The sequence below is a fragment of the Paraburkholderia tuberum STM678 genome (assembly GCF_902833905.1).
Taxonomy (GTDB): domain Bacteria; phylum Pseudomonadota; class Gammaproteobacteria; order Burkholderiales; family Burkholderiaceae; genus Paraburkholderia; species Paraburkholderia tuberum.
This window is the reverse complement of record NZ_CADFGP010000016.1, coordinates 1-115,343: the sequence shown is the minus strand read 5'-3', so window position 1 is coordinate 115,343 and position 115,343 is coordinate 1. Positions and strand designations below refer to the sequence as shown.

Genomic DNA, 115,343 nt, shown 5'->3' with positions numbered 1-115,343 from the left:
CGCATCACTACGACCAGGTCTTCACCGCGCACGGCGTCATCATGATCTTCTTCATGGCGATGGCGTTCATGATCGGTTTGATGAACATCGTCGTGCCGCTGCAGATCGGCGCGCGCGACGTCGCGTTCCCGTTCATCAACTCGCTGAGCTTCTGGATGACGGCAGTCAGCGCGATCCTGATCAACATCTCGCTGGTGATCGGTGAATTCGCACAGACGGGCTGGCTCGCTTATCCGCCGTTGTCGGAATTGCAGTTCAGCCCTGGCGTAGGCGTCGACTATTACCTGTGGAGCCTGCAGATCTCTGGTATCGGCACGTTGCTGACCGGTGTGAACTTCTTCGTGACGATCGTGAAGATGCGCGCTCCGGGCATGTCGTGGATGAAGGTGCCGGTGTTCACGTGGACCTCGTTGTGCGCGAACGTGCTGATCATGGCGTCGTTTCCGATCCTGACCGTCACGCTCGCGCTGCTCGGTCTGGACCGCTACCTCGGCATGCACTTCTTCACGAACGATGCCGGCGGCAACGCGATGCTGTACCTGAACCTGATCTGGGCATGGGGTCACCCCGAGGTGTACATCCTGATCCTGCCGGCGTTCGGTATCTTCTCGGAAGTGGTCGCGACCTTCGCTAAAAAGCCGCTGTTCGGCTACAAGACGATGGTATGGGCGACCTGCGCGATCATGGTGCTGTCGTTCCTCGTGTGGCTGCACCACTTCTTCACGATGGGTTCGGGCGCGGACGTGAACGCGTTCTTCGGCATCGCGACGATGGTGATTTCGATTCCGACCGGCGTCAAAGTGTTCAACTGGCTGTTTACGATCTACAAGGGCCGTCTGAAATTCACGACGCCGGTTCTGTGGACGATCGGCTTCATCATCACTTTCACGATCGGCGGTATGACCGGTGTGATGCTGGCGATTCCGGGCGCGGACTTCATGCTGCACAACAGCCTGTTCCTGATCGCTCACTTCCATAACGTAATTATCGGTGGCGTGCTGTTCGGCTATCTGGCCGGCTTCAACTACTGGTTCCCGAAGGCGTTCGGCTTCAAGCTGAACGAGAAGCTCGGCAAGGCCGCGTTCTGGTTCTGGCAGATCGGCTTCTGGGTTGCGTTCACGCCGCTGTACGTGCTCGGCTTCATGGGCATGACGCGTCGTCTGAACCACTACGACAACCCGACCTGGCATCCGTGGCTGATCGCCGCTGCGTTCGGCGCGGTGCTGATCGCGATCGGTATCGCTTGCCAACTGCTGCAACTGGTCGTCAGCATCCGCGATCGCAACCTGAAGGAAAACCGCGACCTCACGGGCGATCCGTGGGACGGTCATACGCTGGAATGGGCGACGAGTTCGCCGCCGCCGGCTTATAACTTCGCGCACATCCCGGACGTCCGCTCGCTCGACGCGTTCACCGAAATGAAGTCGCGCAAGGGCGGTGTGAAAGTGCCGGCGTATCGCGACATTCACATGCCGTCGAATACGTCCGCGGGTCTGTTGGTGGGTCTGTTCTCGCTGGTGCTCGGTTTTGCCGGTGTGTGGCACATCTGGTGGCTTGCGATCGTTGGCGCGGTCGGCGCGATCGCCACCGTGATCATCTACAGCTTCATGGACAACGACGGCTATTACATTCCTGCCGACACTGTTGCGCTGATTGAAGAGAATCGCAACGGCGGTGCTGGTGCCGTGGCCGGTGTCGGCGCAAGCGCCGGCAAGCAGGTCGCGCTGGAGGTGGACTGATGTTACAGAAGACAATTGCGGTTGAGCCGCAACTCGCGCCGGACCATGTGCCGTCGCACTCGGTGTTCGGTTTCTGGCTGTACCTGATGACCGACTGCATCATCTTCGCGGCGCTGTTCGCGGTGTTCGCGGTGATGAGCCACCAGTTCGCGGGCGGTCCGAGCGGCAAGGACCTGTTCGAGATTCCGGGCGTCGCACTTGAAACGACGATGCTGCTGCTCTCGAGTATCACGTACGGCTTCGCGATGCTCGGCGCGCACAAGAACCGCAAGGGCGTGCTGCTCGGCTGGCTCGGCGTGACGTTCCTGCTGGGCCTCGCGTTCCTCGTGCTGGAAATGCGCGAGTTCTCGCACCTGATCGCCGAAGGCGCGGGTCCGAGCCGCAGCGCGTTCCTGTCGTCGTTCTTCACGCTGGTCGGCACGCACGGCCTGCACGTGACGTTCGGCCTGATCTGGATGGTCGTGCTGGCGCTGCAGGTGATGCGTCATCGCGACCTGACCGAACGCGACATGATCCGTCTGACGTGCCTGAGCCTTTTCTGGCACTTCCTCGACGTCGTGTGGATCGGCGTTTTCACCTTTGTCTATCTTGCGAGCGTGATCTAAATGGACCATAGTCATAGCGCCCATGGCGCACACTCGGAAGGCGGTCACGGCAGCTTCGGCAGCTATACGGCGGGCTTCGTGCTTTCCGTCATTCTGACCGTCGCGGCCTTCGCGATCGTGATGACCGGCACGTTGACGGGCCAGAGTGCGTTACTCGCAATCGCGGGTCTCGCGTTCGTGCAGATCCTCGTGCATCTGGTGTTCTTCCTGCACATGAACACGTCGTCGTCGCAGCGCTGGAACGTGACGGCGTTTGCGTTCACCGTGCTGACCGCTGTTATCGTGGTTGGCGGGACGTTGTGGGTGTTGCATAACGTCAGCATGAATATGATGTCGCGCTAAGCGGATAACGCTTTAGCGTCAAAAGAGAAGCCCCGTAAGAATGAAAGTTCTTGCGGGGCTTTTGTCATGTACGCCTGGAATCGGCGCATTCCTGCTGGTGCAAGTCTCGCCATAAGCTGGTCACGGCGGACGAAGTGAAGCGCAACCGCAGGAGGGTGACCGGGTGACGAGACCCGACGTGGAGCGTGAATCGCGAGACGATGAGCAAAAACCGTATGGAAGGCGATGTCCACCTTTCGCTTCCAACTCGTGGTATCTCCGGAGGCCGGGGTACCCGTTGCGACCGCGTGCCGACTCGACGGTCAGAAAAGACATGATCGATCTGATCCGCGACCTTGGCGCGGCATGATTCGGGTGTCGGCACAGCCTGGTCAAATCACATACGTCCACGGGCTATCGGCGCGGGGGCATGACGGCACTTGGCACGCGATAGCATCGGAATACCGCATAACCCGGAAACTCAACGTGCAGTTAAGATGAAGCCAATTCAATTTGAAACATTGGCAGGTTGGAACAAGGAGGATATTCCAATGACGTCTCTACTTGACTGGTTCGCGGCGGCAAGGTGGCGCATGTCCCTGTCTCACTGTCTGGAAGGGTTGCTGGTGCAGATACCGGTTGGGCTACTGTTCGACTTCCGAATTGGAGCCCTTGCCGTAATCGTCTGGTATTGGTCGCGCAAAAAACTCGAGTGTGAACTCGAAACCTTGGATAAGGAAGAATTGCTTGCTTTCGAGTCGCACGCTTACACCTGGGCGATTGGCTGGCTCCCATGGCACTGGGACGCCTACAAAGTACTAGATCTGTTGCTGCCGGCGCTGTCCGCGATGCTGATCGCCATGGCCATGCATGGTTACAGAGGACCTGTTTCGCTGTTTTAGGTGCGGGTCCTATATGTATCGTTGAGAAAGAAATTCGTGCCGAAAGAAGAAGCTATTGCGGTGTACTGGACGTCGGGCGAGGGTACCTGCCATAAGCCATTGAAACAAGCGGTGACGCTGTCCTGCGCGTGCCGAAAGCGGGACGGCTTTGAGTGTGCATGTCGATTCGTGCGCACATGCAACTGTGGGCACCCAACGAAAGCCGCCACGCCGGCGTGTCTCGATCGCATTCCTGTAGCTCTTCTCTGCGTGAAGTGCATTTGATCGCGACCTCGTCTTGCCATGTCTTGACGCGCACGCGCAGAACGAAACCAACGACAACTGGGGCTAACGCTGTAGTTTAATTGTATTCGTGCCTGCGCCTCCAGGGGCCAACTCGCCGATGGAGTCCACGCGGGAAACTCAGTCGAGGTCAAGCGCGAACATCGGCACGGGCACCTCCCAATTACTCCGGCGCCAATAGGCACTGGATGATCATCAAGATAACGCACGTGGGATCGGATACGTAGATCGTCGCTCCACGAGTGGAAACCGGCCTCGAGGTAAGCCGAATCGATCGCGCTGGCGCAGACGATCGACGTCCTCTGCAAACAGTGCGAGAGACGCGATCAACCATCGAGAGTGCGGCGAGCGTGGCGGACGTCTATCGTATGGATGGCGAACGAACGAATCGGATCGAAACAGGTGTTGCGCTTCAGATTTGAGGCCGCCAACCTATTTTAACAATTGTCCCAATTGAACTATTTTCGCTTCATTTGAGCATGACCAAACGTTTGCGGTGCTGGCTTGTTACGGAAATTCAGGTGCCATTTTGAAAAATAAACTTTGTACTTTGCGAACTACTGCATTGATCTTCAGTGGAAAAGCCTGCCAATGGCTACTGGCAAAGCCGGACAGTTGAAGATGCAGATATTTGCGACGCAGGCAAGAAGAAATTTTTTACCGCTCACGCGAGGGCGGCGATCGATTGGGATCGTAACAACTGGAAATTTTCCGTCTGTTGTGAAGACGCGACTCTTACAGAAATATTCGTCAACTGTAATGGTACGAAAGAATCTTCCTGCGCTAATATTCGGCCGGCGCTTACAAGCTTGCCATTTCGTCTCTTTCAGTACGTCTCTTCGCTCGGCACTATCCGTGTTGCGCTGGATTGAATGTTCCCGTGTCGTCGCTAGAGGACGGTGAAAGGATCGGCGCGGCAAGAGCGGACGTTCCGACTTCAAAGTTTTGATTGGCTCAAATCGACGTTAGCGGAAACAGTGGTTGTCCGGCCTCGCATGTCTTCAATGAAGGTCTGCGCGTTTTAGTCCGTGCGACCACTGCAAAGAAGCAAATAAATCCATTCACAGACCGTGGCAAAACAATATTGCTTGAGATCGGGGGGAGAGTGAGAACGAGTGTGCCGTGTGTAGTCGTTATCACTGGCGGTAGTGCCGGACTCGGGCGTGCGCTGGCCTTAAGCTATTGCGCGCCCGGTATCACGCTAGGGTTAATCGGAAGAAACGCTGAACGTCTCGAGGACGTTGCCGAGGCGTGTCGCGCGCGCGGCGCCGAGGTCGTGGTTGGCAGCGTGGACGTCCGTGATGCAGCGGCGCTTCAGGCGTGGATCTTCGATTTCGACTCGCGACATCCAATCGACTTGCTGATTGCCAATGCCGGCGTTGCCAGCACACTCCGCTCACCTGACGACTGGGAAGGCGTTAGTCGGACTGCCGAAGTCGTCGATACCAATCTCTACGGTGCTTTGCACGCAGTGCTGCCTTCCATCGAGCGCATGCGGAATCGGCGGCGCGGCCAGATCGCGATTGTCAGTTCGCTCGCCGGATTGAGGGGGATGGCAATCTCGCCGGCCTATTGCGTGAGCAAGGCCGCGCTCGTGGCGTACTGCGATTCCGTGCGTCCGGTTCTCGCGCGCGACCATATTGGAATTTCAGTCGTGATGCCCGGCTTCGTGCGAACTGGGATGAGCGACGTTTTTCCTGGCAACAAGCCCTTCATATGGAGCGCCGAAAAGGCCGCCTTGTTTATCAAGAAGCGCCTGACTCGGCGCCGCGTGGAAATCGCTTTTCCTTTCAGTTTGACGCTCGGCCTCAAGTTACTACGCCTGTTGCCAGCGGCTGTCGGTGACGCAATCCTGGGTCTCCTGTTTCAGATCCCTCGTCGGAATATGTGAAGTGCCGCACGGTATTATGATCGCGGCCGCCATGGTCGCATGCTCCTTCGCCGTTGAAGCGATCTCTGTCACAAGATCGTCGCTCCGTAGGCCGCCTGTCGCGCTGATGCTGCATCTGGCGGCGCTCGCTGCCGTGACGGCAGGTTGCATCGCACTGACGGGGCGGCCGTTATTTTCGATGGGCGTCGCGTTCGTGTTGATTGGCTTGCTCGCGGTCGTCGGCAACGCCAAATACGCCTCGCTGCGCGAACCGCTGGTCTTCAGCGACCTGAGCCTTTTCAGCCAGGTCTTCTCGCATCCGCGCCTTTATTTGCCGTTTCTTGGTTTTGGCAAGCTCATCATCGTGCTCGTCGGAATAGGAGCAGCGGCGGGGGCGTTCATTGCCGAACGTCCCGTGGCGCTGAGGCAAAGATGGGCTGAGGCCGTCGTCGCATTGATTTGTCTACCAGTGTGCATCGCGCTTTCTCGTCGCTTGCCGCTCACGCTGCAACCCTTTTCGGACCAGCGCCGATTCGGTTTTTTCTCGGCGTCCGCTGCCTATTTGATCAACGGATTGAGCAGTGCGCAACGGCGCGCGTTCACTCGCGCCGAAGGTAACAGCCCGTTTTCGGTCGGACGCCCAGACGTTCATCCGGACGTCATCGTCATTCAAAGCGAGTCGTATTTCGACGCCCGCCGGCTCGGCGAATGCGTGTCTGGCGAGCCCTACGCGCACTTCGATCGCGCAAAACGCGAGTCGTTCGAGCAAGGCGAATTGTCCGTGCCGGCCTGGGGCGCGAATACGATGCGCAGCGAATTCGCCATGCTCACTGGCCTGACCTCGGTCGAACTTGGATACGCGCGCTTTTATCCGTATATGTTCGTGCGCCGGGCGTGCGCGTCGCTGGCGGGTTATTTCCGGCGCGGAGGATATCGCACGGTGGCCCTGCATCCGTACCACGCTAACTTCTTTGGCCGTCGACGGGCATTCGCGCACATGCACTTCGACCGCTTTCTGGACATTGAGCATTTCGAAAGTGCGTCTCGTGTGGGGCCATACGTTGGGGATCTTGCGGTAGCGGACAAGCTCATCGCCCTCCTGCAGGCCAGTGATGACAAACCGCTGTTTGCGTTTGCGATCACGATGGAAAATCACGGCCCTTTGCATCTGGAGACGGTTTCCCCTGGGGAGTCCTCATCGCGGCACACGCTAGGCGACGACGCACGCTGGCTCGACCTGACCGCGTACCTTCGGCATGTGGAAAACGCGGACGCGATGATCGGCAGGTTGACCGACTATCTGCGCGGGCGTAATCGGCCGACGGTCCTGTGTTTTTATGGCGATCACGTTCCTGCGATGTCTTCCGTATTCGATGCGCTCGAAACGGAACCGACGAACAGTGATTACTTTATTTGGCGCAATTTCGGAAGCGACATCGGCAAGCGCCGAGATGTTGGTGTCGAGACTCTCGGTTCCACGATACAGCGCGCGATGATGCCTGCCGATGGTGGCGACACCGACTCGCGAAACGAATTGCAGCACATGCCGGCATGATGATGGAAAGAAAAATAGCAATTATCGGGATGGCATGTCGCTTTCCCGGCGGAGTGACCGGGCCCGAAGACTTCTGGCAACTGCTGTGCGATGAGCGCGACGCAGTGACCGTCGTGCCACCCGATCGATTCGGCACGGAGTTCTACCAGCATCCGTCCAAGAAAGAGCCGGGGAAGAGCTACACGTTCTCGGCGGGTGTTCTCGACAACGTGGCCGGTTTCGATGCCGCTTTCTTCGGCGTTTCGCCGCGCGAGGCGACCCAGATGGACCCGCAGCAGCGTCTGCTGCTCGAACTCGCGTGGGAAGCGTTCGAGGACGCCGGTGTGCGTCCAGCGGAGATGCGCGGCCGGGACTGCGGCGTGTTCGTCGGCGCCGCAAGCATGGACTACGGCAACCGCAGCATGGACGACCTGAACTGGATCGATCCATACTCGGCCACGGGCAACACGCTCAGCATTGCGTCCAATCGCGTTTCCTATCTGTTCGATCTGCGCGGTCCGAGCATGTCGGTGGACACTGCCTGCTCGTCGTCGATCGTCGCGCTGCATCAGGCCGTGCAGGCATTGCAGTCGGGCGAAACCGAAATGGCGCTCGCGGGCGGCGTCAATCTGCTGCTCCATCCGTTTGGCTTCGTGAGCTTCTCGAAGGCGTCGATGCTGTCGCCGCGAGGCCGCTGCCGCGCATTCGATGCGACCGGCGACGGCTATGTGCGCGCCGAGGGCGGCGCCTTCGTGCTGCTCAAGCCGCTCGAGCGCGCGCTTGCGGACGGCGACACAATTCACGCGGTCATCGCCGGTTCGGGCGTGAATTCCAACGGCCATTCGCACGGCGGTATCAGTGTGCCGACGACGGCCATGCAGGCCGAACTGCTGCGCTCGGTCTACCGCCGCGCAGGCGTTGATCCGCGCTCGCTCGCCTATCTGGAAGCCCACGGCACTGGTACCGCAGTCGGCGACCCGATCGAGGCGCGCGCGCTAATCGAGGCAGTCGCGGGCGGCCGTCCGGCCGACGATCCGCTCCTGATCGGCTCGGTCAAGACCAACGTCGGGCACCTCGAAACCGCCTCGGGCATGGCCGGCCTCTTCAAGGCGATCCTCTGCCTGAAGCACGGCGCGGTGCCACGCTCGCTCCATTTCGAAACGCCCAATCCCGCCATCGATTTCGAGGGCGGACGCCTACGCGTCGTCGAGCGCTTCACCCCACTCTCGCGGCGTGATGGTGCGCCGCTGACGATTGGCGTCAACTCGTTCGGCTTCGGCGGCACCAACGCGCACGTCGTGCTAGCGGAGGCGGTGAGGGTAGCCGCGCCCGCCGCGCCTGTCATGGGCAGCACGCCGGCCGCGCGTGGAGCGTTGCCGCCGCTCGTTCTCACAGCGCGCTCGCAGGATGCGCTCGCCGCACTTGCCGCGCGCTATCTCGCGTGTTTGCAGAACGGCGCCGATTGGGCCGCGCTCGCGGCCGGCGCCGCGCGCCGCCGTGAATGGCTCGAACAGCGCGTGGTCATTGCGCCGCCCGACCTGAAAGCGGGTTGCGCCGCACTCTTGATGCTCGCGGATTCGTCCGATCAGGCGCTTCCGGCTTACGTCGCTCGCGGCCAGGCCGTAGCGACGGCCGCCAAGGTGGCGTTCGTCTACGCGGGCAACGGCTGCCAGTGGGCCGGCATGGGCAAGCAGCTCTATGCGGAAGACGCAGTGTTCCGCACGGCGCTCGACGAAGTCGACGTGCTTTGGCGTGCCGACGGCAGCGACTCGCTCGTCGACGTGCTGCGCGCCGGCGCGAGCGCCGAATGGCTCGCCGCGACGGAGAACGCGCAGCCGCTACTCTTCGCGATCCAGGTTGGCATCACGCGCGCACTCGAAGCGCGCGGCATCTGTTTCGATGCGGCGGTCGGTCATAGCGTTGGTGAAATCGCGGCCGCGTGGGCATCGGGCGCGCTGACGCTTGCCCAGGCCGTGCGCGTGATCCGCGTTCGCAGCAGCGCGCAGGGCCTGACGCGCGGCACCGGCAAGATGGCTGCGGCGGGCATTGGCGAAGCCGAGGCACGGCAGTTGATCGCACACCTCGGTCTCGCGGAGATGGTCGAGCTGGCCGGCACCAACAGCCCCGAAGCCGTCACGCTGGCCGGATCGCCCGAAGAACTCGAAGCGATCGGCGCTTCGCTCGCCGCGAACGGCAGCTTCTTCCAGCTGCTCGATCTCGATTACGCGTTCCACAGCAGCCGCATGGACGCCATCGAGCCGGTCGTGCGCGCCGGTCTCGCCGATCTGGCTCCGCGCGAAGGCACGAAGCGCTACGTCTCGACTGTCACCGGCGACACGCTTGCCGGCACGTCGCTCGACGCAGGCTACTGGTGGCGCAACATCCGCGAGCCGGTGCGTTTTGGCGAAGCGCTCACGCGTCTCGCCGATACAGGCGTAAGCGTGTTCATCGAAATCGCCCCGCACTCGATTCTGCGCCACTACGTCAAGCAGACGCTCGCGAGCCTGAATCTCGCCGGTGAGGTCGTGCCCACACTCAAGCGCCATCACGACAGCGCGCAGATGCTCGCGCATTCGACGCTATCGGCGGTCGCGCACGGCGCGCGCGTCGATGTCGACCGCTTCGTGCCAGTGGCGTCTCAGGGCTCACATGTGGCGCTGCCGACTTACCCGTGGCAGCGCGAACGCCACTGGCAGACGGCCACCATCGAGGGCTACAACCTCGTGAATCGCCGCGTCGATCATCCGCTGCTCGGCTACCGTCTGCACGAGCATGCGTTTGCATGGGAAAACCAGCTCGATCCGCAGCGCGTGCCGATGCTCGCCGATCACGTCGTCGATGGTGGCGTTGCATTTCCGGGCGCGGGCTACGTGGAAATGGCGCTGGCCGCTGCGCGCGTGTTCTTCCGCACGTCGGACGTCGCGCTCGAGAACCTCGAGATCCGCATGCCGGTCGTGTTCCAGCCGCAGCACGCGAAGCTGTTGCGCTTCGTGATCGACGCGCGCACCGCGTCGTTTACGATCGAGACGCGCGAGCGCATGAGCGACGGCCCGTGGAATCTCAACGTGACGGGCCGCCTGCTCGAAAGCGGCAGCACGCTAGGCGCGCAGAGCACGGCCGATGAATCGGTGCTGGCGCGCCTCGAAGCTATCCCCGCGACGCCCGGCGGCGCCCTCTACGCAAGCACGACCGCTATCGGTCTGAGCTATGGTCCGGCGTTCCGCTGGGTGCACAAGGTGCAGGTGCAAGGCGACGACGCGCTCGCTGACTTTGAAGTGCCGCAGGTGCTTGCCGGCGCGCACGCGGTGGCCGGCTGGCTGCTGCATCCCGCGCTGATGGACAGCGGTTTTCATCCGCTCTTCGCCGTGCTGGGCCAGGCCGGCGCCGCGCCAGGCGAAGCGCGAGCGGCCTTCGTGCCGGTACAGATCGGCCGCGTCGACTTTCTGCGTGGCGACTCGGTACGGCGTGTGCTGGCGCGTGTGCAGCGGCGCAGCCCGCATTCGATCGTTGCGTCGTTCGAATTCCTCGACGCCGACAATGCAATCGTCGCGCGTCTTTCTGCGTGCCGTTTCCGCCGCGTCGACCTTACGGGCCGACGCCACGCCGCACCGGCGCGCTTTGCCTACGCGCTTGAAGCGCGTCCGCTGCCTGAGGGCTTCACGGCCGCCGCGCTGCCCACGCCGGCTGCGCTCGTCGAACGTGCGAGCGCGCGTCTCGCTTCGCATGAGGACAGCGCGCAACGTACGCGTCACTTGACCGAAACGCTGCCGTTGCTCGACGTGCTCGCGGGCCTGTACGCGTTGAACGCGCTAGAAGCGATCGGCGCATTCGCGCAGCTCGTGCTGCCCACGCTCGCCAATACGCCACTGCTCGCGCGCCTTGCGCAGATCGTCGTGGAAGACGGACTCGCCCGCTTCGAGGGCGAGCGTCTCGTGCGCGACGACGCGGCCGCCTTCGCGGCGATGCCTTCGCATGATGCGCTGTGGCGCGATGTGCTGGCGACTTCGCCCGCGCACGTCGCCGAACTGACACTGCTCGCGCACGTGGGCGCGGCGCTGCCACGCGTGCTGCGCGATGGAGCATCCGATGCCGATGCGCCCGCGTTGCTGTCGCCGACGGGGCGCAGCCTCGTCGAGCAGTTTTTCGACGCTTCGCCCACGTGGTCGCATGCCCGCGCGATGCTCGCCGCCTGCGCGAAAGAAGCGCTGGCAGCGTGGCCGGGCACTCGTCGCCTGCGCATGTTGGAAATCGGCGCGACGAGCGTCGAAGTGCTCCAGCCGCTCGACATCGGCGTGCCGGCTTCGCGGTGCGAACACGTGATTGCAGGCACGCACCAGCAGCTCGCCGCGCTCGACGCGGAAGCGCACGCGCACGTTCAGACGCTGCAGCTCGGAGAGAACGAACCGCTTTTCACGCATTACCGTGACGCCGCGCCGTTCGACGTGATCGTCGTCAATCGCATGATCGGCGAACAGGCCGATCCACTCTCCACGCTGCAAGCAATTGCCGAACGGCTCGCGCCGGGAGGGGTAGTCGTGCTCGCCGACGCGCGCCCCAGCCGTTTCGCCGACATCGTCTTCGGCGTGGCGGGCCACGAGGTCGCCGCACAGGCCTACGGCGCGCTCGCACCGGCCGCGCTTCGCACGCTTTGCGAACGCGCCGGTCTGCAGGACGTCGTGCGTCACTCAGAGCAGGGCCTCGATCTCGAAGGTGCGCCGACGCTGATGGTCGCGCGCAAGCCTGCGTCCGCTCAGCAGATGCAACCCAGTTCGACCGACGCGCAGCCGTGGCTGATCGTGCAGAGCGGCAACGACGCGTTCGGGTCTGCGCTCGCGGAAGAACTCGAGCGCTTTGGCTGCCAGGTTGGAGCGACGAGCGTGCGCGAAGCGGCCGCATGGCTCGAACGCAAGAACACGCAAGCGCAGATCGTGTTCGTGGCACCGCTCGTACAGCTCGACGACGCCAGCGGCGCCGACATCATGCGCGCGCAGCAGGACGGCGTGCTCGCGCTCGCCATGCTCGCACGCGAATTCGACGCAGCCGGCGTGGCCGCGCTGGCGCGCCTGTCCGTGGTGACACGCGGAGGCGCGCCGTTCAGTCAAGGCTCGGGCACAGCGGCGCAGCCCGAGCAGGCGAGCCTATGGGGCCTTGGCCGCGTGATGGCGAACGAATACCCGACGCTTGCGCTGCGCCTTATCGACGTGGCGGGCGCGGATGGCGAGGCCGTATCGCAACTGGCGCACGCGCTCACGCACGATGACGGCGAGGAAGAGGTGCTGCTCACGGCGCAGGGCCGCTACGTGCCGCGCATGCTGCCGGCGCAAACAGCGGAACGACAGACGCCGCGCGACGAATCCACGGCTGAGCAGCTGGCCGACCCCGTGCCCGCCGTGCTGGCGTTCGATATGCCCGGCTCGCTACGCAACCTCGAATGGTTCGCGTTGCCCGAGCGCGAACTGAGTCCAGGCGAAGTCGAGATCGCGCCGATGGCGACCGGTCTGAACTTCCGCGACGTCATGTATTCGATGGGCCTGCTCTCCGACGAAGCGGTCGAGACCGGCTTCGCGGGCGCGACGATCGGCATGGAACTCTCGGGGCGCATCGTGCGCGTCGGCGCGGGCGTCAAAGGCTGGGCGCCCGGCGACGCGGTGCTCGGCTTCGCGCCGGCTTCGTTCGCCACGCGCGTGTTCACACGTGCGAGCGCGATCGCGCGCAAGCCCGAAACGATTTCGTTCGAAGCAGCCGCTACGATTCCCACGACCTTCTTCACCGCGTATTACGCACTGTGCGAGCTCGCAAGGCTTCGCCGCGGTGAGCGCGTGCTCGTACACGGTGGTGCGGGTGGTGTCGGCATTGCCGCGATCCAGATCGCCCGCCATCTCGGCGCGGAAGTATTCGCCACCGCTGGCGCTGACGAGAAGCGCGAGTTCGTGCGCCTGCTCGGCGCCGATCGTGTGTTCGACTCGCGCAGCCTGGCGTTCGCCGACGAGGTGCGCGCCTGCACGAACGGCGAGGGCGTCGACATCGTGCTCAACTCGCTCGCGGGCGAGGCGATGGTGCGCGGCATCGACACGCTGCGTCCGTTTGGCCGCTTCCTTGAACTCGGCAAGCGCGACTTCTACGAGAACAGCCAGATCGGCCTGCGGCCGTTCCGCAACAACATCAGCTATTTTGGCATCGACGCCGATCAGCTCATGGGCGTGCTGCCCGAACTCACCACGCGCCTCTTCGAGGAAGTGATGGCGCTCTTCGTGAGCGGCGTGCTGCATCCGTTGCCGTATCGTGCCTTCCCGGCCGCGCGCGCGGAGGAGGCGTTCCGCTATATGCAGCAGGCGCGCCAGATCGGCAAGGTGCTCGTCACCTATCCGTCGGGTACGCCGGCGCCCACGCGGGGCGTCGCGCAGCCCGTGCTGCGCCTCGACCCGCAGGCGGCGTATCTGATCGTCGGCGGAACGGGTGGTCTCGGTTACGCAAGCGCGCGCTGGATGATCGCGCGCGGCGCACGTCACGTGACGCTCGCGAGCCGCGGCGGCGCACTCGACTCGGCGAAGCAGCAGGAACTCGAACGCTGGCGTGCCGAGCATGGCGCGACCGTGACGGTGGTGTCGTGCGACGTGACCGATGCGGCGGCGCTCGATGGTCTGATCGAGCGCATCGAGGCGCGCGGAACGCCGCTCAAGGGCGTGCTGCACTCCGCGATGCGCATCGACGACGGCCTGCTGCGCAACATCGACGACGCGCGCATGCTCGCCGTGCTCGAACCCAAAGTTGCGGGTGCATGGAATCTGCACCACGCGACGCAGCGCTGCGCGCTCGACTTCTTCGTGCTGTATTCCTCGGCCACGACTTATCTCGGCAATCCGGGCCAGGGCGCGTATGTGGCAGCCAACAGCTTCCTCGAAGCGCTTGTCGCCCATCGCCGCGCGGCCGGGCTGGCCGCCGCCTTCATGGCGTGGGGGCCGATCGAGGATGTCGGCTTCCTCGCGCGCAACAGCACGACGCGTGAAGCGCTGCAGGCGCGCATCGGCGGTGCGTCGATCACCTCTGACGAGGCGATGACGGCGCTCGAGCGCGCGCTCGCAACCGGTGCGGTCGGCGAGGCTGTGGTGCGTCTGGACTGGGCGGCGATCGCGCGCGGCATGCCCGCCGCGCAGGCGCGTCGCTACATGGCATTGCAAGGCGGCGGCGCTAGCGAGACAACGAGCGAGGACGGCGTACTGCTCGAACAGTTGCGCGCTCTGCCGAAGGCCGATGCAGTCACGGCGGTCGAGACCGCGTTGCGCGGTCACATCGCGCGCATCCTGCACATGTCGCCGGAGCGCGTCGCGCTCGACCGCTCGGTGCTCGATCTCGGCATGGACTCGCTGATGGGGATGGAACTCGGCATGGCGGTCGAGGAGTCGTTCGGCGTGAAGCTGTCGATCATGGCGATTGCGGAAGGCGCCACCGTGCACACGCTCGCCGTGCGGATCGTCGACATGCTCGATGAGTGCGCTGGCGACGGCGTTCAGGTTACCGCGAACGCTGCGAGCGACGAGGTCGCGGCCTTGGCTGCGCGCCATGCGCTCGGCGAAGACGAGGCGCGCGCGCTGCTCGAACGCAATCGCGGCAACGCCACCCACACTCAAGATCAACAGGGAGACAAGTCATGTCAGTCGACGCCGGCGTTTGCGGAGTAAAGCTTCCCGCGGGCTGGCAGGCGAGCGAAGGCACGCTCGCGCGGCCGCTCGAACTGTCGGGACATGGCCTGCATACCGGGCGGCGCGTGAACGTGCGCATTCTTCCGGCTGACTCCGCTCGGCTCGGGGGTGAGCGGCACGGTATCGTGTTCCGGCGTCTGCAAGGCGGGCGCGAGCTCGGCACCGTCGCCGCGCATCCGTCGCTGCGCCGGGGGCAGCCGCTGTGCACGATGCTGCGCGCGAGCGACGGGCTCGGCGTGCGCACGGTCGAGCATTTGCTTGCGTCGCTGCTTGCCTGCGAGATCGATCACGCGATCGTCGAGCTCGACGCCGAAGAGATACCGATTCTCGACGGCAGCGCGCAACCGTGGATCGACGCGATTCGCGCGTGCGGTCGCACCGCGATGCGGCAGCCCAAGCTGTTTTTGCGCGTTCTGAAAAGTGTGGGCGTCGCCGACGGCGAAGGTGAAGCGCGCCGCGAGATGCGTGTCGAGCCGGCCGACAACTATGCACTCAGCGTGCATAACAACGACCTCAAAGGTTTCGGCGACATGGAGTGGCACGGCGTGCTCACGCCGTGCGCTTTCGCCGACGAAATCGCGTCGTCGCGCTCGTATGGGCAGATCAAATGGGCGGTGCCCGCGATCGTGGTCGGTTATCTGCGCGGCTGGCCGATTCTGCGTGGCGCACGCCTGTCATGCACGGCGGCGATCGTCGGTAAGCGGGTGGTCGGCGGACTGCGTCAGCCCGACGAGTTCGTCCGGCATCGCGTGCTGGATCTGGTCGGCGATCTCGCGCTCGCGGGGGCGCCGTTGCTGGGCCACGTGAGCGCACGGCGGCCGACGCATGAAATGAACTACCGGCTGCTCGCCGCGTTGCTGGGAACACCCGGCGCGTACGAGTGGGTCGAGGCGCACGCGTAAGCCGCGCCGCATATATAGGCTCGAGCGAATTACATGGGACTCGGAGAAACACTACGGCAGCAGTTGGCAGCCAAGGCACTGAAGCGCCAGTTGGAGCGAGCAACCGATGCGGCGGACGCGCCTGGCGTGCCCGATGCGCAGGCGGCACAGGCTGCGCAGACGCTCTCTGCACGCAGCCGCTTTGAAGCAATGCCGCAGTATCAGCAAGTCAAGCTGATGCGCGAAATGGGCGAGACGCTGCGAGTCGAGTCGCCGTTTTTTCGGGTACATGACGGTATTGCGGGCGCGACGACACAAATAGGCGGCCGCGAGTATGTGAACTTCGCGAACTACAGCTATCTCGGGTTCGCGGGCGATCCCGTTATCGCGTCGCGTGCGAAGGCCGCCATCGACCGGTATGGCACGTCGGCGTCGGCGAGCCGCATCGTCGCGGGCGAACGACCCGTGCATCGCGAACTCGAACGCGCGCTTGCGGCGTTTTACGAAACGGACGATTGCGTCGCGTTCGTGAGCGGACATGCGACCAACGTGACCGTGATCGGTGCGCTGTTCGGGCCCGGCGATCTGATCGTTCACGACGCACTCGCGCACAACAGTATCGTGCAGGGCGCGCAACTGAGTGGTGCGAAGCGTCTGAGTTTCGCGCACAACGATTGGCAGGCGCTCGACGAACTGCTGACGCGGGTGCGTCGCGAGTATCGTCACGTGCTGATCGCAATCGAAGGGCTGTATAGCATGGACGGCGATTTCCCCGATCTCGAGCGTTTTTGCGAAGTGAAGGAGCGGCACGGCGCGTTTTTGCTGGTCGATGAAGCGCATTCGCTCGGCGTGCTTGGCGCGACGGGGCGGGGTATTCGCGAGCAGTGCGACGTGGCCCCGGATCGCGTCGATCTGTGGATGGGCACGATGAGCAAGACGCTGGCGGGATGTGGTGGTTTTATCGCGGGTTGTCAACCGCTGGCCGACATGCTGCGTCATCTGGCGCCGGGATTTTTATATAGCGTCGGGCTTGCGCCGGCTTTGGCGGAAGCGTCGCTTGCGGCGCTTGAAGCACTGATCGCGCAACCTGAGCGGGTTGCGCGGTTGCGAGAACGCGGGCACCAGTTTCTTGCCGAAGCGCGTGCGGCCGGACTCAATGTCGGCACGAGCGCGGGCTACGCGGTCGTGCCGGTGATTACCGGCAGCTCGTTGAAGGCCGCGCAGTGGGCGAACGCGTTGTTCGAGGAAGGCATTAATGTGCAGCCGATTTTTTATCCGGCTGTCGAGGAGAAGGCGGCGCGGTTGCGGTTTTTTATCTGTTCGACGCATGAGGCGGAGCAGATTAGTCGGACGGTGGGGGCGGTGGCAAGGCTCGCGGGGCGGGCGTAGGTTGAAGTACGCACGGTTTGTTTGTCAATTTCTCTCCGGGGAACGGCGCGGTTTGCGCGTGGCTCTGGTGGAACCGGCGGGGTAGTCGTCGGCCGGTAAGTTTAGTGGTTCACGATTGATGAAAAAGAATCTTTATTTGTTTAGCTGCGTTACCGCGTTAATGGCGCTTTCGGGGTGTGGGACTTATCCGGGCTGGTTGCCGGCTTCTGGCGCGAGTCGCGAGCAGATCGAAAAAGCGCCGGAAACCGGGCGGATTCAAGGCATTGAAGTGGTAGACGTGGACGATGCACTGGCTCGCAAGCTGGCTGCGTCGCGGAAAGTCTCGCGGTTCTCGACCACTTTCGCGAGCCATGCCGCCAACAACTATGTCATCGGCCCCGGCGACGTGATCGAAGTGACGATCTGGGAGGCGCCGCCTGCGCTGTTGTTTAGCACATCGCCGTCATCGCCGGTATCGCTGCCATCAGCAGTTCCGAGCCCGTCGACTGGCGTCACGCTGCCGGCGCAGATGGTGGCGTCTGACGGCACGATTTCGATTCCGTTTGCGGGCCGCGTCGAGGTGAGCGGGCATACCATCGAGGAAATCGGGAAGAGCATCGTTCGCCAACTGAAGGGCAAGGCGAACCAGCCCCAGGTGCTCGCTACTGTGTCGAAGAACAATGCGTCGAACGTTACTGTGGTCGGCGAGGTAAACAGTAGTTCGATGATGCCGTTAACACCGAAAGGCGAACGGTTGCTCGACGCGCTGGCATTTGCGGGCGGGGCGAAACAGACGATCAGCCATATGGCGCTGCAGCTTTCTCGCGGCAACGTTACGGCTATGATGCCGCTCGATTCGGTGATTCGCGATCCGCAGCAGAATGTGCTGTTGAAGCCGGGCGATGTTGTGACCGCGCTTTATCAACCGCAGACGTTTTCGGTTCTCGGTGCGACTGGCAAGAACGACGAAATTCCGTTTGAGGCGCAAGGAATTTCGTTGGCACAGGCATTGGCGCGGTCGGGGGGGCTTAGCGATAACCGCGCGGATGCACGTGGGGTATTTGTGTTCCGGTTTGAGAATGCGAAGCTCGTTGATAGTAAGGATGGCAAGGTCGTTCCGTCGGCGAACGGGACAGTTCCAGTTGTGTATGAGATTGATTTGCGCGACCCAGCAGCGTTTTTTGTGACGCAGAATTTCCCGATCGAGAATCACGATTTGATTTATGTCTCGAATTCTCCGGGGGCAGAGTTTAGGAAGTTCCTATCGTATATCGCAATGGTGGCGGATCCGGCTGTAACTTTTACTTCGGATTTCAGTAATTAATCTATAATGAAAAGAACTCGTACACCGTTTGCGATTACCTTTTCAGTCTGGCGCGCTGCTTTTCTGCGCGAAGCACTCGATCGTCTATTCGAAGGTCGTGCTGCGTGGCTCTGGCTATTGATTGAGCCGATTATTTACATTGGAGTGCATGCCTTCGGATTCACGACATTCCACATTCACCAGGTCGGGGGAATGGGGATCAATATGTTTATTATCGCGGGCTTCACCGGATTTCTGCTCTGGCGTCGTACCTGGACGCAGGTGTTGCATGGAATCGACTCGAACCGGGCTTTTTTCGCTTATCGACAAGTCAAACCTTTTGATGTCGCGATAGTTCGAGCAACGCTCGAGCTGTTTCTGATGGTGCCGGTTTCGATCGTGATCATGTCATTGGCGATCATGGCGGGACATGGCATGACGCTCAACACACAAAATCCTATATGGCTTCCGCAGGATCCATTGCTAGTGATGGCAGCGGTTTTAGCTCTGTGGCTACTAGGCTTGGGATTGGGATTGGTCACCTCGGTAGCGATGCGCTTCGTTCCTGAAATCGATCATATTTTTAAGATCCTTTATCTTCCGCTGTACTACATGTCGGGAGCATTGCTCCCACTGTCGGTATATGTGCCGGAGCCTTATCAGTACATCCTTGTTGCTAATCCGGTTGTCGATGGCGTTGAATTAATGCGGCTGGGTTTTTTTTCGGGTTATGTCGGTCTTAAAGGGGTGAGTCTTGCTTACATCTATGCGTGGGCGTTAGGGCTGATCCTTCTGGGGCTGATGTTATACAAGCGATTCTCCAGAAAGCTGGTGATGCGATGATAATTGTCGAAAACGTTCACAAGCGTTACTCGGGCGAACATGGGGCGGGGAAATGGATACTCGGCGGAATCAACATTACGATTCCTTCGAAGCGCAGTGTCGCCTTGATAGGTAGGAACGGCGCCGGCAAATCGACGTTGTTGCGGATCATTGGCGGCATAGATTTCCCGACCAAGGGGCGGGTTTTGCGACGTTGCAAAGTTTCCTGGCCTATGGGTGGGGGCGGGTTGGAAGGAACATTGACCGGGCGTCAAAACGCGAAATTCGTTTGCCGGATTCACGGTCACCAAGAGGAACTTGTGGATCGTCTGGCTTATGTTCAGGATTTCGCTGAATTGGGCCCTGCCTTTGACGAACCGGTGCAGACCTATTCGTCGGGCATGCGCTCGCGCCTTCAATTTGCGATGTCGTTGGCTTTCAATTTCGACGTGTACATCTCTGACGAAGTAACTGCGGCAGGAGACGCGAAATTCAGAAAGAAAGCCGCCGAGGCTTTTAAAAATATGTCGAACCAGGCAAGTGTGATCATGGTTTCTCATGACGAAGGTACGCTTAAGCAGTTTTGTCAGTCGGCTATCTGGATTAATAACGGTCAGGCGCACTGGTTCGACGATCTTAAAGACGGCCTGAAAGCATATAAGGATAATCTTCTGGCATGAATGAATCATTGGTACCCACTAACTCGGGTGTGATTGCTAGAATGGGTGCAGTCTTTGGTCAATGCAAAGACGCGCTATTCTCAGTTAAAGTTTTCAAGTTGCTCGTGCGCGTGATTATCGCGTTCACGATTCTTTCGGTTCCCTACTGGTTGTTATTTGCGTCCGACCGCTATGTTTCCAACGCGATTGTGATTGTTCAACGGACCGATCAGGTGAATGGTCCGCAGGTTAGTATTCCGCTGAACATTTCGGGCCTCGCTGGATCGAGCACTCCGAACAGCGCTGATCAGTTGTTGCTGACCCAGTATCTTTTGTCGGTGGACATGCTGGAGAAACTAGACGCGGCATTCGACTTGCGCTCGCATTACAGCGGGCGGAGCCATGATCCGATTTCTCGCATGCTGTTCAAAAACGAACCGATTGAACTGTTCTATCAGTACTGGCTGTCGCGTGTTGATGTCGAATACGATCAGTACAACGGTGTGATCGACATCCAGGTGCAGGCATACGATGCCAGGACTGCACGGGAGATCGTGGAATTTATGATCCGCGAGGGTCAGGCACAGATGAACTTGATCGGCCATCAGCTTGCACAGTCCCAGGTCGATTTTCTGACCAAAGAGGTGACAGTCACACGCGAGCTCCTGCTCAAAGACACGCAAGCGATGATCGATTTTCAGAATCATCAAGGACTGGTTGCACCCGAAACAACGGCCCAGAGTCTTAATGCTTTGATCGCCACGCTCGAGGCACAACGAACCGCTGTCCAAACGCAGCTCGCTTCTTTGCCTTCGACGTTGAACGCCAATCAACCCACTGTTGTGATGCTCAGGAAGAATCTCGCGGCCATTGAGCAGCAGATTATGCAAAAACGAGCGGAATTGGCTTCCCCGTCGAAGAAAACGCTGAATTACACGGTCGAGGAGTTCCAGCGTCTGCAGATGCAGGTCGACTTTGCCCGGGATTTATACAAGACGGCACTTTCCGCATTGGAACAAGGCCGCCTGGATGCAGCCCGCACATTGAAGATGGTTTCGGTGTTGCAGACACCGACGAAGCCGGTTTATCCCGTGGAGCCCTCGCGGCTGTATAACGCATTGGTCACCTTGCTTATCGGGCTCGCTCTGATAGGTGTTTTAAAGCTGACCGAGAGCATTATTCTCGATCACGTCGATTGACGTGCTGAATATCCTGGTGAGAGCGTCTTGAATACTATTTCCGTCATTGGTCTCGGCTATATTGGCCTGCCCACTGCTACTGTTCTGGCGTCGCGCAAGAAGCGAGTCGTTGGGGTCGATGTGTCCCGTGAAGTCGTCGATACGATCAATCGCGGGGACATCCATATCGTCGAACCTGAGCTGGACATTCTGGTTCAGGCAGCGGTAGGCAGCGGTCATCTTCGGGCTGTTTTAAGCCCCGAACCCGCCGACGTTTTCCTGATCACGGTGCCGACTCCACTGGCGTTTGGGCATCGCCCCGATTTGAGTTATGTCGAATCCGCCGTCAAATCGATTGCTTCCGTTCTGACGAAAGGAAACTTGGTCATTCTCGAATCCACGTCACCGGTTGGTACGACTGAAAAGCTGGCAGGATGGTTGGCCGATGCTCGGCCGGACCTTAGCTTTCCACAACAACGAGGCGAAGCATCCGATATTCGTATCGCCTATTGCCCGGAACGTGTTCTCCCCGGTCGCATCGTCCATGAAATCGTTGCTAACGATCGTGTGATTGGAGGCATGACGGCGAGATGTTCGCAGGCGGCGATTGAGCTTTACAAGCTGTTTGTGCACGGAGAGTGCATTGCTACGGATGTACGCACTGCGGAAATGTGCAAGCTGGCTGAAAATAGTTTTCGCGACACCAATATTGCTTTCGCTAACGAACTTTCAATGATCTGCGACCAACAAGGCATCAATGTTTGGGAGTTGATCAAGCTGGCTAATCGACATCCTCGCGTCAACATTTTGCAGCCCGGCTGTGGAGTGGGAGGGCATTGCATTGCTATCGACCCATGGTTCATCGTCGATGGTGCACCGGACCTGGCGAAATTGATCCGTACCGCGCGCAACGTCAACGACGCAAAGCCGGACTGGGTGATTGGCAAAGTAAGGCGAGCTGTCGAAGATCTCGTGTCGTCAGGCATGGACATCAAAGATGTCCGTATCGCCTGTCTGGGCCTTGCCTTCAAGCCTGACATCGACGACGTGCGCGAAAGCCCTGCGCTGGAAATTGCCCGGTTACTGGCGACCCGCCATGAAGGAACCATCGCGGTGATCGAGCCCAATCTCTGCTTGTCTGAAATGGCGGCAGAACAGTGGATGATCCCGATGGAACTGGACGAAGCGATTTCTTGGGCAAATATACTTGTCTTGCTCGTTGACCATGACGAATTCAGGCGCATTAAACCCGTTCTCGGCAAGGGACAAAAGCTCATCGATACCCGTGGAATATGGACAGAAACAAAATGACTGTTGACCAGCGCGCCCAGCAAAAGCTTGAGGCCCGGCTTAAGGACGTAACGGAAGAAAACGATCTGTTGCTTGGACAACTCCATCAAGTTCAGGGGGTACTGGAGCGCCATTACCTGCAGAGCCGGGAGCTTGAAAAGCAACAGACCAGCGCCGTAGTGCAAAACGTTGTGCCGAGCAAGGACTGGGTGCATGCCGAATTGCTGGATGCATTGGCCGAAAATTGCCGTTTGCAGGCATTGGCGCAAGCGCAGAAAAAAGTCCACCGACTCGAGACTCAGAATGCGCTGACCAGCAAACTGGGAAATATTCTGATACGCGGTACAGATTCACCGGCTTCGCTGTTCTCCGTGCCCGGCAAGCTTGCAAAAATCTGGCGACAGTCAGGACAGCAGACGCCACCGAAGTTGCTTGGCGGGAAAAGCTTCGACAAGTTGATCGAGGCGTATGGCAAAGGTGGTCTGGATGCGGCGGAAAAACTGCTGGCCGGGGCTTCGATCGGTCCGGTCATGCAAGCTAACGCCTATACGGTGCTGGCCCGCAACTTGATGAATAGCGATCGTACTAACGCTGCGATGGCCGCTCGGCGCGCATACGAAATCGATCCCAAACCCTACCGCTTGAAGTGGCTGGCCTTCCGCTTGCATGAGATTGGCAAGGTTATCGAGGCGGAGGCCATGCTGAAAATCCTGCCGCCGGATACGCCATTCAGCGAATCCGAGGCCCGTCAGGCCAATCAAGTGGGCCATGAGGCCAGGGATGCTCGGCGGAGTGAAACGGAGCAAAGCTCCGACTTCGTCGAACGTCGTGCGCGGATCGAAAAGCAATTGACGAGCTTGTCTCGTAAGCTTGACGAGCAGGCGAAGTTGGCTGCCGTGCGTGGTCGTGAAGTGGAAGTGTTGAAGCAGGCCAAGGCGCAACTGGAGCGGGAGAAGACTGCGCTGTCAGGAAAGCATGACGAGCAAACGAAGTTGGCTGCAGAGCGTGGACGTGAAGTGGACGTGTTGAAGCTCGTCAACGCGCGACTGGAGCAGGATAAGGCGGCGCTGTCCGGAAAGCATGACGAGCAAACGAAGTTGGCTGCACAGCGTGGCCGTGAAGTCGACGTGTTGAAGCTCGTCAACGCGCACCTAGAGCAGGATAAGGCAGCGCTGTCCGGAAAGCATGACGAGCAAACGAAGTTGGCTGCACAGCGTGGTTACGAAGTGGAAGTGTTGAAGCACGCCAACGCGCAACTGGCGCAGGAGAAGGCGGCGCTGTCCGGAAAGCATGACGAGCAAACGAAGTTGGCTGCACAGCGTGGTTACGAAGTGGAAGTGTTGAAGCACGCCAACGCGCAACTGGCGCAGGAGAAGGCGGCGCTGTCCGGGAAGCATGACGAGCAAACCAAGTTGGCTGCAGAGCGCGGTCGTGAAGTGGAAGTGTTGAAGCAGGCCAAAGCACAACTGGAACAGCAGAAGGCGGCGCTCTCCGGGAAGCATGACGAGCAAACCAAGTTGGCTGCAGAGCGCGGTCGCGAAGTGGAAGTGTTGAAGCAGGCCAAGGCACAACTGGAGCAGCAAAAGGCGGCGCTGTCCGGGAAGCATGACGAGCAAACGAAGTTGGCTGCAGAGTGTGGTCGCGAAGTGGAAGTGTTGAAGCAGGCCAAGGCGCAATTGGATCAGGAGAAGGCTGCTTTGCAGCAGGGAAGTACGGATCTGCGCAAAAAACTTCAAGAAGCGCAAAAGCTGGTTCCGGCTACGTTCCTTCATGTGTTGAAAGGCAGGCTCGACGCCATGCCTGATGCTAGTAATTTACCTGACATTTCTTTGGTTTCTGTCGAGCACGCAAACAAAGTATTTTTCTTCACCCATTTTTCGACGGATTACATTCCTGGGAAAATGGCTGAACGGAATCAATTTTATGAAGCTACTTTTCTCGATTTACTTGCGCGGGTACATCATCCGGATAAGTTGATTATCGATGGTGGTGCAAACATCGGCAATCATTCAGTTTTCTTTGCAGGTGTGATTGGCGCTTCTGTGATTGCGTTCGAGCCGCAGCCGTTCAATCATGAATTTTTGGTTGCCAATGCGCGCCTAAATCACCTGGAAGAAAAAATCGATATCCGTAAGAAAGCCATAGGAGATCAGCCTGGGTCTATATCGCTTGTGCAAGCATTGCCCGGCAATTACGGCTCCTTTACTGCCGATACGAAATTGGCACAGCGAGATGATGACGATGCTCGTGCCCGTGGTTTGTTTGATGTCCGGGTCTCGACTCTCGACGTTGAGCTAAAAGATCGCGAAGCTGATGTTTCAATCATCAAGCTGGATCTGGAAGGAATGGAACTCGAAGTATTGCGTGGGGCGCGAACTGTAATTGAAAAAAGTTTGCCCGTTATCTCTGTTGAGTGCTTTACGAGATCTTTCTACGAAGAGATTAAAGAATTTCTTGAATCATTTGGATATTTTGCTGTTGACTCGACCAATGCCACGCCGACGTTTATTTTTTTGACACGGAAAAATTCGCGTCATATGGAAATACTCTCTGGTTATCTTGAGACGTCGTCGATTGGTAAATTTTATAAAAATTCAGTGTTCAATGAAACAAAATAAAAATTCCTATTGGTTGGAAGAGTCAACGATTTTAATTATTTTGGGGCAATGAAAATGAGTTTGGTAAATGAAGCTCATGGATTTTATTTGAAAGGGAGATTTCTGGATGCTCTTTCAATTTACAGGAAGCTCGCGGGATTGCTGGGGGAGGATTTGTTTCGTGCGAATATTTCCTTGTGCGAAAAGAGATTGGGTATTGGGCGTAATCTCCCGGGAAACGGGCAGAATAGAATAAATATCGCATTTATAACGGATGACGGTTTTGCATTGCCTACATATGTGGCCCTGCATTCGTTGATAAGAAACAAAAACGACGACGTTGAGGTTAATGTGTATGTGCTCTCTGTTAACTTGAGCAGAGAGAATATAGATAATCTGAAAAGCCTTCAAAAAGACAAGGTCTGGGTTTTTATATTGGAGTTGGATGAAAATAGTTCACAGTTTTCAATTCTAAAAAATGGCTTTCATGTCTCAACTGCGGCAATAACTAAGTTCAGCCTTCCCGAGATTCTTGCGGATCTAGATAAGGTGCTGTATTTGGATGGCGATATCATTGTTCGCTCCGATCTGTCGGAGCTTTATAACGTTTGCATAGACGATCTTTATGCCGGCGTAGTTCCGGATATCAAGCCGACTCTAAAATATAAGCCAAGCATTTTGAGTAAATTAAATGTCGAACATCATCGATACTATTTTAACTCAGGCATGATGCTTCTGAATCTGAAGAAGATGAGGCAAGATGATTTGACAAATAAATTGCTTGACTATAGAAAAAATGGAATTAATTTTTTCATGGATCAAGATGCTCTTAATGTTGTTTTTGCGGATAATGTCAAGTATTTGTCCTGCAGAAACAATTTGCTCGTCACGCTTCAGGGTGAATTCACGTTGGATCAGATCGCACATGAATACAAAGAGCCGATCAAGTGTAAGTCGTTTTCGGATTTGGTAGAGTCGGCTAACGTCGTGCATTTTGCGTCCAAGGAAAAACCGTGGAAAATCCTACAGGGCGAGCAATTTCTGTTGTGGTATCGATATTACTTAACCTCGGGAGCCGCGGCAAATAATCTATTTGAAATCCCGGAAGTGATTAGAAATGTTGATCCTTATGGCGTAATCGTATCGTTGACATCCTACCCCGCCAGGATTGGGTCTGCGCATATCACCGTGAAAAGTTTGCTATCGCAAACATTTCAGCCTTCCGCTGTTGTTTTATGGCTTGCTGAAGAAGAATTTCCTGGCGGTGAAGTCAGCTTGCCTAAAGAATTGCTTGATCTGAAACCTTCTGGTCTTTCAATACAATGGTGCCATAACATAAAATCGTATAAAAAGTTGATACCTGCGCTAAAGGCCTATCCGGATAATGTCATTGTTACCGCCGATGATGATATCGTCTACAAGCCAACGTGGCTGGAGCAACTGGTTGGATCGTATCTTCAATATCCTGACTCGATACATTGTTGCAGGGCCCATAAAATTTCGGTGGACGGTGAAACATTTATGTCTTACCGGAAATGGCGCAGAAATATTAAGGATCCAGCTCCTTCATACCAAACTTTTTTCACGGGATGCGGCGGAGTTCTTTATCCCCCGGCCAGTTTGCATAGTGACGTAATGAATGAGGTGGACTTCACGACGTTGTGTGGTAGTGGCGATGACATATGGTTCTGGAGCATGGCTGTTCTTAATGGCACGAAAATAAGGGTGATTCCAGACAAAAGTTTTACCTTGGAGTTCACGCCAGATTCGCAAGAAGTTGCGTTGTGGCGGAATAATGATGTAGGTGGAGAGAACGACGCTATGCTTAACAGGATTCTTTCGAGATATCCGGATATTGCCAAACTGGTTGAGCACGGTGGCGTAGAGGAATTGGCTATTTAACGTGTTTGCGTGGCCCATTACATATGAAAATCATATCCCGTGCATACCTTTCTGACGAGGCTCGCACGGGCGCGGAGAAAAAGGACTTCCGTCTGGCGACGTTCGTGCCAGCAGGCCTGCTCGAGTATGCCGAATTGCCGCATCGTGTTCTCGATACGCTCTTCTTGTTTCTCGGAACCTCGGCGGTATGGAGCATCTCCCTTCTGGTCAGTGCTGGAGTGAAATACTATGCGCTTTGATCTATTATCCGGAACGTGTCGTCGCATGATTGCGGTGTGCGCCGGAGCGGTGGTTTGCATACTGAGTGGCGCGAGTACTACGGCTCAGGCGGAAAGCCCGAATTCGGCGACGCCCAGCGCGTTGCTAGCTGCGGCGGACCAGCAGCTTGCCGAGTTCGCCGGACGCGCAGGCCGGTCGGATAGCTCGGTCGACACGCGTGACCTCGTCGCGGCGGCGTGGCTGTTGCTACAGCGTAACGGCGACGTTCATACGGCGCAAAACTATGCGTTAAGGGCGTTCGCAGGTCAGGAAGCCCAGCCGGGTAGTGCCAATTTCGGCTGGGTACCATGGCGAACCACGGACCATAGCATCGGGGACCCGAATGCGATAGAGTTTGCCGCTATCAGCCTCGGCCCGATCCTGCACGACTACTCTGACCGACTCCAGCCTGAAGCATTGCGGACGTTGCGTGATCGCGGCCTCGCGGCGCTCGCTGCGCTGACCTCGCACCAGGTCAAGAGCACCTATACGAACATTGCGTTGATGAATGCGACGGCGCTAATGCTGCTTGGTCAGGAACTGGGGGACATGCAGGCCTTCAGGAAGGGAGTACACCGCTTCGAAGCCTGGCGGAGCGTGACAGGAGAGACTGGCCTGCGCGAATACGGCAGCCCGATCTACTATGCGGTCGATCTGGCTACATTGACGACACTTGTGCGCTACGTGGCGGATACGGAAGTACGGAACCAGGGCAATATGGCCTTGAATCTTTTGTGGGCTGACGTGGCTGCGCACTATTTCCCGCAAGCCGCTCGTCTCGCAGGAGCGCACAGCCGCGTCGGGCATTTTTATGACAGTCGCGGCCCGATCGACGTGTGGGCCGCGCTCGCGGGGATCGCGCCGGCCAGCGATTTCTCGCGCGCGAAGACCTTCGATGTAATTACGCCATTTCTTCTCGCGAGCACCGGGCCAGACGGGTGGCGTTTTCCCAAGCGTTTGACAGGATTTGCGAACGATGCGCCGCGCGATGTGGTCGCGCGGTGGCGCGATGACGATTTGGGTTTCCGCTGGACATGGGTGTCTCATGGTGCGTCGATCGGTTGCGCCAACGGCTATGCAGGTCCACAAAACGAGTTGCTCACAGGTATTTTCTCCGACGACATTTCCATTCGCCAGATCGGTGTAACCGCGTCGACGGAAAATCCCTATGGTGTTCAGCGCGAGGCTGATCGTTTTGGCCACATGAAGGATATGCAGAAGCGCTTCGACGTCGCGTGCGTCGGGCACGGCGGGATGGCGATCGTCGTGCTGGACGGTACGGCAGCGCTCAAAGCCGACGATCACTTCCAGATCGTGCTGCCTACCGCAGACCGCCTTTCGGTCAACGGTCAGGACGTGGAGCCGTCGGTAAGCCTTGACCGGCCCGTCGAGGCGAATAGCGTCGTCGTTGTTTCGGCGCCATCGGGTGCTATTGGAATTCGGGTTATCCCATTACCGGGAAGTTGGGCGGGTGCAGTTGCGCCACGTTTGCAGGGCGACGCCGATGGCGAGAGGCTGAAGCTAGCGCGCTTGAACCTCTTGCCTTCGGGCGTCGGGGTGGCTGCTGCACGCGTTGCGCTGTTGATCGAGGCATCGGACAGCGAAGTACCCGCCGAGCTCGCGAAGCGCCTTCAGAATTCTGTGGTCCGTGCTGATATACATGGAAACACTGTTGAAATTGGCATGGCGTCAGGGGATACGAGGTTGAGATTGGCACTGGACGCATCAAGCCGCTTCGCACCGCGCGCCCTTTCCGTTGACGGCGTGCCATTTGGCACCGATCTGTTATCGATTAACGGGCGGGAAGTTGGCCGCCCGCTCTGGGACGGAGTGGGCCGTTGAGCAAGGAACTCGTCGAGTGCGGCAGCAATGCCGCACTCGACCACCAGAATCGAGGCTTAAAGAAACCGCGGCTTCTTCAGAATCATCCGCAGGTTGTAACCTGCGCCACGGAGCAAAGCGCTCAATGCATCGCCAATCGATCTCTTTGCCTATTCCGATCAGGCTTCCCGCTTGGCCTTCATATAGCCAATTGCCGTTCGACGGTGCTGCGTCGTTTGATCATCACTTTCGCATTCGATTTATGCAATGACGCCAAAGTTATCTTCTTCAAGTCATCGGCACGAGTTAAAATAAACTTAAAAGAAGGACGTAAATGAAAATCGCAATCTCCGGCACCGGCTACGTCGGTCTTTCTCTCGCTGTATTGCTCGCTCAGAATCACGAGGTCATCGCGCTGGACATCGTTCCTGAGAAAGTAGCGATGCTCAACCGCAAGGAATCGCCGATCGAAGACACCGAGATTGAGGAATTTCTCGCACACAAGTCGCTCAACTTTCGCGCCACGCTCGACAAGGTCGAAGCCTACGCGAACGCCGACTACGTGATCCTCGCCACGCCGACCGACTACGATCCGGAAACGAACTACTTCAACACCCGGTCGATTGAAAGCGTCGTTCGCGATGTGAAGGAGGTCAATCCGCAAGCGGTTATGGTCATCAAGTCGACCATTCCGGTCGGCTACACGGAGCGCACGAGCGAAACGCTGGGCACGCAAAATCTGATCTTCTCGCCGGAATTCTTGCGGGAAGGCAAGGCGCTGTACGACAATTTATACCCGTCGCGTATCGTCGTCGGCGAGCGTTCGGAGCGCGCCGAAGTTTTCGCTGAGTTGCTGAAGCAAGGCGCCGTCAAGCAGGATATTCCGACGCTCTTCACCGGCAGCACCGAGGCCGAGGCGATCAAGCTGTTCGCCAATACGTATCTCGCGATGCGGGTCGCGTATTTCAACGAGCTCGACACCTACGCAGCGCAGCACGGCCTCGATACGAACCAGATCATTCAGGGTGTGTGTCTCGACCCGCGCATTGGCTCGCATTACAACAATCCGAGCTTCGGCTACGGTGGCTATTGTCTGCCGAAAGACACGAAGCAACTCCTCGCGAATTACAGCGATGTGCCTCAAAATCTGATTCACGCTATCGTCGAATCGAATGGCACGCGGAAAGACTTCATCGCCGAGAGTGTGCTCAGGCATAGCCCGAAGGTGGTTGGCATCTATCGGCTGGTGATGAAAGCAGGTTCCGACAATTTCCGCGCGTCGAGCATTCAGGGTGTGATGAAACGCATCAAGGCGAAGGGCGTGGAAGTGATCGTCTACGAACCGGCGATGCACGAATCGAGTTTCTTCAATTCGTCGGTGGTCAACGATCTGGCTGAATTCAAGCGTTCGGCCGACGTGATCGTCGCAAATCGCATGACGGCTGATCTGACAGACGTGGCGGACAGGGTATACACGCGCGATCTGTTCGGCGGCGACGCATGAACGATCCGCAACCGGCTCGCAACGACTCAATCGACTCGCAGCTTCCCCGCATTCTGTTCTTCAACGTGAATGGCTCAGGCATGGGCCATCTGAACCGTTGTCTTTCATATGCGCGGCGGTTGCATGGCCGTGCTCGACCGGTGTTCTTTTCCCTGGCGTCGGCCATCGAGCTTATCGAAGAGATGGGATTCGAGGCAGACTACTTCGTTTCGCCATACTGGTCGTCGAGCTCCACGTTTGCGTGGAATAGCGAGCTGGCTGTACGTTTCGGCATGATGCTCGAACGCGTACGTCCCGACGTAATCGTCTTCGATGGCACTTGGCCATTTCAAGGGTTTCTGGCGACGTGCGAGACCTTCGGCTCGCCAGCACTGGTCTGGTCGAACCGTGGCTTGCTCAAGGAAGGCGGCAAGACGGTCTCCGTGGACGAGTCGCGTTTCGATCTCGTGATACAGCCCGGGGAATTGGGCGCGCAAGAAAGCGAGACGCCGCTCGAAGGCGGCGGCAGGCGTGCGCTCGTACCGCCCGTGTGCGTACTCGAAGACGATGAGTTGCTTGACCGCGCTACAGCGCGCGAGGCGTTGAATCTGCCACAAGACGGCCGCTTTGTCTTGTTCGCGCTCGGGCCGGGCAACCTGAAGGACGTCGCAGGGATCGCGCACGGTCTGATTCGTGAGTTCGAGGCCGCAGGTTTCAACGTAGTCTGGGTGCGTGCGCCGATTTCCGTGCGCGACATCGAATTGCCGGCCGGCGTGATGCCACTGACGGTCTATCCGCTCGCGCGCTATTTGCGTGCGTTCGACGCCCTTGTCGGCGCAGCCGGTTACAACACCTGCTGCGAACTCGTGCAGTCGGGCGTGCCTGCTCTGCTCGTGCCTAATGCGCAACTCGCCGACGATCAGGTGCGTCGAGCGCACATGGTCGCCGACGTCATGCCGGCTGTCGTGTCTGCCTGCGAGACCGATGACGAACGCGAGACCGCAGTGAGCAAACTACTCGGCTTGCTGAACGGCACGCCCGCCGTACGCGCAGCGATTCCGATGGATGGCGCCGTGCTCGCCGCGGAAAAGATCCTCGCTTTGGCGGCAAGACGGGAGCGGACACAGTGAATGTGATTGCGGAAGCCAAAGCATTGCGGCGTGAGGTGAAGGCGCTCGCAACCAAACCCGAATTGGATCTGCTCGTTCGATACGACCTGCTCGGGAAAAAGCCGCCGTTTTCATGGCAAGACCGAGTATGGCAGCGCATTCGCCACCTGTTGGCGTCGGCAAGTCTGATGTCGCCGCACGTAACGCAGTATCCGTGGCTGCCGACCCTAAAGCACAGACCGGTTTCGGCCGATGTAAAGACAGTGATGATCTGGGCGCTCGGCGCCGATCGTCATCAGTTGCGTGCCGCATGCGAGGGCTTGTCGAAAAAGCTTCAAGGCGGCGATGATCTGGCGCCGGTTCTGGTGACGGATATCGCCGATTTCGCCTTTTATTCCCGGCTGGGTTGGCTGGTGGAATATGTGCCGTCGTTAAGCGGCGAGGGCCCATCGCTACAGCAGAGAAAGCAGGCGTATCTCGCGTGGCGCTATCGAGATGCAATCGTCCTGCCGTTGAGCGCTGGTTTGGCCAGCGACGCGCAATGGCATGCATTGCTGAAATTGAGCTGAGAAAGATGCAAAAGAATCGTTATGCCATGTTGACGGTCGATACCGAAGCGCTGCCCAAACGCGCGCCGCACGATCACGTCAAGCGGCTCATGTGGGGCGTACACGAGCGTGGAACCGCGGGAATTCGTGAAATGGCCGAGATCGGCGACGAGTTCGGCGCCAAGCACGTCTATTTCGTCGATCAATGCGGCGCGTGGTCATATCTGGAAGAAACGCGCGAAGTCGTGCGCTGGCTCGATTCCGTGGGTCAGGACGTGCAACTACACACGCACCCGGAATATTTGCCCGATTCATTCTGGGCCGAGCATGGACTCGCGCGCCGTCCGCAGTATATGAATCAATATACCGACGACGCCCGCGCCGAGTTCGTCATCAAACATTTCGGCGGCCTTATTTCGGAGCAAACCGGCAAGCCGGTTCTCGCGCATCGGGCAGGTTCGTTTCGTTGGAATGCGGCCACGATACGCGCCCTCAAAGCCACGGGCGTGCGGGCGTCGTTCAACAATTCGATGTGCGCCGTCCACGCGAAACAGGCCATTTTTAGCGAGCCGACGAATCTGCCGTATGCGTGGTCGAACGGCGTGATCGAAGTCCCGATGACGGAAAAGAAGATCTTGCCGAAGGTGGGCAAGGACGAATGGTGGGCGCGCCTCACGTATCCGGAGTCGCCGTATTTTCACTTCCGTCCCTGGTGGGGCAAATTGCTGCTCGATGCATTCAGCGGGAGCCCGACGTTTTCCATTTTCCTGCTGCATTCGTGGTCGCTCCTGTACTGGGATGAAAAGGGCTACGCAACCTATCGCGACGATCAGCGTGTCGAGGGCTATCGCAAGCTCCTGCGTCGTCTGACAAAAGACTACGACGTGATCACGACCGCCGAATTTCTCGATCTGCACGCTCGCGGCAAGATCAAGATGTCGGCAACCGTCGATCTCGCGCGCGCGGAACTCAAGCCGCAGGGGACCGTGCGGGCATGAGCAGCGCATTCGATTCTCTGCAAACGTTCGTTAGCGAACCATACTTGGGATTGAGCCGATGGCTAACGGTCCGCACGCTGAATCGCAGGGCGAAACGGCGTGCATCCGCGCGGTCATTCGACACTGATGGCGGGGGGCTTCTATATGTGGCCGCGAGCGCATTGCCATATCACACGAGCGGTTACACGACGCGCACGCACGAGGTCATTCGCGCAATGATGTCGGCGGGCGGGCGCGTGCATGCAATGACGCGGCCCGGCTATCCGCTTGATCGAAGCGACCGCCTCCACGATGCCGTGAGCGGAGAGACCCAAGTTGGCGAAGTGCGGTATCTGCATGCAGCGGGACCGGCCAATAATCGTCCGGTGTTGCTGTATGCGATGCAGGCGGCGCGGGTGGTCGCGCAGCGGGCGAAGCAACATCGCGTGTCGGTCATTCACGCCGCTTCGAATCATGTGAACGCGTTACCGGCATTGCTGGCGGCGCGCCAATTGGGCATTCCGTTTCAGTATGAAATGCGCGGCCTGTGGGAACTCACGCGTATTTCGCGCACGCCGCACTACGAGGGACGCCAAGGCTTCAAGCAAGGCCTCGAACTCGAAGGGCTCGTCGCGCGCCACGCAGATCGTGTGTTCGTGATTTCAGAGCAGCTGGGGCGCTTCGCACACGCGCGCTGGGGCATCGAAAAAGAACAAATGTTCCTGCTGCCCAACTGCGTCGAACCCGAGCGCTTCGTATCGCTCGCGTCCCGTGAAATTGAGCATGACACAATCGGCTATGCGGGCTCGTTGATGGCCTATGAGGGACTCGACACGCTGATCGATGCCGTGGCGCAACTGCGCGCACGCGGCGTGAGGATTTCCGTGAGCCTCATCGGTGATGGTGAAGCGCGGTTGTCGCTCGAATCGCAGGTGCAGCGGTTCGGCTTGTCGGAACAGATTCGCTTTCTGGGTCGCATGGCGCCGCAAAAGGCGCAGGAAACGTTGAGCCGCTGCGCGCTGGTCTGTATCCCGCGCAAGCCTTTCAAGGTCTGCGAGATCGTGCCACCTATCAAACTCGTCGAAGCGATGGCAATGGGCAAGCCGGTCATCGTGCCGGATCTGCCGGTGTTCCGCGACGAAATGGGTGAGCGTCCCGCAGGCTGGTTTTTCAATGCCGGCGATGCGATTGATCTTGCGCGCGTGATTGAGACGGCAATGAGTGATCGCGCGGCACTTGCCGCGCTGGGCGAACGGGCAAAGGAATACGCGACCACGCAGCGATCGTGGCGCGACTTCGTCATCAAGGCACTACCGAAAAGTGCGGGGTAAGGGAAATGGTCGGCAGGGTTATTAGAAAACTGGGTTCAATCGTCTACGATTACCCGAAGGTCGCCGAGGATGTCGAGCGAACGGGGCGCTTCGGCCGACTGAAAATCGCGCTGGTGACGGACTATTTCACCGCCGATTGTCTGTCCGCGGAGTGCCGTATTCGCGTCATGACGCCCGGCAATTACCGGGATGTGATTAACCATTGGAAGCCGGATCTCGTGCTAGTCGAATCGGCTTTTCACGGCGTGGACGGCAGTTGGCGCTACGAACTGGCGAAACAGCCAAAGCTGCTGCGCCTGACTAAACCTAAGGCGATTTTCCGTTTGGTCGATTTCGCGAGGAAGGCCGGCGTTCCCACCGTGTTCTGGAACAAGGATGACGGTCCTTTTTTCGATGCGTTCATCGACGTAGCGAAGGCATTCGACTACGTCTTCACGACCGATGAAGAATGCCTCGAACGCTATCGCCAGCAGGTGCCTGCACACGTACCCGTGAATACGCTGATCATGCCGTTTCAACCGGCATTTCACAGTTTCACGGGCTTCAATTTCACGCGCAATGAAGTCTGTTTCACAGGCAGCTATTACCGGCGCATCCTGAACGAGCGGCGTCGCTTTCTTGACATGGTGTTCGAGCTCTGCGAGCACAACGAGATGCCGATCAACGTGTTCGACCGCAATCACGACCGGCTGTCTCGCCATCTCGAGTTTCGCTTTCCGAAGACGAGCCAGATGCGGTTGCACGGGAAAGTCGCGCATCGCGAAACCGCCAATGTCTACAAATCGCACGCGGTATCGATCAACGTCAATTCGGTCACGAGTTCCGAAACAATGTTCTCGCGACGCCTGCTCGAAATTATCGCGTGTGGCGGGATCGCGGTAACGAACCCGAGTCGAGCCGTTGACCGTCATTTCCGCGATTTCTGCCACGTCGTGAACACCTACGAAGAGACACGCGAGCTGTTCGGGCGTTTGCGTCATGGTCCTTCTCAGGACGATCTCGATCGCGCCGAGGCCGGCGCGAAATACGTGCAGGAGCATCACACCTGGGCACATCGGTTAGAGGAAATTTGCGCCGTCGTGAAGCTGTGAGGAGCTGATCACAATGCTTGCGTTGCTTTCCTGGTTTTGCCGGGCGATTTTCCTCGTCGTAGTCGTATATTTTGCGCTTTATGTTTTGCTCGAGCTACGGGTCTTCCTGATTTCGCGGAAGGTCGAGCAGCGCAAATTGACGGAGCTTGCGCATTCGTCTTCCGGCGCACAGATCGATTCCTGGCCATTGGTGAGTGTGCTGTTGCCGATCTATAACGAATCGGAAGTCGTCGAACGGTTGATCGATGCTGTTTGCAATTTTTCGTATCCAGCGGGGCTGCTCGAAATTCTGGTGCTCGACGATTCGACTGACAGCACGACCGAACTTGCCCGGTTGCGTGCCGAACAACACAAGGCGCGGGGCGTCGATATTCGGCTGGTCAAGCGTAGCAATCGTAAGGGATACAAGGCGGGCAATCTGGTCAACGGCATTCAGCAGTCGTGCGGTGAATTTTTTGCGATCTTTGACGCCGACTTTGTGCCGCCGGCTGATTTTTTGCTTAAAACCATTCCTTGTTTTGAGGATCCAAAACTGGGTTTCCTGCAAACAGGTATTGGTTACGAGAATCGCGATGTGTCGTTTCTCACACGCTTTCAGGCGATGGAAATGGGCCATCAGCAATACGTCACGGTGGGTTTGAGCGAAGACGGCGATATGGCGTCGCTCAGCGGCAGTTCTTGCGTGTGGCGCAAGCAGTGCGTGGATGCGCTAGGAGGTTGGAACGCATCGACCGTGACCGAAGACGTTGATCTTGGCTACCGCGCACAGTTTGGCGAGTGGAAGTACGCTTATTTGCGCGATGTGGTGTCCATGTCGGTGTTACCCGAAACCGTCAGCTCGTACCGAATTCAGCGAGAGCGCTGGGGACGTGGATTGATCCACAGCGGCTTCAAGCACGTCAAGCAAATGCTCTCGCAGCGCATGCCGTTGATCAAACGGATGCATGCGATTTCCACGATGTTTTCGTCGGTGCTGCTCGCCTCAATCTATGTACTGATATTGCTGAGCCTGCCGCTTACCTATTTCGTGCATTTTGATGGCGCATTCATGCGCTGGGGGACGTTTGCGTTCTTCGGCCTCGCTGTGCTCTGGGGGCTCGAAAATGCGTTCGGCGCGCGCCGTGGGGCACGTTTCGATGACAAGCGGAGCGCCGCGAAAGATTTGTGGGACACCTACCGCTATATCGCGATGTTCTTGCCAATGGCCTGGTACTACTTCGTCGGCGGCGTGCGTGCGCTTTTCGGAGTGTATGGCGACTTTCACAGAACGCCGAAAGGCAAGAATAGCTATCGCGTCATCATGCCGCGAATCAATACCGTATTGCTGGCGGGCGAGGTCTTCAGCTTCCTCTATTCGGCGATTTCGGTACTGCTTGGATTCAAAAGAGGGAATTATTTTTTGATTCCACTGAATGTAACTGTGTGCGTCGGTTTTGGCATGGTGCTCTATTGGACGTGCAAGGAAAGGCGAAGTCTAAAAAAATACTAACTTCCTGTCAGCTTGGCTAATTATAAAGACCAGTGCGCGCTAGCACGCCTGCCGCGCTAAACACGATGAATCAATGAATCCACGAAAGGGCAGTCTGCTATGTACGCCGTAGAATCCGCACCTGAGCACGCGCCCGCTCGGGACGACGAACCGCTCCTCCTGCGCTTTCGCGCCGCTCGCGCCGATGATGCGAAGGCATGCGCGCCGCTGATCTTCTCATCGGGCGTGCGTGAATTCGGTTTCTTTCTCGGCGAGCCGGCCGAAGCTTGCATCGAATTTCTGGCGTTCGCGTTCGCATCGAAGCTCGGGCGCTTTTCGTATCGACGCCACCGTGTGGCTGTGACCGAAGACGATCAACCGGTAGCGGTGCTCGCGCTGCATGACGGACGCCACACATGGTTCGATGATCCGCACGTCGCGCTGATGCTGGTGTTGTTCTTCGGCCTACGCCGCACTATTCGCATGCTGCTGCGCGGTCTCGTGCTCGAAAGCGAATTGCCGGCGCCAAAGTCGTCGCAGACGCTGATCGCCCACTGCGCGACTCATGAGCGCCTGCGCGGCACGGGTGTTTTCAGCACGTTGTTTGCGGATGCGATGCGCGCGGGTGAGTTCATGAATTCGCAGACTCGCGCGGCGCGTGGCGAACACGATCGACAACAACTCGTGCTCGATGTGCTGGTGAGCAACAAACGCGCATACGCGCTCTACCGGCGTCTCGGGTTCGTCGAATTGCCGCGCCGGGCGGTTGTCTCACCGCGTTTGCCGCGAGAACTCGAGTCGGTGCGGTTGGAGTGGCTAATGAAACGAACCGGCTAGCGGTCGGCTATCGCGTGCCGATCGATCCGGCCTTCGAATAAAAGCATGAAGCGCGCGATGCGGCCCGATCGTACCAACCCGGGCCGCAACGCAAGCATGATCGCGCCGTCGTACGCAACGGCGCGAGGCGTAGTGCTTACAGCGGCACGATCTTGACCGGCTCCGGATGGCAGACCGGGGTGTAGACCGGCCCGCAGCCGTAATGCACGGGCTGGCAGGGGTTGTAGGAGGGCGGGTTGTAGTACGACGGGCCGCGAACCGGCGGTTTTTCGCCGTAACACGAAGGCGGGTATTCGTGCGGGAAACACGAGTGGCCGCCGCGCACGGACTGTGCAGCTGCGTGGTCGAGGTCGTCGCAGCGCGACAGGTCGGCAAGGGTCAAGTTCGACATGATGAATCTCCGGCAACGTTGGATGGGTATCGAGCGCGCAAATGCTTTACGCTCGGGCGTTCCAGTTGCACGCACCATGCCATGCGGCGGGATTCAACGTCTGTGCTGGCTCGAGCGCTGATCGACCGTATCTGCGCAGTCGAAAACTGATCGGCGTTGGCCAACTTGCGGCAAGCCGGTGTCGTTCAACCGCCAACACATCGGTGGATCAGCGCGTGCCCCATCCAGCGAGCAACGCCGGTAGCTCGGCCATCTCCCTGAACACGTGCACCGCGCCCGCGCCATGCAACGCGGTCGCGCTGCTATGGCCGAGGTGCGTCGGGCAATAGCCGAATACCGTCGCGCCGGCGGCGACGCCCGCGGTCGCGCCCGTCACCGTATCCTCGATGACCGCACAGCGTGTCGGCTCGACGCCGAGTGCCGCGGCCGCGGCGAGGTAGACGTCGGGAAATGGCTTGCTGCGCGGCGTTTCGTGGCCGCTGAAGATGCGTCCGTCGAAGCAGTCGAGGATGCCGGCCTTCACGAGCTGCAATTCGATCTTGATGCGATCCGCGCCCGACGCCACCGCGATGCGTCCATTCAACCTCTGCTGCAGCGCGCGGACCGCGAAAGGCGCGCCGTCGATCGCGCGCAACTCATTGTCGAGCGCCACGTTGCGACGCGCGCGGAACTGCGCCAGCCACTCGGCCGTGATCGCGAAGCCGGTGCGCGCCTCGATCAACGCGGCTTCGTCCCTGACCATCTTGCCGACGAAAATGCGCATCGTCTCTTCGACGCTCAAATGCCAGCCGAGCTCGCCGAGCATCTCGGTGAGCACGCGGTTCGTGATCGGTTCGGAATCGACGAGCACGCCGTCGCAGTCGAAGAGCACGGCGTCGAAAGGAAAATCGGCCATCGGGGAGGGTAGGGATAAGGTCGCGGACCGGCAAGGATACCGCACCGGGCCGCGTGCCGCAGCCTGGAAGCTGCAGCGCGGCGGCGTCCAGCGCGGCTGCTCAGTCCTTGTACCCGTCGCTCAGCGTCTTCATGAACGCGATGATGTCCTGGATGTCTTGATCGGTCATCGCGGGCTGGTCGCCGAACTTGCGGTCGAACGGCGCATCGGCCACATCCACGTTCGCATGGTATTGCGGCGGCAGATCGTCGTACTTCTGCACCTTGCCCGACGCATCGCGCGGATAGATTCTGTCCGGCGACGTATTGCGCAGGTTGTAGAAGTCCAGCACCTGCTTGAGGTCGTGATACACGCCATTGTGGAAGAACGTCTTGCGTTCGGCGGCATTGCGCAGTGTCGGCGTCAGGAACATGCCGCAATACTGCGTCTCCTTGACCATGTCGGTCCGGAATGGCCCACAAATGCCCATGTCGTAGAACTTCGGATTCCTGTTCTGCGCGAGTTCGCGATTGCGCGGTACGCCGAGCGCTTCATACTGCGTGTCGGTAAAAAGAGGTGGAAGGCCGTCCGACGTCGGCTGGCTCAGGTGGCAACCCGCGCAATTGGCCTTGTCCTTGTCGTTGAACAGACGCAAGCCACGTAGTTCGGCTTGCGTGAGGCGTGCACGTCCTTCGAGCCAGGCGTCGTATTTGCTCGAGAATGGATGGAACGCCGGGTCTTCGAATTCATACCGACCGATCGCGAACATGGCTTCCGACACGAGCAGATCGGGATCGTTGACGACGTGCGGACCGAAAAGTTGTCTGAGCGTATCGATGTGCTTCGAGTGCCTTAGCTTGTCGGCAACCGAAGCCAGATCGGGGTTCGCCATCTCGACCGGGTTGGTCAGCGGCCCAAGCGCCTGGTCCTGCAGCGTGCTTGCCCGGCCGTCCCAGAAGAGTCCCCCTTGCGGCACCATAGCCGGCGCGGCAGGCGCAACGCCCGCGGTTTTCTGGGCGCGCTGCACGCCTAGCGCGGCCGAGGCCTGCGTATCGAGGCTGACCGGTGCGGCGTCGGTATCGCCCTGATCGGGACCGATGCTGAACGGCGCCTGGCGATACAGGTACGCGAGCGACGGCACCGGCCGATAGCCCGCTTCCGTCATGTGAAGGCCGCCCGGTTGTACCGTCAGGTCGTTGGGAGGCGAGAAAGCGTGCGCGGCGCTGTGGCACGACGCGCACGACTGTTTGCCCGACGCCGAAAGCGACGGATCATTGAACAGGTCCCTGCCGAGTACCGCGACCGCGCTAAGGGGCGCGACGGGGGGACGCAGGAGCTTGACCGGATGGGCGTTGAGGCCCGTCAGATTCTCGACCGTATCGCCGATCGCCGCGGGCATACGCTCGGGATAGATCAGCGCGTAGCCAACCAGAGCGGCGCCCAGCAGCACGATGCCCAGAATTATCCGGAGGATCAGGCGACGCCACATGCTGCTCGCAGCGCGAGGGGACGGGGCGCTTGCGGTGGGTAGTTGCGAAGACAAGGTGGCGTTCGAACGACGATTCATGGCGATAGCGGTAGTCAAGCTGAACTGCAAACAAGCACGTCGAGCCACCGTACCGGCTGGCTCGACGTCATCACTGATTGACGGGCATCAACAGCTCCGTTCCCTGAACGTCACACCGCGTACTTCCCTGTGCGGCAGAACGGACGGATAAACGGTGGCTCCTTAGTTCGTTGCAGGAGGAGCCGACAGCTTGGTGCCAAGGTTCGTGTCGAGGTACAACGCCGGCGTTTTGCCACCGTTGGTGAAGTCGAACAGCGACGCGATGCTCCCCGTCGCCGCATCGTGCGATCCGTTGCCGATGCGGGTGCCGCCGAGCCAGTTGTCTTCGATGAACCTGACAACCGAAGCCTGAGTGATCGCCGTGTGGTCGACGTAGTTGCTACGTGCGTACGGCGAGATCACCAGAAGCGGAATACGCGTTCCCGGGCCGCAACGGCCGTTGACAGCCGCGCCTGTCACGCCGACGCCTTGCTTCGCGCCCGTTGCGTTGCAGGTGCCCGCGCCGTTCAGCTGGTCGGCGGTGGCGTCAAACGACGAAGTCGTCGGCGTCGCATAAGCGTGGTCGTACCAGCCATCCGAATCGTCGTACGTGATGATGACGGCGGTGTTCTTCCAGTCCGGCTGTTGTTGCAGGAAGTTGACGACCTTCGTGACGAACGCCTGCTCGTCGATCGGATCCGAGTTGCCCGGGTGCGCATCGCCGACGGCCGGTGCCTTCAGGTAGCTGACCGACGGGAAGTTGCCCGCCGAGACGGCCGTGAAGAAGTCGTTGACATCGTATTGATGGTGCACCGGCGTCGCCGTCGAATCGAGCGGGTCGGTCTGTCCAATCAGCGCGGTCGACGTCGGGCGCGTGTGCGCCAGGTTGGCCGTCGTGGCGTAGTACTGGAACCAGTTGTGGTGAGGTACGTAGTCCGTCTTCGTTGCGCCGAGGACCGACGAGTAGGTACTGCGCTTGCACGCCGTGGTGCCGTTCGAGTTGGTGGCGCTCAGGTCGAAGCCGCCCATGAAGCCGCCCCACGTAATGCCTTTCGCGTTGAGGAGGTCACCGATATTTTTGTTATTCGAGCTCAGCGTGGCCTGGCCGCTCGACGTCGAGGTGTTGCACACGTCCCCGGTCGGGTCGGAATCGCCGTTCATCGTGAAGCTGCCCGCGCCGTCGGCAATCACGTTGTCGCCTTGAGCGGCACCGTTGGCAGGAATAGCGCCGTTGGTCTGGCCGGAAACCACCTCGAGCGCGCCCGGTGTCGACGGACCGTACGTGTCTGTGTACATGTTGTCGCTCATCGCGAAGTTCTGCGCGTAATTCCACAGCGCGGTGACCGTGTTGCCGTCGAAATAGCCCATCACGAGACCCGGCGTGCCGAACGTCGAACCGCTGCCGGCGCTGTTGTTACCCGTGTACTTGGGGAACAGGTCCGCCGCGCCATTGTCGTAGGCGAGCTGTTCCTTCATGTAGTCGTGCGACTGGCCGTTGGTGTTGGCCTGGCTGCGGTCGAGGCGGAACGGATTGATACCGCTGCCTGCGGAGGCCGCGTTGTTCGCCGTGTTCAGGAAGTTCGGGTTGCTCGTCAGAAGCGAATTCTGATTCAGATTGTTGATCTGGGCCGGCGTGTTCGCCGCCGTGAACGCCGGTTCACCGGCCGGGTTCTGCGCGTTAGGATAGGTGCCGAAGTAGTGATCGAAAGAACGATTCTCACCGAAGATCACGACGAGGTGCTTGATCGGCGTTGCCGTGGCCAACGCGTCCTGGGCGGATACGGTAGCAGCCGGTGTGGAGGCCGGCGCGGATGCAGTCGAAGGAGAGCTGACGCTGCTGTTTCCGCATGCGCTCAGCACGAACAGTGCGGCGGCAAACGGAATGGGCAAAAGGGCTTTACGAAACATTCTTTGGTGGCTCCACATTCGCGGTCCAGCCCTTCCATCGATAGGTATGAACGGTGCTGGAAATTGTTGTTAGAAGCGTAACGGCCGACGCCATTGATTGCAGCCCGTGCATTGGACCATCAAAAAATGAAGGTTTTCGGGCAATACGCCGACTATTGCCTTTCGTGAGCCCGACTGTATTCGTGCTTTTTTTGCCAATAGCGCGACGGATTTCTTCCGCTGCCGCGTTCAAGTAGAAACGGGGCCGTCCTGGGCGCCGACTTGTTCCAGCCTTGAAGGGAGAAATCGACATGGACACCAACCGCATCACTCGTCTGCTCGGTTCCACGCTGAGCGCCGCGCTGTGCTGCGCGGCCACGCTGACCGCCGCGCCCGCCTCCGCACAAGTGATGATCGCGCCGATGGCACCGCCGCCGCCGCGCGTCGAAGTCGTGCCCGCGCGACGGGACGGCTATGTGTGGGATCAGGGCCGCTGGCGCTGGGAGCACGGCCGCTATGCGTGGGTGCCGGGCCACTGGCAGCCGGTGCGCGTCGGCTATCACTGGGTGCCCGGGCATTGGGCGCAACGTGGGCCGCACTGGCGCTGGATCGAAGGACATTGGGCTTGAACGAGGCTTGCGATGAAAACACTCGTGATGATTCTGCTGGCGGCCTCGCTCGCCGGCTGTGTGGTCTATCCGGCACGCCCGGCCTATTACCGGCCGGCGGTCGTCGTATATTGACCGCGTACGTGATACCTGGCCGGATAGCGGCGTAGCGGCACGACAACATAACGACACGACAGCTGAAGGAGCGGCGGCAAGTGAACGACGTTGATCCCGTGATGCGGTCCTCACGCGAAAGCGCGCGCGTGATGTCGCGACCGAGCCGCACGCCTTGAGCGACGCACCACCCGATCCGGACGCCGAGCTGATCGCGCGGGTGGGCCGCGCGGAGCCCGGCGCGGTCCGCTCGCTGGTCGCGCGCAAGCTGCCGCGGCTACTTGCGCTCGCCACGCGCATGCTCGGCGATCGCATGGAAGCGGAAGACGTCGCGCAGGAGGTCTTCGTGCGAATCTGGAAACAGGCGGCCCGCTGGCGTGAAGGCGAAGCGAAGTTCGACACGTGGATGCATCGGGTCGCGCTCAATCTTTGCTATGACCGTCTGCGCGGCCGGCGCGAAGACCCGAGCGACGAACTGCCCGATTCGGCCGATCCCGCCGCGCCGCCCGACGCACGGCTCGAAGCACGTGCCGACCACGCGCGCGTGCGCGCGGCGCTCGCCGCGCTGCCGGCGCGACAGCGCGAGGCACTCGTGCTGACCTACTACCAGGAGATGTCGAACCTCGACGCTGCCGCCTTGATGGACGTCAGCGTCGATGCGCTGGAGAGTCTGCTGGGCCGCGCGCGCCGCAATTTGCGCGCTCAACTGGCCGGCAGCGGCCTTAGCAAGGACAAGTCATGACGCCCGAAAGATTCCATCAGATCGTTGCAGCGTACGGCGCCGACGCGCGCCGCTGGCCGGAGCGCGAACGCGAAGCCGCGCAGGCGTGGGCGCGCGCGCATCGCGACGAAGCCGATGCGGCGTTGAGCGACGCGGCCAGCCTCGACGCGTGGCTCGCCGCCGACGAGCTCGAGCCGCCGAGCCTCGAACTGCAGCGTCGCATCATCGACCGCGCGCCGTCGCGACGCCCAGCCGCGCGCTGGCGTTTGTTGTGGTCGGGCGCGGCGGTGGCGGGTGTCGGGCTGCTCGGCGGCGTGGCGGGGGCGTTCGCGGTGTCGTTCTTCGTGCTGACCGGGAACGCGCCGGTCGTGCATGAATCCTCGTATCTGACTTCGAGCTTCGGCGGCAGCTCCGCCGATTGGAGCGGCGAATGAACGGGCGCTCGTGGAAATTTGCGCTGCTGGGCTCGGTGGTGCTCAACGTGTTCCTGCTCGGCGCGATCGCCGGCGGCGCGTATCAATGGTTCGCCGCGCACGGTGCGAATCCGCCGGCGGCGGCGCAGGACCGGCGCGCGCTGCGGTTCGCCGCCGAGCCGCTGTCGGCGCAGCAGCGGCAGGCGTTTATCGACGGCCTGAAGAGCGCGCGGCGCGACGGCCGCCAGTATGCGCGCGACGCTCGCGAAGGGCGTCGTGAGGTGCTGCGCCTGCTGGCCGCGCCGAAGTTCGATCGCGCCGCACTCGATGCCGCGCTCGCGCGCACGCGCGCGGCCGACGTCAGCCTGCGCGCGATGGTCGAAGCGAGCGTCGCCGATTTCGCGGCGACGCTGACGCCCGAGGAGCGCGTCGAATTCGCCGAGAGTTTGAAGTTGCGCGGGCAATGGCGCGAAGCGCAGCCGGCGCCGAACGCGAAAAAACCGGCGGCGAATGCCGCATCGAGCGAATAAAAAATGCGCGCGATGGCGACGGATTTCAGCGTGTCGTCCGTTTAACGGACATGCAGGTGTCCTACCTGCCGACGAGGATCGTATGGCCAACTCACCGAACCTGAATGCCGCGGCGATCGCACTGAACCGCTTCGGCCTCGGCGCGCGCGCCGACGACACGCCGCCCGCCGATCCGAAGGGCTGGCTGCTCGCGCAGTTCGAGCAATATCAGCCGCGGCCTGACGCGTGGGCGAACCAACCCGATTCGATCGCATTGTCGACGCAGCTCGTGCAGCAGCGCATGCAGATGGAACAGCAGTCGAAACAGAAGGCGGGTGAGGAGACCAACCCGAGCCAGAATGCGAACAACACCGCAGCACCCAGCCAGACCGACGCGCAAGCCGCCAGGCAAGCCGAAAGAAAAGCTCTGCGCGTCGAGATACTCGACATGTACCGCTCGTCGGTCAATGCGCGCGTCGCAAGCGCGCTGACCACGCAGACGCCGTTCATCGAACGCCTCGTGCATTTCTGGGCGAATCACTTCGCGGTGTCGACCGAAAAGCCCGGCGTCGCGGCGCTCGCCGGGTCGTTCGAAGCGGAGGCGATTCGCCCGCACGTGCTCGGCCGTTTCGAGGACATGCTGGTGGCCGTCGAGCGTCATCCGGCCATGCAGCTGTTCCTCGACCAGACCCGCTCGGTCGGTCCCGACAGCATGGCCGCGCTGCGCGCCGCGCAGCGCAATCCGGACAACAAACGCGGACTCAACGAGAACCTCGCGCGCGAGATCATGGAGCTGCATACGCTCGGCGTGCGCAGCGGCTATAGCCAGGACGACGTGACCGAGTTCGCGCGTGCGCTGACCGGCTGGAGTCTCGTCGGCAATCCGCGGAACGGCGGCGCCAATGCAAACCGGCGCGCGCTGGAACAGAACGGCGAACCCGGCAGCTTCGTGTTTCGTCCCGCGCTGCACGAGCCCGGCTCGCGCACGATCATGGGACGCCGCTACGACGAAGCCGGCGAACAGCAGGCGCTCGCGATCCTGCACGACCTCGCGCACGCGCCGGCCACCGCGCAGCATATCGGCACGAAGCTCGCGCGCCATTTCGTCGCCGACGATCCGCCACCTGGCGTCAGCGAACGTCTGGCCGATGCGTTCACGCGCAGCGACGGCGATCTGCCGACCGTCTATCGCGCGTTGATCGATACGCCGCAAGCATGGTCGCCGGCCGCGGTGAAGTTCAAGACGCCGTGGGAGTGGACCATCTCGTCGATGCGCGGACTCGGCTGGCACGAGCCCGGCAATCTGCAGAGTGCGCCGATCCTCACGCAGCTTGGCCAGCCGGTGTGGCGGCCCGGTTCACCCGCCGGCTACGACGATATCGCCGCGAGCTGGGCCGCGCCCGATGCGCTCGTGCGCCGCGTCGAAGTCGCGCAACGTTTCGCCGCGCGCGTGGGTGACCGGCTCGATGCGCGCTCGCTCGGCCAGACCTTGCTGGCTGGCTCGCTCAGCGAGCCGACGGCCACGGCGGTGTCGCGCGCGGAAAGCGCATCGACGGCGATCGCGCTGCTGCTCGTATCGCCCGATTTTCAACGGAGATGAACGCCATGCTGTCACGCCGTCAGTTTCTGAGCGTCGCCGCCGCCGGTGCCGGCGCACTGCTCGTGTCGCCGCGGATTGCGTTCGCGCATGTCGCGACCGACCGCCGCTTCGTGTTCGTGATCCAGCGTGGCGCGGCCGACGGGCTGAACATCGTCGTGCCGTACGCGGACCCCGCGTATGCGACGCTGCGTGGGCCGCTCGCGATCGATGCGTCGAACGCGCCGCATCTGGACGGCACGTTCGCGCTGCATCCGGCGCTCGCGCAGATGGCGAAGCTGTACGCGCAGCGCGAGGCGTTGTTCGTGCACGCGGTCGCCTCGCCGTATCGCGACCGCTCGCATTTCGACGGACAGAACGTGCTGGAAACCGGCGGCACGTCGCCGTATCAGACGAAGGACGGCTGGCTCAACCGGCTCGCCGCGCAACTGCCCGCCACCCGCGAAAACGCGATCGCGTTCGCGCCGACCGTGCCGATGGCGCTGCGCGGGCCCGCGGCGGTGACGTCATATGCACCGTCGGCCTTGCCGCAGGCGCCCGATGATCTGCTCGCGCGCGTGTCGCAACTGTACGAGCAGGACGCGCAGCTGCGTGCGCTGTGGGAATCGGCGATGGCGGCGCGCGGCCTTGCGGGCGACGCTGGCGCGCGCCAGGACCCGGCGAGCCTCGGCAAGCTCGCGGCCAGTTTTCTGGCCCGCGACGACGGTCCGCGCATCGCGATGATCGAGACCGGCGGGTGGGACACGCACAGCGCGCAGAACGCGCGGCTCGCGAATCAACTGAAGGCACTCGACACGATGCTCGCGGCGTTGCGCGATGGCATGGGTTCGTCGTGGAGCAAAACCACGGTGCTGGTCGCGACGGAGTTCGGCAGGACCGCCGCCGCGAACGGCACGGGCGGCACCGATCATGGCACCGGCTCGGTCGCGATGGTGCTCGGCGGGTCGGTGCAGGGCGGACGCGTGATTGCCGATTGGCCGGGCCTCGCGCCGCATCAGCTGTATCAGTCGCGCGACCTGAAGCCGACCGCCTCGCTCGATGCGTTGATCGCCGGCACCGCGAGTGAAAGTCTCGGGCTCGATCCCGAACGGACGGCGGCAGCGCTGTTTGGCCGGACCATGGCGGGCAGACCGATGACGGGCGTCGTGCGGGCGTGACGCGTTGATCGCACAACGGCGTGCAATGACGATGGGACGGAGGTGTGATGGGCGATCGAGGATTCCGTGGGCGAGCGACCTGCGATCGCGGCGGACGGGCGTTCGCGTCGCATCGGCATGGCGAATCGCGTGAGCCGACGCTGACTGCTTTGCTCGACGCATTGATCGTCGGTGCAGCGAGCGAAGGTATTGCGCTCGATCCGGAGCGCACCGCGGCCGCGCTATTCGGCCGGACGATCGCGGCCGGGCCGTTGGCGAGGGTGGGGCGGGGCAGGTGAAGCGGCGGGCGTCGCGTGAACCGAGCGCTCGCCGACGCGATGATAGCGGCGGCCGTAGTAGATCAGCGCATCGCCTGCGCCCTGCGTGCGCGCGGCTTTCACCGCGCAGAAGAACACCGTGTGCGTACCGACTTCGGTCACCGACTCGATCTCGCAGTCAAGCGACGCGAGCGCGTCCTGCAACACCGGTGCGCCGGTTGCGAGGTCGTCCCATTGCGCGGCGGCGAAGCGCTCTTCGATCGCGAGCGCGCTGGTGGCGAAGTGCGCGGCAAGCGCCTGCTGCTCGGCGCGCAGCACGTTCACGCAGAGCTTGCCGTTGCTGCGAAACGCCGCGTTGTTGCGGCTGCTGCGGTTGATGCAAACGAGCAGGGTGGGCGGCTCGTCGGTGACGCCGCAGACCGCCGACGCGGTGCAGCCCGCAAGTCCGGCTTTGCCGTCGCTGCTGATGATGTTGACGGCCGCGCCAAGCCCGGCCATCGCGTCGCGGAACGTGCTCTTGTCAAGCATGGGGACCTCTGCTGGAAGTCGGGGTTCGCCAAAACAACGGTGGTCGAGTTAGCCGCGAGCCTCGTCGTCCGGCGCCGCCGCGCAAGCCGGCGAACGGAAGCGCGCCGCCGTGTGGCTCTCAGGCAGCCGCGCGTGGCCGAACAGCTTTTCGCGCAGCGTGCCGTCACGATACGCGCGCTTGTACGCGCCACGTTCCTGTAGCCGCGGCACGACCAGTTCGATGAAATCGTCGAAGCACTCGGGCACGACGGTGCGCGACAGATTGAAGCCATCGACACCGGTTTCCTCGGTCCACGCGATCAGATCGTCGGCGATTTTGTCGGCTGAACCGACGAGCGGCTGCTGGCGGCTGCCGAGCACCATCTGTTCGAGCAGCTTGCGCTTCGTCCATTGCGGACCGGCCGCGCGCGTCATCGCTTCGACGTTCGACACGATCGCCTGGCTCTTGCCCGTTTCGATCGGCTCGTCGAGGTCGTAGCGCGCGAAGTCGATGCCAAGCGACGCGGCCGCATGCACCAGCGCCGCCTCCGAGCTCACATAGCGGCGGTACTCCTCGAATTTCTCCCGCGCTTCCTGATCGGTGCGGCCGGTGATCACGGTCTGGCCGAGCAGTACCTTGATGTCGTCGGCGCGGCGGCCGCCGGCGACCGCGTGCGCGCGGATGTCGTCGACGATCGTCTTGACCGCCGGCTTCGCCTGGCCGTTGACGAACACACACTCCGCGTGTGCCGCCGCGAACTGTTTGCCGCGCGCGGACGAACCGGCCTGATACAGCACCGGCGTGCGCTGCGGCGACGGCTCCGCGAGGTGCATCGCATCGACGCGGTACTGCTTGCCGTGGTGATGGATCACGTGGACTTTCGACGCGTCCGCATAGACGCCGCGCGCCTTGTCGCGCAGCACCGCGCCGTCTTCCCAACTGCATTCCCACAGCTTGTACACGAGCTCCATGTACTCGTCGGCGAGATCGTAGCGGTCGTCGTGCGCCATCTGGCCGCTCAGGCCGATCGCGCGCGATGCGCTGTCCAGATAGCCGGTCACGATGTTCCAGCCGACCCGGCCGCGCGTCAGATGATCGAGCGTCGACATGCGGCGCGCGAACAGAAACGGCTGCTCGACCGACAGATTCGACGTGACGCCGAACGACAGATGCCGCGTGAGCGCGGCCATCGCCGGAATCAGCAGCGTCGGATCGTTGACCGGCACCTGCACGGCGCCGCCGATTGCCGCGTCCGGGCTGCCGCCGTAGACGTCGTACACGCCGACCACGTCCGCGAAAAAGATGCCGTCGAACAGGCCCGCTTCGAGCTTGCGCGCGTAGTCGGTCCAGTACTGCAGATCCGTGTAGCGCGTGGACTGATCGCGCGGATGGGTCCACAGCCCTTGCTGGACGTGGCCTACGCAGTTCATGTCGAACGCGTTGAGAACGATTTCCTTCGGCATGGTGTGTTCCGGCTGACGAGCGGGTTCGGGCGATGGCGTTGCGTTTAATATAGTGGACGAAAAATCACTATGCAAGACGTTGTCGGCTGGCTGTGCCGGTTGCAGTGGTCGTAGCGGCCTGAACTGGTCTGCGCTGATCCTGGCGCTGCTGCGTCAAAGGTAATCAGCCTGGCGTAGGCCGTGCCGGGGCAGCAAGCCCGCCAACGCAACCGGCATGGCACGGGAGGTGAAGGCATTGCGAGTCTCGACTCAATCGCTTATCGTCTCGATGAGTTTCGATAAGAAAGGATGCCCATGCGACCGTCCGTTGTTCTCGACATGAAGCGCAGCGTAGTGCGCGAAGCGACGAGTCGCTTCCGCGCAGCGAACCCGCGCGTGTTCGGCTCGGTGCTGCACGGCACCGACCGGGACGGCAGCGACCTCGATCTGCTGGTCGATGCGCTGCCAGGGGCGACGCTGTTCGACCTGGGGGGGTTGCAGGATGAACTGGAAGCGCTACTCGGCGTCCACGTCGATCTGCTGACCCCGGCCGACCTGCCGCAGAAGTTCCGGGCCAAGGTGCTTGCGCAGGCGCAGCCGGTATGAACGAGAACCGCTTGCCGGACTACCTCGACCACATGCAGCAAGCCGCAACCGATGCTTGCAGTGCAAACGGCGCTACCAGCGCTACTGAAACAACTGCCTGCTGCGTGCCAGGATGCCGAAGATGAAGACCGCAAGGACGATGGAATGAAGCAATGACCGAGCGGAAGGTGCCCCCCACTTGCGCAACGACGACCCCGCCATGTCCGAAACTTCCGCCATCGATCTGACGCAGGCGATCTCCGCGCGCGTGAAGACCGAGCGCGAGGCGCGCAACTGGTCGCTCGCCGAGCTGGCCGAGCGCTCGGGTGTATCGAAGGCGATGATCAGCAAGATCGAGCGTGGCGAGGCGAGTCCGACCGCGACGGTGCTCGGGCGGCTGTCGGGCGCGTTCGGGCTGACGCTGTCCACGTTGCTCGCACTCGCCGAGCAGACCGGCGAGCGGCTCGTGCGTCATGCGGACCAGCCGCTGTGGGAGGACCCCGAAACCGGCTATACGCGGCGGCGTATTTCACCGCCGACCGGCGGCGTGCTGGAACTGCTCGAAATCGAATTGCCGACTGGGGTGAGAGTGCCTTATCCGTCGGATGCGTTCGTGTTTCAGCATCAGCAGATCTGGGTCACGCAAGGGGTGCTGACGTTTCGCGAGGGCGCGCTGACGCACCGGCTCGAAGCGGGGGATTGTTTGCAACTCGGTGCGCCGGTCGAATGCGAGTTCTTCAATGCGGGCACCGAGGTGTGCAGATACGTGGTGGGCTTGGTGCGGCGCTGAGTTGCGTCCAACTTGTGCTCAGCTCCCGCCACTCCCGCGGGATGGCAGGTTCAGGGTGAGTCTGTTGGTCACCGAGGTCACGCCCGGCACGCCTTTCGCAACATCGCCGGCCTGCTGGATCATGTCGCCCTGAGGCACCGAGCCGGTCAACGTCACCGCGCCGCCGCGCGCCCGCACGAACACGTTCGATACATTGAAGCCGGGCGCTTTACCGAGCGCGTGCCGCACGTCGCGGCCGAGCTTGCGATCCGCCGCACGCGTCGACGGGGCGGTCGGGGCCGGCGCGGCTGCCGTGGCGGCGGGCGCCTGCGCGTCGCTCGCCTGGGCATAGGCGCTGGATGCGGTTGCCACGCACAATGCAATACCGAGCACCTTCAAAAGATTGACTGTTTTCACTGTTTCACCATCCTCGATAAGTTGATGTCGCTTCGTTGCATGTTAGAAACGTCGCGCTTTGTCGAGCAGGTCTGGACTCTGGGAAGCGTCTGTCTTGTAGAGGAGTGGTGGTTTTGGCGCTTCCGGCGCGGTTAAAAGATACTCCTGACGGCGCGGACGTGCCAAAAAACCGAATCGCGGAAGGAGGTGCGTGCGGCTTGATTCCAGCACGGTGAGACACAGGCACCGGCATACGACGCAGCCGACTATAAGCGCGGGCGCGCGGCGGCTAGTTTGTCCCAGAACGACGGAGGTAACGAAATACTCGAATCTCCTTCACCGCCATCTCCGCGGGAAAATTCGACGGACGGACCGAGATAACGGGGCGGCGAATACGGATTCAGCGAGTATCGCAGACCCGTTGACCAGAAAAGATCGGGGACAGGCGTGCTGAACGTGCGCTGTGCAAGCAGCTTCCCGGTTTTTGCATCGAATAGCCTGCCGACATATTCAGGGCTTCCACTGCGGCCCGGAATCCATCGCAACAGGCAAAGCTCTGCCGTGTACAGGCCGTGTACAGGCCGTGGACAGGTGCCGATTTGCGACACTCGCTTCCTTGCGGAGTATGGTCGAACAGACCGAGATAAAGCACGGCAATGAGACCCGCTAACAATGCGACACGCGTAGAGATGCGTTTCATAGATAGAGCACGATCGGCGGAAAGATGTGAATGAAGCGACGGTCCGAGTAGATGATGAAATCGATCCGCGCCACTATTGTTCATGAGTCAATCTCAACAAAACCCGGAGAATTCTGAAAGCGAGGCCGCCGGGGGCCGTCCACGCTCCCGACCCGCATCCCGTTATTTGGCAGTAAGCTCCCGTTGACGGGTTCGCGTGGAGGCTGCGCGACCCGGCGTGTGGTTCACGATTCGCACCCGCAATTCGTACGTTATTGCCAATTTTTTCAGGGGATATCAGTGATGAAGAGCTTCGCCATTAAACGAATCATGCTGGGGGTTTCGGCCGTCGCACTGATGGCCGGTACGATTCCGCTCGCGCTCGCGCAGGGCTCGACGGATGCCGCAGCCCAGGAAGGCGCGACGACGACCACCCCAAAGCCGACCAAGGCCGAGCGCAAGGCAGAGCGCAAACAGGCCCGCGCGAAAAAGAACGCCGAGTTGAAGAAACTCGAAGACGCGGGCTACCAGCCGGCGCAGAACGATCCGAACTATCCGGACAAGCTGCAGGCAGCCCAGAAGAAGGCCGGCGTTGGTGCGCCTGCCAGCCAGTAACGGACAGGCGGACGCCCGGCGTGACATTCATCGTTGATGAGGCGCCGGGCAGTTGCGAGGCGCGATCATGGCAACGAAACATGAAGTGAAACGCTACAAGGCGAATCTCTCCGACGAACTGCACAGCGCCGCCCTCTATGAGACGCTCGCGCAGGTCGAGAAAGACGAGACCCGCAAGCAGGTCTATCAGGATCTCGCGCAATCCGAACACAGCCACGCGCAAGTGTGGGCCGACAAGCTCAGAGCCAATGGCATCGAACCGAAGGGCCGTGGCCATGCGGTCAAGACGCGTCTGATGAAGGGGCTCGTGCGCGTGTGCGGCGCGGACTTCGTGCTGCCGACGCTCGCCGCAGCCGAATACGCGGACCGCAACAAATATCAAGGCCAACGCGACGCGGGCCACATGTCGGCCGACGAACATCATCACGCGGCCGTCGTGCAGACGCTCGCGAGCACCGGCAATGCCAACCTGTCGTCCGGCGCGCGCATTGCCGCGGCCGAGTCGTGGCACAAGGGCGCCGCGGCGGGCAACGATCTGCGCGCGGCGGTTCTCGGCGCGAACGATGGCCTCGTGTCCAACTTCTGCCTGATCATGGGCGTCGCCGGCGCGGGCACCGGCAACAAGGCGATCCTGTTGACCGGCCTCGCCGGGCTGATCGCCGGTGCCTGTTCGATGGCGCTCGGCGAATGGCTGTCGGTCACCAATGCGCGCGAACTCGCGAGCACGCAGATCGCCAAGGAAGCCGAGGAGATCGAAGAACAGCCCGAAGCGGAGGAGCACGAGCTCACGCTGATCTACCGCGCGAAAGGGCTCGACGCGAGCGAGGCGAAACGCGTGGCCTCGCAGATGATGCGCGACAAGGACAAGGCGCTCGACACCCTCACGCGCGAGGAGCTCGGTCTCGATCCGGCGGAACTGGGCGGCAATCCGTGGTCGGCGGCGGGTGTGTCGTTCTGCTTGTTCTCGCTCGGCGCGATTTTCCCGGTGATGCCTTTCCTGTGGACGCGTGGCGTCAGCGCAATCGTTCAGTGTGTCGTGCTGAGCATGCTGGCGCTCGCGTCGATCGGCGTGTTCACGTCGTTGTTCAACGGACGCAGCGCGGGGTTTTCGGCGCTGCGCCAGGTCGTCATCGGGCTCATCGCGGCAGGGTTCACGTTCGGCGTCGGGCGCTTGCTGGGCGTGTCGATTTCCTGAACCCGGCGCCTCTCAGGCGCCTCGCGCCCGCCGCCGTCCGGGAGCGCCGCTTGCTATGTCGCGACACGCTCCGCGCGCGGGCCAACCCGCGTCAATCCTTTCTCCCACAACGTTCTCCCAAGGGTTTGCTCGCCGCGCCGAGCGTCCACGACATGGCCGGGTGTCGCATTTCCTCATGTGGTTGTCGGAATTAGTCGGTTAGCCGCACTTTTTTCTGGCAACTATGTAGGCACAGCGCGGACGGACGTCCGCAAGCGAGGAGAGCACTCGATGAATTCCCCCAAGGTCGTGGTCGAAGGGCTGTGCAAGGTGTTCGGCAGCAACCCGAAACAGGCGCTCGCGATGCTGGCCAGCGGCGCCACGAAAGAAGAGGTGTTTGCCCGCACCGGTCAGATCGTCGGCGTCCACAACGCGTCGTTCGAGGTTCGCGAGGGCGAGATCTTCGTGCTGATGGGCCTGTCCGGCTCGGGCAAGTCGACGCTGATTCGCCTGATCAATCGGCTCGTCGAGCCCAGCGCCGGCAAGGTGCTGATCGACGGCCGCGATGTCGCGGGCGTGCCGCGCGCCGAGCTGACCGCGCTGCGCCGCAAGGACATGAGCATGGTGTTCCAGTCCTTCGCGCTGATGCCGCAGCGCAACGTGCTGGCCAACGCGGCGTTCGGCCTCGAAGTCGCGGGCGTCGGCCGCAAGGAGCGCGAGGCGCGGGCGCTGACGGTGCTCGAACAGGTCGGCCTTGCACCGTTCGCGCAGAAACTGCCGGCCGAGTTGTCGGGCGGCATGCAGCAGCGCGTCGGGCTCGCGCGCGCGCTCGCGGTCAACCCGTCGCTGATGATCATGGACGAGGCGTTCTCCGCGCTCGATCCGCTCAAGCGCAAGGAGATGCAGAACGTGCTGCTCGATCTGCAACGCGAGCAGCAGCGCACGATCCTGTTCGTGTCGCACGATCTCGAGGAGGCGATGCGCATCGGCACGCGCATCGCGATCATGGAAGGCGGCCGTGTGGTGCAGATCGGAACGCCGCGCGAAATCATCAAGAACCCGGCCGACGACTACGTGCGAGCGTTCTTCGAAGGCATCGACACGAGCCGCTATCTGACGGCCGGCGATCTGATGCAGACCGACGACGTGCCGCTGATGCACGCGCCGCAGATCGATGCGTCGAGCGTCGCCGCGACGCTCAACGGCAGCGCCGACTACGCGTTCGTGCTCGATAGCGAGCGCCGGATTCGCGGCTTCGTGTGCCGCGATGCGACGGGCAGCGCGTCGCCGCAGCTCAACCAGATCGAATGCATCCGCCGCAGCGCGCCGCTCGACGACGTGGTCGCGCGCGTGGTGGCGAGCCGCGCGCCGCTGCCGGTCGTCGAAGCGGACGGCTCGTACTGCGGTTCGGTCAACAAGACGAACGTGCTGAACGTTCTCACGCGCCATCGAGGTTCTCATGTCTGAAGTCATTCCAGTTGGCGCGTGGGTCGATCACGGCGTTCACTACCTGCTCGATCACGACGCGCAGACCTTCGACACGATCGGCAAGGTCATCGAGAGTTTCGCCGCGGCGGTCGAGCACGGTTTGCAGGCCGTGCCGATGTGGGCGCTGATGGCGTTTTTCGTCGGCATCGGCTTGTGGCGCGTCGGCTGGCGCTTCGCGCTGTTCACGCTGGCGGCGCTGCTGCTGATCTACGGCACCGGCTTCTGGGATCAGATGGTGATCACGCTCGGCCTCACGCTGTCATCGACGGTGATCAGTCTCGTGCTCGGCGTGCCGCTCGGCATCTGGACGGCGAAGAGCCGCGCCATCGAAATGATCGTGCGCCCGGTGCTCGATCTGATGCAGACGATGCCCGCGTTCGTCTACCTGATTCCGGCCGCGATGCTGTTCGGTCTCGGCCGCGTGCCGGGCATCCTGTCGACGGTGATCTTCGCGATGCCGCCCGCGGTGCGTCTGACCGCGCTCGGCATCAAGCACGTGAATCGCGAAATCGTCGAAGCGGGACAGGCGTTCGGCTGCACGCCGTGGCAACTGCTGTACAAGGTGCAGTTTCCGAACGCGCTGCCGTCGATCATGACCGGCGTGAACCAGACCATCATGATGGCGCTGTCGATGGTGATCATCGCGTCGATGGTCGGCGCGGGCGGCCTTGGAAACGACGTACTCGCGAGCATCCAGCGGCTCGATATCGGACTCGGCTTCGAAAGCGGGATGTCGGTCGTGATGCTGGCGATCATTCTGGACCGCATCACCGAGAGCTTCGGCCGGGCGCCGGGCAAGGTACGCGCGCCCCTGTTCGCCGGTTTGCGCAATGCGATGAAAGTGCGCCGCGAGCCGGCGGCGCAACACGGTTGATGGCCTGATTCGATACGTCCATGAAGCGCGACGCAATCGCCTCCGCCGAAGCCGATGCGCGGCTGTGCGCCGTCGCGCACGTCGGCTTCCTGACGCTGCCGAACTTCTCGATGATCGCGTTCACGAGCGCGGTCGAGGTGCTGCGCATGGCGAACTACGTGGGCCGCGCGCAGCACTACCGGTGGTCCGTGATCACGCCGGACGGCGAGCCGGCGCGCGCGAGCAACGGCATCACGGTGAAACCGACCACCACGCTCGCCGAGGCCGGCATGCCGGACCTGCTGTTCGTGTGCGCGGGCTGGCACGTGCGCGAGTATGTGAACGACGCGGTGATCGCGCTGCTGCGCGAGGCGGCCGCGCACCGCGTGCCGCTCGGCGGGATCTGCACGGGTCCGTATGCGCTGCTCGCGGCCGGGCTGCTCGACGGCTATCGCGCGACCGTGCATTGGGAGGACATGTCGCCGTTGCACCAGCGCTATCCGCATGTGCATTTCGACGACGAACTGTTCGTGATCGACCGCGACCGGCTGACCTGCACCGGCGGAACCGCGCCGCTCGATCTGATGCTGCATCTGGTGGGCATGCGGCTGGGGGCCTCGGTGGCCGCGCAGGTGTCCGAGCAATTCATCGTCGAGCGGATTCGCGGCTCGACCGATTACCAGCACATTCCGGTCGACGCGCGGGTCGGCCTGTCGCGCACCGAACTGATCGAAGTGGTGCGGCTGATGGAAGCGAACATCGAGGAGCCGCTATCGCTCGACGAACTCGCCCGGCTCGTCAACCTGTCGCAGCGTCATTTGCAACGGATGTTCAAGCTATTCCTGAACGTGTCGCCGACGCATTACTACCTGAGCTTGCGGCTGCGCCGCGCGCGCGATCTGCTGCGCAATACCGATGCGTCGATCGCGCGCGTGACCATGGTGTGCGGTTTTCATTCTCCGTGTCATTTCAGCAAGGCCTATCGCGCGCAGTTCGGACATGCGCCGAGCGTCGAGCGGCGCATGCCGGAGTAGCGGGTGCCGCGGCCTCGCATGCCGCGCGGATTCAGATCGCCTGCGCGCGGCCCGGAAACGTTTCGTCGTAGCACGAGCCGTCGTCGGCTTGCTCCGCCGTGCCGCGCTGTTCGCGATACATCATCGGCGGCACGCCGAACTGTTTGCGAAATTCCCGTCCCAGGTGCGAGGCGTCCGAAAAGCCGCAGCTCGACGCGATATCGGCGACGGTTTTGTCTGAGCTCGTCAACAACCACGCGGCGGTGCGCAGGCGCACCTGCTTCGCGTAGGCCTGCGGCGCCTTGCCGGTCTGTGCCTTGAACAGCCGTTCGAGCTGACGCGGCGACAGATCGAGCTTGCCCGCCAGTTGGTCGAGCGGCAGCGCGCGGCCCACGTGCTGCTCCATCAGCAGGATCGCGCGCTTGACCTTCGGATGCGAGGCCGGCGCGAGACCGGGGGGATGAGGCTGCGGCGCGTTGCCTTTCTGCAGGTCGTCGACGAGCAGGATGCGCAGCGCCTTCTGCACCGTGGCGGTTTCGAAATGACGCAGCAGGATCGCGGCGGCGACGTCGATCGACGCGCGGCCGCCGGAACAGGTGATGCGCCGCCGGTCGATCACGAACAGCCGGTCGGCGACCAGCATCTGTTCGTCGACCGACGGAAAGCGCTCGATGAAATCCCAGTAGTGAAACCAGCTCACGCAGATCCGATGGCCGTCGAGCACGCCCGCGCGCATCAGCGAGAACACGCCGGTGCACATGCCGACCAGCGTCGCGTCGCGGGCGGCGACGCGGCGGATGAACGCGAGCGTCGCCTCGCTCGCGGCCGGCCCCGAGTGCAGCAGTCCGCCGACCACCACCACGTAGTCGAACTTCCCGGCGGTCTCGAAGGTTTCCCACGGCGTGATCTGGATGCCGCAACTCGCCCGCACCGGGGCCAGGGTTTCCCCGATCACGCTCCACGAACAGCGCACCGGCTTGCTGAAGTCGCCTTCGTCGGCGGACAGGCGCAGCAGGTCGACGAAACCCGCGAATGCGGTCAGCGTGAAGTTCGGCAGCAGGACAATGCCGAAGCGGATGCGCTGCTTCGTGGCTGTGTCGAGTGAGGGAGGGGCAAGCGTTTCAGCGGAATTCATGCGCGCGGCGGGTCGGTGAAAAGAACGGCGAAAGAGGAACGAACGTTGACCGAAACGGTGAAGCGAGGATAGCACCACGGACCTTCAGCATTGCCGGCCGCAATCGGGCCGCCTGTCGCAAATGCGTCCCAAGTCATCGCAAATGCGCCGGAAGACCCGCCTGGCGGTTCACCTGACGACGCCATCCCATTGCGATGCCGTTTTTATTCTATCGATCCGGCCCGGCGTGCGGTGCAATAGACGCACATTCCGTCCGGGCGCATGAGTCGAGTCGAAGCGCTTCCGGCCATCGCAACACGCAAGACACAACGCACGAGGCACGCCATGAACGTCAGCGTCTTCGATCTGTTCAAGATCGGCATCGGTCCATCCAGCTCGCACACGGTCGGGCCGATGATCGCCGCATGCCGCTTCGCATCGCACATCGAGGACGCGAATCTGCTCGGCTTCGTGCGGCGCGTCAGAGCCGAGCTGTTCGGCTCGCTCGGCGCGACCGGCAAGGGCCACGGCACCGACAAGGCGGTGCTGCTCGGCCTCGAAGGCAATCTGCCCGACCGGCTCGATCCTGAGCTGATCGAGCCGCGGCTGCGCGCGATCCGCGAGACCCGCCAGCTCGTGCTGCTCGGCAAGCATCCGGTCGCGTTCGACGAGCGCGAACATGTCGGCTTCTTGCGCAAGCTGATGCCGGGCGCGCCGGGCTCGGGCGTCGTGCATCCGAACGGCATGCGCTTCCAGGCCTTCGACGAGAACGGTCAACTGCTCGTCGAAAAAGAGTACTTCTCGATCGGCGGCGGCTTCGTCGTCAATCGCGACGGCGATCGCGTGAACGGCCGGCGCGCCAACGCGGAGGTGCCGTATCCGTTTCGCACCGGCGACGATCTGATGCGCGTGTGCCGCGAAAGCGGCCTGTCCATCGCCGAAGTGACGTTGCGCAACGAATGCGCGACCCGGCCCGAGCCCGACGTGCGCGAGGGCCTGCTGGCGATCTGGCGCACGATGGCCGCATGTGTCGAGCGCGGTTGCAAGGCGCGCGGCGAGTTGCCCGGCCCGATGCACGTGAAGCGTCGCGCGGCCGAGCTGTGCGAGCGCTTGCGCGCACGCTCGGAGGAATCGCTGCGCGACCCGCTGTCGATGCTCGACTGGGTCAACCTGTACGCGATGGCCGTCAACGAGGAGAACGCCGCGGGCGGCCGGGTCGTCACCGCGCCGACCAATGGCGCGGCCGGCGTGATCCCGGCAGTGCTGCACTACTACGTGAAATTCATGCATGCGGCGAACGACGCCGGCATCGTCGACTTCCTGCTGACCGCCGCGGCGATCGGCATCATCTACAAGGAAACGGCGTCGATCTCCGGCGCCGAGGTGGGCTGCCAGGGCGAAGTGGGCGTGGCCTGCTCGATGGCCGCCGCCGCGCTTGCGGCCGTGATGGGCGGCACGCCCACCCAGGTCGAGAACGCCGCCGAAATCGGCATGGAACACAACCTCGGCATGACCTGCGATCCGGTCGGCGGGCTGGTGCAGATTCCGTGCATCGAGCGTAACGCGATGGGCGCGATCAAGGCGATCAACGCGGCCCGCCTCGCGATGAAGGGCGACGGCAAGCACGTGGTGTCGCTCGACAGTGTGATCCGCACCATGCGCGAAACCGGCGCCGACATGAAGACGAAATACAAGGAGACGTCGCGCGGCGGACTGGCCGTGAACGTCATCGAGTGTTGAACCGCTACACCGCATCTGCAAAACCGCAAAGGAACGACGATGAGCCGCTATTCGATATTCAGCCTGCTACGCAACGGGATGTCGTATCACGAGAACTGGGAGCGGCAATGGCGCAGCCCCGAGCCTAAACGTGAATACGACGTCGTGATCGTCGGCGGCGGCGGGCACGGTCTCGCGACCGCGTACTACCTCGCGAAGGAGCATGGCGTGCGCAATGTCGCGGTGCTCGAGAAGGGCTGGATCGGCGGCGGCAACACCGCGCGCAATACGACGATCGTGCGGTCGAACTACCTGTGGGACGAATCCGCCGCGCTCTACGAGAAGGCGATGAAGCTGTGGGAAGGGCTCGCGCAGGATTTGAACTACAACGTGATGTTCAGCCAGCGCGGCGTGATGAATCTCGCGCATACGCTGCAGGACGTGCGCGACACCGAACGCCGCGTCAACGCGAACCGCCTGAACGGCGTCGACGCCGAATTTCTCACGCCCGCGCAGATCAAGGAACTCGAGCCGACCATCAATCTGAACAGCCGCTACCCGGTGCTCGGCGCATCGATCCAGCGGCGCGGCGGCGTGGCGCGGCACGATGCGGTGGCGTGGGGCTTCGCGCGCGGCGCCGATCAGGCCGGCGTCGATATCGTGCAGAACTGCCAGGTCGTCGGCATTCGCCGCGACGGCAGCCAGGTGACGGGCGTCGACACGACGAAGGGTTTCATCAAGGCGAAGAAGGTCGCGGTGGTCGCGGCCGGCAACACGTCGACGCTCGCCGACATGGCCGGCGTGCGGCTGCCGCTCGAAAGCCATCCGTTGCAGGCGCTGGTGTCGGAGCCGATCAAGCCGGTCGTCAACACGGTCGTGATGTCGAATGCGGTCCACGCGTATATCAGCCAGTCCGACAAGGGCGATCTCGTGATCGGCGCGGGCGTCGATCAGTACACCGGATTTGGGCAGCGCGGCAGCTTCCAGGTCATCGAGGGCACGCTCGAGGCGATCGTCGAAATGTTCCCGGTGTTTTCCCGCGTGCGGATGAACCGGCAGTGGGGCGGCATCGTCGACGTGTCGCCGGACGCGTGCCCGATCATCAGCAAGACCGATGTGAAGGGGCTGTATTTCAACTGCGGTTGGGGAACGGGCGGCTTCAAGGCGACGCCCGGCTCGGGATGGGTCTATGCGCACACGATCGCGAAGGACGAACCCCATCCGTTGAACGCGCCGTTTTCGCTGGACCGGTTCTATACCGGTCATCTGATCGATGAGCATGGCGCTGCCGCCGTGGCCCACTAGTCGACAAGGAGACACAGATGCTGCTGATCGAATGCCCTTGGTGCGGTCCCCGCGCCGAAACCGAATTCTCGTGCGGCGGCGAGGCGGACATCGCCCGCCCGCTCGACACGGACAAGCTCACCGACAAAGAATGGGGCGACTACCTTTTCATGCGCAAGAACCCGCGCGGCGTGCATCGCGAGCAATGGTTCCACACGCAGGGCTGCCGCCGCTGGTTCAAGGCGCAGCGCGACACCGTCAGCTATGCGTTCCAGGGCTATCAGACGTTCGAGCGTCCGTTGCTGGCGCTGGACAGTACCGATACACAGGCAGCAAACGCACAGGTAAAGGCACAAGAGGGCAAAGCATCATGAGCCAGAAAGACCGACTCCCGACCGGCGGGCGCATCAATCGCGCGATCGCGCTGAGCTTCACGTTCAACGGCGTCGAGTATCAGGGTTATCAAGGCGATACGCTCGCGTCCGCATTGCTCGCGAACGGCATGCATTTCGTCGCGCGCAGCTGGAAATATCATCGGCCGCGCGGCATCGTGACCGCGGGCGTCGAGGAGCCGAACGCGGTCGTGCAGCTCGAGACCGGCGCCTATACGGTGCCGAACGCGCGCGCCACCGAAGTGGAGTTGTACCAGGGGCTCGTCGCGAGCAGCGTGAACGCGAAACCGAGCATCGAGAAGGACCGCATGGCGATCAACCAGAAGATCGCGCGCTTCATTCCGGCGGGCTTCTACTACAAGACCTTCATGTGGCCGCGCAAACTCTGGCTGAAGTACGAGGAAGCGATTCGCGACGCGGCCGGCCTCGGCACCGCGCCGCGACAGCGCGACGCGGACCGCTACGACAAGTGCTTCGCGCATTGCGACGTGCTGGTCGTCGGCGGCGGCCCGACCGGGCTCGCGGCCGCGCACGCGGCGGCCTTGTCCGGCGCGCGCGTGACGCTCGTCGACGATCAGCCCGAGCTGGGCGGCTCGCTGCTGTCCTGCGGCGCGGAGATCGACGGCAAGCCCGCGCTGCGGTGGGTGCAGAAAATCGAGGACGAATTGCGGCGGTTGCCCGATGTGAAGATCCTGAGCCGCAGCACCGCGTTCGGCTATCAGGACCACAATCTCGTCACGGTCACCCAGCGCCTGACCGATCATCTGCCCGTGTCGCAGCGCAAGGGCACGCGCGAACTGCTGTGGAAGATCCGCGCGAAACGCGTGATTCTCGCGACCGGCGCGCATGAACGGCCGATCGTGTTCGGCAACAACGATCTGCCTGGCGTGATGCTCGCGTCGGCGGTGTCGAGCTATCTGCATCGGTATGCGGTACTGCCGGGACGCAATGCGATCGTGTTCACGAACAACGACGACGGCTATCAATGCGCGCTCGACCTGAAAGCGGCCGGCGCGCAGGTGAGCGTCATCGATCCGCGCGCGGGCGAATCGAAGGGCACGCTGCCCGCGCTCGCGCGCCGCCATGGCATCAAGGTGCTGAACGGCACGGTCGTCACGGCGGCGCATGGCAAGCTGCGCGTCGCGTCGGTGTCGCTCGCCTCGTATGCGAAAGGGCAAATCACCGCTCAGCAGGGCCAACTGCCGTGCGATCTGCTCGCGATGTCGGGTGGCTGGAGCCCAGTGCTGCATCTGTTCGCGCAGTCGGGCGGCAAGGCCCATTGGCATGACGACAAGGCCTGCTTCGTGCCGGGCAAGGCGGTCCAGCCTGAGACCAGCGTCGGCGCCTGCGCGGGCGACTTCACGCTCGGCCAGGGCATCCGCTTCGCGCTCGACGCCGGCGTCGAAGCGGCGCGCGCCGCCGGGCACATCGTCGCGCGGCCAAAGCCGGTGCAGGTCGCCGAACTGAGCGAAACGAATCTGGAACCGCTGTGGCTCGTCGGCGGACGCGAGTTGGCCACGCGCGGGCCCAAGCAGTTCGTCGATTTCCAGAACGACGTCGCGGCGGCCGATATCTTCCTCGCGGCGCGCGAAGGCTTCGAATCCGTCGAACACGTGAAGCGCTACACCGCGATGGGCTTCGGCACCGACCAGGGCAAGCTCGGCAACATCAACGGCATGGCGATTCTCGCCCAGGCGCTCGGTAAGACCATTCCCGAGACCGGCACGACGACGTTCCGGCCGAACTACACGCCGGTCACGTTCGGCACTTTCGCCGGCCGGGAATTGGGCGAATTGCTCGATCCGGTGCGCAAGACGGCGGTGCACGAATGGCACGTGGAACACGGCGCGGCGTTCGAGGACGTCGGCAACTGGAAGCGTCCGTGGTATTACCCGAAAGCGGGCGAGGATCTGCACGCGGCGGTTGCGCGCGAAGCGCTCGCGGTGCGCACGAGCGTCGGCATCCTCGATGCGTCGACGCTAGGCAAGATCGATATTCAGGGCCCCGATTCCGCGAAACTGTTGAACTGGGTGTACACGAATCCGTGGACCAAGCTCGAAGTCGGCAAGTGCCGCTACGGCCTGATGCTCGACGAAAACGGCATGATCTTCGACGACGGCGTGACCGTGCGCCTCGCCGAGCAGCACTACATGATGACGACCACCACCGGCGGCGCGGCGCGTGTGCTCACGTGGCTCGAACGCTGGCTGCAAACCGAATGGCCCGACCTGCGCGTGCGGCTCGCGTCGGTCACCGATCACTGGGCTACTTTTGCGGTAGTCGGCCCGATGAGCCGCAAGGTGCTGCAAAAGGTCTGCGACGACATCGAGTTCGCGAACGCGGCGTTTCCTTTCATGACGTATCGTGAAGGCACCGTCGCGGGCGCGGCGGCGCGCGTGATGCGCATCAGCTTCTCGGGCGAACTCGCGTATGAGGTGAACGTGCCGGCCAACGTCGGACGCGCGGTGTGGGAAGCGTTGATGGCCGCGGGCGCGGAGTTCGACATCACGCCGTACGGCACCGAGACGATGCACGTGCTGCGCGCGGAGAAGGGCTACATCATCGTCGGCCAGGATACGGACGGCTCGATGACGCCGCACGACCTCGGCATGGGCGGGCTCGTCGCGAAGTCGAAGGACTTTCTCGGCAAGCGCTCGCTCGCCCGCTCGGACACCGCGAAGGCGGGACGCAAGCAACTGGTCGGGCTGCTCGCGGAGGATGCGTCGTTCGTGATACCCGAGGGCTCGCAGATCGTCGCCGGTCCGTTCCAGGGCGACACCGCGCCGATGCTCGGGCACGTCACGTCGAGCTATTACAGCCCGATTCTGCAACGCTCGATCGCGATGGCGGTCGTCAAGGGCGGTCTCGACAAGATCGGCACGACCGTCACGATTCCGCTCGCGAGCGGCAAACAGATCGCGGCGAAGATCGCGAGTCCGGTGTTCTACGACAGCGAAGGAGCACGTCAACATGTGGAATGAAACAGGCGGGACGGTGTCCATCGTGGACCGCACGCTCGGGCGGCAAAACGGCGCGTGGCAGGAGTCGCCGCTGGTCGGTGTGGATGGGCTGCTGAAACAGCATCAGGCCAACGCGACTGCCGCGTTCCGGCTCGGCGAGCGGCCATTTCTCGAACTCGTGAACGTGCGCGGCGATACGCGCGACTCGGCGTTCATTCGCGCGGTGGAACAGGTGATCGGCTGCAAGCCGCCGGAGAAGCCGAACACCGTCGCGCGCGGCAACGGCTACGACATGGTCTGGCTCGGCCCGGACGAATGGCTCGTGCGTTCGGAAACCGCGCACGATGCGACGCGCACGGCGCCGTTGCAGGCGAAGCTCGGCGCGGCGTTCGCGGGCGTGTTCGCATCGGCGGTCGATGTGGGCAGCGGCTATACGGTGCTCGAAATCACCGGCACGCGCACGCGCGACGTGCTCGCGCGCGGCTGTCCACTCGATCTGCATCCCAAACTTTTCGGGGTGGGGCAGTGCGCGCAGAGCCACTATTTCAAGGCGTCGATTACGTTGCTGCCCACGGGCGCCGACAGTTTCGACATCGTCGTGCGTCGCAGTTTCGCGGATTACTTCGTCAGGATCATGCTCGACGCCGCCGAGCCGTTGATGTGCTGAGCGACGCGCGCTTCGCTTTGCCGATTTCGCCATGACGTCGGCACGCGCGGCCACCTCGCTTCTCACGGCACGCGCGTGCGATGAGCGCGATGCCGGCGCCGCGCTCGCGCTGCTCGATCAAAGTATCGCGCTGCGTCATCGGCGCATTGCGCTGATCCGCTATCTGCTCGCGCGGGAGCTCGGTGCGCCGCTCGAAGCGCGGCATCATGCGTACGTCGAGAAAATCGCGGCCCGTCTGAGCGCGGATGCGCTCGCGCGGATCGCCAGCACAGCGCGTGCGCGGCTGCGCCCGTAAGTCCACGCCGTATCAGGGCTTGCCGCCATCCAGCGCCGTGAGGATCTGATGCGCGGCGCTCACGCGCGCTTCGTTCGGGAAATTGCGGTTGGCGAGCATCACGATACCGATGCGCTTTTGCGGCACGAACGCGACATACGCGCCGAAGCCGTTGGTCGATCCGGTCTTGTTGATCCAGACGTTCTGCTGCGGCGGCAGCGGCGGTTTGATTGCGGTCGACGGCGTGCCGTTGAGGACCATCTCCGGCGAATTGCCGGCCAGCAAGGTCGGCAACGCGACCGGATACGGGTACTGCTCCCAGATCAGATCCTGAGTCAGCACCCCGGCCTGGAAGTAGCCGGTATGCGTGTCCGTGATCGCGCGCTGCCACTGACTGTCGAGCGGAATCAGGTTCATGTTGGCCTGCACGTAACGCAGCATATCCGCGGCGGTCGACTTCACCCCGTACGCTTCGGCGGAAATCACGCCGCCCGTCAGGCGGATCGGCGCACCGTCTTTCGCATAGCCCTGCGCGTAGTCCGGCATTTTCGCCGCGGGCACGTCGATATAGGTGCTCTTCATACCGAGCGCCGGAAACACGCGTTGCTGCATCAGCACGGTGAAATCCTGTCCCATGGTCTTCGCGGTGATCAGGCCGAGCGTGCCGATGCCGGGATTCGAGTAGGTGCGGAACGTGCCGGGCGCATGAGCGGGCTCCCAGTCGTGGAAGTACCGCAGCAATTGCGCGTCGTTATGGATGTCGCCCGGCACCTGGAGCGGCAGACCGCCAGGCGTGTGCGTGCCGAGGTTCAGCAGGCTGACTTTGCCGAACGGGCGGCCGCGCAGCGTCGGCAGATAGCGCTCCGTGCCATCCGACAACGACAGCTTGCCGTCGAGCTGCGCATACGACGCGAGCGTCGCCGTGAAGGTCTTGCTGACCGAGCCGAGTTCGAACAGCGTATCGCGTGTGACCGGCTTGCCGGTTTGCGTCGATGCGACGCCGTAGTTGTAGACGTAGGGCTTGCCGTCGTCGATCACGCCGATCGCCATGCCGGCGATATGGTACTTCGCCATCAGCGGCCTGATCGCGGCATCGATGGTGGGTTGGAGTTGCGCGGCGGTGGGCTCGGCCGCGTGGCCGACGGGCGAGATCGCGCAGAGCGTGAACAGCGCGAACGTGGCGGTTGTTATCAGTTTGAGCGTTCGGGTCTTCATGGCAAACGGGTCCTCGGTCGGGGGAGTGTGAATCGGTGGATCGGCGATTCGGCTGAGGCAGCACTATCGGGCTTTTGCGAACCGCTGGCAAACGAGGATATGTTGCGCGGGGGTAAAGAAAAAGTTGTAGGCCGCTACGCTGGTGAAACGGTGCGCCGCGCAGCATGTGCGGCGTGCCGCTCACGAACATGGAGACGTCGACGGCGGCGCGCCGAAGAAGTTTGTGATCGACCCGCGCGGGTTGTTGAAGGCGGCTTGAGTTTGGTTGGCCGCTAAAGCGCTGCGTGGCCTGCCGGGCACGCGGCGCTTCTGTTCATTGATCAAGCCGCCATCACTGGCGCACCGGATAGCGAAGGCACCTGCTTGCGACGCTCGCGCGTCGGCGCGGTGCCGAACGCATCGCGATAGCTCTTCGAGAAGTGGCAGGCCGACTGGAAGCCGCAGGCCATCGTGATGTGCATGATCGACATGTCGGTCTGCAACAGCAGCTCGCGCGCGCGCCGCAGGCGCAGTGTCAGATAGTAGTGCGTCGGCGTCATGCCCAGATGTTCGCGGAACAGCCGTTGCAACTGCCGTTGCGACATGCCGGCGAGGCGCGCCAGTTCTTCGCGCGACAGCGGCTCCTCGATGTTGTTCTCCATCAGCGAGATCACTTCGAACAGCGACTTGTTGGCCGAGCCGAGCCGCGCGACGAGCGGCATCTTCTGCTGCGCGCTGGTGTCGCGCACGTGTTCGACGATGAACTGCTCGGCGATCTGCGTGACCCGAGCGGTGCCAACACGCGGCGCGATCAGGTTCAGCATCATGTCGAGCGGCGCGACGCCGCCGGTACAGGTCACGCGATCGCGATCGATCACGAACAGCTCTTTCAGAAAGCGCGTATCGGGAAACTCTTCCTTCAGCGCCGACATGTTTTCCCAATGAATCGCACACGCATAACCGGCCAGTAGGCCGCCGCGCGCGAGCGCATAGGTGCCCGTGCAAAGACTGCCCAGCACGCAGCCCATGCGCGCGAAACGGCGCAGCGCGGACAGATGCTCGGCGGTGGTGGAGCGCTGCACGTCGATGCCGCCGACCACGAACACGATATCGGGTTGCCCGACGCATTCGACCGGCCCCGTATCGACGGATAGCCCGTTGCTCGCCATGACCGGCCCGCCGGCGGGACTCACGATCGACCAGCGGTAAAGCGTCTGGCCCGTCAGATAGTTCGCCATGCGTAGCACTTCGATCGCGTTCGAGAAGGCGATCATCGTGAAGTTGGGGACCGGCATGAATGCGAAATGCGACAACGATGCCGTGCGATCGGTGGACATGGGAACGGTGATTCCTGATGTAAATGTCGCGTCGCCGTGGGGAGGCGACTATCTGAATTCTGAGTATCAGGGCAACTACCGTGCCATCAGGCTAAACCCTTGGATACTGCGCACAAAGCCTGGAATAGCTAAGCAATCGACTGATGAAACCATCCGCGCGGCACCGGAACAGCGCGGCGACGCCCTTGCAGCGCACCCGATCGGCGCAGGAATACTGCGTTGTAGTGCAGCGCTGAGCGCGCGGATCGCGCCGACTTGTCGAAACAGGTTGCGCATGGCGGAAAAGGCAAAGAACGCGTCTGAATTCGTAAATAGACGCGCCGGGCGACCGTCAAGAATAGACCCAAGGCAAAGCGGTAGCGCGATCCCGCTGGCAACCCGTAGCGGCCTTCCCGTCAACGATCTCACGGACCTTCCATGTCGAACCCGAATCCCTTCTTCGACGACTCGCTAGCGGCGCGCGACCCGGCCGTGCGCGGCGCCATTCTGAAAGAGCTCGAGCGTCAGCAGTCGCAAGTCGAGCTGATCGCGTCGGAAAACATCGTGTCGCGCGCGGTGCTCGACGCGCAGGGCTCGGTGCTGACCAACAAGTACGCGGAAGGGCATCCGGGCAAGCGTTACTACGGCGGTTGCGAATACGTCGACGCGATCGAGACGCTGGCGCTCGATCGTATCAAGCAGCTGTTCGACGCGAAGTTTGCCAACGTGCAGCCCCATTCCGGCGCGCAGGCCAACGGCGCGGTGATGCTCGCGCTCACCAGGCCGGGCGATACGGTGCTCGGCATGTCGCTCGACGCGGGCGGGCATCTGACGCACGGCGCGAAACCCGCGATGTCGGGCAAGTGGTTCAACGCGGTGCAGTACGGCGTGCGGCGCGACACGATGCTGATCGACTACGAGCAGATCGAGGAACTGGCGCAACAGCACAAGCCGACGCTGCTGATCGCCGGCTTCTCCGCCTATCCGCGCGCGCTCGACTTCGCGCGGCTGCGTGCGATTGCCGATGGCGCCGGTGCGAAGCTGATGGTGGACATGGCGCATATCGCCGGCGTGATCGCGGCCGGCCGCCATGACAATCCGGTTCCGCATGCGCACGTGGTCACGTCGACCACCCACAAGACCTTGCGCGGTCCGCGCGGCGGATTCGTGCTGACCAACGACGAGGAGATCGCAAAGAAGATCAACTCTGCCGTGTTCCCCGGCTTGCAGGGCGGCCCGCTGATGCACGTGATCGCCGGCAAGGCGGTCGCATTGGGCGAGGCGCTGCAGCCGGGCTTCAAAACCTATATCGACAGCGTGCTCGCGAACGCGCGGGCATTGGGCGAGGTGCTCACATCGGGCGGCGTCGATCTGGTGACGGGCGGCACCGACAACCATCTGCTGCTGGTCGATCTGCGGCCGAAGGGGCTCAAGGGCAATCAGGTCGAACAGGCGCTGGAGCGCGCGGGCATCACCTGCAACAAGAACGGCATTCCGTTCGATACGGAGAAGCCGACCATCACCTCCGGCATCCGCCTCGGCACACCGGCGGCCACGACACGCGGCTTCGGCGTCAGCGAGTTTCGCGAGGTCGGGCGTCTGATCGTCGAGGTGCTCGATGCGCTGCGCGTGTCGCCCGAAGGCGATGCCGCAACCGAACAACGCGTGCGCCGCGAGATTTTCGCGCTGTGCGAGCGCTTTCCCATTTACTGAGTACGCGTGGAGCAAACGATGAGTCAACTGCACGAGAACAGCATCATCATCGACGGGCTGAACATTTCGAAGTTCGAGCGCTCGGTGTTCGAGGACATGCGCAAGGGCGGCGTGACCGCGGTGAACTGCACGGTGTCGGTCTGGGAGAGTTTTCAGAAGACCGTCGACAACATCGCCGAAATGAAGCAGCAAATCCGCCAATACAGCGAGATCCTCACGCTGGTGCGCACCACCGACGACATCTTCCGCGCCAAGAAAGAGAACAAGACCGGCATCATCTTCGGCTTCCAGAACGCGCATGCGTTCGAGGACAACCTCGGCTATATCGAAGCGTTCAAGGATCTCGGCGTCAACGTGGTGCAGCTTTGCTACAACACGCAGAACCTGGTCGGCACCGGCTGCTACGAACGCGACGGCGGTCTGTCCGGCTACGGGCGCGAAGTGATTCAGGAGATGAACCGCGTCGGCATCATGGTCGATCTGTCGCATGTGGGCGGCAAGACGTCGTCGGAGGCGATCGCGGCGTCGAAGAAGCCGGTGTGCTATTCGCATTGCTGCCCGTCCGGGCTCAAGGAGCATCCGCGCAACAAGACCGACGAGCAGCTGAAGGAGATCGCGGACGCGGGCGGCTTCGTCGGCGTGACGATGTTCGCGCCGTTCCTGAAGCGCGGACCGGATGCGACCGTCGAGGACTATATCGAGGCGATCGAGTACGTGGTGAACCTGATCGGCGAGGACCAGGTGGGGATCGGCACGGATTTCACGCAGGGCTACAGCACCGAGTTTTTCGACTGGATCACGCACGACAAGGGCCGTTATCGACAGTTGACGAACTTCGGCAAGGTCGTGAATCCCGAAGGCATTCGCACGATCGGCGAGTTTCCGAACCTGACCGCCGCGATGGAACGCGCCGGCTGGAGCGAGACGCGCATCCGCAAGATCATGGGCGAAAACTGGGTACGGGTGTTCGGCGAAGTCTGGACGGTGTGAGCTTTACCCCTTCTTTTATAGCGGATAAAAACGGAGCCTTCCCATGCAACCGCAACTGCCTATCGACGTCGATCCCGACACCGGCGTCTGGACCACCGACGCGCTGCCGATGCTGTACGTGCCGCGCCACTTCTTCACCAACAACCACGTCGCCGTCGAGGAAGCGCTCGGCCGAGATACGTACGCCGGGATTCTCTACAAGGCCGGTCACAAGTCCGCCTATTTCTGGTGCGAGAAGGAAGCGAAGCAACATGGTCTTGCCGGCATGGCGGTATTCGAGCATTACCTGAACCGTCTGTCGCAGCGCGGCTGGGGCATCTTCAGGATCATCGAAGCCGATCCGGCCAGCTCGCATGCGCGGATCGAATTGCGGCACTCGTCGTTCGTGCTCGCGCAACCGGGCAAGACCGGCAAGCTTTGCTACATGTTCGCCGGCTGGTTCGCGGGCGCGATGGACTGGGTCAACGATACCGCGCCCGACGGCGCGCGCAAGGGCCCGCCGTCGCAGTCGAAAGAAGCGCGCTGCGCGGCGGAGGGACACGAGCACTGCGTGTTCGAAGTCTCGCCGCTCGCGTCAATCTAATCCGGGCATTCCGAGGTCGATCGCGATGCGTTACCCGAACCTTTTCAAGCCGCTCACGTTGAACCAGCTGACGCTGCGCAATCGCATCGTCAGTACCGCGCACGCGGAGGTCTATGCGGAGCCGGGTGGCCTGCCCGGCGACCGTTATATCCGCTACTACGAGGAAAAGGCGAAGGGCGGAGTCGGACTCGCCGTGTGCGGCGGTTCGAGCCCGGTGTCGATCGACAGCCCGCAAGGCTGGTGGAAGTCGGTGAATCTCGCCACCGACCGGATCGTCGATCCGCTCGCGCGGCTCGCCGAAGCGATGCATGCGCATGGCGCGAAAATCATGATTCAGGCCACCCACATGGGACGCCGCTCGGCGTTTCACGGCGAGCACTGGCCGCATCTGATGTCGCCGTCGGGAGTGCGCGAGCCGGTGCATCGCGGCAACGCGAAGATCATCGAGGTCGAAGAGATCCGCCGCATCATCGGCGACTTCGCGGCGGCCGCGAAGCGCGTGAAGGATGCGGGCATGGACGGCATCGAGATCTCGGCGGCGCACCAGCATCTGATCGATCAGTTCTGGAGCCCGCGCACCAACTTCCGTACCGACGAATGGGGCGGCTCGCTCGAAAACCGCCTGCGTTTCGGCGTCGAAGTGTTGCAGGCGGTGCGCGCGGCCGTGGGCGCCGACTTCTGCGTCGGCCTGCGCATGTGTGGCGACGAATTCCATGAAGACGGGCTCGATCACGACCAGCTGAAGGAAATCGCCCAGGCGATGAGCGAAAGCGGCCTGATCGACTATCTCGGCGTGATCGGTTCCGGCGCGGACACCCACAACACGCTCGCCAACTGCATGCCGCCGATGGCGTTGCCGCCCGAGCCGTTCGTGCATCTCGCGGCCGGCATCAAGCAGGTCGTCAAGGTGCCGGTGATGCACGCGCAAAGCATTCGCGACGCGGGCCAGGCCGAGCGCTTGCTCGCGAGCGGCATGGTCGATCTGGTCGGCATGACGCGCGCGCAGATCGCCGATCCGCATATGGTCATCAAGATCCGCGATGGCCGCGAGGACGAAATCAGGCAGTGCGTCGGCGCGAACTACTGCATCGACCGTCAGTACAACGGGCTCGACGTGCTGTGCGTGCAGAACGCGGCGACCTCGCGCGAAGCGACGATGCCGCACGTGATCGCCAGGTCGCGCGGGCCGAAGCGCAAGGTCGTGGTGGTCGGCGCGGGGCCGGCGGGGCTCGAAGCGGCGCGCGTCGCGAAGTCGCGCGGTCACGACGTGGTGCTGTTCGAAAAGAGCGATCACGTGGGCGGCCAGATCATGCTGGCGGCGAAAGCGCCGCAGCGCGAGCAGATGGCGGGCATCGTGCGCTGGTTCGACATGGAGACGAAGCGCCTCGGCGTGGACCGCCGCCTCGGTGTCGCCGCCGACGAGCGGACCATCATGGCCGAGAAGCCCGACATCGTCGTGCTCGCCACCGGCGGTTCGGCGTTCACGTCGCAGGTCGCGGCGTGGGGCGTCGACGCGAGGCTCGCGGTCAGTTCGTGGGACGTGCTGGCCGGCAAAGTCGAGCCGGGCAGGAACGTGCTCGTGTACGACGGCGTCAGCACGCATGCCGGCGCGGGCGTCGCCGATTTCATCGCGAGCCGCGGCGCCAACGTGGAGATCGTCACGCCCGACGTGAAGGTCGCCGACGACGTCGGCGGCACCACGTTCCCGATCTTCTATCGCCGTCTGTACGCGCAAGGCGTGATCCATACGCCCAATTACTGGCTCGACAGGGTGTACGAGGAGGACGGCAAGAAGATCGCCGTGATCCGCAACGAGTACACCGAGGAGCAGGAGGAGCGCGCGGTCGATCAGGTGGTGATCGAAAACGGCAGTACGCCGAACGACCGGCTTTACTGGCAGCTGAAGCCTGAATCGGTCAATCGCGGCCAGGTCGACGTGCACAAACTGTTCGCGTCCGAACCGCAGCCGTGTCTCGACGAGCAGCTCGGCGACGGCCGCTTCCTGCTGTTCCGGGTCGGCGACTGCATCTCGATGCACAACATTCACGGCGCGATCTACGACGCGCTGCGCCTTTGCAAGGATTTCTGACGATGAGCCCCGTGTTTGTCATCACCGTCCTGCTGTGGGTGTCGGTGGCCGGTCTCGCGTTCGCGCTGGCGCGCCGCGCCGCCTACTGGCGCGAGGGCCGTGCGACCGTCGCGGGCGCCTATGGCTGGGCCAATCTGCTCGCGATCCCGAAGCGTTACTTCGTCGACCTGCATCATGTGGTCGCGCGCGATCCGTATATCGCCCGCACGCACGTTGCCACGGCGGGCGGAGCGATCCTCGCGATGGCGCTCGTGTTCGTCAACTACGGTCTCGCGATCTACTCGCCGTGGCTGGACAAATTGATCTTTCTCGCCGCGCTGGCGATGCTGATCGGCACGGTGTTCGTGTGGCGCCGCCGGCATGGCGCGAAGACGGTGCCGGCGCGACTCTCGCGCGGCCCGTGGGATCAGTTGCCGTTGCTACTGGGCGCGTTCGCGCTCGGTCTCGCGCTGTTCATCGCGCTTCCGGCGACGATGATGTCCGGTGCGCTCGCGGTGATCGTCGCGCTGCTGACCGCGGCGGGCGCGTTCACGATGACGTTCGGCGCGGCGCGTGGCGGCCCGATGAAACATGCGTTGGCCGGACTGCTGCATCTCGCGTTTCATCCGCGCCAGGAGCGCTTTGCCGATTCCACCGCAGCGCGTCGCGCTGGCGATGCCGTGCCGCCCACCGCGCTTAAAACCCCGCTGCTCGACGCGAAGGAATACGGCGTCGGCAAGCCGGTCGAATTTCGCTGGAACCAGTTGCTCAGCTTCGACGCCTGCGTGCAATGCGGCAAATGCGAAGCGGCGTGCCCCGCGTTCGCGGCCGGTCAGCCGCTCAATCCGAAGAAGCTGATTCAGGATCTGGTAACCGGCATGGTCGGCGGCACCGACGCGCAGTACGCAGGCAGCCCGACGCCCGGCATTCCTGTCGGCAAGCACGCGGGCGCGCCCTCCAAGCCGCTGATCTCGACGCTGATCGAAGCGGACACGCTGTGGTCCTGCACGACCTGCCGCGCCTGCGTGCAGGAGTGCCCGATGCTGATCGAGCACGTGGACGCGATCGTGGACATGCGCCGCAATCAGACGCTCGTCGAAGGCAGCGTGCCGGGCAAGGGGCCGGCGACGCTCGCGAATCTGCGCGAAACCGGCAGCCTCAACGGCTACGACATCGGCGCGCGCTACGACTGGGCCGTCGATCTGCAGGTGCAGGTCGCGCAGCCGGGCCGTCACGTGGACGTGCTGCTGATCGCCGGCGAAGGCGCGTTCGACATGCGCTATCAGCGCACGCTGCGCGCGCTCGTCAAGGTGCTGAACCGCGCGGGCGTCGATTACGCGGTGCTGGGCGGTGTCGAGACCGATACCGGCGACACCGCACGGCGGCTCGGCGACGAAGCGACGTTCCAGCAACTGGCCCGTACGCTGATCGGGACGCTCGCGCAGTACTCGTTCGCGCGCATCGTTACCGCCGATCCGCATGTGCTGCATAGCCTGCGCAACGAGTATCGCGCGCTCGGCGGGATCTATCAGGTCCAGCATCACACGGCGCTGCTCGACGAACTGATCGCGAGCGGCAAGCTGTCGCCGCGCGCGGCCGCCGCCGTCGCGGCGCGCAACATCACGTATCACGACCCGTGCTATCTGGGCCGCTACAACGGCGAGACGGAAGCGCCGCGCCGGGTGCTGAAGAGCATCGGCATCAAGGTGGTCGAGATGGAGCGTCACGGCCTGCGTGGACGCTGCTGTGGCGGCGGTGGCGGCGCACCGTTGACCGATATCCCGGGCAAACGGCGGATTCCCGACATCCGTATCGACGACGCGCGCGCGAGCGGCGCGGAGATCGTCGCGGTCGGCTGTCCGAATTGCACCGCGATGCTCGAAGGGGTGGTGGGGCCGCGACCGGAAGTGTTGGACGTGGCCGAACTGGTCGCCGCGGCGCTGGAGTAACGCGATGATGAATACGCTCAATCGAATCGATCCGCGCCGGCCGTTCACGGTGACGGCACAGGGACTCAGGCGCATCACGCTCGGCGTCGTTGGCATCGCGGACGCCGGCGGCAGTGCGTCGCTGGCTGATGCGCGTCACGCCGCGCATCGCGAACAGCCGAAGCCGCGCCGCACGACGGCCGCGCCGCGCCATGTGCTGCTGGTCGCGGCGCACGCGGAGCGCGGCGCGCTCGATGAACATGCGCGCCAGACGCTCGCGGCCGCCGCGCTGATCGCGGACACGCACAGCGAAGTCGTGCTGCTGGTGTTCGGCGAATTCACCGGCGATGCCGCCGCGCTCGGCGCCGACAAGCTGATCGAATTGCCGATGTTCGATCGCCGCACGTACGCGCCGGACGATGAACTGAATGCGCTGGCGGCCTGCGTCGCGGCCTATGCGCCAGCCCATGTCTTGCTGCCCGACAACGCGACCGGCGACGGCGACCTCGGCCGCCGCTATGCGGCGGCGGCCGATGCAAGCGTCGCGACGCACGTCGTCGAGATCGCTGCCGGGCACATGTGCACCTATATTCGCGCGAAATCTGCGCTCGCCAGCCGCGCGCTGCCGGAGGTCGTGCTGCTCGAGCCGAATGCGGTCGATCCGAAGCTGCCGTTCGTCGGCGCGGGCGAGCGGGTCGCGTGGCGCTTCGAGCGCGAAGCGAACAGCACAGTCGCGCAACGAGCGATACACGATCTCGGCATCGACGAAATCGACGCGGCGCAGCTCGCGCTGGAGGAGGCGGATTTCATCGTGTCGGCGGGCAACGGCGTCAGCGACGTGCCCGCGTTCGAGCGACTCGCGACGACCCTCGGCGCGGCGATCGGTGCCAGCCGGGTTGCCGTCGACGACGGCAAGTTCACGCGCGACAAGCAGATCGGCGCGACCGGCAAGACCGTCGAGGCGAGCGTGTATATCGCGTTCGGCATCTCGGGGGCGGTGCAGCATCTGCAAGGCATCAAGGATTGCCGCCATGTGATCGCGGTGAATCTCGACGCGAGCGCGCCGATCGCGAAGCGCGCGAATCTGACCGTGATCGCCGACGCGCAGGAAACCATCGCGGCGCTCGACGAGGCGGCGGCCGCGGCGCGCGGTGCCCGCGCCACCTCGGCCGCGCTGCTGCGGCCGGGCAAGCTTGCCGAAGGAGTGCTCGCATGAAGATCGCCGTGCTGGTTTCAGTCGGACGTCACCCGGTCAGCGGCGTCGCGCGCTACAGCCGCAACGATGCGGCGGCGTTGACGCTGGCGCTGTCGCTCGTCAGAACGCATGGCGCGACGCTCGACGTGCTGCACGCGGGCGATCCGTCGAACGCCGCGTTGAACGAATATCTGGCGCTCGGCGCGCGTTCGGTCGAAGTGCTCGAGATGCCGCCCGACGCCGATCCTGCGCCGCAACTCGCCAGGCGTTTGCGTGGCTACGAGCTGGTGCTGACCGGCACGCGCGCCGAAGGCGGTTTCGATAGCGGCATGCTGCCGTATCGCGTCGCGCATGCGCTGGCGGTGCCGCTCGTCGGCGCCGCCGTCGATGTGGCGCTGCGCGACGGTCGAGCGCAGGTCCGGCAGTTCATGCCGAAGGGCCTACGACGGCGCGTCGAAGTGCGGCTGCCGGCATTGGTTGCCGTGCATTCGCTCGCGAACGCCGCGACGTCGTACGCGTATGCACGGATGCGCGAAGGCACGATCGAGCGCGCCGTCGCGCGGCACGGGACCACTCCCGAACAGTCCGCATGGACGATCGGCCCCGCCACAGCGAAACCGGTGCGCCTCGCCGCCGCCGAAAAGCGCTCGGGCCACGCGCGCATGCTGTCGGCGACGACGACCGAGAGCCGCGGCGGCAGCGTCGTAATTGAAGGGAGTTCCGTCGAAAAAGCACAAGTGATACTCGCGTATTTGCGCGAGCATCAACTGGTGGATTACTGAATTCCGGCTCGGGCCAGCATGCGACCAGGAGGGCCTGGCGCGGCGCCAGACGTGACACGCAACGGAGCAAACAATGAAAGTTTCCGCAGACGTTCGCGCAATGATCGAACGCCGCAAGCAGAATTACACGCTGGAAGCACCGTTCTATACTAGCGAGCCCATCTTCGCGCTCGACATCGACGCGATTTTCCGTCGGCACTGGATTCAGGTCGCGGTCGAGCCCGACGTGCCCGAGCCGGGCGACTATGTGACGGTCGAGATCGGCGACGATTCGATCCTGATCGTGCGCGACGACGACATGCGGGTGCGTGCGTTTCATAACGTATGCCGCCACCGCGGCGCGCGTCTGTGCAATACCGGCAAGGGCTCGCTCGGCAATATCGTCTGTCCGTATCACAGCTGGACGTATAGCCTCAATGGCGACCTGATGTTCGCCGAGCACATGGGCGAGCAGTTCGAGCGCTGCAAACATAGTCTGAAAGCGGTGCATGTCGAAAATCTCGCCGGATTGATTTTCATCTGCCTCGCCGAGCAGCCGCCCGCCGATTTCGCCGTGATGCGCGCCGCGATGGAACCGTATCTGTTGCCGCACGATCTGGCCGGCTGCAAGATCGCCGCGTCGATCGACATCATCGAGGAGGGCAACTGGAAGCTGACGATGGAAAACAATCGCGAGTGCTATCACTGCGTGGCGAACCATCCGGAACTGACCATCTCGCTGTACGAATACGGTTTCGGTTATCAGCGCACGCCGGCGAACGAGGAGGGCATGGCCGCGTTTGAGACGACGGTCGCGCGCCGCACCGCGCAGTGGGAGGCGATGCAGTTGCCGTCGGCGGAAATCGAGCGGCTCGCCGACCTGGTCACCGGGTTTCGTACGCAACGTCTGCCGCTCGATCGCGACGGCGAATCGCAGACACTCGACGCGAAGGTCGCCTCGAAGAAGCTGCTCGGCGGTTTGAAGCATGCGGATCTCGGCGGCCTGTCGTTCTGGACCCAGCCGAATTCGTGGCATCACTTCATGAGCGACCACATCGTCAGTTTCTCGGTGATTCCGCTGTCGGCCGGCAAGACGCTGGTGCGCACCAAATGGCTCGTGCACAAGGACGCGCGCGAAGGCATCGATTACGACGTCGACAATCTGACCGCCGTGTGGCGCGCGACCAACGACCAGGATCGCGCGCTCGTCGAATATTCGCAGCGCGGCGCGAGGAGCAGTGCGTATGAGCCGGGTCCTTATTCGCCGTTCACCGAAGGACTCGTCGAAAAGTTCTGCGAGTGGTATATCGGCCGTCTCGCGGACTACGACGCGAACCCACGGGCGGTGCACGACGAGAAAGTCGTGTCGTTCGTGCGCTGAGCGCAAGACCGCAATGAGGAGCGGGGGACAACCATGATGCGCGATCAGGCCATGTTTCAAGCGGACATCGAGCAGACTTCGCAGAATCCAGCTGACGCGCCGAGCCGCGTTACGCAGCCGCGCTTCTGGGACGCGCTGCCGGCGCGCTGGAACAGCGACGCCGACGACACGCTGGAGTGCTGCCAGGTCCGCAGCGAAACGCACGACGTGAAGAGTTTCTTCTTCCGCGCGCCATCCGGTCGGGCGTTCGTGTTCGAGCCGGGGCAATTCATCACGCTGGAGTTGGAGATTGACGGCGAGCGCGTCAATCGCTGCTATACGATCTCGTCTGCGCCCACCCGGCCGCATACGATTTCGATCACCGTCAAGCGCGTGCCGGGCGGCCCGGTGTCCAACTGGCTGCACGACCATCTGCATGCGGGTACGCAGGTACGCGTGCTGGGCCCAGCCGGCGAATTCACCTGCGCGCGGCATCCGGCGCGCAAGTTGCTGTTTTTGTCGGCGGGCTCGGGCATCACGCCGCTGATGTCGATGAGCCGCGCGCATCATGAACTCGGCGAGGACAGCGATATCGTCTTCGTGCACAGCGCGCGCACGCCGGACGACATCATCTTCGCGCGCGAGCTCGATCTGATCGCCGCCAATCAGGCGCATTTCCGCACCGCGTTCGTCTGCGAACGCGTGGGCACGCGCACCAATTGGCCCGGCATCACCGGCTTTCTGACGCTGCCGCTGCTGAAACTGATTGCGCCGGATTTTCTGGAGCGCGAGATTTTCACGTGCGGCCCCGCGCCGTATATGCAGGCGGTGCGCAATCTGCTCGATGAAGGCGGCTTCGATCGCCAGCACTATCACGAGGAAAGCTTCTCGTTCGAGACCGTCAGCGAAGTGGCCGCGCAATTGGCCGAAGCGCATCTCGCGCACACGCTGAGCGATGCGTGCGCGCCGGCCGAAACCGCCACGCGTTTCAAGGTGAGCTTTACGCGCAGTCATCGCGAGATCGAGTGCGGCGGCGGCCAGCATGTGCTCGATGCGGCGAAGCAGGCGGGCGTGCGGCTGCCGGCGTCGTGCACGCAAGGCATGTGCGGCACCTGCAAGGTGAAGCTCGTGTCCGGCGAAGTGGCGATGAAGCACGCGGGCGGTATCCGTCAGCGCGAGATCGATCAGGGCATGGTGCTGCTGTGCTGTAGCAAGCCGCTGACCGATCTCGTCGTCGACAAGTAATACGACTGATAACACCGCAAGAACACGGCAAACACTGGGCGGATTGGCGTGGATGTCGCATGCGGACAACTGCATGTCGAAAAACAACGCTACCCGGCAATTCTGGTTGGCGATTCTAAATACGCGATGTGCGGTTCGATGGCAAACGCGTCAATGGGCAGATGGATCAACGGGAGAACGTCGATGAGACTGATCGGAAAGGTAGTGGTGGCAAGCGCGTTGGGGGTGATGCTGGCGGCGGTCAGTGCGGGCGTGTCGGCCGATTCGAAACCGACCATCAAGATCGGTTACGTGGAGGGCTGGGACGATAGCGTGGCGACCTCGAACGTGGCCGCCGAGGTGATCGAAAAACGCCTCGGTTATCAGGTGCAACTGGTGCCGGTGGCGGCCGGCGTGATGTGGCAGGGCGTGGCGCGCGGCGATCTCGACGCGACGCTATCCGCGTGGCTGCCGGTCACGCACGGCGCCTACTGGAACAACTTCAAGGACAAGGTGGTCGACCTCGGGCCGAACTTCAACGACGCGAAGATCGGTCTGATCGTGCCGGACAACGCGGACGTGAAGAGCGTCGGCGATCTGCAGGCGAAGAAAGCCGAGTTCGGCGCGCGCATCGTCGGCATCGACGCCGGCGCGGGTGTGATGCAGAAAACCAGCGAGGCGATCAAGGCCTATGGGCTCGACTATCAGCTGATGCCGAGTTCCGGAAGCGCGATGACCGCCGAACTGGCGCGCTCGGAGGCGGCCAGCAAGCCGATCATCGTGACCGGATGGAAGCCGCACTGGATGTTCGCCAAGTACAAGCTGAAATTCCTCGACGATCCGAAGAAGGTATTCGGTGAAGCCGAGCACGTGGATAGCGTGGTGAATCCCGAACTCGAGAAAAAAGCGCCGACAGTGGTCGCGTTCCTGAAGAAGTTCCAATGGAAGCCGGGCGAGATCGACACGGTGATGCTGGCCACGCAGAATGGCGAAAAGCCGGCCGCAGCGGCCGACGCGTGGGTCAGCGCGCATGCGGACCGGGTGGATAGCTGGGTGAAGTAACTCGGCCACGCGTCGGCGCAGCACACGAAAACGCCGCTTTTCAGCGGCGTTTTTCTGTTTACCGCAGCACGACGGTGCGCTCGCCGTTGATGAACACACGTCGCTCGACGAACGCCTTGACCGCGCGCGCGAGCGTAATGCATTCGACGTCGCGTCCGGTCGTCAGCAGCCGTTCGGGGCTGTACGAGTGATCGACTGGTTCGACTCCCTGCTCGATGATCGGACCTTCGTCGAGATCGTCGGTGACGAAATGCGCGGTGGCGCCGATTACCTTGACGCCGCGCGCATGGGCCTGATGATACGGTCTCGCTCCCTTGAAACCGGGTAGGAACGAATGGTGGATATTGATCGCGCGCCCGGCGAGCGCCCGGCTCGTTTCGGCGGACAGGATCTGCATGTAGCGCGCGAGAATCAGCAGTTGCGCGCCGGACGTATCGAACAGCTCGAGCAGGCCGGCTTCCTGTTGTGGCTTCGTGTCGGCTGTAATCGGCAGATGATGGAACGGCAGGCCGTGCGCTCGCGCGAGCGGTTCGAGATCGCGATGATTGGAGCCGATGCCGACGATGTCCATCTTCAGTTCGCCCATGCGCCAGCGAAACAGCAGGTCGGCGAGACAGTGTTCGAGCCTGGAAACCATGATCAGGACTTTCGGCCGGCTCGACAGATCGTGGATCGCCCACGTCATCAGGAAGCGTTCGGCGATCGGCGCGAATTCCTGCTTCAGCGTGGCGATCCGCAGCGCATCGTCGCGATCGACGTGGTGAAACACGCAGCGCACGAAAAAGCGCTCGCTCAGTTCGTCGTCGAATACGGTGAGTTCGTCGACATAGCAACGATGCCGTTCGAGAAAGCCAGCGACGGCGGCAACCTGGCCCGCCGCGCTCGGACACGCGACGGTGAGAACCCCTTGAGCAGGACGGGAAATGGCGGACATAAGCTCTCCACATTGACGATCAGGCGAGGCCGCGGGGTGCGGCGCGCATCGTCGCAGTAGAGCAAATCGGGCGATAACGCGGATAGAAGCTAACCGCCGTTGCGCTGGAATGGGAGCGCCAGAAGGATCTGCCGTGCTAATCCGCAGGCTCCGCCGCGAGCCTTCGCTTCAGCGTATCGATCAACGCGCGCACCTTCGCCGGCGGGTGACTCGTCGGCGGGAACACGGCCTGAATGCTCGCCGGTGCGCTCGCCCATTCGGGCAGCAGCCGGATCAGCCGTCCCGCCGCGACGTCGTCCGCGATCGAAAAATCCGTCAACAGACCGATGCCGCCGCCCGCGAGCGTCGCCGCGCGGCAGGCATCGGCCGTGTTGACGCGCAACGCGGACGCGCAGCGCACGCTCGCGATCTTGCCGTCGACGTGCCGCAAATCGAGCGTCAACGGATGCGGCAGCACCGACAACGCGCAATAGGGCAGCGTCTCCAGCGCGGCCGGCGTGCCCGGCATGCCCCACGTGCGCAGGAACTCCGGACTCGCGACGAGCCATTTGACGAAGCTGCCGAGCTTCACCGCGCGATAGTTGGAATCCGCGAGGCGACCAAGCCGGATCGCTACATCGATGCCATCGGCGATCAGATCGACGTAGCGGTCGCTGCTCAGCAGCTCGACGTCGAGCTGCGCATGCGTGCGGCGCAATTCGACCAGCGCGGGCGCGACGACGAGCGTGCCGTAGTCGTTCGGCGCACTGACGCGCAGCGTGCCGCGCACCGGCGAGGTTTCCCCGCCGAGCGCGTTCAGCGCGTCCTCGGTGGCGCGCAGAATCTTCACACTCGCCTCGTAGAACGTGCGGCCCGCCTCGGTGACGCCGAGCCGCCGGGTGGTGCGCACCAGCAGGCTCGCGCCGACTTCCGCCTCGAGCCTCTGCATGTGCGTGCTGACCATCGTCTTCGCGAGCCCGAGCCGCGTCGCGGCGGCGCTCAGCGAGCCCGCGTCGATGACCGCGACGAAGATCGCGAGGCGGTTCAGGTTCACGTTGCGCACATCGGCCATGATCGATTGTCCATTCTCGCTTGACTGTGTTTCCCGGATTATCGGGCTTCCGCGCGACAGTGCCTACGCCTTATGCTGGGCGTGTCATTCAACGTATCCGGAGCCATCCATGCCCGCTGCCAGACCCACCGAGCCTATCAAGCTGTATACGACGCTGCTTTCAGGCCACGGTCATCGCGTGAAGCTGTTTCTGACGCTGCTCGATCTGCCGTTCGAGGTCATCGAGCTGAACATGAAGGCGGGCGACAACCGCAAGCCCGAGTACCTCGCGCTGAACCCATTCGGTCAGGTGCCGACGATTCAGGACGGCGAGCTCACGCTGTTCGATTCGAACGCGATTCTGGTCTATCTGGCGAAGCGCTATGGCGACGCATCGTGGCTGCCGGACGATCCGCGCGGCGCCGCGGCGGTGCAGCGCTGGCTGTCGCTCGCGGCTGGCCAGATCGCCTACGGGCCGTGCGCGGCGCGGCTCGTGACCGTGTTCGGCGCGCCGCTCGACCACCAACGTGCGAAGCAGATCGCCGTCAAGCTGTTCGACGTGATCGACGAGGAGCTTGCCGGTAAGCCGTTCGTGGCTGGCGCGCACGTCACGATCGCCGATATCGCCGCGCACACGTATATCGCTCACGCGCCCGAGGGCGGCGTGTCGTTGCAGCCGTATCCGAACATTCGCGCGTGGCTGCAGCGCGTGGAGGCACTGCCGCGTTTCATCGCGATGCCTTCGAGGAAGGCGGGCTTGCTGGCGGCGTGATACGCGTTGACAGCCGCGTCAGATCTTGCAGAGGAGTCCGATCATGTCCGAGTTAGTCCCGTTGAATAGCTGGGCAAGCGCCGCGTCGCCGTTTCATGCCGGCGAGCAGGATGCGCAGCAGCGTGCGGGTGTGCGGGAGGTGGCCGAGTCGATGGGACGTCGGGGCATTCGCCGATTCATGCCTGAGCAGCATCGCGAGTTCTTTGCCGCGCAGCCGTTCGTCGTGATTGGTGGCGTCGATGCGAGCGCTCAGCCGTGGGCGACGCTGCGTGCGGGTGCGCCGGGTTTCGTCTCGTCACCGGATGCGCGGACATTGCGCATCGAAGGTGGCACATTGGCTGGCGATCCGCTCGCCGCGGGTTGGCGGGAAGGCGCGCAGCTTGGTGCGCTGTGCATCGAGCCGCGCACGCGGCGGCGCAATCGGGCAAATGGCGTCGTCCGGTCCGTGGCAGGCGACACGTTGCAGGTCGAAGTCACGCAGAGCTTCGGCAATTGCCCGAAGTATATCCAGAGCCGCGCGCCGTCTTTCATCGAGCGGGACGCGGCCGCGACGCGCGCGCAGCCCGAGATCGCCACGCTTCTGAGCAGTGCCGACCGCGAGTTGCTCGCGAGCGCGGACACCTTCTTTATCGCCAGCGCGAATCTGAGCGAGGAAGCGGGACCGGGAAAGGGGATCGACGTTTCCCATCGCGGCGGTGCGCCGGGCTTCGCGCGCGTGGACGACGCAACCACGCTGACCACGCCCGACTACAGCGGCAACCGCTTTTTCAACACGATCGGCAACCTCGTGCACGATCCGCGCGCGGGTCTGCTGTTTATCGACTTCGCAACCGGCGATCTGCTTTATCTGGCGGTGCGAGCAGAGATCATCTGGGACGGCGACGAACTCGCGGCATTTGCGGGCGCGCAGCGACTCGTGCGGTTTCATGTGAGCGAAGTGCGGCGCAGTCGCGGCGCGTTGCCGTTCCAATGGTCGGAGGTCGAACTGGCGCCGCAGTTTCTGCCAAAGGTTCGAGAAAGCGCCTGAGCCGATGCGCACGCGCGTGCTTTAGCTGGGTACGGCCACCGTTTTACTGCGCATTCCGGCCGAGCCGATAAGACACGCCGAGTCTGGTGGCCAGTTGCCATACATAGACTCGCGAGTACGAAATGCCAAACTGACGGCTTATCAGCTCGCGCATGCGCGCATTGCTCCAGCCGTCGGCGTCGAAGCCATAGTCCCGCGGCGAGGCCCTCAGCGCCTGGGCCAACCAGTCCAGATCAGCCACCGCGAGTGCGGAATGGCGGCCGCCGACACTCATGTTTCTCAGCGCCTCGAGCCCGCCTTGCTCCAATAGCTTGCGATAGCGCTCGACGGTGGTCTTTGCCATGCCCATCTGTCTCGCGACCTCGGCCGCGGCGACGCCGTCGAGCAGTTTCTTGCCCGCCGTGAGACGCCGCGCGACGGTCGGCAAATCGTCATTTGGTCGATGCATCGGAGAACTCCGCCGTTGGGTCGCTGACCGGACTGCAATCAGTTATGGGGTAGACAGTGAGGAGGGCGCGCCACCTACAGATAATCGAAAAGTCGCCCGCTGTGTCCAAAAGAATAAAAAATCAATCGCGTCTTTCCTCTGATAGAAAATCACGCAAGCCGCCCGTAAGGCGGTTACGCGATGTTTTCTTTCTAAAATCTTAAATATCTCTCTTGCGATTGAATTTAACGTTTGCTAACCTGATTGACGTGATTTTAAACAGTCGGCTCGCTCTGGCGGCCCGGATACCGGCAGGCCGCATACGGCTTGACGTCGGGCGCTTTTAAGTGCGGGCAGCAGCTCGGAAGACTGAACCGTTTGAGTGCGCGGATTCCTGTTTTGCGAATGTAATTGGAATGCATCTTTCGATGCAGGATGGCGATTCGCCGGAAAGCTGCAAAAAAGGTGCTGAAGATTGAAAATCCTTCGCGGCGTTTTTCCAGCGGATTATATGTAAACGGGACATTCGCGCAGAGTGGCGTTGTGAAGCGTGACTCCAGTAACCACCCGCTTAATTTTAGCTGCGTCGTTGAACACCGGAAGTATTTTGTGGGGGTAGTTTCCGACTCGATACGCATAACCGCGATAAAAGCTGACAGCGCTTTCATCGGTTGCCATTTGGGCGCTTGCAAGCTGGCGGTAAGGAGAACGACATGAACATGAATAGGACCCGCGATATTGCCGCGATGCTACTGCGTGCCGCGAAACGCAAAAGACTCGTGACTTATCAGGAACTGCACGCGCTTTTCGGTCGCGACGAACCGTTGCAAAGCCGCTATCGCGCATTGGAGAACGCGGCGCGTTCACTGAGCGATTGCGCGTCGCTCGACTACGGCTGCCTGATGAGCCTCGACAACGGCCTGCCGGGCGATGACTTCTTTAATCGCTTCAGGCACGGCAGGCCGCGTGAGTACGAAAAGGTGATGGGCTTCGGATCGGCGGGACGCTCGATGACGAAGAAGCGACTGATTGCGGATGCCGAGCGTCTGCGCGTGTTCGAACATGCATCTCAGATCGCGGCAAGTGGGAGGGTGGCGAACACGTTGCGCCCGTATGCCACGTCGAAATGCACGTAGCCCATTCACAGTCGCTCAACGACGACACGCTCGCCGGTTGAGAGAAATGCGAAACGTCTCTAAGCCACAAGGCAATAGCCGACGATAAAAAATCCGCGCGAGCTGCGATAGCGGCATTGGCTTTCGCTACCAAGCTTATTCTCGTGGTGCGCAAAGCAGTATTTAACAGTTGTCTAATTTCGGCATGTGGCGTGCGTAAATTAATCTGTACGCACGGCCGCGTCTTAATTCATGAGGGCTCTGATTGGGGGGGCCGCCCATAAAAATTGGAATTGAATTGTTGCGCCAGTTTTGTTGGTCACTGAATCGGGCTGCACCCGGCGTCAGTTGTGGCAGGCGAAAGAGCCGCGGTTCGGACGATTCGCGATGGTCACCGGGGACCGGTGTGTGCATCACTTGTGGCGGAGGGCCGACACGCGGCACGCGCATCGACGGTGGCCTGTGCGATGCGTACTGGAAGCATTTTTCTGAAGCATCCACAATTTGACATAAGATAAATTATCAACATTTTTGATGTCAGAGCTTTTTAGAAATGTCCGGTTCTGGCTCATTAGAAATGTCCGGTTTCCTGCTCCGGGCTGGCTGCTGTGGCGCATGCTGCGGCATCACCGTCAGCCCGGAGCCAGACCATGAACGGACGTGGATTCATCACGATCAGCATGCACGAGCTCGAGCGCGTGAAGATCATCGAGGCGGTCGTCCAGCATCGCCTGACGGGCGTACTGGCGGCTGAACGACTGCAGCTGTGTGAGCGTCAGGTCAGCCGGCTCGTGCGGCGCTACGAGGCGGCGGGACCGGCCGGGCTGGTTTCAGCGCGGCGTGGACAGCCCAGCAACCGCGAACTGCCGGTGGATGTCCGTGCGCGGGCCATGGCGCTGGTGCGTGAGCGCTATGCGGATTTTGGGCCAACGCTGGCCTGCGAGAAGCTGGCCGATTGTCATGGCGTGGTGCTGGCGAAGGAAACCGTGCGACGCTGGATGCGCGATGCGGGCCTGTGGATTCCGCGCAAGCAGCGGCCGCCGAAGCTTCACCAGCCGAGAAACCGGCGGGCATGCCTGGGCGAACTGGTGCAGATCGACGGCAGTGATCACCGGTGGTTTGAGGAACGCGCGCCAGCGTGCACGCTGCTGGTGTTCATCGACGATGCAACAGGCCGGCTGATGGCACTGCACTTTACGGCGACCGAATCGACCTTCAGCTACTTCGAGGCGATGCGCGCGTACCTTGAACAGCATGGCAAGCCGGTGGCGCTGTACAGCGACAAGGCCAGCGTCTTCCATTGCAACAGCCATTCGGCGACGCCTGGCAAGGGTGTGACGCAGTTTGGCCGCGCGCTGTACGAGCTCAATGTGGATACGTTCTGCGCCAACAGCAGTCAGGCGAAGGGGCGCGTCGAGCGCGCGAACCTGACGTTGCAGGATCGTCTCGTGAAGGAACTGCGGCTACGCGGCATCAGCACGAAGGCGGCCGCCAATGCGTACGCGCCCCACTTCATCGCTGACTTTAACGGCCGGTTTGGCAAGATGCCGCGGAGCACCTTCGATGCACACCGGCCGCTGCGTGCCGACGACGATCTTGATCTGATCCTGACGGTTCGTGTGCCGCGGCGCGTGTCGAAGGTGCTGACGGTGCAGTACGACCGGGTGATCTATCTGCTGGAAGACACGGTCGCCAACCGCAGTCTGATCCACCGTTATCTGGATGTGTTCGAGTATCCGGATGGGCGCATCGAGATGCGGGTGAATGGCGCTGCCCTGCCCTGTGTGCCGTATGACCGGCTCTCGGAGATCGATCAGGCGGCGGTGGTCGATCACAAGCGGCTGGGCCACACGTTGCAGCTGGCGCAGGTGATTCAGGCGCAGCGCGATGACCGGCGCGCGTCAGGCTCGCCATCGAGGACCAATCAGGGCGAGGCACCACGCTCGAAGGAGCGCAAGGTGGGCACCCGCAAGCAGCGCGAGCTGACCCGGGCGCAGTTGAATGAAGCGATTCTGGCAACTGCCGGAATGCGGGTTGGCTCGGTGCTCAAAAGCCCCCTAACATAGATATTTCTGAACCTCAAAACCGGACATTTCTAAAAAGTCGCAACCCGGACATTTCTATCTGGCCTCGACATTTGATGTTACGGCAGAGCTGTAATGTCGTACCTAAGCAAAGCTGAAGCGTCGCAGTCGCAGCATTTTCCAAATCGGCCCAACGAGATTTACCAAAGCTGTCAGAGAAGTCCGCTTTAGATTTAATGATCGAGCTCAATCGCCTGAGGGCTTTATGTACGCTGGCGCACATTGTGCGCGCCTCGTAGGGGATATTTTTCAATACGGTCGTAGAATAAAAAGCGAATGGAAATTTGGGCTATGGACACCCTGACAGACGTGCGTGGGCATACAGAGACTAAGCGGATTCGAATCGACAAAAGCGTCGCTTTGAAGTCTTTTGATGACGTGATTCCGCAGGAGACGATCGTCGAAATCAACGAGTTCATCGACCACCTGTTTGGCACGACGGCACCGCGCTCGCAGTCCGGCGCAGAGATTGCAGAGATGCTGCGTCGCGGTCAGGCCTTTCGCGAACTCGAACAGACGATCTGCGCGAATGCGCGCGCGATGGCCGCGAAGTTCGGTCGGACAAACTTACCGACTGAGCCGTTCCACGTACTGCGCTGTGCGAGCAAGACTTCGTTGGCCGAGAGCCACTGCCGCCACTACGACTCGCACCTGCTGACGCTGCTGATTCCGCTTCAGCTCGCACCCGACGGAGTTCACAACGGCGACCTCGTGATGTACCGCAAGCCGCGCCTGTCCGTAACGACGCTGACCAACGTGATCTGCAAGATGCGCCATGGCTTCCTGCAAAGCCTGCCGCTCAGCTGGCGCAGCTGGCATACCTTGCATGATCTGCGTGTCGGCAACTGCAAGCGCATTCCGGTCAAGCCGGGCAGCGTCTACGAATTCAACGGCTTCGCACTTCAGCATGCGAACCTCGACGTACAGAACGGACAGCGGCGCACGCTCCTCATTCACTACTACGACCCAGGCCACTCGCTCGGTCTGAGCGGCGTGCTGCGGCGCGGACGGATCGGCTGAGGTCCGCCTCGCAAGCCTGAAATCGTCCACGTTGGCTTACCGATTCCGCAATCGCACATCGTAAGTCCTCCTGAATCGAACCAGAGGCCTTGCTTGCGATCGCAATGCACAAATGCACCCCGGCCCGCGGCACGCCCGCCGCTGCGCGCGCCTGCCATCGCACTGCCCTATCGCCCCGACAAAGCAAGCGGATTTCACTTTGCCTTTAATCCGGCATAGACTGAATTTTCCGTTAGATGCTTTCTCCGCACTTGCCGTGGCCATTGCCGTGCACGGCGACGGATGTTTTTGTCGTGCTCCACGAGCCGATGGCAGCCTAACCGGTTCGTGCCTGAACAACACTGAAAAGGGACGACTTATCATGGCCGATACCGGTTACATGGCACGCAAAACCGTTGCTGATATCGTCGCCAGCGCCGACGCCGAAGAAGGCCGTCACCTGTCGAAAACGCTGGGCGCGACGAGTATCACCGCGATGGGCATCGGCGCGATCATCGGCGCAGGCATCTTCGTGCTGACGGGGACCGCCGCCGCGCAGTTCGCGGGGCCGGCCATCACGCTGTCGTTCGTGCTGGGCGGCATCGCGTGCGCGTTCGTCGGCCTGTGCTATTCGGAGCTTGCGGCGATGCTGCCCGTGTGCGGGAGCAGCTACACGTACACGTATGCGACGCTCGGCGAGATCTTCGCGTGGATGATCGGCTGGGACCTGATCCTAGAGTACGCGATGGGCGCCGCGACCGTCGCGGTCGGTTGGTCCGGCTATATCGTGAGCCTGTTGCGCAACGTCGGCATCGACATTCCACCTACCCTCGCCGCCGCCCCCGGCACCGTCGTCAAACTGGCCGATGGCTCGGCGGTCACCGGCGTGATCAACCTGCCGGCGGTGTTGATCATCGCGATCCTGACCACGTTGCTCGTGTTGGGGACCAAGGAGTCGGCGCGGCTCAACAACGTGATGGTCGCGATCAAGCTGACCGTGGTGGTCGCGTTTATCGCCGTCGGCGTGTTTTTCATCAAGCCGGAACACTGGCATCCGTTCATTCCTGCCAATACCGGCCAGTTCGGCAGTTTCGGCATGAGCGGTATTCTGCGCGGCTCGGCCGTGGTGTTCTTCGCGTTCATCGGCTTCGATGCGGTGTCGACCGCCGCGCAGGAAGCGCGACAGCCGCAGCGCGACATGCCGATCGGCATTCTCGGCTCGCTGATCATCTGTACGGTGCTGTACATCCTCGTCGCCGGCGTGCTGACCGGCCTCGTTGCGTACCCCGAGCTGAACGTTCCTGATCCGATCGCCAAGGGCGTCGACGTGATCGGGCTCACGTGGTTCTCGATCCTGATCAAAATCGGCGCGTTGACGGGGCTGACCACCGTGATACTCGTGCTGCTCTATGGACAAAGCCGCATCTTCTTCACGATGTCGCAAGACGGTTTGTTGCCGCACTTTTTCTCGAGGGTCCATCTGCGTCTGCATACACCCTATCTGAGTCAGATCCTGATCGGCACCGTCGTCGCGATCGTCGCGGCGCTGACACCGATCGGCGTGCTCGGCGAGATGGTCAGCATCGGCACCCTGTTCGCGTTCGTCCTCGTGTGCGGCGCGGTGATCTATCTGCGGCGCAGCGACGCCGAGGCGACGCGTCCATTCCGGGCGCCCGGCGTGCCGGTCGTGCCAGTGCTCGGCATCCTGTTCTGCCTGCTGCTGATGGTCGGCTTGCCGCTCGTCACGTGGCTGCGGCTCGTCGTGTGGCTCGTGATCGGCATGACGATTTATCTGTCATACGGCCGCAACCATTCGGCGTTGCGGCATCCGGAGCGCAAACGTACGTGAGTGTGTGGCGACTCGGAATATTATTTTCAGGCGCATCGATTTCGATGACAATTGCATGCCTTTGAATTGCGGCAATTGCTGGATGGCAATTGACATGTAATTGACAATTACCATTCAAGATCTCGTCTGCGAGCGGGAATCCCCCGGTCGTGACCGCTGCGTCCGCCGCCTGGTGGTCGCGAGTCCATTCCACTCGCGACCACCAAGAATAAATTGACAAGCCACCCAGACACGGTAGGATCAATAGAAATCTTTTCCCCGCATTAACGCACCCACACACGTTCTGAATAGTTAATTCGACCGCAAACCGTTAAAACCGTCACCGATCTCACGCGCAAAAAAGACTGCCTTGATCAAAGGAGTTTCTCTTGCTTTGCTCCGCACTCCGCCTGCGTAGTCGTGCCGTATCGCTTCTGATCACCGGTTTGCCGCTCCTGCTTGCCGCCTGCAACGAGCGGTCGCAGACTCCCACCGCCGCGTCGATGCCACCGGTTCCCGTGCTGGTCGAAACGGTTTCCACCACCCCTGTCGCCGATATCGTCGAGTTGCCTGGCCGCATCGAGGCTGTGCGCACCGCCGAGATTCGCGCGCGCGTCGACGGCATCGTCCAGCGCACGCTCTATCGGGAAGGCACGGACCTGCCGGCCAACGCCCCACTCTTCCAGATCGACGCGAGCGACTATCGCGCGCAGTTGCAGCAGGCGCAGGCCGCGCTCACGCGCGCGACCGCCGTGCGCGACAACGCGGCGTCGGTGGTGGACCGGTTCAAGCCGCTCGTCGGCCGTCATGCGGTCAGCGCGCAGGAATACGACGCCGCGCTCGCGACCATGCAGCAGGCGCAGGCCAATGTCTCCGATGCGCAAGCTGCGGTTTCGCTTGCGCAACTGCGGCTCGATCGCTGCATCGTACGCACGCCGATCGCCGGACGCGCGGGCCGCGCGCTCGTCACCGAAGGCGCGCTCGTCAGCGCGGGTGCGGCCACGCTGCTCACGCAGGTCAATCAACTGACGCCGATCAACGCGGTGTTCACGCAGTCGAATACCGCAATGCTCGACGTCGAGCAGGAGATCCAGTCGGGCGCGCGCAAGCCGACCAGCATGAAGCACGTCGAGGTGCAACTGATCCTTGCCAACGGCCAGCTCTACAACGAGCGCGGTTTTCTGGACTTCGCCGATCTCGTCGTCGATCCGTCGACCGGTACGCAGACGGTGCGCGCGCAGTTCGCGAATCCGGACCGCACGCTGTTGCCGGGGCAGTTCGTGCGCGGGCGCATCATCGCGGCGGGCAATGTGCGGGGCATCCGTATTCCCGAGCGCGCGGTGCAGATCGACCACGGCATTGCAAGCGTCGCGTTGGTCGCCGACGACGGCACCGTGGTCCGCCGCAATATCGATCTCGGCGAGCAGGGCGAAGGACGCTGGACCGTGCGCGACGGTCTGAAGCCCGGCGAGCGCCTGATCGTCGATGGCTGGCAGAAGGTGCAGCCCGGTCAACGGGTCGAAGCGCGGCCCGCCCCCGATGCGTCGCCAGCGGCGCATTCGGCCGCGTCCCCTGCTCCCGCTTCGACCGCGCACTGACGGGCTCGCCGATGAATCGATTCTTCGTCGCCCGGCCGGTCTTCGCGTGGGTCATCGCCCTTTTCATCGTGCTGTTCGGCTCGATCGCGCTCGCGCTGCTGCCGGTCGAGCAGTACCCCGACGTCGCTCCGCCGTCGCTCACCATCAGCGCGGTCTACAGCGGCGCGGACGCGAGCACGCTCGAGCGTACCGTCACGTCGATCGTCGAAGACGAGCTGAACGGCATCGAGAATTTCCTGTACATGTCGTCGGTGAGCCGCTCGAACGGCACGATGCAGATCACCGTGGTGCTAAAGCCCGGCACCGATCTCGACATCGCGCGCACTCAGGTGCAGGACCGTCTGAGCCGCGTCGAACCGCGCCTGCCGCTCGAAGTCCGTCAGATCGGCTTGAGCGTGACGAAGGCGTCGTCGGGCTTTCTGATGCTGCTTGCACTGCAGGCGACCGACGGCACCACCGACGCCGTCGCGATGGGCAACTTCGCGTCGAACAACATCGTCAACGAGCTGCGCCGTATCGACGGCGTCGGCGACGTGCAGCTGTTCGGCTCGTCGTACGCGATGCGGATCTGGCTCGATCCGCGCAAGCTCGCGGGCTTTGGGCTGTCGGCCAGCGAGGTGCTGCAGGCGATCCAGGAGCAGAACAGCCAGACCGCGGGCGGCAGCCTCGGCGATCAGCCGATCGCGCCGGGCTCCGAGTTCACCGCGCAGATCGTCACGCAAAGCCGCTTCACGACGCCCGAGCAGTTCCGCGAAATCATCGTGCACGCGAATCCGGATGGCTCGACCGTGCGGGTGGGCGACGTCGCGCGCGTCGAGCTCGGCAACGACAGCTACGGCAACCGCCTGACCGTCAACGGCAAGGCGTCGGCCGGGATCGCGATCCAGCTCGCGAGCGGCGCGAACGCGCTCGCAGTCGCCAACGCGGTGCGCCAGCGCATGGCCGAATTGCAGCCGATCTTCCCGCGCGGCGTCGCGTGGACCGTGCCGTTCGACACCACGCCGTTCATCACGACCTCGGTGCATGGCGTGATCCGCACGATGGTCGAGGCGCTGTTGCTCGTGACGGTCGTGGTGTTCCTGTTCCTGCAGGACTGGCGCGCGACCGTGATCCCGACGATCGTGGTGCCGATCGCGTTGATCGGCACGTGCGCGGGGCTCTATCTGTTCGGGCTGTCGATCAACATTCTGTCGCTGTTCGGCATGGTGGTCGCGATCGGTATCCTCAACGACGACGCGATCGTCGTCGTCGAAAACGTCGCGCGCATCATGCGCGAGGAAGGGCTCGGCGCGCCGCGCGCAACGGTGAAGGCGATCGGGCAGATATCGGGCGCGGCGATCGCGAGTACGCTGGTGCTCGTCGCGGTGTTCATTCCGATGGCGTTTTTTCCGGGCTCGACGGGCGGCATCTACCGGCAGTTTTCGGTCACGCTCGCGGTGTCGATCCTGCTGTCGACGATGTTGGCGCTGACACTCGGCGCGGCGTTGTGCGCGGCGCTGTTGCGCAGCGAGGCGGCCGCCAAAGAGCGGCCGAAGAACGCGGCTTCGCGTCTGCTGCATCGCGTGTTCGACGGCTTCAATCGTGGGCTCGACGCGGGCACCACACGCTATATCGTGGGCGTCGATGCGATGCTGCGCTCGCCGCTGCGCTGGCTGCTGGTGTTCGTCGCGGCCTGCGCGATCACCGTGTTTTTCTTCACGCGGCTGCCGACAGGCTTTCTGCCGACCGAGGACCAGGGGCATATCTTCATCACGTATACCGGCCCGCCGGGTTCGACTGACCAGCGCACGCAGCGCGCGATCGACCAGGTCGAGGCGTTTCTGCGAACCCAGCCGCAAGTGCGCAACGTCGCGTCCGTGACGGGCTTCAGCTTCTTTGGCCAGGGGCAATCGGCGGCTCTGTCGTTCGTCGATCTGAAGCCGTGGGACGAGCGCTCGGGCGAGGCCAATTCGGCGAGCGCGCTGGTGCGTCGCGCGAATGCGGCGTTTCGGCAGATTCCCGAGGCGATCATTTTTGCGCTCGACCCGCCGCCGATTCCGTCGCTCGGCAACGCGACCGGCTTCACGATGAAGATCCAGGATCGCAGCGGCATCGGCGGCGAAGCGCTGCAACAGGCCGCGCGGCGGATGATGATCGAGGCGTCGCAAAGCCCCCTTCTCACGGGCGTGCGCGCCGAGGGCATGCCGGAAGCGCCGCAACTGTATGTCGACATCGACCGCGTGAAGGCGCGCGCATTAGGCCTGCAAATCGGTCAGGTCAACCAGGCGCTTGCGCTGACGTTCGGCTCGAACTACGTGAACGACTTCGTGTTCGAGGGCAACGTGCTGCGCGTGCTGTTGCAGGCGGACGCCGAGCAACGCATGCGTGCCGAGGACGTGACTTCGCTGCGCTTGCGCAATAACCGCGGCGAGATGGTGCCGTTCTCGGCGTTCACGCGCGTGCGCTGGATTTCCGGACCGCAGCAGCTCGAACGCTATAACGGCTTTCCGTCCGCGACGCTGTCGGGTCAGGCCGCGCCCGGCCGCTCGAGCGGCGCGGCGATCGCCGAGATGGAGCGCATCGCGTCGCACGTGTTGACCGGCAACCTGACTTACGAATGGACCGGCACCGCGCTCGAGGAAAAACAGGCGAGCGGCCAGATCGGCATGCTGCTCGGGCTGTCGCTCGTGGTCGTGTTCCTGTTGCTCGCGGCGCTGTACGAGAGCTGGGCGATTCCGGTCGCGGTGTTGCTGATCATCCCGTTCGGCGTGATCGGCGCGGTACTGTTGACGATGCTGCGGGGACTGTCCGCGGACGTGTATTTCAACATCGGCCTCGTGACGATCATCGGCCTTGCCGCGAAGAACGCCATTCTGATCGTCGAATTTGCGATCAAGGAGGAATCCGAAGGAAGGGACGCGCTAGCCGCCGCCAAAAGCGGCGCACAGCAGCGTCTGCGCCCGATTCTGATGACGAGCGTCACGTTCGTGTTGGGCATGCTGCCGCTCGTGCTCGCGACCGGCGCGGGCGCGGCGAGCCGCCGCGCGGTCGGCACCGGCGTGATGGGCAGCATGCTGACCGCGACGATGTTCGGCGTCTTCTTTACGCCGCTGTTCTATGTCGCCGCGCGACGCTGGCTGAGCCGCAAGAAACGCAGCACCGATCTCGACGATGACGATCTGCCGACAGCCATGCCGCGCGATTCGGGTGGAGGGCAGCGCGATGCGTAAATGCCTTCATGTGCGCCTGGTGCTGCCCCTCTTCTGCTGCTCGCTCGCCGCCTGCAACTTTGCGCCGAACTATCAGCAGCCCCAATTGCCGATCGCAGATCGTTTCGACACGACGGAGACCGCCAATCCGGCCGCCGCGCATCTGGCAAGCGAAGTCGACTGGCAGACCTTCTTCGCCGATCCGCAACTGAAGCTGCTGATCGAGGCGGCGCTCGAGCACAACCGCGATCTCGCCGCGTCGATCGCGCGCATCGAGCAGGCGCGCGCGTTTTATCGCATCCAGAACGCCGCGCGTTTGCCGCAGGTCAATGCGAACGCGGGTGCGACCCGCACCAGGGCGCCACTCGGTTCGTTCGATCCCGAGTTCGACAACACGGACATCTCGGTCCAGTTCAACCAGTACAACGTGCAGGCCGCGGTGACGTCGTTCGAACTCGACTTCTGGGGGCGCGTGCGCAACACCAGCGAAGCCGCGCGGCGTCGATATCTGGCCACTGTCGACGCGCAGCACGCGTTCCGTTTGTCGCTGATCGGCAATGTCGCGTCGAACTACTACGCGATCCGCTCGGGCGAGGAAGGCATCGAGCTTGCACAACACACGCTCGACAGTCGGCGCTACGCGCTGGAAGTCGCGAAGATGCGGCTCGACGCGGGCGTCACGTCGATGGTCGATTACGACCAGGCGGCCATTCTGGTCACGCAGGCACAGACGCAGCTGGCCGAGCTGCAACGGACCACTGCGCAGCAGCGCCATCTGCTCGAGGTGCTGATCGGCGGGCCGCTCAGCGGATCGCTACCGCCGGCGCCGCCGATCGCCGACGCCGCGCAGTTCCGCGAGCTCGATGCGGGCCTGCCCTCCGCACTGCTGATCGACCGGCCGGACATCCAGCAGGCCGAGCAGCAACTGCGCGCAGCCAATGCCGACATCGGCGCCGCTCGCGCGGACTTTTTTCCACGCATCGCGCTGACGGGTAGCTTCGGATATGTGTCGCCCGAACTCGGCGATCTGTTCGTGCCGGCCAAGCAGGCATGGTCGTTCGGCGCGCTGGTCGGCATGCCGATCTTCGATGCGGGACAGCGCCAGGCGCAACTATCGCAGGCGCGCGCGCGACGCGACGAACTGGTCGCCGATTATCAGCGCACGGTGCAGAACGCGTTTCGTGAAGTGTCCGACGCATTGGTCGCGCGACAACGCTACAAGGAACAGATCGCGGCGCAGGAACAGGCGGTGCAGGCGCAGCGGCAACTCGCCGAAACGGCGGAGCTGCGCTACGAAAACGGGATCTCGATCTATCTCGAGGTGGTGGATGCGCGACGCAATCAGTTTGCCGCCGAGCAGCAGCTGATCCAGCTTCGGGCGACGGCCTTGCAGAACGGGGTGTCGCTTTACGTCGCATTGGGGGGCGGGCCCGACGAGCCGCGGAACGTCACGCAAAGCACGTCTCACGCTGAGGGGGTCCACCCGTCCAACTGAGGCACGCGCGCCACAGCAGCGCGTCGTGCCCGCCGCCGGCATTGCACCGGCGGGTTCTACTCATCAGCCAAGCGTTACGTCGACCGATGCTTGTTCACCATCGCGCACCACGGTGACAGACACGCTGTCGTCCGCCTGAGCGATCATGCGGCGCAGTTGCTCGACGCCGTGAATCACCTTGCCGTCGACGGCAACGATGATGTCGCCCGCCTGAATGCCGGCTTCAGCGGCCGGACCGGTGGACTGCTGCACCACCACGCCGCCCGGCAGCTGCGCTTGCTGCTGTTCGTCCTGAGTCAGCGCACGCACGGCGACGCCGAGACGCGGACGGTTTTGCTGCTGCGGTTGTTCCTGCTGCTCTTCGCGTGGCGCGGCCGACGCCATGTCCGACGCTTGCTGCGCGCCCACCGTCACCGCCAGCTTGCTTTCGCCGCCGTTGCGCCACACGCTGATCGTCGCTTTGCTGCCCGGCGACAGTTGCGCGACCTGACCGATCAATTCGGTCGTGTTACCAATATGCTTGCCGTTCACGCCGACGATCACGTCGCCCTGGCGCAGACCGGCTGCGTGCGCGGGACCATTCGGATCGACCGAGCCGACCAGTGCGCCGCCCGTCGAGTCGAGGCCGAGCGCCTTGGCCTTGTCGGCGCTGAGCGGCTGCACGCCCACGCCGATGCGGCCGCGGCTGACGTGACCGGTACTCACGAGCTGGTCCTTCACGTGCATCGCCGCGTCGATCGGGATGGCGAACGACAGTCCCTGGAAGCCGCCGGTGCGCGAGTAGATCATCGAGTTGATGCCGATCACTTCGCCGTTCAGGTTGAACAGCGGACCGCCCGAGTTGCCCGGGTTGACCGGCACGTCGGTCTGGATGAACGGGATCGGGCTATCGTCGGAGAACGAGCGCGATTTCGCGCTGATGATGCCCGAGGTCACCGTGCTGTCAAAGCCGTAGGGCGAGCCGATCGCCACGACCCATTCGCCGACCTTGCTGCTGTCCGGGTTGCCGATCTTCACGGTCGGCAGATTGGTCGCGTCGATCTTGACGACGGCGACGTCGGTGGCCTTGTCCTTGCCGATCACGCGCGCGTGGAATTCGCGACCGTCGGTGAGCTTCACGGTCACGCTGGTCGCGCCGTCGACGACGTGATTGTTGGTCAGGATGTACCCGTCCTGGCTGATGATGAAACCCGAGCCGAGCGCTTCGCCGCCGCTCTTGCGTTGACCGTTCTCGTCGACCGACGCGGCTTGTTTCACGCCGATATGCACGACCGCCGGGCCATAGCGCGTCACGATGCTGGAGAAGTCCGGTGCCGACGAGCGCGAGCCGACGACATCCGCCGCCGCGTGCAGCGACGACGTCGGGCCCTGCGCGTCGTTCACCGACGCATCGGCATTGCGATGGCTGAGAGCGTACGCGCCGCCGATTGCGAGGACGACGCAGATCGCAGCGCTACCGCGCCAATAGTTTTTGGTGGTCATAGTCAGGGAGTCTTGCGGAGGGTTACGTGGAGGATGCGTAATGTAGTGGCCTCCACTTAAAGCAGACTTAAAGATGGTGTTCGATCAGAATGCGCGCGCAGGCCTTGTTTTAGGCGCTTTTTGCGTGTCGTGCGGCGGCGTCGCTTTATCGTGCCTGACCAGTAATTTCCCCAGGATTGACCCCACCCAAAGCGGTTCCGATAATAACCATATTATGGACTTTTTATCCACAATGTGGACATTGCTTTTTTCTGCACACTTCGCGAGGAATTTCCCATGCCAGAGGCCAATCAATCCGACCTGACGCCGTACCAGCTACCGTTCCCGAAGGAAGCGCAAAAGGAAATCGTCGTGCCCTTCGCGATTCCGACCGACGAACGCGTGTGGGTCCCGCAGGCAGAAAACGTGTCGTTCCGCCCACTGTGCCTGAATGCGTCGCAGGGATACTGGATGAATCTGCTGCGCGTACGCCGCTCGGGTGTGTTGAGCCGGCATCGTCATCCGCAGGCCGTGCACGGCATGGTGCTCAAGGGCCGCTGGCGTTATCTCGAGCATGACTGGGTCGCGACCGAAGGCAGCTACGTGTACGAGCCGCCGGGCGAAACGCATACGTTATATGTGCCCGAGGACGTCGAGGAAATGATCACGTACTTCCAGGTCAACGGCGTGATGTTCTATTGCGATCCGTACGGGAACTACACCGGTTACGAAGACGTATTCACGAAGATCGACATGTGCCGCAAGCACTACGCGGCGGTGGGCCTCGGCGAAGACTACGTCGAGCAGTTCGTCCGGTAAAAGGCCGCGCAAGCCCCAACAGAACCAACGGCCAGGACACCGCAATACCGACAGGCACGGCAACACCATTCCCACACAGCAGGACCCATTGCGCAGGAGACAAACATGCTTCAGAAGTCGCAGCGTCTGAAACGTATCCAGGTGGTCGCCGTCGTCTTTCTGACGGTGGCGGGCATCGTCAATTATCTCGACCGCAGCACGCTGTCGATCGCGAATCATCTGGTCAGCGAGGAATTGCATCTGTCCGCTTCGCAGATGGGGCTGCTGCTGTCCGCGTTCTCGTTGTCGTATGCGTTCGCGCAGTTGCCGGTCGGCGCGCTGCTGGACCGTTTCGGATCGCGCGTGATGCTCGGCCTCGGCATGCTCGTGTGGTCGATCGCCCAGGTCGCGGGCGGCTTCATCCAGACGCTCAATCACTTTCTCACGGCGCGCGTCGTGCTCGGCATCGCCGAGGCGCCGCTGTTTCCGGCCGGCGCCAAAGTCGTCAGCGAATGGTTCGCGGTCCGCGAGCGCGGCACGCCGATCGGCACCTTCATCTCGTCATCCACCATTGCGCCGATGATCGCGCCGCCGCTGCTCACGGTGCTGATGCTTTCCTTCGGATGGCGAACGATGTTCGTCATCATGGGCGTGGTCGGCGTTGTCGTCGCGCTCGCGTGGTACCTCGTCTATCGTAATCGCAGCGAAATCGCGCTGACCGAAGAAGAAACCGCGCATCTGAACGAAGGCGCGACCGGCCAGGAGAATCCGCAGGGCCTCAGCTGGTCCGAATGGGGCGCGCTGTTCAAGCTGCGCAACACGTGGGGCATGATCTTCGGCTTCATGGGCGTGATCTACATGGTGTGGCTCTATCTGACGTGGCTGCCCGGCTATCTGGAGCGTGAGCGTCATTTGAGCATCGCGCACACCGGCTGGCTCGTCGCGATTCCGTATGTGTTCGGCACGATCGGCATGGCGAGCAGCGGCGTGATCGCCGACTATCTGTTGAAGCGCGGCATGGCGCCGATCCGCAGCCGCAAGTGGCCGCTGTGCGTCGGTCTCGTCGGCGCGGCCGCATTCACGGTGCCGGCCGCCTACACACCGAGCACGACGCTCGCGATCGTCTACGTGTCGCTCGCGATGCTGTTCGTGAACCTGTCGAGCGGCAGCGCATGGGCGCTCGTCAGCGTCGCCGCGCCGCGACATCTGGTGGCGTCGCTCGGCAGCATGCAGAACTTCGGTGGCTATCTGGGCGGCTCGTTCGCGCCGGTGATCACCGGCATCGTCGTCGATCGGACGCATTCGTTCGTCAACGCGCTACTGATCAGCGCGGCCGTCGCGTTCGCGGCGGCGCTCGTCTATCTGTTCGTCGTCCAGGAAGTGGCGCCCGCGCCGCTCGCGAGCTCGATCGAGACCCAACCCACCTGAGGCGGCTTCTCCCATGACATTCCAGAACCAGCTCCTCGAAGGCAAGACCGCGCTCGTGACCGGCGGCTTGTCCGGTATCGGCGCGGCGATCGCCAACACGCTCGCGCAGCTTGGCGCGCACACGGTGGCGGCTGGTTTGCCGCTGCCCGAAGGCACGCCCGATACGCTCAATCGCGAGATTGCGCGCGTCACGCTGGATGTCCGCTCGGGTAACGCCGTCACGGCCGCGGTGAACGCGTTCGAGCGCCTCGACATCGTGGTCAACTGCGCCGGCGTGATCAGCCGCGTCGAAGAACATCGGCTCGACGTGTTCGAACGCGTGATGGATATCAATCTGAACGGCACGATGCGCGTGTGCGCCGCCGCGCGCGACTCGTTGAAGGCGTCGGCGGGCTGCATCGTCAATACGGCGTCGATGCTGAGTTTTTTCGGCGGCGGTCTCGTGCCGGCTTATAGCGCGAGCAAGGGCGCGGTGGCGCAGCTAACGAAGTCACTCGCGATCGCCTATGCCGCCGACGGCATTCGCGTCAATGCGGTTGCGCCGGGCTGGATCGCAACGCCGCTCACCCAGGCGTTGCAGGACGACGATGGCCGCTCGCTGGCGATTCTGGAACGTACGCCGCTGCGTCGCTGGGGCACGCCGGAGGAAGTCGCGCAGGTCGCGGTGTTCCTGTGCTCGCCGGCGGCGTCGTTCATGACGGGCGCAATCGTGCCGGTCGACGGCGGATATCTCGTCGCGTGATCGAGTCGGCGCGTGAAGCGGCGCCGCCGTCGTTTGACGCCATCGATAAAGGCATAATTGCGTACCCCTGCTCTGCCCTACCTCTGTGTGATGTCGAGTTCCGCTTCCAAACCCCGTTCCCACGCCGGCGCCGCCGACCATGATGCTGTCGGGCACGCCGACGACAAAGCCGACTCCAGGGCCGTCGCCGGCGCCGCCGCGTTCTCGAAGTTCATCGCGGTGCTGCAACTGATCGCCGATGCGCCAACGCCGCCCAACGTCGCGAAGCTGAGCGCGGCGAGCGGCTATCCACGCCCGACCGTCCATCGCATCGTCGCGGCTTTGCAGGCTGAAGGGCTGATCGTCGCGAGCGGCAGCGCCAACACCTTCGACCTCGGACCGCGCCTGATCAACCTGGCGAGCCATAGCTGGGAGCGCTCGGATCTGCGGCTCGCGGCCGTCGATGCGTTGATGGCGTTGCGCGACTTCACATCGGAGACGATCCACCTCGCGGTGCCCAGCCAGGGCGAGATGGTCTACATCGAAAAGCTCGAAAGCCCGCACGCGGTGCGCATGGCATCGCGCATCGGCACGCGCGTGTCGCTGACGTCGAGTTCGGTCGGCAAGGCGTATCTGGCGACACTCAGCGTGGCCGAGCGCGAGGCGCTGCTGAAGAACGCGCCGCTCGAGCGTTTCACCGAGCACACGCTGACCGACCTCGACGCCGTGCGCCGCGAGCTCGACGCGACCGCGCAGCGCGGCTACGCGGAAGACCGCGAGGAGAACGAAGTATCGATCTGCTGCTACGGCGCCGCGATTCGCGGCCCGGACGGCCGCGCGGCCGGCTGCGTGAGCATCAGCATGCCGACCTTCCGCCGCCGCGACGATGTGCAAGCCACTTACATCGAGCCGCTGCTTGCGGCATGCCGCACGATCGCGGCGCGGCTGGGGCCGGCGAGCGGCAGATAGCGGACGATAGTGCGGCCGCGCCCGCCGATAAACTGCTATTCTTGCTGTCGCGCGGCCGCTCCGGCCGCCCGCCGCGTGCAAGCGGCAGACCCCGACAAGCTCCCGGCGGCGCTCACGCGCCCGCCTTCGCAAAGACAGGAATACGCATGTTCGGTTTTCTGCGCGGCTACTTTTCCAACGACCTGGCAATCGACCTCGGTACGTCGAACACGCTGATCTACATGCGCGGCAAGGGCATCGTTCTCGACGAGCCGTCGGTCGTGTCGATCCGCCAGGAAGGCGGGCCGAACGGCAAGAAGATCATCCTCGCCGTGGGCCGCGAAGCGAAGCAGATGCTCGGCAAGGTACCGGGCAACATCGAGGCGATCCGCCCAATGAAAGACGGCGTGATCGCCGATTTCAACATCACCCAGCAGATGATCAAGCGCTTCATCCAGATGGCGCACGAGTCGCGGCTGTTTGCGCCATCGCCGCGCATCATCATCTGCGTGCCGTGCGGTTCGACCCAGGTCGAGCGCCGCGCGATCAAGGAGGCCGCGCATAGCGCGGGCGCCTCGCAGGTCTATCTGATCGAGGAACCGATGGCCGCGGCCACGGGCGCCGGCCTGCCGGTGTCGGATGCCACCGGTTCGATGGTCGTCGATATCGGCGGCGGCACCACCGAGGTCGGCGTGATCTCGCTCGGCGGCATTGTGTACAAAGGCTCGGTGCGCGTCGGCGGCGACAAGTTCGACGACGCCATCGTCAACTACATCCGCCGCAACTACGGCATGCTGATCGGCGAGCAGACCGCCGAGGCGATCAAGAAGGAAATCGGCTCCGCGTTTCCGGGCTCCGAGGTCATGGAGATGGAAGTCAAGGGCCGCAACATGTCCGAGGGCATTCCGCGCAGCTTCACGGTGTCGAGCAACGAAATCCTCGAAGCGCTGACCGATCCGCTGAATCAGATCGTGTCGTCGGTGAAGATCGCACTGGAACAGACGCCGCCGGAACTCGGCGCGGACATCGCCGAGCGCGGCATCACGCTCGCGGGTGGCGGCGCGCTGCTGCGCGATCTCGACCGTCTGCTCGCCGAGGAAACCGGCCTGCCGGTGTTCGTTGCAGAGGCGCCGCTGACCTGCGTCGTACGCGGCTCGGGCATGGCGCTGGAGCGGATCGAGAAGTTCGGCAGCTCGTTTTCCTACGATTGATGCGCGTGCCGAACGCTGAACGATGACGACCCTGCCCGCCTACGAGCCGCCCGTCGACGAAACCGAGCTGCTGTTGAAATGGATTCGCCGCGCGCGCGAATCGCAGATGAGCCATTACGACATGGCGGATCTGCTGTCGGCGCGCGAGCGCCGCATGGGCTGGCTCGTGACCGCGCTGACCGCGTTCGTCGGCACGGCGGTGTTCGCGTCGTTGAGCGCGCCGCCGGTGTCGATCGAGATGCGGATAGTCGTTGGGCTCGTCAGCGCGGCGGCGGCGCTGTCGGCCGCGTTGCAGACGTTCCTGCGCTATGCGGAGCGTGCCGAGAAGCATCGCGCGGCCGGTGCGCGCTATGGCGCGGTGCGTCGGCGGCTCGAAGCGGTGTTTGCCGGCGACGCCGATGCGCGCGAAGCGCACTACCTCACCGGGATCCGTACCGAACTCGACCGTCTCGCCGAAGACTCGCCGAACGTGCCGCCGCGGATCTTCTATCGCACGCAGCGTACGTTGCTGGCGGATAGGCCGCGTCGGCGTGATGCGTGATACAGGCGGCCGGGCGCGCCTTCGCCTTCGCTTTCGTTTCCGTTTCAGATCACAGATCGTCCGCGCTGATGCCCAGCTCGGTCGCCATGCGCCGCACGACGGCCTGCAGACGGCTGACTTCATCGGCGAGACGCTTCTGCTCGGCCTTCAGCGCCTCGAATGCCGACAGCGGCACGCTGTCGTCCTCGGCGAGCGCGGACTGCGCGGCTTCGGTGATGCTGAACTCGCCGCACAACAGATGCATCCAGCGATTCTCACGCTCGCCCGCCATGCGCGGCAGCCGGACGACGCGAGGCGGATCGTTCGCGGCCAGCTCGTCGAGGAACGCCTCGACCGACGAAATATCGGCGAAGCCATGCAGCCGCGCGCTGTTCAGGCGCAATTCGGCGGCCGTTTGCGCGCCGCGCAGCAGCAGCGTGGTCAGCAGCGCGATCGACTGTCCCGGCAGCCCGAGCACGCGGTTCATGTTGTGCTCGAAGCGCGGCACGCGGCTGCTGCTGCCCTCGAACACGAGGCTCAGGCGTTTCAGGCCGTCGACGGCGGTCAGCACCTCGGCCTCGGTCGCGCTCATCACCGGCGCGCGGCCGGTCTTCTGATTGCAGCCGAGCGTCAGCGCGTTCAGCGACAACGGATAACTGTCGGGTACCGTGTGCTGTTTTTCGACGAGCACGCCGAGAACACGTCCTTCGAGCGCAGTCAGCGCGCGCAGCGAGGGTCGGGAAGGAGCGTCGGGAGGAGAATTCATGGGATTGCGAGGTCTCGTGGAAGATGCGCGCGCCGTTCGCGGCTGGACGGCGCGTTCTGTCAGGTGGGCACTATGATAAACGCGGCGAGCCCGGCGCGGCGAGCGAATCTGCGCTGCCGGCCAAGCGCGCACGCCGGCAAAACCAGCCACATCTGCTAGTGTGAGTTGATCGACATTCTGTTTCGCGGAGACGCCATGCGGTCCACAAGCTCGAGATCGAGCGAATCTGCCCGCCTGACCGACGCGCAGATCGCCGCCGAAGCAGCGCGCCGTCTCGCGTGGGATTCGGCCGTGCCGCCGGGTGCCGTGCGCGTGAAGGTCGCGCGGGGGCGTATCACGCTGTCGGGCGAGCTTCAGCGCGAAGCACAGCGCGCCGCGATGCTCGAAGACGTCACGCGTCTGTTCGGCGTCACTTCAGTCGCGGACCGGACCGTCGTCCGCCAGGGCTGACCTCAGTCAGGCGGGTCAGCTCCCGCCCGCTTGCAGCCGCGCCTTCGAGCAACAGTGTTTCGTCGTTGGCCGAGTGGGCGAACAGCCCGCACTTCAGCGATGACGACCCGCTGTTCAGCACGAGGATCGTCCGTTCCTGATCGTGGTCGTGCATGGGCGCCTCCTCGCTCAGCCTTTCCACGTCCAGTTGCGGATTTCCTCCTTGTCGATCCCTTCCTCGTGTGCATACGCGAGATGCTCGATGATCTGCCCGCGCAGCCACTCCTTCGTATGATCGCCGACGCCGCGCAGCGACGGCACGCGATCGATCGCATCGATCGCCAGCGTGAAGCGGTCGACGCCGTTGATGATCGCGAGTTCGAGCGGGGTATTGATGTTGCCCTTCTCGTTATAGCCATGCACGTGCATGTTTCCGTGATTCTGACGGTTGTACGTGAGCTTGTGCACGAGCGCCGCATACGAGTGGAAGTTGAAGATCACCGGCTTGCTGGTCGTAAACAGCGAATCGAAATCGCGGTCGGACAGTCCATGCGGATGCGCATGCTCGGGCATCAGGCGGAACAGATCGACCACGTTGACGAAGCGGATCTTCAGCGTCGGGCAGCGCTCCTTCAGGATCTGCACGGCGGCGAGCGCTTCCATCGTCGCGATGTCGCCCGCGCACGCGATCACGACGTCCGGCTCGACGCCCTGATCGGTCGACGCCCAGTCCCAGATGCCGATGCCCTTGGTGCAATGCGTGACGGCCGCGTCCATGTCGAGATAGTCCAGGTGCGGCTGCTTGTCGGACACGATCACGTTCACGTAGTCGCGCGAGCGCAGGCAGTGATCGGCAACGCTCAGCAGACAGTTCGCGTCGGGCGGCAGATAGATGCGCACGACGTCCGGGCTCTTGTTGGTGACCACGTCGAGAAAACCGGGGTCCTGGTGCGTGAAACCGTTGTGATCCTGGCGCCACACGATCGACGTGATCAGCAGATTGAGCGACGGCACCGGCTGCCGCCAGCCGAGCTCGCGCTTGGCTTTTTCGAGCCACTTCGCGTGCTGGTTGAACATCGAGTCGATCACGTGCACGAACGCTTCGTAGGTCGCGAAGAGTCCGTGACGGCCTGTCAGCGCATAGCCTTCCAACCAGCCTTCGAGCGTGTGCTCGCTGAGCATTTCCATCACGCGGCCATCGGGCGACAGTTCGCCGCCGTCGGCGTCGCCCGGTTCGAGCGCGGCGAGCCAGGTCTTGCCCGACGCTTCATAGACCGCGTGCAGCTTGTTGCTCGAAGTTTCGTCGGGACCGAACAGCCGGAAGTTCGACATGTTGTTGCGCATCACGTCGCGCAGGAACGTGCCGAGCACCGCGGTCGGCGACGTATACGCCGCCGCCGGTTTCTTCACGGCCACCGCGTAGTCGCGGAACGGCGGCATGTCGAGCATCTTGCACAACAGTCCGCCGTTCGCGTGCGGATTCGCGCTGATGCGGCGCGCGCCCTCGGGCGCGAGCGCGCGCAGTTCTTCGACGAGCCGGCCGTTCGCATCGAACAGCGTTTCGGGACCGTAGCTGCGCAGCCAATCCTCGACGATCTGCAGACTCTTGCGATTGCTCACCGCATCGGCCACCGGCACCTGATGCGAGCGCCACGAGCCTTCCACCTTGTGACCGTCGACTTCCTTCGGCCCGGTCCAGCCCTTCGGCGAGCGCAGCACGATCATCGGCCAGCGCGGCCGCGTCGTGTCGTTGTTCTGCCGCGCATGCTGCTGGATCGCGCGAATTTCGCCGATGCATTGTTCGAGCGTCGCGGCCATCTGCTGATGCATCGTGTCGGGATCGTCGCCTTCGACGAAATACGGCTTGTGCCCGTAGCCGACCATCAATGCTTCGAGTTCCTCACGCGGAATGCGCGCGAGCAGCGTCGGATTGGCGATCTTGTAGCCGTTCAGATGCAGCACCGGCAGCACCGCGCCGTCGCGGATCGGGTTCAGGAATTTGTTCGAATGCCACGACGTGGCAAGCGGGCCGGTTTCCGCTTCGCCGTCGCCGATCATCACGGTGACGATCAGCTCGGGGTTGTCGAACGCGGCGCCGTAGCCGTGCGACAGGCTGTAGCCGAGTTCGCCCCCTTCGTGAATCGAGCCCGGCGTTTCGGGCGTGCAATGCGAACCGATGCCGCCCGGGAACGAGAATTGCCGGAAAAAGCGCCGCATACCGGCTTCGTCCTCGCTGCGGTCCGGATAAATTTCCGAGTAGTGGCCTTCCAGGTAGCAGTTCGCGAGGCTCGCGGGGGCGCCGTGACCGGGGCCGGACAGAAAGATCACGTCGAGATCGTGTTTGCGGATCAGCCGGTTCAGATGCACGAGCACGAAGCTCTGACCGGCGTCGGAGCCCCAGTGGCCGAGCAGCCGGTTCTTGATGTGCTCGGGCTTCAGCGGTTTGCGCAGCAACGGGTTGTCGCGCAGATAGATCATGCCGACCGACAGGTAATTGCATGCGCGCCAGTAGCGATCGAGGTTGCGCAGCGTATCGGGGTCCAGAACTTGCGGTGGGGTGGGATGCGAGGTTGCTTCGGCCATGGCGTCACTCCTCGAAAGGAACTGTCAGGCTGGTTGGCGGATGATGCGGCGCACTCGAAACGAAGCCGGGCGGTGCGAGTCGAATGTACTAAGCTGCTCAAACGGGGGCGAATGCTTTCTACCCCTCCCAGTATGTCGCGCTGAATGTGGCATTCGTGCTGCAACTCCTTGCGCTGTCTGCTTTCTTTTCGTGATTTCCTGTCTCAGGTCAATCGCCGCCATGTCGACATCTCCCAGTGCGCTCAAAGTGCTCGTGGTCCTGGTCCTTACGCTCGTGTTCACATTCCTGGCTGTCGCCATACCGATCGGCATATTCGGGCTGCTGGTCAAGCTGTTCAGCCACGTCTAGCACAGCGGCGCGGCTGCCAGCGTGCGAACGCGAGCGCCACGGAATGTGTATGCTCGCTGAAAGACCGGGCGCGGCATTGGCAATGCGCCGCTCATTCATCGCAAGGAGAGTGCCTTGACCGACCACACCGACAACCCGCCCGCATCGCAACCCGATCCCGAATTGCAGGCGCTCGCGCGCGAAGTCTTCGACCTCGCGCGGCGCGGCGATGCGACGATGCTCGCGGCCGTCATCGAGAAAGGCGTGCCGCCGAATTTGCGCAACGAGCGCGGCGACAGCCTGCTGATGCTCGCGAGCTACCACGGCCACGCCGACGCGGTGCGCACGCTGCTCGACCGGGGCGCCGATGCGAACCTGCGCAACGACGCGGGCCAGACGCCGATCGCGGGCGCCGCGTTCAAGGGCTTCGACAAGGTGATCGAAACCTTGCTCGCGCATGGCGCCGACGTCGAAGGCGCATCGCCCGACGGCCGCACCGCGCTGATGATCGCGGCGATGTTCAACCGCACCGCGATCGTCGATCTGCTGCTCGCGCACGGCGCGGACCCGCATGCGCGCGACGCGAACGGCGTCAGCGCGGCCGATGCCGCCGCACGGATGGGCGCGGCCGATACCCAGGCGCGCCTGAAAGCGCTGGGCGCGTGAGCCCGCGATGTCACCCATGAAACGGCGCCCGCACCACGCGCGCGGCGCCGCCTAGTTGTCCTTCGCGCTACGCAACAGTGTGTCCACGTCGAGCTCCGCCAACTCGCCGATCCGCCCGACCGTCACGTCCGCGGGCGGATTGCTCGCGATCTGCTTCGCATCGAACGCATAGTGTCCCTGGCGCGGAAACACGGTGGTCAGCTCCGCGCCCCATGCCTTCTTCATCGCGCTCAGAATTCGCAGCTTGTCGTCGACCATCACGTAATGGCGCGCCGGATAGCATTCCATCACCTGGTCGAGCATCAACTCCTTGTGGATGTAGATCAGCACGCGCCCGTCGACTTCGTCCCACAGGCCCGAGCGCGAAATCTTGCGCGGCTGGAACACGACGTCGCCATCCGACAGGATCACCGTCGGCCCGTGCTTGCCGAGATGCCGCAGCGCGTCGAGCGCACCCGGATAGAGCCGGTTCGCAAACGGATACTCGATCAGGAACGACGACATCAACAGCAGGCGCGTGTCGCGTGGATGTTCGGTCCGGTAGCGCTGCAGCGCGCCGAGGTAGTCGGCGTAACCGAGTTCGGTGCGCAGGTTCTCGAAGATTTCCCAATAGCGCGCACTGTTCTCTTCGCCGAACTGGCCCATCATGTGCGCGCGTAGATCCTGCAGCACGTGATCGTTGTCGAGCAGCGTGTTGTCGCAATCGAACAGAAACACGACGTCGTGCGGCGTGGCGGAGGTGACTGGCATCGGGGTTCCTTGTGGCAAGTTCGGCGGGCCGGTTCGGCGGGTCGGCGTGATAGCGCACGCGTGGATGGCCTCGGCTACTTCAGCCCGCCGTCCGGCGCAACGGGTTTTTCCGCGTGGCCGCCGAAATCGTGCCGCATCGCCGACAGCACGCGATTCGCGAAATCGGCTTCTCCGCGTGAACTGAAGCGCGCGAACAGCGCCGCGCTGAGCACCGGCGTCGGCACACCTTCGTCGATGGCCGCCGTGACGGTCCAGCGCCCCTCGCCCGAATCCGATACGCGGCCCGCGTAGCCTTTCAGTTCGGTGTCGCTGGCGAGCGAGCCGGCGATCAGGTCGAGCAGCCACGAGCCGATCACGCTGCCGCGCCGCCAGACCTCGGCGATATCCGCGAGATTCAGATCGTACTGATACAGCTCGGGACGGCGCAGCGGCGAGGTCTCCGCATCGGCCTCGCGCGCGTGCCGGCCGGCGTCGGCGTGGCGCAGCACGTTCAGACCCTCGGCGTAGGCGGCCATCAGCCCATACTCGATGCCGTTATGAACCATCTTGACGAAATGCCCCGCGCCTTGCGGGCCGCAATGCAGAAAGCCCTGCTCAGCGGTGCTCGCGGCCGCCGCGCGGCCCGGCGTCGCGCTCTGCGTGCCCGCGCCGGGCGCCAACGTCGAGAAGATCGGTTCGAGCCGTTTGACGACCTCAGCCTCGCCGCCGATCATCAGGCAGTAGCCGCGCTCGCGCCCCGCGACGCCGCCGCTCGTGCCGACGTCCACGTAGTGAAGCTGGCGCGCGCCGAGTTGCTGGCCGCGGCGGATGTCGTCGTGGTAGTAGGAGTTGCCGCCGTCGATCACGACATCGCCCGGCTCGAGCAGCGGCACGAGCTTGTCGAGCGTCGCGTCGACCACGGCGGCGGGCACCATCAGCCACACGGCGCGCGGCTTGTCGAGCTTCGCGACGAGGTCTTCGAGCGAGCTCGCGCCGGCCACGCCTTCCTGCTTCAGCCTGTCGACCGCCGCCGGCTGCACGTCGTAGACGATGCACTGCTGAGCTCCGCTGGTCAGGCGCCGCACCATGTCGGCGCCCATTCGTCCCAATCCAATCATGCCTAGCTGCATGGTTCGCTCCTAAAGATGCTGCGTTGCGCTGCCCGATTTTCCGGTCATCGTGTTGCGGCGGCGTGGCTGCCCTTAAGCATAGGCGCTGTGTCGCGAGCTACGCCGCATGTACCGAAGCAAGCCGCACTTTTTTGCAGAGGCGCAGCGCGGCTCAAAGTTCCACGCAACTGGAGGCGCGCCGCATCCGCACGAAAGCGAACGCGGCGGGCTCACGTGTCATTCGCTACGCTCGGGCACGCGGCTGCCGCGGCGGGCGGCCAGCTTCGCGTATTGCTCGGCCGCGACGCGCTTGACCGCGCGCCACATCAGCGGATAGCGATAGCCGGGCACCGCGAACAGCACCAGCGCGCCCAGCGCCAGCAGTCCGCAGAACAGGAACGTGCCGCGATAGCTGAACGCCTGCACGAGCAGCCCCGACAGCACGCCCGACAGGATCGAGCCGACCCGCGCCGCATTGAAGAACAGCGCGGTCGCACGCCCGGGCGAATGCGGCATCAGATCCTGCACGTAGGTCATGCCGAGGCACGAGGTCACGGCGACCACGAACGCGTTCAGCATCTGCATCGGGATCAGCACGCTGACGTTGCCGGCCAGCGACATCGCGACGAAGTACACCGCATGCACGGCCGCGCACGCGGCAAGCCAGTTCGGCTTGTGCAGCGACGACGACTTCGCGCCGAGCGCGAGCATCATCGGGATCTCGGTCAGCGCGCCGAGACCGAGCATCACCGACACGTCGAGATGCGTGCCGTTGAGCCCGTGCACGATGTACAGCGGCAGTACGATCATCGTCGCGTTCGCGGCGAGGCCGAGCAAGGTCAGCGCGGTCACCGAGCGCAGGATGTCGTTCGCCGACGCGACCGGCAGTGTTTCGTGCGCGTCCTCGCCGGGCTGCCTCAGCGGCGGCACCGTGATCGACGCGGACGGCTCCGACGCGGTGTCCTCGACCGTGTGATCGCCGAGATGGCTCTGCGGCTCCTGCATGCGCCAGACGATGAAGCCACAGGTCGCGAAGCTGGCGGCCGCGAACAGGAAGAGTCCGGTGAAGCTCGTCGCGGCGAGCACCAGCGCGCCGACCGCCGGCCCGAACACCCATGCGGCCGAGAGGATCGTACGCAGCGTCGCGCTCGCGAACACGCGCTCGGCAGGGTCGGGCACCGGCAGCGCCGCGCGGCTGAACGAGAACACCATCGAAATCGCCGAACCGCCCGCACCGATGAACACGATGCCGACCACGAGCAGCAGCCGGTAATCGCGCACCACGCACAGACACAGGTAGCCGAGCGCGGCTGCGATGAGCGCCGCCAGCAATAACGGTCGATGCCGCCCGCTCCGGTCGCTCCAGCGCCCCGCTACCGTGCTTGCGAGCACGCCGCTCGCGGCGATCAGCGTCATGAATACGCCGAGCCGGAACGGCGTCATGCCGGCGCGTTCGATGCCGAACAGAGACAGATACGGTGCGGTGAAGGACATCGCCACACCGAGCATCAGGGTGGCGGCGGCGAGCGGCTTGAAGCCAGGAATGCGAAGCAGGTCGAAAAAACGCGCAGTTTTCAACACGGGGACGGTGGGTCAGGTGGAGCGGGCCTCGATACGCAGCGAAGCGCTCGAAGGCACGTTAGGCGTCGCAGGCAGGGGGCCGGAACGACCGAGGCATTATCGACCTGGAGCGCGGCTCGCGTAAACCCGCTAATAGCTGTCCCAAATCCGTGAGGCGTGCGCGGATGCATCCGGCGACTCGCGCCGTGCCGTGCCTATGCGTGCCGTTAGCGGCACGCTGCTGGCACGCTCAACGCTACTTGCCCTCAGTTGCGCGCATTTGCTGCGCCTGCGCCTTGTAGTCGTAGGTCGGATCGAACTCGGTGTGATAGTTGTTCAAAAGCACCAGTTAATTGTCAGGTTCCCGATGCATTGAGTTTGCGTGCGGGAGAATGGAAAACCACATGAATATCGACGGGCTTCTCGTCATTGGTCGTAATCCGTGCGTAACCGTTGCTATCGGTCCTGCCGGCCTGTCTGACACCATCAACGTCCGCGATGAATTCACGGCCAGATAAAGGCTCATCGGTTACGCTGTCGACGATGGCGAACCAGCGCGTATGCGTTGGCTCGACAAGCGGTGCTGGCGGGGTGGCGTGCTTCTGAGTGCTCGTTGCTTTAAGCTGTGTGTCGTCAGTGATCGACCATCGCGTTCCGTGAATCGCAATGATGCACGGCGGGGTCGAGCAGTTGCAGTGAATCGCATCTCCACCGACAGCCTGGCGGCGAGCCCCCCCGGCCAGATCAATCATGCGGCGATTCTCACTGATCCCCGCGCCGCCGACGATGACCCCTGTGCTTTGGCATGCACCACACCAAGCGCTATCGCCAATGTAGACCACACTTCGGGTTTTGCCGTCATCCCCTTTTATCGTGGCGGCGCGATAGCCTTCGCGCGCAATAACGTGACTGTCCTCGTGACTCGTCAGCGGATCTCCGTCCACAGCCGCATAAAAAATTCCCATGTAATCTCCTGCGCTATTTCGCCCTCAGATGAGTCGAGTGCAACCGAAAAAAAGCTTGTGCTCGATCACCTATAGGAAAGCTTTGAATTCGGTTACTGATTTTCTCGAAGAATCTGCGCCCTACAAGCCTCAAGGGACTTTGAGTCATTGAAAGTCAGACCGTATGCATATTTGCAAAAATCGGAAAGCTCTCTGCGAGTATTGGTTGATAGTTCATCCACGGAAGGGGCATCGCCTTCATTTGCAAATGGGTTGACAAATTCCCGTCTTAAAGTTGGAAATTTCTTTAAAAAATAGATCTCATTCTCATTATGATCGACATATGAATTGTAATACCCTACAAATACATTGAAGATGAGCATCCCCAATGCAAAAATCATAACAAAAACACCCACAAAAACTTTCTTTTTCATGGCAGATCACTTCCCGGCACAGATAGCGATAATCTCGAACGCAGCAATTTCACAACATCCATTCCAAGCTTGCCAGGACAGGCCCGCCCCGTATTCGTTGCCAATCTTTGATATTCCCTGTGTCCACCCAGTCTGGAAATAGTGAATCACCACGTTCGTAGAACGTGGTTTCGCAATAAGCCCCCCATAGGGGGGCACACCTAGCGGCCCTTCTGAGAAGGTCCTCTACCCGGTTCCAACTGAAGCTGCTCTTGATGCATCTCTTCTTTCTCCTGGAACCGAACGTACTTTTGAATCATCTCGCTGTTCAAACCGACCGAATCTACGCAGTAACCCTTTGCCCAGAAATGATTGCCCCAATAAGGTTTCTTCTTCAAAAATGGAAAGGCCGTAAAAATTCGTATGGCGGTACGTCCTTTCAGGACGCCCATCAATCCGGATACCGACAGCTTCGGCGGAATGCTCACCAAAAGGTGCACATGGTCCGGCTGAACATTGAGTTCTACAACCTCGCAGCCCAGCTGCTGACTAAACACCATCACACATTTGTAGACCTCTTTGCCGACCGGACCTTGCAGCACACGGAACCGATACTTCGGCACCCACACAATGTGGTATTGACAATGCCATATGACATGCGATGCTCTGTTGAACCTGCTCATGCTTGTTTTCCTTTTTATGCGTTGTGGGGACAACACACAGAAAGGTACCTGCATGGGCAGGTGCTCTAACAGGCAGAGCCAGTTAGGCGATGACCACGCCCATAGGGCGTGGATTTCGGTTTGTCATTAAAAAATCTTTTAGAGCGTGTTAGGCACTTTCTGTCAGACCTGGTAACCTGGCGGGATGATAGAACGCAAGCCATACCCGACAGATGTTTCGGACGAGGAATGGAGCTTCGCCGCTCCGTATCTGACCTTGATGAACGAAGATGC

At 62.6% G+C, this 115,343-nt stretch carries 99 protein-coding genes and 1 pseudogene (1 of these 100 running past the window's edge); 76 read left to right on the top strand and 24 right to left on the bottom strand.

Annotated features, from left to right (window positions below; genetic code table 11):
• The 28 genes from cyoB to HWY30_RS16210 form a co-directional block, all read left to right on the top strand.
• Positions 1-1,739 carry the 3' portion of a cytochrome o ubiquinol oxidase subunit I gene (cyoB, locus tag HWY30_RS16345; RefSeq protein WP_090805901.1) on the top strand. It extends 283 nt beyond the left edge of the window, so the window shows 1,739 of its 2,022 coding nt (coding positions 284-2,022); its start codon lies beyond the left edge, outside the window; its stop codon occupies positions 1,737-1,739.
• A complete protein-coding gene (cyoC, locus tag HWY30_RS16340) occupies positions 1,739-2,344 on the top strand; it encodes a cytochrome o ubiquinol oxidase subunit III (protein WP_018425052.1) in 606 nt (201 codons plus the stop codon). Before cyoB ends, cyoC begins: the two co-directional genes overlap by 1 nt.
• Entirely contained in the window at positions 2,345-2,686 is a 342-nt protein-coding gene (gene cyoD, locus HWY30_RS16335; protein WP_090805900.1) for a cytochrome o ubiquinol oxidase subunit IV, read from the top strand.
• A gap of 476 nt (positions 2,687-3,162) precedes the next feature.
• Positions 3,163-3,567, top strand: a complete 405-nt coding sequence (locus tag HWY30_RS16330) for a hypothetical protein (protein ID WP_143037189.1) — start codon at positions 3,163-3,165, stop codon at positions 3,565-3,567.
• A gap of 857 nt (positions 3,568-4,424) precedes the next feature.
• Positions 4,425-4,721 carry a hypothetical protein gene (locus HWY30_RS16325; protein ID WP_143037188.1) on the top strand — a complete coding sequence of 99 codons (297 nt, stop codon included), beginning with the start codon at positions 4,425-4,427 and terminating at the stop codon, positions 4,719-4,721.
• Positions 4,722-4,954: 233 nt separating this feature from the next.
• Positions 4,955-5,740, top strand: a complete 786-nt coding sequence (locus HWY30_RS16320; protein WP_090810053.1) for an SDR family NAD(P)-dependent oxidoreductase — start codon at positions 4,955-4,957, stop codon at positions 5,738-5,740.
• A 1-nt stretch (position 5,741) separates the two neighbouring features.
• Positions 5,742-7,274 (top strand): LTA synthase family protein, encoded by a 1,533-nt coding sequence (locus HWY30_RS16315; RefSeq protein WP_090805897.1) that lies wholly within the window; start codon positions 5,742-5,744, stop codon positions 7,272-7,274.
• 2 nt (positions 7,275-7,276) lie between these two features.
• Positions 7,277-14,932: a type I polyketide synthase gene (locus HWY30_RS16310; RefSeq protein ID WP_090810051.1), complete on the top strand. Its 7,656-nt coding sequence runs from the start codon at positions 7,277-7,279 to the stop codon at positions 14,930-14,932.
• A complete protein-coding gene (locus HWY30_RS16305) occupies positions 14,902-15,855 on the top strand; it encodes a UDP-3-O-acyl N-acetylglycosamine deacetylase (RefSeq protein ID WP_090805895.1) in 954 nt (317 codons plus the stop codon). Before HWY30_RS16310 ends, HWY30_RS16305 begins: the two co-directional genes overlap by 31 nt.
• 33 nt (positions 15,856-15,888) lie before the next feature.
• Entirely contained in the window at positions 15,889-17,223 is a 1,335-nt protein-coding gene (locus HWY30_RS16300) for an aminotransferase class I/II-fold pyridoxal phosphate-dependent enzyme (RefSeq protein WP_090805893.1), read from the top strand.
• Positions 17,224-17,341: 118 nt separating this feature from the next.
• Positions 17,342-18,526, top strand: coding sequence for a polysaccharide biosynthesis/export family protein (locus HWY30_RS16295; RefSeq protein WP_090805891.1), 1,185 nt, complete (start codon positions 17,342-17,344; stop codon positions 18,524-18,526).
• Positions 18,527-18,532: 6 nt separating this feature from the next.
• Positions 18,533-19,348, top strand: a complete 816-nt coding sequence (locus tag HWY30_RS16290; protein ID WP_090805889.1) for an ABC transporter permease — start codon at positions 18,533-18,535, stop codon at positions 19,346-19,348.
• Positions 19,345-20,007: an ABC transporter ATP-binding protein gene (locus tag HWY30_RS16285; RefSeq protein WP_090805888.1), complete on the top strand. Its 663-nt coding sequence runs from the start codon at positions 19,345-19,347 to the stop codon at positions 20,005-20,007. The genes HWY30_RS16290 and HWY30_RS16285 overlap by 4 nt, the downstream gene beginning before the upstream one ends.
• Positions 20,004-21,185, top strand: a complete 1,182-nt coding sequence (locus tag HWY30_RS16280; protein ID WP_244144924.1) for a KpsE/RkpR family capsule polysaccharide export protein — start codon at positions 20,004-20,006, stop codon at positions 21,183-21,185. Before HWY30_RS16285 ends, HWY30_RS16280 begins: the two co-directional genes overlap by 4 nt.
• Before the next feature lie 27 nt (positions 21,186-21,212).
• Positions 21,213-22,475 (top strand): UDP-N-acetyl-D-mannosamine dehydrogenase, encoded by a 1,263-nt coding sequence (wecC, locus tag HWY30_RS16275; RefSeq protein ID WP_090805884.1) that lies wholly within the window; start codon positions 21,213-21,215, stop codon positions 22,473-22,475.
• Positions 22,472-25,072, top strand: coding sequence for an FkbM family methyltransferase (locus HWY30_RS16270; RefSeq protein ID WP_167368685.1), 2,601 nt, complete (start codon positions 22,472-22,474; stop codon positions 25,070-25,072). The genes wecC and HWY30_RS16270 overlap by 4 nt, the downstream gene beginning before the upstream one ends.
• A gap of 54 nt (positions 25,073-25,126) precedes the next feature.
• Positions 25,127-26,953, top strand: a complete 1,827-nt coding sequence (locus HWY30_RS16265) for a glycosyltransferase family 8 protein (protein ID WP_167368684.1) — start codon at positions 25,127-25,129, stop codon at positions 26,951-26,953.
• A 23-nt stretch (positions 26,954-26,976) separates the two neighbouring features.
• Positions 26,977-27,192, top strand: coding sequence for a hypothetical protein (locus HWY30_RS16260; protein WP_090805879.1), 216 nt, complete (start codon positions 26,977-26,979; stop codon positions 27,190-27,192).
• The gene (locus HWY30_RS16255) at positions 27,182-29,053 is read left to right on the top strand and encodes a hypothetical protein (RefSeq protein WP_143037187.1); all 1,872 of its coding nucleotides are present in this window, start codon (positions 27,182-27,184) and stop codon (positions 29,051-29,053) included. The genes HWY30_RS16260 and HWY30_RS16255 overlap by 11 nt, the downstream gene beginning before the upstream one ends.
• Positions 29,050-29,370: a hypothetical protein gene (locus HWY30_RS16250; protein ID WP_143037186.1), complete on the top strand. Its 321-nt coding sequence runs from the start codon at positions 29,050-29,052 to the stop codon at positions 29,368-29,370. The genes HWY30_RS16255 and HWY30_RS16250 overlap by 4 nt, the downstream gene beginning before the upstream one ends.
• Positions 29,367-30,536 (top strand): nucleotide sugar dehydrogenase, encoded by a 1,170-nt coding sequence (locus tag HWY30_RS16245; protein ID WP_090805876.1) that lies wholly within the window; start codon positions 29,367-29,369, stop codon positions 30,534-30,536. Before HWY30_RS16250 ends, HWY30_RS16245 begins: the two co-directional genes overlap by 4 nt.
• The gene (locus HWY30_RS16240; protein WP_090805874.1) at positions 30,533-31,645 is read left to right on the top strand and encodes a glycosyltransferase; all 1,113 of its coding nucleotides are present in this window, start codon (positions 30,533-30,535) and stop codon (positions 31,643-31,645) included. Before HWY30_RS16245 ends, HWY30_RS16240 begins: the two co-directional genes overlap by 4 nt.
• On the top strand, positions 31,642-32,193 hold the full coding sequence (locus HWY30_RS16235; RefSeq protein ID WP_090805872.1) for a hypothetical protein: 552 nt from the start codon (positions 31,642-31,644) through the stop codon (positions 32,191-32,193). The genes HWY30_RS16240 and HWY30_RS16235 overlap by 4 nt, the downstream gene beginning before the upstream one ends.
• 5 nt (positions 32,194-32,198) lie before the next feature.
• Complete coding sequence (locus HWY30_RS16230; RefSeq protein ID WP_244144923.1) at positions 32,199-33,170, top strand: polysaccharide deacetylase family protein; 972 nt, start codon at positions 32,199-32,201, stop codon at positions 33,168-33,170.
• Positions 33,171-33,331: 161 nt separating this feature from the next.
• Positions 33,332-34,480, top strand: coding sequence for a glycosyltransferase (locus HWY30_RS16225; protein ID WP_244144922.1), 1,149 nt, complete (start codon positions 33,332-33,334; stop codon positions 34,478-34,480).
• A gap of 5 nt (positions 34,481-34,485) precedes the next feature.
• Positions 34,486-35,571: a CgeB family protein gene (locus tag HWY30_RS16220; RefSeq protein WP_090805869.1), complete on the top strand. Its 1,086-nt coding sequence runs from the start codon at positions 34,486-34,488 to the stop codon at positions 35,569-35,571.
• Positions 35,572-35,584: 13 nt separating this feature from the next.
• Complete coding sequence (locus HWY30_RS16215; RefSeq protein WP_090805868.1) at positions 35,585-37,060, top strand: glycosyltransferase; 1,476 nt, start codon at positions 35,585-35,587, stop codon at positions 37,058-37,060.
• 99 nt (positions 37,061-37,159) lie between these two features.
• Positions 37,160-37,876 carry a GNAT family N-acetyltransferase gene (locus HWY30_RS16210; RefSeq protein ID WP_090805866.1) on the top strand — a complete coding sequence of 239 codons (717 nt, stop codon included), beginning with the start codon at positions 37,160-37,162 and terminating at the stop codon, positions 37,874-37,876.
• A 136-nt stretch (positions 37,877-38,012) separates the two neighbouring features.
• On the opposite strand, the gene HWY30_RS16205 is transcribed toward HWY30_RS16210, so the two are convergent.
• The 4 genes from HWY30_RS16205 to HWY30_RS16190 all read right to left on the bottom strand — a co-directional run bounded on the left by HWY30_RS16205 (position 38,013) and on the right by HWY30_RS16190 (position 42,595).
• Positions 38,013-38,267 carry a hypothetical protein gene (locus HWY30_RS16205; RefSeq protein WP_090805865.1) on the bottom strand — a complete coding sequence of 85 codons (255 nt, stop codon included), beginning with the start codon at positions 38,265-38,267 and terminating at the stop codon, positions 38,013-38,015.
• A gap of 208 nt (positions 38,268-38,475) precedes the next feature.
• Positions 38,476-39,162, bottom strand: a complete 687-nt coding sequence (locus HWY30_RS16200; RefSeq protein ID WP_090805863.1) for an HAD family hydrolase — start codon at positions 39,160-39,162, stop codon at positions 38,476-38,478.
• Positions 39,163-39,262: 100 nt separating this feature from the next.
• On the bottom strand, positions 39,263-40,708 hold the full coding sequence (locus HWY30_RS16195) for a cytochrome-c peroxidase (protein ID WP_090805862.1): 1,446 nt from the start codon (positions 40,706-40,708) through the stop codon (positions 39,263-39,265).
• A 162-nt stretch (positions 40,709-40,870) separates the two neighbouring features.
• Complete coding sequence (locus HWY30_RS16190; RefSeq protein WP_090810041.1) at positions 40,871-42,595, bottom strand: phospholipase C; 1,725 nt, start codon at positions 42,593-42,595, stop codon at positions 40,871-40,873.
• Between the two features lie 290 nt (positions 42,596-42,885).
• On the opposite strand from HWY30_RS16190, the gene HWY30_RS16185 reads away from it, so the two are divergent.
• From HWY30_RS16185 to HWY30_RS16160, 6 genes and pseudogenes are all read left to right on the top strand, one after another.
• On the top strand, positions 42,886-43,203 hold the full coding sequence (locus tag HWY30_RS16185; RefSeq protein WP_090805860.1) for a YXWGXW repeat-containing protein: 318 nt from the start codon (positions 42,886-42,888) through the stop codon (positions 43,201-43,203).
• 244 nt (positions 43,204-43,447) lie between these two features.
• Positions 43,448-44,038 (top strand): annotated as a pseudogene (locus HWY30_RS16180) (RNA polymerase sigma factor); the annotation flags it as partial.
• A complete protein-coding gene (locus HWY30_RS16175; protein WP_090805857.1) occupies positions 44,035-44,451 on the top strand; it encodes a hypothetical protein in 417 nt (138 codons plus the stop codon). The pseudogene HWY30_RS16180 and the gene HWY30_RS16175, both read left to right, overlap by 4 nt.
• Positions 44,448-44,960: a periplasmic heavy metal sensor gene (locus HWY30_RS16170; RefSeq protein WP_090805856.1), complete on the top strand. Its 513-nt coding sequence runs from the start codon at positions 44,448-44,450 to the stop codon at positions 44,958-44,960. Before HWY30_RS16175 ends, HWY30_RS16170 begins: the two co-directional genes overlap by 4 nt.
• Positions 44,961-45,042: 82 nt before the next feature.
• A complete protein-coding gene (locus HWY30_RS16165) occupies positions 45,043-46,539 on the top strand; it encodes a DUF1800 domain-containing protein (protein WP_090805854.1) in 1,497 nt (498 codons plus the stop codon).
• Between the two features lie 5 nt (positions 46,540-46,544).
• Complete coding sequence (locus HWY30_RS16160; RefSeq protein ID WP_090810039.1) at positions 46,545-47,693, top strand: DUF1501 domain-containing protein; 1,149 nt, start codon at positions 46,545-46,547, stop codon at positions 47,691-47,693.
• 221 nt (positions 47,694-47,914) lie between these two features.
• Here the strand turns inward: HWY30_RS16160 and HWY30_RS16155 are convergent, their stop codons facing one another.
• Both HWY30_RS16155 and HWY30_RS16150 read right to left on the bottom strand, forming a co-directional pair.
• Positions 47,915-48,478 (bottom strand): flavin reductase, encoded by a 564-nt coding sequence (locus HWY30_RS16155; protein ID WP_090805853.1) that lies wholly within the window; start codon positions 48,476-48,478, stop codon positions 47,915-47,917.
• 48 nt (positions 48,479-48,526) lie between these two features.
• Positions 48,527-49,921 (bottom strand): LLM class flavin-dependent oxidoreductase, encoded by a 1,395-nt coding sequence (locus HWY30_RS16150; RefSeq protein ID WP_090805852.1) that lies wholly within the window; start codon positions 49,919-49,921, stop codon positions 48,527-48,529.
• A gap of 294 nt (positions 49,922-50,215) precedes the next feature.
• Here HWY30_RS16150 and HWY30_RS16145 point away from each other — a divergent pair, with 294 nt between their 5' ends.
• Positions 50,216-50,506 carry a nucleotidyltransferase family protein gene (locus HWY30_RS16145; RefSeq protein ID WP_090805850.1) on the top strand — a complete coding sequence of 97 codons (291 nt, stop codon included), beginning with the start codon at positions 50,216-50,218 and terminating at the stop codon, positions 50,504-50,506.
• A gap of 199 nt (positions 50,507-50,705) precedes the next feature.
• Positions 50,706-51,275, top strand: a complete 570-nt coding sequence (locus HWY30_RS16140; protein ID WP_090805849.1) for a helix-turn-helix domain-containing protein — start codon at positions 50,706-50,708, stop codon at positions 51,273-51,275.
• A gap of 18 nt (positions 51,276-51,293) precedes the next feature.
• Here the strand turns inward: HWY30_RS16140 and HWY30_RS16135 are convergent, their stop codons facing one another.
• Positions 51,294-51,671, bottom strand: coding sequence for a BON domain-containing protein (locus tag HWY30_RS16135; protein ID WP_090805847.1), 378 nt, complete (start codon positions 51,669-51,671; stop codon positions 51,294-51,296).
• Between the two features lie 961 nt (positions 51,672-52,632).
• Here HWY30_RS16135 and HWY30_RS16130 point away from each other — a divergent pair.
• From HWY30_RS16130 to HWY30_RS16110, 5 genes are all read left to right on the top strand, one after another.
• Positions 52,633-52,944, top strand: coding sequence for a hypothetical protein (locus HWY30_RS16130; protein WP_176078901.1), 312 nt, complete (start codon positions 52,633-52,635; stop codon positions 52,942-52,944).
• A 67-nt stretch (positions 52,945-53,011) separates the two neighbouring features.
• Entirely contained in the window at positions 53,012-54,139 is a 1,128-nt protein-coding gene (locus HWY30_RS16125; protein ID WP_090805846.1) for a VIT1/CCC1 transporter family protein, read from the top strand.
• 270 nt (positions 54,140-54,409) lie between these two features.
• A complete protein-coding gene (locus tag HWY30_RS16120; protein ID WP_176078900.1) occupies positions 54,410-55,585 on the top strand; it encodes a quaternary amine ABC transporter ATP-binding protein in 1,176 nt (391 codons plus the stop codon).
• Positions 55,578-56,480 (top strand): choline ABC transporter permease subunit, encoded by a 903-nt coding sequence (choW, locus tag HWY30_RS16115; protein WP_090810035.1) that lies wholly within the window; start codon positions 55,578-55,580, stop codon positions 56,478-56,480. Before HWY30_RS16120 ends, choW begins: the two co-directional genes overlap by 8 nt.
• Before the next feature lie 20 nt (positions 56,481-56,500).
• The gene (locus HWY30_RS16110) at positions 56,501-57,493 is read left to right on the top strand and encodes a GlxA family transcriptional regulator (protein WP_090810033.1); all 993 of its coding nucleotides are present in this window, start codon (positions 56,501-56,503) and stop codon (positions 57,491-57,493) included.
• A gap of 31 nt (positions 57,494-57,524) precedes the next feature.
• Here the strand turns inward: HWY30_RS16110 and HWY30_RS16105 are convergent, their stop codons facing one another.
• Positions 57,525-58,607 (bottom strand): GlxA family transcriptional regulator, encoded by a 1,083-nt coding sequence (locus tag HWY30_RS16105; protein WP_090810031.1) that lies wholly within the window; start codon positions 58,605-58,607, stop codon positions 57,525-57,527.
• 324 nt (positions 58,608-58,931) lie between these two features.
• Between HWY30_RS16105 and HWY30_RS16100 the strand changes: the two genes are divergently transcribed.
• The 6 genes from HWY30_RS16100 to HWY30_RS16075 are packed head-to-tail and all read left to right on the top strand — an operon-like array spanning position 58,932 to position 65,903.
• Positions 58,932-60,326: an L-serine ammonia-lyase gene (locus tag HWY30_RS16100; RefSeq protein ID WP_090810029.1), complete on the top strand. Its 1,395-nt coding sequence runs from the start codon at positions 58,932-58,934 to the stop codon at positions 60,324-60,326.
• A 39-nt stretch (positions 60,327-60,365) separates the two neighbouring features.
• Positions 60,366-61,610, top strand: coding sequence for a sarcosine oxidase subunit beta family protein (locus HWY30_RS16095; protein ID WP_090810027.1), 1,245 nt, complete (start codon positions 60,366-60,368; stop codon positions 61,608-61,610).
• Between the two features lie 17 nt (positions 61,611-61,627).
• Complete coding sequence (locus HWY30_RS16090) at positions 61,628-61,963, top strand: sarcosine oxidase subunit delta (RefSeq protein ID WP_018425086.1); 336 nt, start codon at positions 61,628-61,630, stop codon at positions 61,961-61,963.
• On the top strand, positions 61,960-64,962 hold the full coding sequence (locus tag HWY30_RS16085; protein WP_090810025.1) for a sarcosine oxidase subunit alpha family protein: 3,003 nt from the start codon (positions 61,960-61,962) through the stop codon (positions 64,960-64,962). Before HWY30_RS16090 ends, HWY30_RS16085 begins: the two co-directional genes overlap by 4 nt.
• Entirely contained in the window at positions 64,952-65,608 is a 657-nt protein-coding gene (locus HWY30_RS16080) for a sarcosine oxidase subunit gamma (RefSeq protein WP_090810023.1), read from the top strand. Before HWY30_RS16085 ends, HWY30_RS16080 begins: the two co-directional genes overlap by 11 nt.
• Before the next feature lie 31 nt (positions 65,609-65,639).
• Entirely contained in the window at positions 65,640-65,903 is a 264-nt protein-coding gene (locus HWY30_RS16075; RefSeq protein ID WP_090810021.1) for a hypothetical protein, read from the top strand.
• 12 nt (positions 65,904-65,915) lie between these two features.
• Here HWY30_RS16075 and ampC read toward each other — a convergent pair whose 3' ends face one another.
• Positions 65,916-67,097 (bottom strand): class C beta-lactamase, encoded by a 1,182-nt coding sequence (ampC, locus tag HWY30_RS16070; protein WP_090810020.1) that lies wholly within the window; start codon positions 67,095-67,097, stop codon positions 65,916-65,918.
• Positions 67,098-67,417: 320 nt separating this feature from the next.
• The gene (locus HWY30_RS16065; protein ID WP_090810018.1) at positions 67,418-68,413 is read right to left on the bottom strand and encodes a GlxA family transcriptional regulator; all 996 of its coding nucleotides are present in this window, start codon (positions 68,411-68,413) and stop codon (positions 67,418-67,420) included.
• A 417-nt stretch (positions 68,414-68,830) separates the two neighbouring features.
• Between HWY30_RS16065 and HWY30_RS16060 the strand changes: the two genes are divergently transcribed.
• The 10 genes from HWY30_RS16060 (at position 68,831) to HWY30_RS16015 (ending at position 81,276) form a co-directional block, all read left to right on the top strand.
• Positions 68,831-70,105: a serine hydroxymethyltransferase gene (locus HWY30_RS16060; RefSeq protein ID WP_090810016.1), complete on the top strand. Its 1,275-nt coding sequence runs from the start codon at positions 68,831-68,833 to the stop codon at positions 70,103-70,105.
• Between the two features lie 18 nt (positions 70,106-70,123).
• On the top strand, positions 70,124-71,095 hold the full coding sequence (locus HWY30_RS16055; protein ID WP_090810543.1) for a dipeptidase: 972 nt from the start codon (positions 70,124-70,126) through the stop codon (positions 71,093-71,095).
• Positions 71,096-71,138: 43 nt separating this feature from the next.
• Positions 71,139-71,678 (top strand): DUF5943 domain-containing protein, encoded by a 540-nt coding sequence (locus tag HWY30_RS16050; protein ID WP_018425095.1) that lies wholly within the window; start codon positions 71,139-71,141, stop codon positions 71,676-71,678.
• Positions 71,679-71,703: 25 nt separating this feature from the next.
• On the top strand, positions 71,704-73,767 hold the full coding sequence (locus tag HWY30_RS16045; protein ID WP_090810014.1) for an NADH:flavin oxidoreductase: 2,064 nt from the start codon (positions 71,704-71,706) through the stop codon (positions 73,765-73,767).
• Positions 73,768-73,769: 2 nt separating this feature from the next.
• The gene (locus HWY30_RS16040) at positions 73,770-75,695 is read left to right on the top strand and encodes a (Fe-S)-binding protein (RefSeq protein WP_090810012.1); all 1,926 of its coding nucleotides are present in this window, start codon (positions 73,770-73,772) and stop codon (positions 75,693-75,695) included.
• Between the two features lie 7 nt (positions 75,696-75,702).
• The gene (locus tag HWY30_RS16035) at positions 75,703-76,890 is read left to right on the top strand and encodes an electron transfer flavoprotein subunit alpha/FixB family protein (RefSeq protein ID WP_176078903.1); all 1,188 of its coding nucleotides are present in this window, start codon (positions 75,703-75,705) and stop codon (positions 76,888-76,890) included.
• The gene (locus HWY30_RS16030) at positions 76,887-77,651 is read left to right on the top strand and encodes a drug:proton antiporter (RefSeq protein ID WP_090810009.1); all 765 of its coding nucleotides are present in this window, start codon (positions 76,887-76,889) and stop codon (positions 77,649-77,651) included. Before HWY30_RS16035 ends, HWY30_RS16030 begins: the two co-directional genes overlap by 4 nt.
• 73 nt (positions 77,652-77,724) lie before the next feature.
• Complete coding sequence (locus HWY30_RS16025; protein ID WP_090810008.1) at positions 77,725-79,011, top strand: aromatic ring-hydroxylating oxygenase subunit alpha; 1,287 nt, start codon at positions 77,725-77,727, stop codon at positions 79,009-79,011.
• 33 nt (positions 79,012-79,044) lie between these two features.
• The gene (locus HWY30_RS16020; RefSeq protein WP_090810006.1) at positions 79,045-80,235 is read left to right on the top strand and encodes an FAD-binding oxidoreductase; all 1,191 of its coding nucleotides are present in this window, start codon (positions 79,045-79,047) and stop codon (positions 80,233-80,235) included.
• A 183-nt stretch (positions 80,236-80,418) separates the two neighbouring features.
• Positions 80,419-81,276, top strand: coding sequence for a glycine betaine ABC transporter substrate-binding protein (locus HWY30_RS16015; protein WP_090810004.1), 858 nt, complete (start codon positions 80,419-80,421; stop codon positions 81,274-81,276).
• 58 nt (positions 81,277-81,334) lie between these two features.
• Here the strand turns inward: HWY30_RS16015 and purU are convergent, their stop codons facing one another.
• Both purU and HWY30_RS16005 read right to left on the bottom strand, forming a co-directional pair.
• Positions 81,335-82,210, bottom strand: a complete 876-nt coding sequence (gene purU, locus HWY30_RS16010) for a formyltetrahydrofolate deformylase (protein WP_090810002.1) — start codon at positions 82,208-82,210, stop codon at positions 81,335-81,337.
• A 136-nt stretch (positions 82,211-82,346) separates the two neighbouring features.
• Positions 82,347-83,261 (bottom strand): LysR family transcriptional regulator, encoded by a 915-nt coding sequence (locus HWY30_RS16005; RefSeq protein ID WP_090810000.1) that lies wholly within the window; start codon positions 83,259-83,261, stop codon positions 82,347-82,349.
• A 109-nt stretch (positions 83,262-83,370) separates the two neighbouring features.
• Here HWY30_RS16005 and HWY30_RS16000 point away from each other — a divergent pair, with 109 nt between their 5' ends.
• Together HWY30_RS16000 and HWY30_RS15995 are read left to right on the top strand one after the other, a co-directional pair.
• Entirely contained in the window at positions 83,371-84,012 is a 642-nt protein-coding gene (locus HWY30_RS16000; RefSeq protein ID WP_090809998.1) for a glutathione S-transferase family protein, read from the top strand.
• A 43-nt stretch (positions 84,013-84,055) separates the two neighbouring features.
• Positions 84,056-85,039: a pyridoxamine 5'-phosphate oxidase family protein gene (locus HWY30_RS15995; protein WP_090809996.1), complete on the top strand. Its 984-nt coding sequence runs from the start codon at positions 84,056-84,058 to the stop codon at positions 85,037-85,039.
• 43 nt (positions 85,040-85,082) lie between these two features.
• Here the strand turns inward: HWY30_RS15995 and HWY30_RS15990 are convergent, their stop codons facing one another.
• A complete protein-coding gene (locus HWY30_RS15990; protein ID WP_090809994.1) occupies positions 85,083-85,487 on the bottom strand; it encodes a helix-turn-helix domain-containing protein in 405 nt (134 codons plus the stop codon).
• 254 nt (positions 85,488-85,741) lie between these two features.
• Positions 85,742-86,134: a hypothetical protein gene (locus tag HWY30_RS15985; RefSeq protein WP_143037285.1), complete on the bottom strand. Its 393-nt coding sequence runs from the start codon at positions 86,132-86,134 to the stop codon at positions 85,742-85,744.
• Between the two features lie 45 nt (positions 86,135-86,179).
• On the opposite strand from HWY30_RS15985, the gene HWY30_RS15980 reads away from it, so the two are divergent.
• The 7 genes from HWY30_RS15980 (at position 86,180) to HWY30_RS15950 (ending at position 97,773) form a co-directional block, all read left to right on the top strand.
• On the top strand, positions 86,180-86,602 hold the full coding sequence (locus HWY30_RS15980; RefSeq protein ID WP_090810541.1) for a hypothetical protein: 423 nt from the start codon (positions 86,180-86,182) through the stop codon (positions 86,600-86,602).
• 629 nt (positions 86,603-87,231) lie between these two features.
• A complete protein-coding gene (locus tag HWY30_RS15975; protein ID WP_090809992.1) occupies positions 87,232-88,647 on the top strand; it encodes an ISNCY family transposase in 1,416 nt (471 codons plus the stop codon).
• A 378-nt stretch (positions 88,648-89,025) separates the two neighbouring features.
• On the top strand, positions 89,026-89,685 hold the full coding sequence (locus tag HWY30_RS15970) for a hypothetical protein (RefSeq protein WP_244144920.1): 660 nt from the start codon (positions 89,026-89,028) through the stop codon (positions 89,683-89,685).
• Positions 89,686-90,046: 361 nt separating this feature from the next.
• On the top strand, positions 90,047-91,513 hold the full coding sequence (locus HWY30_RS15965) for an amino acid permease (RefSeq protein ID WP_090809990.1): 1,467 nt from the start codon (positions 90,047-90,049) through the stop codon (positions 91,511-91,513).
• 368 nt (positions 91,514-91,881) lie between these two features.
• Positions 91,882-93,090 (top strand): efflux RND transporter periplasmic adaptor subunit, encoded by a 1,209-nt coding sequence (locus HWY30_RS15960; protein WP_090809988.1) that lies wholly within the window; start codon positions 91,882-91,884, stop codon positions 93,088-93,090.
• An 11-nt stretch (positions 93,091-93,101) separates the two neighbouring features.
• Positions 93,102-96,299, top strand: coding sequence for a multidrug efflux RND transporter permease subunit (locus HWY30_RS15955; protein ID WP_090809987.1), 3,198 nt, complete (start codon positions 93,102-93,104; stop codon positions 96,297-96,299).
• Complete coding sequence (locus tag HWY30_RS15950) at positions 96,292-97,773, top strand: efflux transporter outer membrane subunit (RefSeq protein ID WP_167368766.1); 1,482 nt, start codon at positions 96,292-96,294, stop codon at positions 97,771-97,773. The genes HWY30_RS15955 and HWY30_RS15950 overlap by 8 nt, the downstream gene beginning before the upstream one ends.
• 63 nt (positions 97,774-97,836) lie before the next feature.
• Here the strand turns inward: HWY30_RS15950 and HWY30_RS15945 are convergent, their stop codons facing one another.
• Positions 97,837-99,255: a trypsin-like peptidase domain-containing protein gene (locus tag HWY30_RS15945; RefSeq protein WP_090809983.1), complete on the bottom strand. Its 1,419-nt coding sequence runs from the start codon at positions 99,253-99,255 to the stop codon at positions 97,837-97,839.
• A gap of 276 nt (positions 99,256-99,531) precedes the next feature.
• Here HWY30_RS15945 and HWY30_RS15940 point away from each other — a divergent pair, with 276 nt between their 5' ends.
• The 6 genes from HWY30_RS15940 (at position 99,532) to HWY30_RS15915 (ending at position 104,881) form a co-directional block, all read left to right on the top strand.
• Positions 99,532-100,053 carry a 2,4'-dihydroxyacetophenone dioxygenase family protein gene (locus tag HWY30_RS15940; protein ID WP_090809981.1) on the top strand — a complete coding sequence of 174 codons (522 nt, stop codon included), beginning with the start codon at positions 99,532-99,534 and terminating at the stop codon, positions 100,051-100,053.
• A gap of 105 nt (positions 100,054-100,158) precedes the next feature.
• Positions 100,159-101,460 carry an MFS transporter gene (locus HWY30_RS15935; RefSeq protein ID WP_090809979.1) on the top strand — a complete coding sequence of 434 codons (1,302 nt, stop codon included), beginning with the start codon at positions 100,159-100,161 and terminating at the stop codon, positions 101,458-101,460.
• Positions 101,461-101,473: 13 nt separating this feature from the next.
• A complete protein-coding gene (locus HWY30_RS15930; RefSeq protein ID WP_018425118.1) occupies positions 101,474-102,202 on the top strand; it encodes an SDR family NAD(P)-dependent oxidoreductase in 729 nt (242 codons plus the stop codon).
• A 90-nt stretch (positions 102,203-102,292) separates the two neighbouring features.
• Positions 102,293-103,150: an IclR family transcriptional regulator gene (locus HWY30_RS15925; RefSeq protein ID WP_090809977.1), complete on the top strand. Its 858-nt coding sequence runs from the start codon at positions 102,293-102,295 to the stop codon at positions 103,148-103,150.
• Between the two features lie 146 nt (positions 103,151-103,296).
• A complete protein-coding gene (locus HWY30_RS15920) occupies positions 103,297-104,340 on the top strand; it encodes a rod shape-determining protein (RefSeq protein ID WP_013091688.1) in 1,044 nt (347 codons plus the stop codon).
• Positions 104,341-104,362: 22 nt separating this feature from the next.
• Positions 104,363-104,881, top strand: a complete 519-nt coding sequence (locus tag HWY30_RS15915; protein ID WP_090809975.1) for an SLATT domain-containing protein — start codon at positions 104,363-104,365, stop codon at positions 104,879-104,881.
• Positions 104,882-104,930: 49 nt separating this feature from the next.
• Here the strand turns inward: HWY30_RS15915 and HWY30_RS15910 are convergent, their stop codons facing one another.
• On the bottom strand, positions 104,931-105,626 hold the full coding sequence (locus HWY30_RS15910; protein WP_090809973.1) for a YceH family protein: 696 nt from the start codon (positions 105,624-105,626) through the stop codon (positions 104,931-104,933).
• Positions 105,627-105,821: 195 nt separating this feature from the next.
• On the opposite strand from HWY30_RS15910, the gene HWY30_RS15905 reads away from it, so the two are divergent.
• Positions 105,822-106,076: a BON domain-containing protein gene (locus tag HWY30_RS15905; RefSeq protein ID WP_090810537.1), complete on the top strand. Its 255-nt coding sequence runs from the start codon at positions 105,822-105,824 to the stop codon at positions 106,074-106,076.
• Here HWY30_RS15905 and HWY30_RS42995 read toward each other — a convergent pair.
• Together HWY30_RS42995 and HWY30_RS15895 are read right to left on the bottom strand one after the other, a co-directional pair.
• Positions 106,036-106,230 carry a hypothetical protein gene (locus HWY30_RS42995; protein ID WP_425199383.1) on the bottom strand — a complete coding sequence of 65 codons (195 nt, stop codon included), beginning with the start codon at positions 106,228-106,230 and terminating at the stop codon, positions 106,036-106,038. The two genes, HWY30_RS15905 and HWY30_RS42995, sit on opposite strands and share 41 nt — an antisense overlap.
• Positions 106,231-106,244: 14 nt before the next feature.
• The gene (locus tag HWY30_RS15895; protein WP_090809969.1) at positions 106,245-108,638 is read right to left on the bottom strand and encodes a phosphoketolase family protein; all 2,394 of its coding nucleotides are present in this window, start codon (positions 108,636-108,638) and stop codon (positions 106,245-106,247) included.
• 220 nt (positions 108,639-108,858) lie between these two features.
• On the opposite strand from HWY30_RS15895, the gene HWY30_RS42485 reads away from it, so the two are divergent.
• On the top strand, positions 108,859-108,987 hold the full coding sequence (locus HWY30_RS42485) for a hypothetical protein (protein ID WP_262419862.1): 129 nt from the start codon (positions 108,859-108,861) through the stop codon (positions 108,985-108,987).
• 114 nt (positions 108,988-109,101) lie between these two features.
• Positions 109,102-109,632 carry an ankyrin repeat domain-containing protein gene (locus HWY30_RS15890; protein ID WP_090809966.1) on the top strand — a complete coding sequence of 177 codons (531 nt, stop codon included), beginning with the start codon at positions 109,102-109,104 and terminating at the stop codon, positions 109,630-109,632.
• Between the two features lie 51 nt (positions 109,633-109,683).
• On the opposite strand, the gene HWY30_RS15885 is transcribed toward HWY30_RS15890, so the two are convergent.
• The 6 genes from HWY30_RS15885 to tnpA form a co-directional block, all read right to left on the bottom strand.
• Complete coding sequence (locus HWY30_RS15885; protein ID WP_090809964.1) at positions 109,684-110,382, bottom strand: HAD family hydrolase; 699 nt, start codon at positions 110,380-110,382, stop codon at positions 109,684-109,686.
• Between the two features lie 74 nt (positions 110,383-110,456).
• Positions 110,457-111,491: a phosphogluconate dehydrogenase (NAD(+)-dependent, decarboxylating) gene (gnd, locus tag HWY30_RS15880; RefSeq protein ID WP_090809962.1), complete on the bottom strand. Its 1,035-nt coding sequence runs from the start codon at positions 111,489-111,491 to the stop codon at positions 110,457-110,459.
• Positions 111,492-111,707: 216 nt separating this feature from the next.
• Positions 111,708-113,051, bottom strand: a complete 1,344-nt coding sequence (locus HWY30_RS15875) for a sugar efflux transporter (RefSeq protein ID WP_090809960.1) — start codon at positions 113,049-113,051, stop codon at positions 111,708-111,710.
• Between the two features lie 335 nt (positions 113,052-113,386).
• Positions 113,387-113,995 carry a PAAR domain-containing protein gene (locus HWY30_RS15870; RefSeq protein WP_090809958.1) on the bottom strand — a complete coding sequence of 203 codons (609 nt, stop codon included), beginning with the start codon at positions 113,993-113,995 and terminating at the stop codon, positions 113,387-113,389.
• 92 nt (positions 113,996-114,087) lie between these two features.
• Positions 114,088-114,408, bottom strand: a complete 321-nt coding sequence (locus tag HWY30_RS15865; RefSeq protein WP_143037284.1) for a hypothetical protein — start codon at positions 114,406-114,408, stop codon at positions 114,088-114,090.
• A gap of 200 nt (positions 114,409-114,608) precedes the next feature.
• Positions 114,609-115,070 (bottom strand): IS200/IS605 family transposase, encoded by a 462-nt coding sequence (gene tnpA, locus HWY30_RS15860; RefSeq protein WP_090810534.1) that lies wholly within the window; start codon positions 115,068-115,070, stop codon positions 114,609-114,611.
• Positions 115,071-115,257: 187 nt separating this feature from the next.
• Here tnpA and HWY30_RS15855 point away from each other — a divergent pair.
• A partial coding sequence (locus HWY30_RS15855) for a transposase (RefSeq protein ID WP_425199384.1) occupies positions 115,258-115,343 on the top strand: 86 nt, incomplete at its 3' end.

Excerpts from the sequence above, each read along its gene's own strand:
- HWY30_RS16130 (WP_176078901.1), top strand. The coding sequence starts at position 52,633 with ATGAAGAGCTTCGCCATTAAACGAATCATGCTGGGGGTTTCGGCCGTC.
- HWY30_RS16040 (WP_090810012.1), top strand. The coding sequence starts at position 73,770 with ATGAGCCCCGTGTTTGTCATCACCGTCCTGCTGTGGGTGTCGGTGGCC.
- HWY30_RS16035 (WP_176078903.1), top strand. The coding sequence starts at position 75,703 with ATGAATACGCTCAATCGAATCGATCCGCGCCGGCCGTTCACGGTGACG.
- HWY30_RS16125 (WP_090805846.1), top strand. The coding sequence starts at position 53,012 with ATGGCAACGAAACATGAAGTGAAACGCTACAAGGCGAATCTCTCCGAC.
- HWY30_RS15980 (WP_090810541.1), top strand. The coding sequence starts at position 86,180 with ATGAACATGAATAGGACCCGCGATATTGCCGCGATGCTACTGCGTGCC.
- HWY30_RS16295 (WP_090805891.1), top strand. The coding sequence starts at position 17,342 with ATGAAAAAGAATCTTTATTTGTTTAGCTGCGTTACCGCGTTAATGGCG.
- HWY30_RS15915 (WP_090809975.1), top strand. The coding sequence starts at position 104,363 with ATGACGACCCTGCCCGCCTACGAGCCGCCCGTCGACGAAACCGAGCTG.
- HWY30_RS16330 (WP_143037189.1), top strand. The coding sequence starts at position 3,163 with ATGAAGCCAATTCAATTTGAAACATTGGCAGGTTGGAACAAGGAGGAT.
- HWY30_RS16050 (WP_018425095.1), top strand. The coding sequence starts at position 71,139 with ATGCAACCGCAACTGCCTATCGACGTCGATCCCGACACCGGCGTCTGG.
- HWY30_RS16120 (WP_176078900.1), top strand. The coding sequence starts at position 54,410 with ATGAATTCCCCCAAGGTCGTGGTCGAAGGGCTGTGCAAGGTGTTCGGC.
- HWY30_RS16220 (WP_090805869.1), top strand. The coding sequence starts at position 34,486 with ATGGTCGGCAGGGTTATTAGAAAACTGGGTTCAATCGTCTACGATTAC.
- HWY30_RS15865 (WP_143037284.1), bottom strand. The coding sequence starts at position 114,408 with ATGAAAAAGAAAGTTTTTGTGGGTGTTTTTGTTATGATTTTTGCATTG.
- HWY30_RS16150 (WP_090805852.1), bottom strand. The coding sequence starts at position 49,921 with ATGCCGAAGGAAATCGTTCTCAACGCGTTCGACATGAACTGCGTAGGC.
- HWY30_RS16075 (WP_090810021.1), top strand. The coding sequence starts at position 65,640 with ATGACGTCGGCACGCGCGGCCACCTCGCTTCTCACGGCACGCGCGTGC.
- gnd (WP_090809962.1), bottom strand. The coding sequence starts at position 111,491 with ATGCAGCTAGGCATGATTGGATTGGGACGAATGGGCGCCGACATGGTG.
- cyoC (WP_018425052.1), top strand. The coding sequence starts at position 1,739 with ATGTTACAGAAGACAATTGCGGTTGAGCCGCAACTCGCGCCGGACCAT.
- HWY30_RS16300 (WP_090805893.1), top strand. The coding sequence starts at position 15,889 with ATGGGACTCGGAGAAACACTACGGCAGCAGTTGGCAGCCAAGGCACTG.
- HWY30_RS16190 (WP_090810041.1), bottom strand. The coding sequence starts at position 42,595 with ATGTTTCGTAAAGCCCTTTTGCCCATTCCGTTTGCCGCCGCACTGTTC.
- HWY30_RS16140 (WP_090805849.1), top strand. The coding sequence starts at position 50,706 with ATGTCCGAAACTTCCGCCATCGATCTGACGCAGGCGATCTCCGCGCGC.
- HWY30_RS15905 (WP_090810537.1), top strand. The coding sequence starts at position 105,822 with ATGCGGTCCACAAGCTCGAGATCGAGCGAATCTGCCCGCCTGACCGAC.
- HWY30_RS15985 (WP_143037285.1), bottom strand. The coding sequence starts at position 86,134 with ATGAAAGCGCTGTCAGCTTTTATCGCGGTTATGCGTATCGAGTCGGAA.
- HWY30_RS16090 (WP_018425086.1), top strand. The coding sequence starts at position 61,628 with ATGCTGCTGATCGAATGCCCTTGGTGCGGTCCCCGCGCCGAAACCGAA.
- choW (WP_090810035.1), top strand. The coding sequence starts at position 55,578 with ATGTCTGAAGTCATTCCAGTTGGCGCGTGGGTCGATCACGGCGTTCAC.
- HWY30_RS16085 (WP_090810025.1), top strand. The coding sequence starts at position 61,960 with ATGAGCCAGAAAGACCGACTCCCGACCGGCGGGCGCATCAATCGCGCG.
- HWY30_RS16080 (WP_090810023.1), top strand. The coding sequence starts at position 64,952 with ATGTGGAATGAAACAGGCGGGACGGTGTCCATCGTGGACCGCACGCTC.
- HWY30_RS16030 (WP_090810009.1), top strand. The coding sequence starts at position 76,887 with ATGAAGATCGCCGTGCTGGTTTCAGTCGGACGTCACCCGGTCAGCGGC.
- HWY30_RS16185 (WP_090805860.1), top strand. The coding sequence starts at position 42,886 with ATGGACACCAACCGCATCACTCGTCTGCTCGGTTCCACGCTGAGCGCC.
- HWY30_RS16200 (WP_090805863.1), bottom strand. The coding sequence starts at position 39,162 with ATGGCCGATTTTCCTTTCGACGCCGTGCTCTTCGACTGCGACGGCGTG.
- HWY30_RS15930 (WP_018425118.1), top strand. The coding sequence starts at position 101,474 with ATGACATTCCAGAACCAGCTCCTCGAAGGCAAGACCGCGCTCGTGACC.
- HWY30_RS16155 (WP_090805853.1), bottom strand. The coding sequence starts at position 48,478 with ATGCTTGACAAGAGCACGTTCCGCGACGCGATGGCCGGGCTTGGCGCG.
- HWY30_RS16285 (WP_090805888.1), top strand. The coding sequence starts at position 19,345 with ATGATAATTGTCGAAAACGTTCACAAGCGTTACTCGGGCGAACATGGG.
- HWY30_RS16060 (WP_090810016.1), top strand. The coding sequence starts at position 68,831 with ATGTCGAACCCGAATCCCTTCTTCGACGACTCGCTAGCGGCGCGCGAC.
- HWY30_RS15990 (WP_090809994.1), bottom strand. The coding sequence starts at position 85,487 with ATGCATCGACCAAATGACGATTTGCCGACCGTCGCGCGGCGTCTCACG.
- HWY30_RS15920 (WP_013091688.1), top strand. The coding sequence starts at position 103,297 with ATGTTCGGTTTTCTGCGCGGCTACTTTTCCAACGACCTGGCAATCGAC.
- HWY30_RS16055 (WP_090810543.1), top strand. The coding sequence starts at position 70,124 with ATGAGTCAACTGCACGAGAACAGCATCATCATCGACGGGCTGAACATT.
- HWY30_RS16310 (WP_090810051.1), top strand. The coding sequence starts at position 7,277 with ATGGAAAGAAAAATAGCAATTATCGGGATGGCATGTCGCTTTCCCGGC.
- HWY30_RS16195 (WP_090805862.1), bottom strand. The coding sequence starts at position 40,708 with ATGAATCGTCGTTCGAACGCCACCTTGTCTTCGCAACTACCCACCGCA.
- HWY30_RS15950 (WP_167368766.1), top strand. The coding sequence starts at position 96,292 with ATGCGTAAATGCCTTCATGTGCGCCTGGTGCTGCCCCTCTTCTGCTGC.
- HWY30_RS15925 (WP_090809977.1), top strand. The coding sequence starts at position 102,293 with ATGTCGAGTTCCGCTTCCAAACCCCGTTCCCACGCCGGCGCCGCCGAC.
- HWY30_RS16245 (WP_090805876.1), top strand. The coding sequence starts at position 29,367 with ATGAAAATCGCAATCTCCGGCACCGGCTACGTCGGTCTTTCTCTCGCT.
- HWY30_RS15965 (WP_090809990.1), top strand. The coding sequence starts at position 90,047 with ATGGCCGATACCGGTTACATGGCACGCAAAACCGTTGCTGATATCGTC.
- HWY30_RS15895 (WP_090809969.1), bottom strand. The coding sequence starts at position 108,638 with ATGGCCGAAGCAACCTCGCATCCCACCCCACCGCAAGTTCTGGACCCC.
- HWY30_RS15945 (WP_090809983.1), bottom strand. The coding sequence starts at position 99,255 with ATGACCACCAAAAACTATTGGCGCGGTAGCGCTGCGATCTGCGTCGTC.
- HWY30_RS16230 (WP_244144923.1), top strand. The coding sequence starts at position 32,199 with ATGCAAAAGAATCGTTATGCCATGTTGACGGTCGATACCGAAGCGCTG.
- ampC (WP_090810020.1), bottom strand. The coding sequence starts at position 67,097 with ATGAAGACCCGAACGCTCAAACTGATAACAACCGCCACGTTCGCGCTG.
- HWY30_RS16210 (WP_090805866.1), top strand. The coding sequence starts at position 37,160 with ATGTACGCCGTAGAATCCGCACCTGAGCACGCGCCCGCTCGGGACGAC.
- HWY30_RS16020 (WP_090810006.1), top strand. The coding sequence starts at position 79,045 with ATGATGCGCGATCAGGCCATGTTTCAAGCGGACATCGAGCAGACTTCG.
- HWY30_RS16165 (WP_090805854.1), top strand. The coding sequence starts at position 45,043 with ATGGCCAACTCACCGAACCTGAATGCCGCGGCGATCGCACTGAACCGC.
- tnpA (WP_090810534.1), bottom strand. The coding sequence starts at position 115,070 with ATGAGCAGGTTCAACAGAGCATCGCATGTCATATGGCATTGTCAATAC.
- HWY30_RS15885 (WP_090809964.1), bottom strand. The coding sequence starts at position 110,382 with ATGCCAGTCACCTCCGCCACGCCGCACGACGTCGTGTTTCTGTTCGAT.
- HWY30_RS16170 (WP_090805856.1), top strand. The coding sequence starts at position 44,448 with ATGAACGGGCGCTCGTGGAAATTTGCGCTGCTGGGCTCGGTGGTGCTC.
- HWY30_RS42995 (WP_425199383.1), bottom strand. The coding sequence starts at position 106,230 with ATGCACGACCACGATCAGGAACGGACGATCCTCGTGCTGAACAGCGGG.
- HWY30_RS16160 (WP_090810039.1), top strand. The coding sequence starts at position 46,545 with ATGCTGTCACGCCGTCAGTTTCTGAGCGTCGCCGCCGCCGGTGCCGGC.
- HWY30_RS16270 (WP_167368685.1), top strand. The coding sequence starts at position 22,472 with ATGACTGTTGACCAGCGCGCCCAGCAAAAGCTTGAGGCCCGGCTTAAG.
- HWY30_RS16100 (WP_090810029.1), top strand. The coding sequence starts at position 58,932 with ATGAACGTCAGCGTCTTCGATCTGTTCAAGATCGGCATCGGTCCATCC.
- HWY30_RS16095 (WP_090810027.1), top strand. The coding sequence starts at position 60,366 with ATGAGCCGCTATTCGATATTCAGCCTGCTACGCAACGGGATGTCGTAT.
- HWY30_RS16305 (WP_090805895.1), top strand. The coding sequence starts at position 14,902 with ATGTCAGTCGACGCCGGCGTTTGCGGAGTAAAGCTTCCCGCGGGCTGG.
- HWY30_RS16145 (WP_090805850.1), top strand. The coding sequence starts at position 50,216 with ATGCGACCGTCCGTTGTTCTCGACATGAAGCGCAGCGTAGTGCGCGAA.
- HWY30_RS16000 (WP_090809998.1), top strand. The coding sequence starts at position 83,371 with ATGCCCGCTGCCAGACCCACCGAGCCTATCAAGCTGTATACGACGCTG.
- HWY30_RS16110 (WP_090810033.1), top strand. The coding sequence starts at position 56,501 with ATGAAGCGCGACGCAATCGCCTCCGCCGAAGCCGATGCGCGGCTGTGC.
- HWY30_RS16205 (WP_090805865.1), bottom strand. The coding sequence starts at position 38,267 with ATGTCGAACTTGACCCTTGCCGACCTGTCGCGCTGCGACGACCTCGAC.
- HWY30_RS15870 (WP_090809958.1), bottom strand. The coding sequence starts at position 113,995 with ATGGGAATTTTTTATGCGGCTGTGGACGGAGATCCGCTGACGAGTCAC.
- HWY30_RS16065 (WP_090810018.1), bottom strand. The coding sequence starts at position 68,413 with ATGTCCACCGATCGCACGGCATCGTTGTCGCATTTCGCATTCATGCCG.
- HWY30_RS16265 (WP_167368684.1), top strand. The coding sequence starts at position 25,127 with ATGAGTTTGGTAAATGAAGCTCATGGATTTTATTTGAAAGGGAGATTT.
- HWY30_RS16105 (WP_090810031.1), bottom strand. The coding sequence starts at position 58,607 with ATGAATTCCGCTGAAACGCTTGCCCCTCCCTCACTCGACACAGCCACG.
- HWY30_RS16045 (WP_090810014.1), top strand. The coding sequence starts at position 71,704 with ATGCGTTACCCGAACCTTTTCAAGCCGCTCACGTTGAACCAGCTGACG.
- HWY30_RS16255 (WP_143037187.1), top strand. The coding sequence starts at position 27,182 with ATGCGCTTTGATCTATTATCCGGAACGTGTCGTCGCATGATTGCGGTG.
- HWY30_RS15940 (WP_090809981.1), top strand. The coding sequence starts at position 99,532 with ATGCCAGAGGCCAATCAATCCGACCTGACGCCGTACCAGCTACCGTTC.
- HWY30_RS16005 (WP_090810000.1), bottom strand. The coding sequence starts at position 83,261 with ATGGCCGATGTGCGCAACGTGAACCTGAACCGCCTCGCGATCTTCGTC.
- purU (WP_090810002.1), bottom strand. The coding sequence starts at position 82,210 with ATGTCCGCCATTTCCCGTCCTGCTCAAGGGGTTCTCACCGTCGCGTGT.
- cyoD (WP_090805900.1), top strand. The coding sequence starts at position 2,345 with ATGGACCATAGTCATAGCGCCCATGGCGCACACTCGGAAGGCGGTCAC.
- HWY30_RS15935 (WP_090809979.1), top strand. The coding sequence starts at position 100,159 with ATGCTTCAGAAGTCGCAGCGTCTGAAACGTATCCAGGTGGTCGCCGTC.
- HWY30_RS16290 (WP_090805889.1), top strand. The coding sequence starts at position 18,533 with ATGAAAAGAACTCGTACACCGTTTGCGATTACCTTTTCAGTCTGGCGC.
- HWY30_RS16260 (WP_090805879.1), top strand. The coding sequence starts at position 26,977 with ATGAAAATCATATCCCGTGCATACCTTTCTGACGAGGCTCGCACGGGC.
- HWY30_RS15955 (WP_090809987.1), top strand. The coding sequence starts at position 93,102 with ATGAATCGATTCTTCGTCGCCCGGCCGGTCTTCGCGTGGGTCATCGCC.
- HWY30_RS16240 (WP_090805874.1), top strand. The coding sequence starts at position 30,533 with ATGAACGATCCGCAACCGGCTCGCAACGACTCAATCGACTCGCAGCTT.
- HWY30_RS16025 (WP_090810008.1), top strand. The coding sequence starts at position 77,725 with ATGAAAGTTTCCGCAGACGTTCGCGCAATGATCGAACGCCGCAAGCAG.
- HWY30_RS42485 (WP_262419862.1), top strand. The coding sequence starts at position 108,859 with ATGTCGACATCTCCCAGTGCGCTCAAAGTGCTCGTGGTCCTGGTCCTT.
- HWY30_RS15975 (WP_090809992.1), top strand. The coding sequence starts at position 87,232 with ATGAACGGACGTGGATTCATCACGATCAGCATGCACGAGCTCGAGCGC.
- HWY30_RS16175 (WP_090805857.1), top strand. The coding sequence starts at position 44,035 with ATGACGCCCGAAAGATTCCATCAGATCGTTGCAGCGTACGGCGCCGAC.
- HWY30_RS15910 (WP_090809973.1), bottom strand. The coding sequence starts at position 105,626 with ATGAATTCTCCTCCCGACGCTCCTTCCCGACCCTCGCTGCGCGCGCTG.
- HWY30_RS16215 (WP_090805868.1), top strand. The coding sequence starts at position 35,585 with ATGCTTGCGTTGCTTTCCTGGTTTTGCCGGGCGATTTTCCTCGTCGTA.
- HWY30_RS16280 (WP_244144924.1), top strand. The coding sequence starts at position 20,004 with ATGAATGAATCATTGGTACCCACTAACTCGGGTGTGATTGCTAGAATG.
- HWY30_RS15995 (WP_090809996.1), top strand. The coding sequence starts at position 84,056 with ATGTCCGAGTTAGTCCCGTTGAATAGCTGGGCAAGCGCCGCGTCGCCG.
- HWY30_RS16015 (WP_090810004.1), top strand. The coding sequence starts at position 80,419 with ATGAGACTGATCGGAAAGGTAGTGGTGGCAAGCGCGTTGGGGGTGATG.